Annotated in this window: 88 protein-coding genes and 3 pseudogenes (2 of these 91 running past the window's edge); 57 read left to right on the top strand and 34 right to left on the bottom strand. The window is 48.9% G+C overall.

Annotation, left to right across the window (positions count from 1 at the left end; translation table 11 throughout):
• The 4 genes and pseudogenes from BN4_RS18310 to BN4_RS17960 all read left to right on the top strand — a co-directional run.
• Positions 1 to 188: pseudogene (locus BN4_RS18310) on the top strand (VgrG-related protein) (it extends 631 nt beyond the left edge of the window).
• Positions 189 to 190: 2 nt separating this feature from the next.
• Positions 191 to 682 (top strand): hypothetical protein, encoded by a 492-nt coding sequence (locus tag BN4_RS06360; protein ID WP_015414555.1) that lies wholly within the window; start codon positions 191 to 193, stop codon positions 680 to 682.
• A 220-nt stretch (positions 683 to 902) separates the two neighbouring features.
• Positions 903 to 1106, top strand: coding sequence for a type II toxin-antitoxin system BrnA family antitoxin (gene brnA / locus BN4_RS06355; RefSeq protein ID WP_015414554.1), 204 nt, complete (start codon positions 903 to 905; stop codon positions 1104 to 1106).
• A 367-nt stretch (positions 1107 to 1473) separates the two neighbouring features.
• Positions 1474 to 2451, top strand: a complete 978-nt coding sequence (locus tag BN4_RS17960) for a hypothetical protein (RefSeq protein ID WP_015414552.1) — start codon at positions 1474 to 1476, stop codon at positions 2449 to 2451.
• Positions 2452 to 2470: 19 nt separating this feature from the next.
• Here the strand turns inward: BN4_RS17960 and BN4_RS06345 are convergent, their stop codons facing one another.
• The 3 genes from BN4_RS06345 to BN4_RS06335 all read right to left on the bottom strand — a co-directional run bounded on the left by BN4_RS06345 (position 2471) and on the right by BN4_RS06335 (position 5904).
• Entirely contained in the window at positions 2471 to 2932 is a 462-nt protein-coding gene (locus tag BN4_RS06345; protein ID WP_015414551.1) for a hypothetical protein, read from the bottom strand.
• 1137 nt (positions 2933 to 4069) lie between these two features.
• A complete protein-coding gene (locus BN4_RS06340) occupies positions 4070 to 4606 on the bottom strand; it encodes a hypothetical protein (protein WP_041720166.1) in 537 nt (178 codons plus the stop codon).
• Positions 4607 to 4656: 50 nt separating this feature from the next.
• Complete coding sequence (locus BN4_RS06335) at positions 4657 to 5904, bottom strand: RHS repeat domain-containing protein (RefSeq protein ID WP_015414548.1); 1248 nt, start codon at positions 5902 to 5904, stop codon at positions 4657 to 4659.
• 390 nt (positions 5905 to 6294) lie between these two features.
• On the opposite strand from BN4_RS06335, the gene BN4_RS17095 reads away from it, so the two are divergent.
• The 11 genes and pseudogenes from BN4_RS17095 to BN4_RS18300 all read left to right on the top strand — a co-directional run bounded on the left by BN4_RS17095 (position 6295) and on the right by BN4_RS18300 (position 15754).
• Positions 6295 to 6900, top strand: a complete 606-nt coding sequence (locus BN4_RS17095; RefSeq protein ID WP_015414547.1) for a DUF6933 domain-containing protein — start codon at positions 6295 to 6297, stop codon at positions 6898 to 6900.
• 655 nt (positions 6901 to 7555) lie between these two features.
• Positions 7556 to 8995: a lysozyme gene (locus tag BN4_RS17090; protein ID WP_015414546.1), complete on the top strand. Its 1440-nt coding sequence runs from the start codon at positions 7556 to 7558 to the stop codon at positions 8993 to 8995.
• The gene (locus BN4_RS06320) at positions 8952 to 9446 is read left to right on the top strand and encodes a lysozyme inhibitor LprI family protein (protein WP_015414545.1); all 495 of its coding nucleotides are present in this window, start codon (positions 8952 to 8954) and stop codon (positions 9444 to 9446) included. The genes BN4_RS17090 and BN4_RS06320 overlap by 44 nt, the downstream gene beginning before the upstream one ends.
• 214 nt (positions 9447 to 9660) lie before the next feature.
• Positions 9661 to 9855 carry a hypothetical protein gene (locus tag BN4_RS06315; protein WP_041720163.1) on the top strand — a complete coding sequence of 65 codons (195 nt, stop codon included), beginning with the start codon at positions 9661 to 9663 and terminating at the stop codon, positions 9853 to 9855.
• A gap of 528 nt (positions 9856 to 10383) precedes the next feature.
• A complete protein-coding gene (locus tag BN4_RS06305) occupies positions 10384 to 10926 on the top strand; it encodes a structural protein (protein WP_157871282.1) in 543 nt (180 codons plus the stop codon).
• A 139-nt stretch (positions 10927 to 11065) separates the two neighbouring features.
• Positions 11066 to 11311: a hypothetical protein gene (locus tag BN4_RS06300; RefSeq protein ID WP_157871280.1), complete on the top strand. Its 246-nt coding sequence runs from the start codon at positions 11066 to 11068 to the stop codon at positions 11309 to 11311.
• Positions 11312 to 11838: 527 nt separating this feature from the next.
• Positions 11839 to 12900, top strand: a complete 1062-nt coding sequence (locus tag BN4_RS06295) for a prolipoprotein diacylglyceryl transferase (RefSeq protein WP_015414542.1) — start codon at positions 11839 to 11841, stop codon at positions 12898 to 12900.
• Positions 12901 to 12932: 32 nt separating this feature from the next.
• The gene (locus BN4_RS06290) at positions 12933 to 13319 is read left to right on the top strand and encodes a hypothetical protein (RefSeq protein WP_015414541.1); all 387 of its coding nucleotides are present in this window, start codon (positions 12933 to 12935) and stop codon (positions 13317 to 13319) included.
• Between the two features lie 704 nt (positions 13320 to 14023).
• Positions 14024 to 14880, top strand: a pseudogene (locus BN4_RS18305) (VgrG-related protein).
• Positions 14867 to 15352, top strand: a complete 486-nt coding sequence (locus tag BN4_RS06270) for a hypothetical protein (protein WP_015414538.1) — start codon at positions 14867 to 14869, stop codon at positions 15350 to 15352. Before BN4_RS18305 ends, BN4_RS06270 begins: the two are co-directional and overlap by 14 nt.
• 255 nt (positions 15353 to 15607) lie before the next feature.
• Positions 15608 to 15754 carry a DUF6933 domain-containing protein gene (locus tag BN4_RS18300; RefSeq protein WP_407635866.1) on the top strand — a complete coding sequence of 49 codons (147 nt, stop codon included), beginning with the start codon at positions 15608 to 15610 and terminating at the stop codon, positions 15752 to 15754.
• Between the two features lie 143 nt (positions 15755 to 15897).
• Here BN4_RS18300 and BN4_RS06265 read toward each other — a convergent pair whose 3' ends face one another.
• Together BN4_RS06265 and BN4_RS06260 are read right to left on the bottom strand one after the other, a co-directional pair.
• On the bottom strand, positions 15898 to 17277 hold the full coding sequence (locus BN4_RS06265; RefSeq protein ID WP_015414537.1) for a multiheme c-type cytochrome: 1380 nt from the start codon (positions 17275 to 17277) through the stop codon (positions 15898 to 15900).
• Positions 17274 to 17861: a NapC/NirT family cytochrome c gene (locus BN4_RS06260; RefSeq protein WP_015414536.1), complete on the bottom strand. Its 588-nt coding sequence runs from the start codon at positions 17859 to 17861 to the stop codon at positions 17274 to 17276. Before BN4_RS06260 ends, BN4_RS06265 begins: the two co-directional genes overlap by 4 nt.
• 589 nt (positions 17862 to 18450) lie before the next feature.
• Between BN4_RS06260 and BN4_RS17085 the strand changes: the two genes are divergently transcribed.
• Genes BN4_RS17085 through BN4_RS06240 form a run of 4 tightly spaced genes read left to right on the top strand, consistent with a single transcriptional unit; the run spans position 18451 to position 22731 of the window.
• On the top strand, positions 18451 to 19212 hold the full coding sequence (locus tag BN4_RS17085) for a methyltransferase family protein (protein WP_015414535.1): 762 nt from the start codon (positions 18451 to 18453) through the stop codon (positions 19210 to 19212).
• Complete coding sequence (locus BN4_RS06250; protein WP_015414534.1) at positions 19194 to 19943, top strand: ABC transporter ATP-binding protein; 750 nt, start codon at positions 19194 to 19196, stop codon at positions 19941 to 19943. The genes BN4_RS17085 and BN4_RS06250 overlap by 19 nt, the downstream gene beginning before the upstream one ends.
• The gene (locus BN4_RS06245) at positions 19940 to 21259 is read left to right on the top strand and encodes an ABC transporter permease (RefSeq protein WP_015414533.1); all 1320 of its coding nucleotides are present in this window, start codon (positions 19940 to 19942) and stop codon (positions 21257 to 21259) included. Before BN4_RS06250 ends, BN4_RS06245 begins: the two co-directional genes overlap by 4 nt.
• On the top strand, positions 21256 to 22731 hold the full coding sequence (locus BN4_RS06240; RefSeq protein ID WP_015414532.1) for an ABC transporter permease: 1476 nt from the start codon (positions 21256 to 21258) through the stop codon (positions 22729 to 22731). The genes BN4_RS06245 and BN4_RS06240 overlap by 4 nt, the downstream gene beginning before the upstream one ends.
• Here BN4_RS06240 and BN4_RS06235 read toward each other — a convergent pair.
• Together BN4_RS06235 and BN4_RS06230 are read right to left on the bottom strand one after the other, a co-directional pair.
• Complete coding sequence (locus BN4_RS06235) at positions 22721 to 23917, bottom strand: adenine nucleotide alpha hydrolase family protein (RefSeq protein WP_015414531.1); 1197 nt, start codon at positions 23915 to 23917, stop codon at positions 22721 to 22723. The two genes, BN4_RS06240 and BN4_RS06235, sit on opposite strands and share 11 nt — an antisense overlap.
• 141 nt (positions 23918 to 24058) lie before the next feature.
• Positions 24059 to 30364 (bottom strand): non-ribosomal peptide synthetase, encoded by a 6306-nt coding sequence (locus BN4_RS06230; protein WP_015414530.1) that lies wholly within the window; start codon positions 30362 to 30364, stop codon positions 24059 to 24061.
• 281 nt (positions 30365 to 30645) lie between these two features.
• Here BN4_RS06230 and BN4_RS17080 point away from each other — a divergent pair, with 281 nt between their 5' ends.
• The 15 genes from BN4_RS17080 (at position 30646) to BN4_RS06155 (ending at position 48724) form a co-directional block, all read left to right on the top strand.
• Positions 30646 to 31338, top strand: a complete 693-nt coding sequence (locus BN4_RS17080) for a 4'-phosphopantetheinyl transferase family protein (RefSeq protein ID WP_015414529.1) — start codon at positions 30646 to 30648, stop codon at positions 31336 to 31338.
• 142 nt (positions 31339 to 31480) lie between these two features.
• Positions 31481 to 32029, top strand: coding sequence for a TetR/AcrR family transcriptional regulator (locus BN4_RS06220; RefSeq protein WP_015414528.1), 549 nt, complete (start codon positions 31481 to 31483; stop codon positions 32027 to 32029).
• Between the two features lie 262 nt (positions 32030 to 32291).
• Positions 32292 to 34469, top strand: a complete 2178-nt coding sequence (locus tag BN4_RS06215; RefSeq protein WP_162138611.1) for a TonB-dependent receptor — start codon at positions 32292 to 32294, stop codon at positions 34467 to 34469.
• A 70-nt stretch (positions 34470 to 34539) separates the two neighbouring features.
• Positions 34540 to 36441: an ABC transporter ATP-binding protein gene (locus BN4_RS17075; protein ID WP_157871279.1), complete on the top strand. Its 1902-nt coding sequence runs from the start codon at positions 34540 to 34542 to the stop codon at positions 36439 to 36441.
• A complete protein-coding gene (locus BN4_RS06205) occupies positions 36441 to 38210 on the top strand; it encodes an ABC transporter ATP-binding protein (protein ID WP_051053233.1) in 1770 nt (589 codons plus the stop codon). Before BN4_RS17075 ends, BN4_RS06205 begins: the two co-directional genes overlap by 1 nt.
• Before the next feature lie 40 nt (positions 38211 to 38250).
• Complete coding sequence (locus BN4_RS06200; RefSeq protein ID WP_015414524.1) at positions 38251 to 39555, top strand: efflux RND transporter periplasmic adaptor subunit; 1305 nt, start codon at positions 38251 to 38253, stop codon at positions 39553 to 39555.
• 58 nt (positions 39556 to 39613) lie between these two features.
• Positions 39614 to 40681: a helix-turn-helix transcriptional regulator gene (locus BN4_RS17070; RefSeq protein ID WP_015414523.1), complete on the top strand. Its 1068-nt coding sequence runs from the start codon at positions 39614 to 39616 to the stop codon at positions 40679 to 40681.
• A gap of 219 nt (positions 40682 to 40900) precedes the next feature.
• The gene (locus tag BN4_RS17065; protein WP_231856611.1) at positions 40901 to 41560 is read left to right on the top strand and encodes a methyltransferase family protein; all 660 of its coding nucleotides are present in this window, start codon (positions 40901 to 40903) and stop codon (positions 41558 to 41560) included.
• 17 nt (positions 41561 to 41577) lie between these two features.
• Positions 41578 to 42720: a thioesterase II family protein gene (locus tag BN4_RS06185; protein ID WP_015414521.1), complete on the top strand. Its 1143-nt coding sequence runs from the start codon at positions 41578 to 41580 to the stop codon at positions 42718 to 42720.
• A complete protein-coding gene (locus tag BN4_RS06180; protein WP_015414520.1) occupies positions 42717 to 43916 on the top strand; it encodes a hypothetical protein in 1200 nt (399 codons plus the stop codon). The genes BN4_RS06185 and BN4_RS06180 overlap by 4 nt, the downstream gene beginning before the upstream one ends.
• On the top strand, positions 43917 to 45002 hold the full coding sequence (locus BN4_RS06175; protein WP_015414519.1) for a saccharopine dehydrogenase NADP-binding domain-containing protein: 1086 nt from the start codon (positions 43917 to 43919) through the stop codon (positions 45000 to 45002).
• Positions 45002 to 46018 carry a hypothetical protein gene (locus BN4_RS06170; RefSeq protein WP_015414518.1) on the top strand — a complete coding sequence of 339 codons (1017 nt, stop codon included), beginning with the start codon at positions 45002 to 45004 and terminating at the stop codon, positions 46016 to 46018. Before BN4_RS06175 ends, BN4_RS06170 begins: the two co-directional genes overlap by 1 nt.
• Complete coding sequence (locus BN4_RS06165; protein ID WP_015414517.1) at positions 46015 to 46884, top strand: esterase/lipase family protein; 870 nt, start codon at positions 46015 to 46017, stop codon at positions 46882 to 46884. The genes BN4_RS06170 and BN4_RS06165 overlap by 4 nt, the downstream gene beginning before the upstream one ends.
• A gap of 1 nt (position 46885) precedes the next feature.
• Positions 46886 to 47746: a class I SAM-dependent methyltransferase gene (locus BN4_RS06160; RefSeq protein WP_015414516.1), complete on the top strand. Its 861-nt coding sequence runs from the start codon at positions 46886 to 46888 to the stop codon at positions 47744 to 47746.
• A 21-nt stretch (positions 47747 to 47767) separates the two neighbouring features.
• Complete coding sequence (locus tag BN4_RS06155) at positions 47768 to 48724, top strand: PLP-dependent cysteine synthase family protein (protein ID WP_015414515.1); 957 nt, start codon at positions 47768 to 47770, stop codon at positions 48722 to 48724.
• 227 nt (positions 48725 to 48951) lie between these two features.
• Here BN4_RS06155 and BN4_RS06150 read toward each other — a convergent pair whose 3' ends face one another.
• From BN4_RS06150 to BN4_RS06120, 8 genes are all read right to left on the bottom strand, one after another.
• Positions 48952 to 50124 carry an arabinose transporter gene (locus tag BN4_RS06150; protein WP_015414514.1) on the bottom strand — a complete coding sequence of 391 codons (1173 nt, stop codon included), beginning with the start codon at positions 50122 to 50124 and terminating at the stop codon, positions 48952 to 48954.
• A 287-nt stretch (positions 50125 to 50411) separates the two neighbouring features.
• Positions 50412 to 52388: an acyltransferase family protein gene (locus BN4_RS06145; protein ID WP_015414512.1), complete on the bottom strand. Its 1977-nt coding sequence runs from the start codon at positions 52386 to 52388 to the stop codon at positions 50412 to 50414.
• A gap of 560 nt (positions 52389 to 52948) precedes the next feature.
• Positions 52949 to 53485: an MFS transporter gene (locus BN4_RS18065; RefSeq protein WP_015414511.1), complete on the bottom strand. Its 537-nt coding sequence runs from the start codon at positions 53483 to 53485 to the stop codon at positions 52949 to 52951.
• Positions 53455 to 54117: a hypothetical protein gene (locus BN4_RS18060; protein WP_231856584.1), complete on the bottom strand. Its 663-nt coding sequence runs from the start codon at positions 54115 to 54117 to the stop codon at positions 53455 to 53457. Before BN4_RS18060 ends, BN4_RS18065 begins: the two co-directional genes overlap by 31 nt.
• 44 nt (positions 54118 to 54161) lie before the next feature.
• Positions 54162 to 56147 (bottom strand): Fe(3+)-hydroxamate ABC transporter permease FhuB, encoded by a 1986-nt coding sequence (fhuB, locus tag BN4_RS06135; protein ID WP_015414508.1) that lies wholly within the window; start codon positions 56145 to 56147, stop codon positions 54162 to 54164.
• Positions 56144 to 57073: an iron-siderophore ABC transporter substrate-binding protein gene (locus tag BN4_RS06130; RefSeq protein ID WP_015414507.1), complete on the bottom strand. Its 930-nt coding sequence runs from the start codon at positions 57071 to 57073 to the stop codon at positions 56144 to 56146. Before BN4_RS06130 ends, fhuB begins: the two co-directional genes overlap by 4 nt.
• The gene (locus BN4_RS06125; protein ID WP_015414506.1) at positions 57064 to 57849 is read right to left on the bottom strand and encodes an ABC transporter ATP-binding protein; all 786 of its coding nucleotides are present in this window, start codon (positions 57847 to 57849) and stop codon (positions 57064 to 57066) included. The genes BN4_RS06130 and BN4_RS06125 overlap by 10 nt, the downstream gene beginning before the upstream one ends.
• Positions 57850 to 57924: 75 nt before the next feature.
• Positions 57925 to 60012, bottom strand: a complete 2088-nt coding sequence (locus tag BN4_RS06120; protein ID WP_015414505.1) for a TonB-dependent siderophore receptor — start codon at positions 60010 to 60012, stop codon at positions 57925 to 57927.
• Positions 60013 to 60402: 390 nt separating this feature from the next.
• On the opposite strand from BN4_RS06120, the gene BN4_RS06115 reads away from it, so the two are divergent.
• Positions 60403 to 61170 (top strand): AraC family transcriptional regulator, encoded by a 768-nt coding sequence (locus tag BN4_RS06115; RefSeq protein WP_015414504.1) that lies wholly within the window; start codon positions 60403 to 60405, stop codon positions 61168 to 61170.
• Positions 61171 to 61264: 94 nt separating this feature from the next.
• Here the strand turns inward: BN4_RS06115 and BN4_RS06110 are convergent, their stop codons facing one another.
• The 7 genes from BN4_RS06110 to BN4_RS06080 form a co-directional block, all read right to left on the bottom strand.
• A complete protein-coding gene (locus BN4_RS06110; RefSeq protein WP_015414503.1) occupies positions 61265 to 62581 on the bottom strand; it encodes a sensor histidine kinase in 1317 nt (438 codons plus the stop codon).
• Positions 62553 to 63233: a response regulator transcription factor gene (locus BN4_RS06105; RefSeq protein ID WP_015414502.1), complete on the bottom strand. Its 681-nt coding sequence runs from the start codon at positions 63231 to 63233 to the stop codon at positions 62553 to 62555. The genes BN4_RS06110 and BN4_RS06105 overlap by 29 nt, the downstream gene beginning before the upstream one ends.
• A 114-nt stretch (positions 63234 to 63347) precedes the next feature.
• Positions 63348 to 66497 (bottom strand): multidrug efflux RND transporter permease subunit, encoded by a 3150-nt coding sequence (locus tag BN4_RS06100; RefSeq protein ID WP_015414501.1) that lies wholly within the window; start codon positions 66495 to 66497, stop codon positions 63348 to 63350.
• 23 nt (positions 66498 to 66520) lie between these two features.
• Positions 66521 to 67690, bottom strand: coding sequence for an efflux RND transporter periplasmic adaptor subunit (locus BN4_RS06095; protein ID WP_015414500.1), 1170 nt, complete (start codon positions 67688 to 67690; stop codon positions 66521 to 66523).
• A gap of 808 nt (positions 67691 to 68498) precedes the next feature.
• Positions 68499 to 70469 carry a cation:proton antiporter domain-containing protein gene (locus BN4_RS06085; RefSeq protein WP_015414498.1) on the bottom strand — a complete coding sequence of 657 codons (1971 nt, stop codon included), beginning with the start codon at positions 70467 to 70469 and terminating at the stop codon, positions 68499 to 68501.
• Between the two features lie 202 nt (positions 70470 to 70671).
• A complete protein-coding gene (locus BN4_RS17660) occupies positions 70672 to 70842 on the bottom strand; it encodes a hypothetical protein (protein ID WP_015414497.1) in 171 nt (56 codons plus the stop codon).
• Between the two features lie 72 nt (positions 70843 to 70914).
• Positions 70915 to 71277 carry a hypothetical protein gene (locus BN4_RS06080; RefSeq protein ID WP_015414496.1) on the bottom strand — a complete coding sequence of 121 codons (363 nt, stop codon included), beginning with the start codon at positions 71275 to 71277 and terminating at the stop codon, positions 70915 to 70917.
• 283 nt (positions 71278 to 71560) lie between these two features.
• Here BN4_RS06080 and BN4_RS06075 point away from each other — a divergent pair, with 283 nt between their 5' ends.
• On the top strand, positions 71561 to 71776 hold the full coding sequence (locus BN4_RS06075; RefSeq protein WP_157871277.1) for a dihydrodipicolinate synthase family protein: 216 nt from the start codon (positions 71561 to 71563) through the stop codon (positions 71774 to 71776).
• On the opposite strand, the gene BN4_RS06070 is transcribed toward BN4_RS06075, so the two are convergent.
• From BN4_RS06070 to BN4_RS06045, 6 genes are all read right to left on the bottom strand, one after another.
• Complete coding sequence (locus BN4_RS06070) at positions 71773 to 72447, bottom strand: polyphosphate polymerase domain-containing protein (RefSeq protein WP_015414494.1); 675 nt, start codon at positions 72445 to 72447, stop codon at positions 71773 to 71775. The genes BN4_RS06075 and BN4_RS06070 overlap by 4 nt on opposite strands.
• A complete protein-coding gene (locus tag BN4_RS17060; protein WP_015414493.1) occupies positions 72447 to 73379 on the bottom strand; it encodes a DUF4956 domain-containing protein in 933 nt (310 codons plus the stop codon). Before BN4_RS17060 ends, BN4_RS06070 begins: the two co-directional genes overlap by 1 nt.
• 6 nt (positions 73380 to 73385) lie before the next feature.
• The gene (locus BN4_RS06060) at positions 73386 to 75557 is read right to left on the bottom strand and encodes a CotH kinase family protein (protein ID WP_015414492.1); all 2172 of its coding nucleotides are present in this window, start codon (positions 75555 to 75557) and stop codon (positions 73386 to 73388) included.
• 432 nt (positions 75558 to 75989) lie between these two features.
• Positions 75990 to 78104 (bottom strand): glucans biosynthesis glucosyltransferase MdoH, encoded by a 2115-nt coding sequence (gene mdoH / locus BN4_RS06055; RefSeq protein WP_041720155.1) that lies wholly within the window; start codon positions 78102 to 78104, stop codon positions 75990 to 75992.
• 2 nt (positions 78105 to 78106) lie between these two features.
• Positions 78107 to 78388, bottom strand: a complete 282-nt coding sequence (locus BN4_RS06050; protein WP_231856583.1) for a hypothetical protein — start codon at positions 78386 to 78388, stop codon at positions 78107 to 78109.
• Between the two features lie 76 nt (positions 78389 to 78464).
• Positions 78465 to 80063 (bottom strand): glucan biosynthesis protein, encoded by a 1599-nt coding sequence (locus BN4_RS06045; RefSeq protein WP_015414488.1) that lies wholly within the window; start codon positions 80061 to 80063, stop codon positions 78465 to 78467.
• A 619-nt stretch (positions 80064 to 80682) separates the two neighbouring features.
• Between BN4_RS06045 and BN4_RS06040 the strand changes: the two genes are divergently transcribed.
• On the top strand, positions 80683 to 82155 hold the full coding sequence (locus tag BN4_RS06040; protein WP_231856582.1) for a DUF438 domain-containing protein: 1473 nt from the start codon (positions 80683 to 80685) through the stop codon (positions 82153 to 82155).
• A 155-nt stretch (positions 82156 to 82310) separates the two neighbouring features.
• Here BN4_RS06040 and BN4_RS06035 read toward each other — a convergent pair whose 3' ends face one another.
• A complete protein-coding gene (locus tag BN4_RS06035) occupies positions 82311 to 83498 on the bottom strand; it encodes an anaerobic nitric oxide reductase flavorubredoxin (RefSeq protein ID WP_015414486.1) in 1188 nt (395 codons plus the stop codon).
• 153 nt (positions 83499 to 83651) lie between these two features.
• On the opposite strand from BN4_RS06035, the gene BN4_RS06030 reads away from it, so the two are divergent.
• Together BN4_RS06030 and BN4_RS06025 are read left to right on the top strand one after the other, a co-directional pair.
• On the top strand, positions 83652 to 84173 hold the full coding sequence (locus BN4_RS06030) for an HPP family protein (protein ID WP_015414485.1): 522 nt from the start codon (positions 83652 to 83654) through the stop codon (positions 84171 to 84173).
• A 291-nt stretch (positions 84174 to 84464) separates the two neighbouring features.
• The gene (locus BN4_RS06025) at positions 84465 to 84728 is read left to right on the top strand and encodes an RNA recognition motif domain-containing protein (protein WP_015414484.1); all 264 of its coding nucleotides are present in this window, start codon (positions 84465 to 84467) and stop codon (positions 84726 to 84728) included.
• 400 nt (positions 84729 to 85128) lie between these two features.
• On the opposite strand, the gene BN4_RS06020 is transcribed toward BN4_RS06025, so the two are convergent.
• The 4 genes from BN4_RS06020 to fdnG form a co-directional block, all read right to left on the bottom strand.
• Entirely contained in the window at positions 85129 to 85917 is a 789-nt protein-coding gene (locus BN4_RS06020; protein WP_015414483.1) for a formate dehydrogenase accessory sulfurtransferase FdhD, read from the bottom strand.
• Positions 85918 to 85925: 8 nt separating this feature from the next.
• Positions 85926 to 86834: a formate dehydrogenase accessory protein FdhE gene (locus BN4_RS06015; protein WP_015414482.1), complete on the bottom strand. Its 909-nt coding sequence runs from the start codon at positions 86832 to 86834 to the stop codon at positions 85926 to 85928.
• Between the two features lie 69 nt (positions 86835 to 86903).
• Positions 86904 to 87638, bottom strand: coding sequence for a 4Fe-4S dicluster domain-containing protein (locus BN4_RS06010; protein WP_015414481.1), 735 nt, complete (start codon positions 87636 to 87638; stop codon positions 86904 to 86906).
• A gap of 15 nt (positions 87639 to 87653) precedes the next feature.
• Complete coding sequence (fdnG, locus tag BN4_RS06005) at positions 87654 to 90698, bottom strand: formate dehydrogenase-N subunit alpha (RefSeq protein ID WP_015414480.1); 3045 nt, start codon at positions 90696 to 90698, stop codon at positions 87654 to 87656.
• An 824-nt stretch (positions 90699 to 91522) separates the two neighbouring features.
• Here fdnG and BN4_RS06000 point away from each other — a divergent pair.
• The 14 genes and pseudogenes from BN4_RS06000 to BN4_RS05935 form a co-directional block, all read left to right on the top strand.
• A pseudogene (locus BN4_RS06000) lies at positions 91523 to 91786 on the top strand (YbhB/YbcL family Raf kinase inhibitor-like protein); the annotation flags it as partial.
• Between the two features lie 595 nt (positions 91787 to 92381).
• Entirely contained in the window at positions 92382 to 93617 is a 1236-nt protein-coding gene (locus tag BN4_RS05995; RefSeq protein WP_197536719.1) for a diaminopropionate ammonia-lyase, read from the top strand.
• A gap of 5 nt (positions 93618 to 93622) precedes the next feature.
• Positions 93623 to 94801, top strand: coding sequence for a YgeY family selenium metabolism-linked hydrolase (locus BN4_RS05990; protein WP_015414476.1), 1179 nt, complete (start codon positions 93623 to 93625; stop codon positions 94799 to 94801).
• Positions 94802 to 94817: 16 nt separating this feature from the next.
• Complete coding sequence (locus tag BN4_RS05985; RefSeq protein ID WP_015414475.1) at positions 94818 to 96425, top strand: N-acyl-D-amino-acid deacylase family protein; 1608 nt, start codon at positions 94818 to 94820, stop codon at positions 96423 to 96425.
• Positions 96426 to 96436: 11 nt separating this feature from the next.
• Entirely contained in the window at positions 96437 to 97765 is a 1329-nt protein-coding gene (locus BN4_RS05980; protein WP_041720718.1) for a dihydroorotase, read from the top strand.
• Positions 97762 to 99090, top strand: coding sequence for an amidohydrolase family protein (locus BN4_RS05975; protein ID WP_015414473.1), 1329 nt, complete (start codon positions 97762 to 97764; stop codon positions 99088 to 99090). Before BN4_RS05980 ends, BN4_RS05975 begins: the two co-directional genes overlap by 4 nt.
• 14 nt (positions 99091 to 99104) lie before the next feature.
• A complete protein-coding gene (locus BN4_RS05970; protein ID WP_015414472.1) occupies positions 99105 to 100190 on the top strand; it encodes a 4Fe-4S binding protein in 1086 nt (361 codons plus the stop codon).
• A 166-nt stretch (positions 100191 to 100356) separates the two neighbouring features.
• The gene (locus tag BN4_RS05965; RefSeq protein WP_015414471.1) at positions 100357 to 102522 is read left to right on the top strand and encodes a xanthine dehydrogenase family protein molybdopterin-binding subunit; all 2166 of its coding nucleotides are present in this window, start codon (positions 100357 to 100359) and stop codon (positions 102520 to 102522) included.
• A gap of 3 nt (positions 102523 to 102525) precedes the next feature.
• Positions 102526 to 102993 (top strand): (2Fe-2S)-binding protein, encoded by a 468-nt coding sequence (locus BN4_RS05960; RefSeq protein WP_015414470.1) that lies wholly within the window; start codon positions 102526 to 102528, stop codon positions 102991 to 102993.
• Positions 102987 to 103853 carry an FAD binding domain-containing protein gene (locus BN4_RS05955; RefSeq protein ID WP_015414469.1) on the top strand — a complete coding sequence of 289 codons (867 nt, stop codon included), beginning with the start codon at positions 102987 to 102989 and terminating at the stop codon, positions 103851 to 103853. The genes BN4_RS05960 and BN4_RS05955 overlap by 7 nt, the downstream gene beginning before the upstream one ends.
• Positions 103850 to 106576 (top strand): molybdopterin-dependent oxidoreductase, encoded by a 2727-nt coding sequence (locus tag BN4_RS05950; RefSeq protein WP_015414468.1) that lies wholly within the window; start codon positions 103850 to 103852, stop codon positions 106574 to 106576. The genes BN4_RS05955 and BN4_RS05950 overlap by 4 nt, the downstream gene beginning before the upstream one ends.
• 38 nt (positions 106577 to 106614) lie before the next feature.
• Positions 106615 to 107151 (top strand): helix-turn-helix domain-containing protein, encoded by a 537-nt coding sequence (locus BN4_RS05945; protein ID WP_015414467.1) that lies wholly within the window; start codon positions 106615 to 106617, stop codon positions 107149 to 107151.
• A 7-nt stretch (positions 107152 to 107158) separates the two neighbouring features.
• Entirely contained in the window at positions 107159 to 108181 is a 1023-nt protein-coding gene (locus tag BN4_RS05940; RefSeq protein WP_015414466.1) for a molybdopterin-binding protein, read from the top strand.
• A 394-nt stretch (positions 108182 to 108575) separates the two neighbouring features.
• Entirely contained in the window at positions 108576 to 109973 is a 1398-nt protein-coding gene (locus BN4_RS05935) for a nucleobase:cation symporter-2 family protein (protein WP_015414465.1), read from the top strand.
• A 305-nt stretch (positions 109974 to 110278) separates the two neighbouring features.
• Here the strand turns inward: BN4_RS05935 and BN4_RS05930 are convergent, their stop codons facing one another.
• A complete protein-coding gene (locus BN4_RS05930; protein ID WP_015414464.1) occupies positions 110279 to 110698 on the bottom strand; it encodes a hypothetical protein in 420 nt (139 codons plus the stop codon).
• A gap of 76 nt (positions 110699 to 110774) precedes the next feature.
• Here BN4_RS05930 and BN4_RS05925 point away from each other — a divergent pair, with 76 nt between their 5' ends.
• The 4 genes from BN4_RS05925 to BN4_RS05910 form a co-directional block, all read left to right on the top strand.
• Positions 110775 to 112106 carry a LuxR C-terminal-related transcriptional regulator gene (locus BN4_RS05925; protein ID WP_015414463.1) on the top strand — a complete coding sequence of 444 codons (1332 nt, stop codon included), beginning with the start codon at positions 110775 to 110777 and terminating at the stop codon, positions 112104 to 112106.
• 118 nt (positions 112107 to 112224) lie between these two features.
• Positions 112225 to 112794 carry a molecular chaperone TorD family protein gene (locus tag BN4_RS05920; RefSeq protein WP_015414462.1) on the top strand — a complete coding sequence of 190 codons (570 nt, stop codon included), beginning with the start codon at positions 112225 to 112227 and terminating at the stop codon, positions 112792 to 112794.
• 37 nt (positions 112795 to 112831) lie between these two features.
• Positions 112832 to 115081 (top strand): molybdopterin-dependent oxidoreductase, encoded by a 2250-nt coding sequence (locus BN4_RS05915; protein ID WP_015414461.1) that lies wholly within the window; start codon positions 112832 to 112834, stop codon positions 115079 to 115081.
• Between the two features lie 12 nt (positions 115082 to 115093).
• Positions 115094 to 115343: the start of a 4Fe-4S dicluster domain-containing protein gene (locus BN4_RS05910; protein ID WP_015414460.1), read on the top strand. It continues 311 nt past the right edge of the window; only the first 250 of its 561 coding nucleotides appear in the window; the start codon lies at positions 115094 to 115096; its stop codon lies beyond the right edge, outside the window.

The following is a 115343-nucleotide window of genomic DNA, read 5'->3' as shown; positions in this document are numbered from 1 at the left end:
TCAAACAGGAGGAACGATTCGATCCTTCGAGTCAAGAGTTTGAATCGGACTTGATAGAAGCCATCTACGAAGAAAGAAAAACTCGCTTTGGAGGTTCGTCCAAGAAGGTGAGAGAGAACGTTCAGAAAAGACTCGAACGTGAAAAACTTGATGCGCTTAACAAATTGAAGAAGGGTCGAAAAGAATAACGATGATAAATGTTGCATCCAAAATGATACTGGTCTTTGTCTTTATCCTTGCCTCAGTAGGGTCATCATCTGCCGAATCTGTTTCGGGGATTTACCTGAATGTCCACAGTAGTGGGGCGCATTCGTTGGTCTACATAGACGGGAATAATGGGGATGTGACCATCCGCCTTTGGGGTGGTCACTCCGGCAAGCGGGAAGACGTGACCGTTCCCTCTGATTGTAAGCTTCTTGCCAGAGGGACACTCAAAGGAAACAGTGTAATAGCCACCTATGTTTTCGAGGACCGTGTGGATGACCCCTATGTTCATATTGAATTCGGTGATAATGAGTTGGAAGTCATAAATGCTCTTCCCCATTTTGCCGGATGTGGGGTCAACACACGCTTCTTTGGAAAGTATAAGAAGTATACTTGCTCGGAAATCAAAAAGATATTTTCGAGAGACTTAGGCTATGGGGATGATGACCCCCAAGCACTGGAAGACCTCTGCCAGTAATTTCGGATCAAAGGGTGAGGTTACGGCCTCACCCTTTTTCTTTGCTCAATCCAAAACGGTGTACTTTTGATATAAAAAGTATACCATTTCATCAAGAATATCAGTGTCTACGGACAAAGTCCTAGCCATCTTCCTACACGTTGGATATCGTCATGATAATTCCAACGAGGACGAAGGCTGTCTTTGTTCGTCCGTTCTATGAAAACTAGCGAGGTGGTGTATGAAGTCCAAGGACAACTTCGAGAGAAGCGTCTCTGATTCTGAAACCTACAAGCGAGAGATCAAACGAGTGAATGTTGATTTCCCGGTATGGATGGTCAAGGAAATGGACGAGAGGGCCGGACGGCTCGGTATCTCCAGACAGGCATTGGTCAAGGTCTGGATATCCGATTGTCTCCGGTCTGAAAACAAGCTGGCCCTGTAGAGTAGGGCTTTGGGAGGTAGAATAGGTTCCATATCTATACCTCCCAAGAATATACAAAAAATATACCTTATGCCCGTAAATATACCCTCGATGTATATTCCTCTTTATAAAGATTAAGTATTCCAAACAATTACAGATTGTGCATTTGAATGGCATTCAAGAGGTCGTGGGTTCAATTCCCTCCAGCTCCACCAATGAATTTAAAGGCTTAGAAGGTTTTCCTTCTAAGCCTTTTTTCGTGGAATATACAAAAGAATATACAAATGATATCGGGTGGGTGAGGATTATATTTAGGGGGGAGAATTAGGTATGGTGTCCCCCCCCCAATTCTAGAATTATCACTTTGGATTATGCAATTTAAAAAATTATGGTTGTCTTTTTTGAGGATGGCGTCAAGGCCCACGATGACGCGGCCTTCGACCTCATCAACAAATATGTGACGTCCGAGGCCAAGTTTGACGAGAAGGACGCCGACGCCATGTACGACAAGTACCTTAGGTATGCAGGCGTTGAAAAGGCAGAACCTGCGGATGCTCCAACAGTCGCCGATGGCGCTCCAGAGGAGCAGCCGGCGCAGCAACAAAATGAAGCGGCGGCCAGAGAGCCGACAGAAGTTCAAGAAGCGCCTCCTACCAAGTCTTCTGCAGAGCATGCCGGGGAGATGGAAGCTGAAGCCACCAAGCCTGACACCCCAACGAAAGCTGCTCGACTCATCGGTGAGTGGGAAAAGCAAACCGGAAATAGCGTGAAGGATGTTGAGGAGCATTACAGGCAGAAGTCGGGAGCCAAGCCCACATGGATCAAGGACGACCTGGGTAAAACCGAATACTATGAAAAACGCGCCCAGGACTTTGAGGAGCGCAATCCGGGCAAAGAGGCTCCTGACTACTATCGCGAGTATGGCGATAAGTACGTCAAGCGGTTCGACAAGCTTAAACCTGAACTTTCCAAGGAAGGCCAGGAATGGATGGAACGAACCAAAGACCGGTTGCAGTTCAAGATGGAAGCAGGCCTTCTTAGCGGCGAGTGGGACGAATCAAAACCTGAAGAATTGAAAGAGAAGGCTTATGATTCGCACTCTGAAGCATACTTGGAGGCCGGTCTGGCAGATCTTCCCCAGGAGGACATTGAAAAAATCGTCGGGGTCGTTGACAGATTGGATATGACGAATGGGGCAGCGCTCAAGGAATCTCTGCAAGTCCTGAAGGAGACCGGGGTCAGCGAGCAAAGCTGGGGCGCGGTAAAGGCAGGCATCAAAAAAGTCGCAGCACCGAATCCGGAGGCTTACGATGAAACCGAGGAGGCATTGGACACTAATCCGTATGTTCCGAGAAAAAAGAAGTAAGGCAATTCGAGGGGGAGGCCTACCCCTTCCCCTCATTCTTTTCTGAAGAACGATGCTCCAGCTGTTCTATGACTCCCCCCAGCAGCACACCGGCCAACACTACAGCCCAGCCATGCATAACTAGAAAGATCAAAGGGAAAGACGCAATGCTAATGAGGGGGATATAAACCAACTCTGACAGCACAAGCTCTTTGCTGGGACCAATTAAAAGGTCCTCTATCCCAAAGCCTAACGGCCCAAGAATCAAGGCGAGACAACCGCACAGACCACCGAGCACAACGCCACTAAACGCCTTCGCTCCTCGTTTTTCATGCAGCCAAAGCCAGATGGCATAACTCAGCACCAGAGAGCCTAAGATCGCGCTTACGGAGGCTGAGTGAGAGGCATCCTCCAACCACAAATGGATAGCCGTAGCATAAACTGACGCTATGCTGGCAATCCCTAAGGCAAAGAACCATGTGAATTTTCTTGAATTAGTCACAAGCTGATAAATACCCGATTCGATATCGAGTGTCTATCTGTAAGTGAGCATAAGTTGAGGAGGGAGAATGGGGTCAGGTCTTGAATTATAAAGTTTTATCTCTCATAGTTTTTACAATGATACTGACGCTAGAATAGTGAAGAGAAAAAGCCTTGCCTATTGCGGTGTAGGAATAGCCGTAGTCCCGGCTTGCCTTAACAATTGCGCAGTTTCGTTCGAGCTTGCTGGGAAAGCCTTCTTTCGGCACCATCTTATCTAAGAGAGGGCGGCTTGCGAAACGAGCTGAAGCCGGGATCTCGGTTAGCCTTTCACTCCCTTGCGTAAAATTATGGGGACACCTCCCTAATTCAACAATTAAGAAGGTGTCCCCATAATTTCACCGAGAACTGTGCAGATAAGGAAGATTTTTTTAACCTTTCATAGGCATCCTTGTCAGCCGGGAGACAACTGTCTCCCGGCTGGTGGAGAAGCATGGTTGGTTATATCCGCTTCCTGAGCAGACAGAAGATCGTCATTGCCGCAAATACAGCTAACAAAACGATACCAGATACAAATCCAAAACCGAACTCCAGGCCCACCATAGATAAAGCAGCGACTGAATAAAAAAGTATCATGACAGACACGATCCATAAACAAATATGGGAGGCTTTGCGGTTTGTTAAAGATAACCAGCCAGCCAGTACCGAAGCAATTCCAAAAAACAAAGTCAAAGCATGCGTTACTATTTCCGTCTCAGCCACTATTCCAATTAAACTGTAAAGGGATAAACCCACCCCAAATACAACCTATATTATTCCAATCATTGTTTTCATTGTTTTTCCTCGCGCTTACCTGAATTAGGGGGAATTAGGGGGACACCTCCCTAATTCCTATTGTTTAAGAAAATTAAGGGGATACCTTCCTAATTATATTTCCAAATTATGGAGACAGTCACCTAATTAAAAGAAGAAAGATAGGTGGCTGTCCCCATAATTCCAGTCCCCATAATTCCACCGCGTGCTCCTTGAGACCGAGCTGGTGAACCTGAATGAGGAATGCCCTCCTGACTTCTAGAGCTTGTGGTTTGCAGGGAAATAGGGGGACAGTATAACAAATTGGGTATCCTCAAATCCGGATTGGTATCCTCAATGGTACCGCCTAATATTCTATTCGGAGCTCTTCATTATAGCAGCCTCCAGCCTTTGCACTGTAGTTAGGCCGAATGTTGCATTTAATCTTGCCAGCATATTTATTGAGGAAGGCCATGGGGGTATCTACTGTCAATTCCAGTGACACATCATTCCCAGCGCCGGGGGTAGGGAGGTCGAATACCAGTATGGTTATCAATGTAACTCCACGATAAAGCGTGAGGTGTTGCCGTACTGCAGGAAAGGTAAATCCCTTTGCCAGTATTTTTCCTCCGGAAACAAAGCGGTACCTCAGGGCCCCTGGGCCAACGATGTTGTCATGAAATATATTCTTATCAGGGACTGCTACATTCAGCTCATAGCAAGTGTTGAATTTATGCTTGAGCGGGATTGAAATCGTCTCCCCTTTTTTTGTCACGTCAAACGGGACATCGGCAATGCTCTCTAAAAAGCGGTTGTACAAGAAAAAGGATTGAAACCAGTTAGTGTTATAAACAAACACCCCACCGAGAACTATGCAGATAAGGAAGATTTTTAAACCTTTCATGGGCATCCTTGTCAGCTGGGAGATAGCTGCCCCCCGGCTGTATTATTGCGTTAGTGCTTTTCCGCAGTGCGTATAAACCGATAACGTTCGCGCAGAGCATCGGCATAATCCTGGCAATTATTAGATTTGCCGCCCCACTTGCACATCTTGTACTCTCCCGGATCAAGACTCTTTTCGGCCTGTCGCATGCGCTTGTCGTCAAAGTGCGTTTCATCAAGTTTGTACTTTGTGATGTCCTCTGTTCGTTTTGGACCGCCATCAAACAGGCCGATATTGTCTCCCGTACCATCTTCATAGAAACCATGCTCATGTTTCAACTCATAGTTCCTTTTGTCCGCAGTTGAACCATCGGTTCCTATTCCGGGGAAAATGCCCAGTCCTGTTTTGCCGAAAACGAACAATCCCAACGGGTCAATCCCATTCACCGGATCATCGAGACAGTACCCATACCAATCCGGGTCGCCTCCAGCATCACCTATCGGGTCTGGCGCAGTCCATCGGCTGGTGAAGGTGTCGTAATCCCGCCAGCCGAATCTCACGAAACCCAAGTCCCGGTCATGCAATCCACCAGCAAATCCGATGGGTATGCGGAAGTCAGGGTTGGTGTCCTCAATAATCCCACCGAAGGGGTCGTACAAGACTTCCTTTATCACGTTGCCGGACTTGTGGGCAACCACCCGCAGGGAGCCGATCTGGTCGTAATACAGGTAGGCCACGGCACCGTCTTCACGTTGCATGGCGTAGGGTGTACGTTCTTTGTCTTCATAAATGAAGCGGTAGCCGATCTCGCCGTCATGGAATCCGGCCAGCCGGATAAAATCGAGCCATTGGTAGGCTTCAACAACCTCGCCGTTGCAGGTTTTCACTTGCCGCTGGCCGTTGTCGTCGTGCGAGAACTCGAAGATTTCCCATGTCTCCCGTTTCTCCGCTTTCAGCAACCGATAGTCAGACTTGTACTCATAGAGCGTATACTTGCCTCCGCTATTCCAGATGGACCGGAATCCCTGTTTGTCATGGGTGTAGCCGTTGTTTCCGGCCTGTTGCAGCCGGTTGTCCATGCGGTAGTGGTAATTCCGCAGTTGACTGCCATGGGTCCTGGGGAAGTAGTCCTGCTGTCGCCTGCCACCCCTGTCATAATGACATTGGCAGACCAGCCGATTGTCCAAATGCGCCTCAAACAGACGCCCCTTTTTGTCATAGGAGTATGTCCACTTGATGGACTTGCCTTTGATGGTTTCAATTTTCTCCGCAATGCGACCGTTCTGATCGTGCTTCAACCTCATTTCATATACGCTCATATAGTTTCCTTCGGACCGCAGAGCAGGCGGCCCTTTATTGATTTGCGGTTAGCGTAGCATGGGGTTTTGAGGGAAGAGGCGGTCTGCGCAAAGCGTGTCGGTCAAATGCAGCCCGATGTCGGTCAAATGCACGGGCCGGTCGGTATAAAACAAGTACATTCCCGTAATTAAGGCTTGACAGGTTTTGAGAGGATGCTGAAATTACAGGGGAAAATTATGGGGACACCTCCCTTATATTTCGGGTTTGGAGTTAGGGATTAGAGGTACACCATACCTATTTAATGAATAGCCCACCACAGCATCCGAGAATATCCATCTGAGTTGATCCTGAGTTCGATTGTGGCTCTCTGAGTGAGGAATCTTTTACCACCCAACCAGATGAGATCAACAATGCCTTACATCGGATGTACCCAAAAGCTTTTGGCCGAGATCAAGCCAGCACAAATCCTAGAGCCTACTAGTCAACGAGGGCTACAAGGCTGGCAGGGCAACATCTTCAGATTCTTTCGTAGAAAGTCCGTGCTATTAGTCAACGATGAAACCCGGTTTGCCGTGTTTATGCCCGGCTTGGTCAAGAAGGACTTCATGAACTTCGACAAGGTGTTCATCGAGCACTTCGAGATAGCTCTTCTGGGTGTTGGGGCAACATCAGCGCAAATAGCTCAAGCCAAGTTGCTGCTCGGCCCGTTCTCATATGGCAAGACCCATAGTCGAAGTGTCCTTGGAACGATGAACGACATGAAGTTTAATATGGAGTACATGTTGAAGAATCGGCTTGGTCATTTACCGAGGACTCGTAGTGAGATTCAATGGATTACGGGGTTACTCAACGATACACCCTATAGCGGCAAAGACATTGATGGCTGCGTGTTCGCTGAGAGGGACATGTTGCGGTTGATAGATGGTCCGAGAAGTAGGGGAATGGGTTTCTGTCAGGCTAGAAACGCAGCTATCTCCACCAAGAATTTTAAAGGCTTGGAAGGTTCTCCTTTTTAGCTTTTTTTTCGTGGGATATACAAGAGAATATACAAATGATATCAGGTGGATGGAAATTGGATTAAGGGGTATGGTGTCTACCTAATTCTGAATACACATGTTTGAGTATATATAACACTCTTGGTGAGTTCTTTTAGTGAATGATCACTATCAGTTATCGGTAGGGCATAGGGTGTCGCCATAACAGGCGTTAGTTTTTTCAATTGTTAATGTTACCTATAGCATCGCCAGCATACGTGAGGCAGCCTCAACCTGGAAGTACTGCCGTTCAGAATAAAATTCAGAAGATTTTTTGTCTGTCTTGTAAATACCTGTAAAAATAGACCAATTGAAAATACCTTCTGAATAAGTGCGCCAAAGAAAAGAGGAACTGCTTTTTTATACCTTTTGATATCCTTTTATACCCCTTTTTTTGTCTGAGGCCATTTTCGACATCGAGTTGTTTTCGAAAAGCCGGCTCTGTAAATGGATGGAATAGCACAAGTTTATTCGGTCGCTGTTTTTTAAATCCTCTTTTTCAAAACCATGTCAAGTTGCTTTCTTATGCTTTTTTTATCCTTCCGGTACCCTTTCTCGCCCGTTTTCATTTTGGGGCGAAAACCGGGGTTAGGATGTCTGATCTTTGAACAATCGACATCCCAAAAGGAACTGAAGTATGTTTGACTTCGGAAAATCACTCATCAACATGGACCCCGACGAGCAGAAGAAGAGACTCGACAACGCAACCGGCGGCCAGCGCAAGATTGCTTTGGAAATGGGCATTGGTACCAAAAATCAAAACCAACGACAGCAACCGAAGCAACAGAAGCGTGATGCGTACCATGATCTGGATCGGCTCAATACCATTGTTGAGAAGGAAAACGAAGCGCATGACTTCTTTGGTAAAGGGCTGGCCGACTGGCAGAAGAATGTCACCGGAAATAAGCCTTCCAAAGATGCGACCAATCTGAAAAAGCAGTTCGACGACTATGAGCATGGTATTCTGTCTGATTTCCCCAAGGGAGGAAAGCGGCACGGGGCATTGTCTGAAACTTTACCCAAGATCAAAAAGGGTTTCTTGCAGCAGGGGCATCAGTTTGCTTTGGACAAGCTCAATGAGCGTTCACGTAGCGTGCTCGACAAAGGCTTACAGCGTATCGCCCAGGGAGCGCTCGGCGCAAAGGACGACAAGGGCGTCCAGGCGCATGACGACGCGGCCTTCGACCTCATCAACAAATATGTGACGTCCGAGGCCAAGTTTGACGAGAAGGACGCCGACGCCATGTACGACAAGTACCTGGGATATGCCGGTGTTGACGTAGGGAAGGCGCGGGCGTCCGGGAACGAAGAGTTGCTGGGTGCCAAGCCGGGCTTCAGGATGGAAGATGCTGAGATGCATGCTGAGAACGACACCGGAACTGTGAGTGATGCTGGAGGTGAGAACGAAGCAGGGGGTGCCGAGCTTCAGATTCCAGAAGGCCAGGATGAGGTGTATGACGACAACCAGTACCGTGGGAAGGTCAAAGAACAAGTTGGTCAGAAGGAACCTGAGGAAAAGAAATCGGACGCTGTTGAGTCTCCTTCGGAAGGTGCTCAGACTGGATGGCAACGGTCATCACTAAAAGATCTCTCTTCCAGTGATGATGCTCGAAAAGAGGTGCGGCAGTTCGAAGGTTTCGAATCGAAGCTTTATAATGATGCCTCAGGGCATTGTACCATTGGATTTGGACACAAACTGCACGATGGGTCATGTTCCCAGGAAGACAAGGAAAATTATGGAAATGGGATTTCGGAAGAAGAAGCAATGCAGCTCTTTGATGAAGATATGGCGAGTGCAGAGTCAACCGTGAAAGACATGGTAAAAGTTCCTCTTAGTAAAAATGAGTTTGAAGCTCTCAGTAGCTTTGTCTATAATGTTGGGCCAGGGAATTTCAAAACATCAACCTTGTTGAAGAAACTTAACAAGAAAGACTATGATTCCGTTGCAGGAGAAATGGAGCGGTGGGTTTATACCACTGATCTCAAAACAGGTAAGAAAGTACGGAACAACGGTTTGATTAATCGTAGGAAAAATGAAGCAGGCCGTTTCCGTAGAAAAGGGAAAACAAATGAATAGGTGCTTTCGTAGCGTTGTGGCCGTTGTTTGGGTGCTGGTCATCTCTTCAACTGTGTGTGCTCAAGATGAGTACAAACAAATGGTAGATAATACTCAGTTGACGCACGCCGAAGCAATGAAAACTATGAATTCCATGATTGCAGAAATCAATGAGCTCTATTCAGATCAGCCAGAGTTTTTGGAAAAATTCAATGCCTCACAAAAGGCATGGGATGAGTACCGACGACTACACATCCAAGCACTCTACCCTGGAGGTAGAGAGAATTATGGAAGTTCCATGAGTTTCTGTGCTCCCATGGAGTCGTTGCATCTGGTTAAAGAGAGAATAAGCCTGATCAAAAAGTGGATTATCGGCACCATTGAGGGTGATGTTTGCTGCGGTACAGTTAGGTGGGTTCCTGTCGAGGAGTATGAAACGGCTACAGGGCAGAAAATCCCAACAAGCGAATAACAATAAAGGGTGAGGTCGTAACCTCACCCTTTTTTTTTGCTCAATTCAAAATGGTGTACTTCTGATATAAAAAGTATACCATTTCATCAAGAATATCAGTGTCTACGGACAAAGTCCTAGCCATGGTCCACCTCTGGGATACCGTCATAATTTCTCCGACTAAGGCCATGGTTGGTCTATGTCGTCCGTTCTATGAAAACTTGCGAGGTGGGTTATGAAGTCCAAGGACAACAGAAATGTTGGCTCTGAAACCTTTGATCGCGAGATCAAGCGAGTGAACGTGGGTTTCCCGGTGTGGATGGTCAACGAGATGGACGAGAAGGCCCGGAGGTTCGTTCTTTCCAGACAGGCTTTGGTCAAGGTCTGGATATCCGATTGTCTCCGGTCCGAGAACAAATTAGCCCTGTAGAGTAGGGCGGCTGGGAGGCCGGATATACCATTTCTATACCTCCCAGGAATATACAAAAATATACCTTTTACCCGCAAATATACCCTCGATGTATATTCCTCGCTCAAAACGATAGGTATTCCAAACAACTACAAACGATGACTTTGAATAGCATTCAAGAGGTCGTGGGTTCGATTCCCTCCAGCTCCACCAATGATTATAAAGGCTTAGAAGGTTTTCCTTCTAAGCCTTTTTTCGTGGAATATACAAAAAAATATACAATTCTGTTGACCAAAAATCGAAGCTCCTCAAAAAGCTGTCAAGAGGAACATGCTGAAATTAATGTGTATTTCAGCAACCAGAGCGAGTGTTTGACGGGCGACAGAGTGTATTTGACCGACAGTGTCGTGTTTCGATGATTTTCTCCGAAAAACCAGTGGTAGGCTTCCCGCAAACACATAAACAGCCCTGTGGGCAAAAGGAGAAGAGAGATGGCAGAGAAGCGGGTACAACACATTTGAGGCGATCAGTTTGTTCACGGGACACGGGATGCCAAAACGTATGGTGGGGATTTCAACTCAAGAGAGCCTAGCGAAGTTCAAAAAGGCTGGAGCGAAGCATGATAGTAATAATCAAAAACCACCTAAAAACCCAAAAGGTAATTACTACTGGACTGTGCATCCTAAAGAGAGAGCATGTGAAACATGTAAGGCTATGGAAGGAAAAGAGTTTATAGAAGAACCGGAACGTCCGCATCCTAAATGTAAATGCGAGATAAAGAAACATCCATTGCGGAGACCGAAACGATATATTAATGGGCCGTTAACGGGGCATGCATATGAGACCTTTACGGGTGGAGATCATGTTAAAATATTTTTTGAGGGCATCTCTGGCGGGCTTACTTCTGGTGTCCATTTGTCGACTAACCACGACCATTCTGAGCAGATTACATGTATGTCGTTTTCGAGCAACTCAACTTCGTTGGACGCAAGCCAGGAGCCGCCGGTGCATTGGCGGATACATATGGTCGCTGCCGGTTCGGACAACGTTATGATCAACTACACTCTTGAGCACGAGGTGTGGAGTGAATAGAATCTGCATTGCCGTGATTGTTATATGTATGTGGATGGTGGGTTTTGTTGACCTGTCATCCGCGTGCGAAACTGTTGTGCTATGCGAAAACGTGGAGATAATATACGTTGGTAAGGGCAGGCGGCATTTGGCGGATGGAGTGGAAGAAACGATCTATGTGACGAGTGTGATGCTCATTGAGAAAATGAACGAGTTGAAAGAGGTTCGGCTTAACTGTCCATATGAGACTGTCATTGTCCGAATCGGATCAAGTGGTTTCGAGCTACCCAAACATGCGATCTCCACTGGAGGGGATTGGTTTAGTGTTGAATTTTTAACGCCAGACAAAGCTTTGGGTGCAGCGATGGATATGTGCCCAGAGAAGGTGAATTCTTATCTTCAATAATCTCAATGTGTAAAGAAAGATTTCTTGAATTGCGTTCAAGAGGTCGTGGGTTCGATTCCCTCCAGCTCCACCAATGACTATAAAGGCTTAGAAGGTTTTCCTTCTAAGCCTTTTTCGTGTGGATAGACGAATGAGGTCAGAACAGAATTCTGCAATATATCCAGTAGGGTGCTATTTCACTGTAATTATAAATCTTACTGGTAAAGCAATTAAGCGGTCTTCAATGATAAGTAGGTGCTCTGCTTTTTTATACCTTTCGATATCCATTTATGCCTCTTTTCCCCCGAGGCCATTTCCAACACCTTGTAGGGACGAAAATACAGCTCAGCAACTTTTTGAAATAACACTCACAAGATTTTATTCGGCCGTCCTTTCGCCAGACCTTGCCTTTGAACCATGTCAAGCTGCTTTCTTATGCTTTTTCATCCTTTGAGTATCCTTTTTCGCCCGTTTTTATCTTGAGCCGAAAACCCAGGTTATGATGCTTGATCTTTATCAATCAACATCGTGACAGGAGAAACTGAAGTATGTTTGATTTTGGAAAATCACTTATCAATATGAACTCGGACGAGCAGAAGAATATGCTCGACAATGCAACACCCGGACAGCGTAAATCTGCGCTGGAAATGGGCATCGGCTTCAAGAATCAAAACCAACGGCAGCAACCACGACAACAGAAGCGTGATGCGTACCATGATCTGGATCGGCTCAATACAATTGTTGAGAAGGAAAACGAGGCGCACGACTTCTTCGGTAAGGGGCTGGCCGGCTGGCAGAAGAACGTCACTGGCAAGAAACCGTCCAAGGATGCGACCAATCTGAAAAAGCAGTTCGACGACTATGAGCATGGCATTCTGTCTGATCTCCCCAAGGGAGGAAAGCGACATGGAGCATTGTCTGAAACTTTACCCAAGATCAAGGACGGCTTCCTGAAACAGGGCCATCGGTTCGCCGTTGATAAGCTCAACGAGCGCTCCAAAAGCGTGCTCGACAAAGGCTTACAGCGTATCGCTCAGGGAGCGCTCGGCGCAAAGGACGACAAGGGCGTCCAGGCGCATGACGATGCGGCCTTCGACCTCATCAACAAATATGTGCTGTCCGAGGCCAAGTTCGATGAGAAAGATGCTGATGCCATGTACGATACGTATTTGAGCTATGCAGGCGTTGAAAAGGCAGAACCTGCGGATGCTCCAACAGTCGCCGATGGCGCTCCAGAGGAGCAGCCGGCGCAGCAACAAAATGAAGCGGCGGCCAGAGAGCCGACAGAAGTTCAAGAAGCGCCTCCTACCAAGTCTTCTGCAGAGCATGCCGGGGAGATGGAAGCTGAAGCCACCAAGCCTGACACCCCAACGAAAGCTGCTCGACTCATAGGTGAGTGGGAAAAGCAAACCGGAAATAGCGTGAAGGATGTTGAGGAGCATTACAGGCAGAAGCCGGGAGCCAAGCCCACATGGATCAAGGACGACCTGGGTAAAACCGAATACTATGAAAAACGCGCCCAGGACTTTGAGGAGCGCAATCTGGGCAAAGAGGCTCCTACTACTATCGCGAGTATGGCGACAAGTACGTCAAGCGGTTCGACAAGCTGAAACCTGAACTTTCCAAGGAAGGCCAGGAATGGATGGAACGAACCAAAGACCAGTTGCAGTTCAAGATGGAAGCAGGCCTTCGTCGCGGCGAGTGGGACGAATCAAAACCTGAGAAACTGAAAGAGAAGGCTTATGATTCTCATTCCAAAGCGTATCTTGAAGCTGGATTGGCTGATTTGCCGCAGGAAGATATTGATAAGATAATCAAGGTCGTGGATCGTATGGATATGATTGATTCAAAAGCGATCAAAGAGTCTCTTGAAGTTGCCTATGAAATCTATGACAAAAAAGGATTTGGCAAGGCTGCCGAAACAATTGGAACGGGTATTAAGCACCTCATGCCCAGCAAATATGAACTCGCAAAGGCCATCGATTCAAGAGTAGATACGAAACCAATACAGCCTCCCGTTTACAAATAGGACTGAGGAAAGAAAGCCAGAGGCTAGGGCCTCTGGCTTTACCTTTGTTTATTACTAATGTTGCCTGCAAGAAAAAAGACAAGCAGCGTACAAAGCAGTAAGGGAATCCACCCCTTCAAAAGTAATAGGTAAGTCGGGCCGAAAAAAAATATCAGTTGTGCAATCGAGGAGAAGTCTCCAAAGTTCAACTGACCTGTCCGTCCAGTGATCACTGCATCCAAAAGCCATCCTACAAAACCAAAGCAGAGGATTGACCATCCGCACGCAAATCCCATTACAAGTCCTATTGCCTTGCTCTTATTCTGGGTGTTTTTAATAAAAAGATTCCAGCAGAGATAGGCCAAGAGGCAAGGCAAAATGGTTGCGCAAATTGGGATAAGTAAAGGGTACTGAGGGGCATTGGAGTATACCCAAAATGAGTAACTTGCAGAAATGCAAAAAATACCAAGCAACAAGAGATGTACGTGTCTTCTAGCGTGTTCCATATAAGAAAAATACCCCATTCGATATCACCTGTCTATGGCTGTAGTTTTAATTGAAAAAAAATAACGAGCGTTCCCGTAACGTCCTCGACTAAGGCTTGCAGCGTCTCGCCAAGAGTCAAAGATGAGAAAGGTGTTCAGGCGCATGACGATGCAGCTTTTGATCTTATCAACAAATACGTTCTGTCAGAGGCCAAGTTTGACGAGAAAGATGCTGATGCCATGTACGACAAGTATCTGACATATGCTGGTGTTGACCTAAAGAAAGCGCGAGCGTCTGAAAATGAAGATGTTCCGGGTGCCAAACCAGGATTCAAGATGGAAGATGCCGAGATGTATGCTGAGAACGACACCGGCACTGCGAGTGATGCTGGTGGTGAGAAGAGAGCAAAGCCTGAAGCAGATGAAAGTTCTGCTCCAAATGGTGAAGAAGGAGATAAGGGAAAGCCACAATCTACTCCTGAAGACCCTCTCAGTTTGGGTAAACTGTCAGAGAAATACGAAACCGGAGGTCGTGGTGCCGGTACAGTTTCTACTGGCAAAGGTGACCCAGGCGGTGTATCGTATGGCCTGTATCAGATGACGAGCAAGAACCACGAAACAGGTGAAACTGGTGGCACTGTCGAACAATATGTCGAATCAGACGATTTTCCGATAGGTGGAAAGAGTTTTCTGAAAAGCATCCTGAAGAGTTCAGAAAGAGCCAGCACTCCTTCATCAAGGAAACGCATTACAGACCAACAGCGTCCGCTTTGAAAGATAAGGTCGGGCTGGATGCTACTGAAGGTTCTGCCACTTTGCGAGATGTGGTCTGGTCAACTGGTGTGCAGCACAAAGGGCCAGAGCTTATCGGTGCCGCCGCTAAACGTGTCGAGAAAACAACAAAAGGTATGGATAGTTCAAGTCCTGAGTACGAAAGAAAAGTGATTGAAGCTATCTATGATGAAAGGGCTACAAGGTGTAAGAAGTGTCCACCCAATCAGAAGAAAGGGTATGATCGAAGAATGGTTCTTGAGAAAAAAGAAGCTCTTGAATTGTTCGATAAAGAACTTGGTGGAGTGAAAGGTGACCAGCATTAGACTGTTAATCGCATTTCTGCTTGTATTAATAGCTGCTTCGTATTCCCTGGCAGGTGGTGAGGCAGATATTGCTGGCTGGTATCTCAACAAAGGTGATGTCTATTCGACTGTCCATGTGACTGTCGAGGGCGATGATGTGACAGTCGCTCTCAGTGGAGGGCATGTCGGTAATGGCCCTAAAACCATGATCTCAGGGGATTGTGATGTGGGTGGTGTTGGGAAACTGTCAGGAATGAAACTCATAGCTGACTTCCCTCCGACCGACATGGGAGATCAGGGTGCAGTCTCAATGACTTTCGGTGATAATCAGTTAACAGTTCATCAAGCAGATGTATTCCATTATTGCGGTGTATATACTCGCTTCTATGGAGTGTATCAGAAGTACTCTTGTCCAGAACTCAAGAAGATATTTCACCGCGATTTATCGCATTACCGTGAGCATCCAGAAGACCTTGAAAACCTTTGCCAGTAAATGCATATCAAAGGGTGCAAAATTATGGGGACACCTCCCTAATTATATTTCGTTTTTGGAGTTAGGAATTAGAGGGACACGATACCTATTTAATGAATAACCCACCACATGACCCTAGAAGATCCATCTGAGTTGATCCTGATCCTGATTGTGGCTATCTAAGTGAGGAATCCTTCATCACCCAGCGAGTTGAGATAAGCAATACCTTACATCGGATGTATTCAGAAGCTTTTGGCCGAGATCAAGCCAGCATAAATCCTGGAGTCTAGCAACCAACGTGGGCAAGGTTGGCATGGCAATATCTTCAGATTCTTTCGTAGAAAATCCGTTCTTCTGGTTAATGATGAAACTCGGTTTGCCGTGTTCATGCCTGGATTGGTCAAGAAGAATTTACTCTCTTGAACCCAACTTTCCAAACGTAACCCAAGACGAGAAAACGGATAATGCCATTGAAGGAATCAATTATCGATTCAAGGCGTTGAATAACAAAAGAAAGAGGAAGGGTAATAAGCCCTCCCTCTTTCTTTTGTTAATGATTGAGCGTGTTACTGCTTGCCAAAAACTTCCACCGGCTTGGTGGTATCTCCACCCGTATTCGGGAAGTCTGGATACCTGTAGGCCTTGGTGTTGATTTCAATGAGGTGACGCGCTTCTTCCATGAACTTGTTGTAGCGGTGTTTGCATTCATAGAACCCATGCCACCAAGCATAGTCAGGGGCCATCATGGCCGACCCCATTCTTGCTCGGCGACCTTCGTGGTGCCACAATTCATAGAATTCTACCTCAAGGTGTTCATCGAAGAACTTGGACTTGTCGAGCAGTCCCTTGGTGTACAGGTCATCAAGCATCTTCTTGGCGGGCTTGAAGTAGTTTTCGTTGTATTCTTCCACAGCCTTGTCAGTCTGGGTGTAGTGATCTTCAATCCAGGCGGTTCCGTGGCATTGCTTGCAGATATCCTTCATCTTGTTCCTTTCAACTGTCCAGTCTGTACCGGAGGGGAACGGCTTGAAGTCCTGCGGGCGAACAGTCAGCGGGGCCTGGAGTTCCCAGGACAGGCGTTCAGTCACATCGTGGGTAGTGGGTTGCATCCCGGACCCTGACATGTGGCAGGAGGAACATGTCGGAGCGCGATAGTCCACTCCGGGAGTCCAGGCGCCAGGAGCAGAGTCGAAGTTATATTCATGCTTGAAGGCCTGATAGATATCACCATGCTTGGATTCGTTATAGATTTCAATTTGCGGATGATCCGGGCCAAGGTGGCACTGCCCGCAGGTTTCAGGTTTGCGTGCTTCCATCACGGAGAAACGGTGACGGGTATGGCAACTGGTGCAACTGCCGAGAGAGCCATCCAGGTTGACACGGCCAACACCGACGTTGGGCCAAGAAGTCGGGTCGAGTTTACCGTCCTTCATCTTCAGCACCGTACCGTGGCAGTAGTAACACCCCGTCTTGCGCTCATTGTCGGAATTCATGCCCCCGTTCAGCCAAGGGTCAATCTTCCACATGATCTCAATGGTGTTCGCGTGTTTGCTTTTGGAATATTGCTTTGCCTCATCAGGGTGACAACGAGAGCAATCTTTGGGAGTGACGGGGGATGCCACTGGGACAAAGTATTGCTTTTCCCCCATAGGCATATCGCTCCTTGAATAATATTTTTCGTGGTCGACAGAGATATCCTTGTCCCCAGGCTGTGCCTGGTGACAGTCGAGACAGGTGATGCCCGCCGAAGCATGGCGGCTCATGGCCCAATCAGCAAAGATTCCTGGAGTTTCCTTTTTATGACATTCGATACATGCAACTCCTTGAGGAGGCGTCGCCCGATCCATGCGCAACTCCCGAACTTTTGGGAAATTTTGCGCCGCAGCCACTGTTGCGAACAGGGCTGTGAACGTGACCATCAGTAGTACAATCACACTCCTTTTCATTCCGAACCCTCCTGGTGTCCTAAATTCCGCAGTCCGTTCGCCCGGTAAGGTGCTTTGAACTGCTTGTACTCGTAAAATTGTCGATCATTGTGAACCAGCTCTCTGTGGCAATCCGTGCATCGGTACTCCTCGCCATTGTTTGCATAGAGAACTTTGCGATGCGCCAGCATTGCGCCACGTTTTGCTGGCATATGCAGCAGGTTGCGATGGCATTTCGTGCACTGGTCGTTTTTCATGGTTGACCAGACGTGCTCTTTCATGACTTGCCGATCATAGGTCTCCGCACCACCTGTGTAGTGGGAAACAACGTCTTTGAGACCGTGCGCTGCCTTGGCGTAGAAAAAGTCAAACGTGTCATGCGGGGCAGGCAAATGACAGTCCATACAGTCGGCCACAAAGCCTTGACCGTTATTGACGTGCGTTGACGATTTCCATCCCATCACGGCAGGCTGAATTTCGTGGCATAGGCCACAGAATTCCGGCGTCGAAGTCCGTACCATGGTATAGTAAGTCATGCTGAAGAGCGGAAACGCTATTGCAACACCAACGACGATGAGCAAAAGCGATTTGGTTTTTCGCTTCATACCTCCTCCTGTTTTCAGAATGCGTCCGGCCTCTTTTTGTTGCCCCCAAAAGAGGCCGGATATTGGGAATACTGCCACAAAAAAAACATTGCGGCTAGGTTTTTGGGATTTATATCACTGGGGTGGCCCGAATACTCAGTGGTTTCTCAAATGGCGTGTCAATCAGCGTAGAAAGGAGGACCGAGGGCTGGCAAGCGGTTGGTTCCGAACTTTGCTCCTATGGACGTCAGGCTGCCGTCTTTGCCATGAAGTGAAATCGGTGGACTTTCCTGTCAGGGAATTGGAATCTCTGTGGGCTTTGAGGAGAAGGTGCCAGGCTTGCGATGCAACTCATGTACGATCACTCGATATTGCTGGAAAATCGGGACCAGTTCGTGGCGGGATTTTGTCTGAGTGCAAGAAGAGCACGCTATCTGGAGCGGCGCTTCGGGATTTTTTGTGAAAAGCGAGCACATGGATGATTCGAAAAAGTTTCTCTTCTGGTAAAAATAAACTTGGCGTTGACATAGAATGAACGTTCGTATTATCAAAATTTGTGTGTGAGAATGATTTTCATTTTTAATAAAAATACAAAGAATAAGGACGTGCCATGTCGTCGGACGTGTGGTTTTGGGTTCAGTTGGCGTGCGCGGCCAGTGGATTCCCGGGGGCGCTCATGTATCTGATCTATTTCCGATACCGGGAGAGACGACGCAGAAAGGGGTTGCCGCCCAAGAACATGATTCCTGTTCTTCACTTGCTGGGCATCCCCACAGGCCATATTTGGTTGGTAATGCCGTGGCTGCCGCAAGTGCGAAGTGGGAGTTCCGAGACTGTTTGGACCATGTTTTCTTCCGGTTCCAATGCAATGATGGTGGGCATGATAGGTGTGCTTCTGGCATTGGCGGGCGGATATTATTGTTTTCGTTTTGTCCGTACAAATTTTGCAGTGACGATGCAGGATTATTCGATTCCCACAGAGCTGCTTCGTACCGGTATATATGGGCAATTACGTCATCCCGGTGTGGTGGCCATGTTTTTTCTCATCTCAGGTTTGTGTCTGGCGACAGGTGCTCTTTACACGTTGCTTATGCTTCCTTTGCTTGTACCCATGCTGTGGATGACAACGTACATTGAGGAATCAGAGGTCCTTTTGCCTCGGTTCGGAGATGCCTACAGAGAGTATATGGATGCAGTCAGTGGATTTTGGTGCCGTCAAGCTTCTGTAGGACTTGCCTTGTTTGTTTTTGCAATTGGGCTGCTCGGTTTCAATGAATATGGGGGCATTGTCGGTCGCCTGTCCCATGGACTTGGGGGCACGGTCAATCTCTCTTACGGCAAGGCGGTGTCAGGGTGGATGTGTCAGCTGTAAAAGCGTCGGATGGCGGAGTGGATGTAGTGACCCCCCATGAGGCTCAGGCTTCTTCGGAGATTGCTGATATTGTCGTTGAATTGCATGATGTTACGCGGCGTTACCCACAGGGAGATTCTTTTGTCGAGGTCCTGCACGGCATTACCTTGTCATTGAGTAAGGGAGAATTTGCGGCATTGATCGGAAGTTCCGGTTCCGGCAAATCCACCTTGTTGCATCTGCTTGGATTGCTGGATAGCCCCACTTCCGGTTCTTACTCCTTGAACGGTGTCGATACCACGTCACTGGATGAAAATCAGAGAAGTGCCTTGCGTGGCGGTATGATCGGATTTGTTTTTCAGAATTTTTTTCTGCTTCCGTACGCCACAGCATTGGAAAATGTTCTCCTTCCGGGGAGCTATGTGACGACTCCAAGCAAGGTGTTGGAAGAACGGGCGTCCTCCTTACTGGAGCAAGTCGGTTTGGCAGATCGCATGGATTATACCCCCGCGAGACTCTCTGGTGGGCAACAGCAGCGTGTGGCTTTGGCTCGTGCACTCCTGCATGGACCGGATATATTGCTTGCGGATGAGCCGACAGGGCAGCTCGATTCCGTGACAGGACACGCTATCCTGGAACTTTTTGGGACCATCAATGCTGGCGGGACGACTGTCGTTATTGTTACGCATGACGCCCAAGTCGCGGCTGCTGCCAACAGATGCATCAATATAGTTGACGGACGGGTCGCATGAGTGTTTCCGACTTTTTTTTTCGTGGGAAAAGTTTCTTTTTCCCGCATGCTCTTCCCGGGATTCAGGAAAATATTCCATCCAGCATCAATGTGTGGGCTATTTTCCCAAGAATCTTGAAACTTTCACTCAAAGCGCTTTGGGTTTTCAAAGCACGTACCCTTTTCATACTGCTTGCCGTCGCACTGGGAGTGGGAGCCTTGACCATTATTACCGCTGCCATGGAAGGAGCATCCAAAAAAGCGGAGGAGATGGCGGAGACCTTTGGCCCTTCAGCCATTTTTGTGGCTGGCGGCAATCTGATGTACCAGCCCATGGGAAATCGGCCCAGAACCTTGACGTGGAATGATATTGAACGGATACGCACGGCTCTTCCCGGTGTTGTTTCTGTGCAGCCATTTCTGCTTCGAGAAAAAATGCACGCATCTGCGACATCCCGGCGTCATATTGTGGCAAGTGTGGTGGGGAGTGGGAAAAATTATCAAGCCACATGGAATTGGGATTTGCAGGACGGTGAGGATTTCAGTGCACATGATGTGGCAAGTGGAGCAAGCGTCTGCCTGTTGGGAACCCTTGCGGCTCGCGGGTTGTTTGGCAGTCAGAATCCTGTGGGAAAAATCGTGACATTGGAAGGTACTCCTTTGATAGTCCGGGGCGTGTTGACCCCGCGTAATATCGTCGCTGCCGGAGTAGAGCAGGACGACAGGCTGGTCCTTCCTGCGTCAACCATGCTGCGGCGGTTTAATTTGGACAGGAAATACCTCAACGGCATCAGAATCAACTTTGCTTCTACACGGAATATGAAGGGCAATGCGTTGCGTGTGCAGGCTCTTATGCGGAATTTACATGGAATAGAGGAGGGGGGGGCGGATGATTTTCTGGTTATTTCTCCCCTTGTAGTCTTGCAGTTCGTGAGTTTTTTGCGCGGCGGATTTGGTGTTTTTCTCGGTGTGACAGCGTTGGCCGCATTGCTCGTAGGAGGTGTTATTCTCGCTAATCTATTTCATCTGTCCGTCACGGAACGTCAGGTGGAAATAGGCATCAAGAAAGCTGTCGGAGCCTCTGATAGTTCAATCTTGCTCCAATTTTTGATGGAGGCTTGTGCCCTTACCCTTATGGGAGCGGTCTTTGGTCTGATGCTTGGTGTGGTGCTGTCTGACATTCTGGCTGAGTTTGATATGTTGGAGTTGAAGTTATCAGCAACGGTTTTTGCAACAGCCTGTCTGGCCGCGCTTGTCGTAGCATTTGCCTTTGGCCTCAAACCCGCTCGCAGGGCTGCTCAACTTGAGCCGGTACTTGCGTTGAAAGAGGGGCGATGATGCGTCACTTTTCTCTTGCTGAATATTGGCGTGCATTGCGGCATCAGTCTGAGGCAATCCAGCTTCAGCCGAGTGCGCACAGGATTGCGAGAAATGACTCCTGTAGCAAAGATGGCACGCCTGCTTATCCTGTCTTTCCTTCCCTGTCAGGTTCTTTTGTCAAATCTTGGATTGCGGCGTTAAGGACCATTCTTCCGCCTCATTTTTCCCGTTCGGATCAACAACAGGTTCTTCAGCTTGCCAGGCTTGTGCAGGTTCGTAATATCCGGACTGCTGTCAAGGCGCTGACAACGCATCGCCTTAGAACGTTCATGGCAATTCTTGGAGTCTTTCTCGGTGCGTTCATGTTGACGTTGGTTATGCATATATCCAATGCTGTGGGATTGAAGGTGGTGCATGAAAGTGAACGGTTGGGTGCGCGTATTATTGATGCTACTGCAGGTCGGGTTGCTCTTTCCCGTGGGATAGAAAATCGTGCAGGCGGCATGAATGCTGCGACTTTTACTTTGACTGATGTGGACGCCATACGGGCGGGAGTGCCACAGGTTGAACTGGTGGTGCCCTATGTCCTGGGACATGCGACAGTCGCCTTTGGGCGTAATAAGACGTCATGCCCTCTGCTCGGGACAGGAGCCATGTTTGATGTCATTCGAAATATGGACGTGTTGCATGGTCGATATTTTTCCCAGGTGGAAGTGACGCACAAGGCGTTGGTGTGCGTGCTGGGGTATGATATTGCCGATCGGCTTTTCCCTTCTCCAGCCGCTGCAACTGGGCAATATCTCCGGTTTCATACTGCCGAGATGCTGATCGTTGGCGTGATGCAGAAGAAAGGTCAGGACAGTTCCGGGGTCAATGTTGATGAGCAGGTTTATGTCCCGGTGACAACGTATATACACAGACTGAATAGGCAGGACCATGTCTCTGGTGCCCTGCTACGGATTACTTCCAGGAAATCGGTTCCGCGCATCACCACTGCAGTGACAACGCTCCTACGCGAACGGCATCATCTTTCAGCCGGAATTCCTGATGACTTTTCTGTCGTTTTTTCCGAGCAGGTCAACGATATGCAGGCCAAGGCCATGCGTCTGGTTCGGGTTCTTGGGGCCATTGGCGCAGGAATTTCCTTTAGTATAGGTACGCTGGGTATTCTTTCCATCATGACGATTATTGTCCGCGCCAGAAGGCTCGAAATTGGTGTGCGCAGGGCTGTTGGGGCCACTCCGACCAATATTGTCTGCCAGTTCCTGCTGGAGTCGGTCCTTATGGCCGGTTCGGGCGGGGTTTTGGGAACCGGCGTGGCTCTTGGTATTGCTACGGCCATTTATTCGGTTGGGTTTCTCCCGGCATTTTACGATGTTTCCATGGTTATTGGTATCATTCTGGCTTCGGTGTGCTGCGGACTGTGCGCCGGGGCATACCCCGCATGGCAGGCTGCACGGGTGGATGTCATCGCCGCGCTCAAGGATTAAAGAAATCACTCTTATGGGGGGGGCGATTTGTCAAGGTTGATTGGGTGTGTGTTTGGACTTCCGGGGGAGAGGCTTGCGTGGCGTGCGCAGTCTGTGTCAGGTATTGATAAAGTCCATCTTTTTCTCCTTTTCGTTCCAGTAGCATCTGCATGATTTCATTTCGTATTCCAAGTTTCATGACAATTTCATCCAATTCTTCATATCCTTTGTCTGATTGCTCGTAGAATTGTGCGACCTTGTCGCTTGAAAGTACCCCTTCCCGGACCTGATTGCTGAATTCGAAATCCACATAGCTGTTGGTATTGTTGCTGTAAGCCAAATACGCCCACAATTTGACGAGACTACATCCAGAGGCAATGTATGTCTTGGAAAAACGTTTGATAGGGACCCAGTCCAGTTCTTTTTTGACTGTTTCAATCATTGCTTCCGGTTGATAGCGAAAGTGCTGGAAGGGGAAGACCAATTCCACCCCTTGAGCGTGTATTTTCGAAGGGAACAGGCGATCTTGTGGTGTTTTTTCTTTTTGATGCCATGCCTTTCTCGCTCTTTCTGTTTCTTCGGCAACCACTTCCATATTGAATTCCATGGTCAGGAGGCGTGCAGGATCGTCTTCAATGCTCTCTCCCATCAGGAATATCTGGTCAGGGTTGTGACCGGAAAAGACCAATGGAATCTCCATTCGACGTGCAAAATCCGTTGCCGTTTGAATGAGAAAACGGCCGCAGAATGTGCAAACCTGTCCGCAGTCTTCCTGGTGAATGGTCTTGTTGCAGAATAGAAAGGCGTAGTATTGGCGCATCAGTTCAGGGTCTTGGCGGAAAATGACGGAGGGCATATCCAGCTTTTCTGCTATGGTTGCCGCATTTTCAAAGGTTTCCGGGTATTCGAAATTGATGTCGATGATAAATCCGAGTAGTTTCATGTTGTATTTTCTGGTGAGCATGTGGGCCATATACGCACTGTCTTTTCCTCCACTCAGCATGATCAACCCATCATATTCTCCTTTCCCTTTCGCCTGCTGTATTTTTTCTTCGAAGATGTTCTTGAGCTGTTCCCAATTGCGTTTCGGTGCAACAAGGTTTTGAGTGCAAAATGAGCACACGCCATCCTCATTGAGCATAACTTTGTGATATGAGTCTTGCTGGAGGTGGCAGCGGGAGCAGGTCTTGTGTGTATATCGAAACATGAACAATATCCTTTGCGTCAATGGGATGAAACAGGTTCCACAACCTTTTTCGAATGAAAGAGGGGGGAACCTGTATTCTCTTTTTCTATCGTACTGAGAATGGTCCTGCGAAACCCATGCTGTTGGCATGTTTTCAAAACGTTATGTAATGGACAACTCGTCAATAAAGTTCGAGATATGTTTTGCCAGTTCGCTGACATGAGTTTTTATGAGCATGTGTGTTCCATTGAGTTCCCTGTACTGAGCTTTTGAAAAAGCCTTCTCCCAGTCGCGGGCTTTGCTGTGGATGGCCGGTTCCTCTTCATTCTTTCCGGTCACGATCAGGACAGGCGTCGCCAGTGTCTCTGCAAAGGGGTGATTGACCATGGCGCTGGTATCCACCCGGAGTGTCGCGAGGTATCGATCCCTTTCGCTTTCAATCATCTGGCTGAAGTCATACTTGTAGATTGATTTTGAATGGTGGAGCAATTCTTCGTCAGAGCTGCTGAGGAGAGAGTTCAAGCCTTCCAAGACGCCCGGAGGGGGGCTTGAAATGATGACAACACCGCTGGCCGGAGTACCGTGTGCTTCCAGCGTACGGGCTATTTCATAGGCTATGTGTCCCCCAAATGAGTATCCAACGAGAAAGAGAGGTGTTTCTTGAGCCCTTTCGGAGAGGTGTTTCGTGTACATGGCTGCAAGTGATTCAATCGAATCAAGCGGTTCTCCTTCCTTGCCATGTCCGGGCATGTTTGCGGCCAGGATCGTATAATCTGTGGGGAGCTCGGCAGCCAGTTCTCTATACATGGTCGGGTTGCCGCAGGCATATGGTAGGCAGAAGACTTGTGCCAGTGGGAACTGTCGGGAGGAGAGAGTCAGTATATCGGATTCTGCCTGTTTTTTTTCATGTTGTTTTTCTATGTGTTCTACGATGGAGGCGATTGTTTGGTACTGAAAGGCTTCGCGAAGGCCGAAATCAATGTACCCTTCTTTTTTCATGCGCATTATAAGCCGCATCGCCTTGAGCGAATCGCCGCCCACATCCCAGAAATTGTTGTTCAATCCAAGTCCGCTCATGCCGAGTACGTCTTCCCAGATGGCTGCGATCTGAAGTTCCAGGTCTGTTGTGGGGGTCTCTGAACCATCACTGAACTGCTCAGCGGTAATCGTGACTTCGGGAAGTCCTTTTATATCGAGTTTTCCGCTTGGGGTGCACGGCATCCTTTCGAGATGTTCGAAGTGGGATGGGATCATGTATTCCGGGAGGCCTTTTGCCAGGAAGGCGCGCAAGGAAGGGGTTTCTGCCTGACCATGTGGCCCGGTGTAGAATGCAACGAGCACAAGGCTCCCGGAAATATCCTCACGGGGGACTATGACCACTTCAGTTACGGATTCATGGGCACGCATGGCAGCTTCAATTTCTCCTGCTTCAATCCGGTAGCCGCGCAGGTTTATCTGATGATCATTGCGCCCGAGATACTGGAGGGTGCCGTCACTCAGCATACGCACCACATCACCGGTCCTGTATATTTTGGTGATCCCGTCATCAAACGGATTGGGCACGAAAGCGGTTTCATTCTTGTCAAGTTTTTGGTGGTAGCCATTGGTGACTCCCATTCCCCCGATGCACAATTCACCGGGAACACCGACCATGCATGGATTCATGTCGGCATCGAGAATGTGAACTTCCGTATTGTATACCGGTTTGCCGATAGGGACAGTGTGCAAATCTATCGTGTTTTCATCTGTCACCGGAATGGGAAAGAATGTGGAAGCCACAGTGGTCTCCGTGGGACCATATTCATTGATGAATCTGTGCTGCGGGTAGTGTGAGAGCCAGAGATTCAGGTCTTTGGTATTGATTATTTCACCCCCAAGCATCACGCGCATGGTTGGGTACAGGGGCATGGAGTCATTCGAGATATATTCTCGTGCATTGGCGATGAGAGAAAAGTGGGACGGAGTAACGTTCAGGAAGGTGATGTCCTTTTCTTGCAGGAAAAGCAGGAGGGTTTTCACATCTTTGGTGTCTTCTTCCGACAATATATGCAGTGTGGCACCGGCGAGGAATGCGGTCCAGTTGCTTGTGAGGGTCATGTCAAAAGCATAGGACGTCAATAAGGCCATGCGTTCTTCTTGCGAAATGCCGATCTCACGATGCACCCAGTGAAGAAAGTTGACAATATTTCGGTGAGTAACCATCACCCCTTTGGGATTGCCGGTGGAGCCGGATGTATACAACATGTAAGCGAGGTCATCCTGTGTACATATCGGGAGAGCAATATCCTGTTTTTCGGTGAAGACTTCGTGGGGAAGGATGGTCTTTTCGCGCAGAGAGGATGGGATATCCTGTGGTTCGACATCCTCATTCATGACAAGAATCAATTCAACCGTCTTGAGATGCTCTTGCAGTGCCCCGAGGAGATGTGATTGTGTCAGCAGGACACGGGCACCGGAATCAGCCAATACATACGCAATACGTTCTATGGGATAATCAATGTCTATAGGGACATAAGCTGCCCCAGCTCGCATGGCCCCCAGCTGAGCCATGGGAAGTGTCTGGTCTCTGCCCATATACAGGGCCGCGAAATCACCCTTGCCGATGGAATGCTGTGCAAGTGTCCTGGCCACATCGCCGGAAAGCGTGTTGAACTGCTGATAGCTGATGGTCTGTTCTTTTGATGTTATGGCAGTCTTGTCTGGATGTTTTTCCATGGTTTGTCCGATCAATTCATGGAGTGTTTTCTCCGGTATCTCGACTGCGGTTTGGTTGACGTTCTCAATAAGGGAACGGTACTGTTCGGGAATGATGTCCGCGCATGTGAACTGGCTTTCTTCATCTCGTGTTCTGGAACTGCTGATAACCTGTTGGAGGAGAGTTTCATATTGCTCCGAGATAATCTGGATGAATTGAATGTCAAAGCTGTCCCGGATATAGTTCCAGTTGAAATAATAGGTATCTTCCTGATCCATTCGAGCACGGTAGTCGTATATGACAAGATCGATGAAAGTGCCTGGAGCGCCGGTGCGGAATTCGGGAGTATCCAGCTTGAGGCTTTCCATCTTGCTCACTTCTCCGGCATACATTCCGATGGAGTTGCTGAAGATAATTGAACTCATGGAGGTCGCTCGGCGTCCCTCCCGTTCGAAAATGCGTCGGGAGAGTTCGATCGAGGATACCGGAACTTCCAGAAGCTTTCGGGTAAAGGCCTCAGCTTTTTTGGCGATATCCAGTATTGGCTCTTCAAACGATGTTTTCAGACGGACCGGAAATATGTCGATGAAACTGCCGACAGTCTTTCGGGCTCCGGCGAAGTATTGTTCACGGTTGAACACTGGCATGTTGATGATGAGATCATCCTGATGGCACCATATATTCATCAGTTTGAAGTAGGCAGCCAGCAGCATGGCATTGAGGGATATCTGGTGTTCCATTGCGATGGAATTGAGCTCGTTGATTATTTCCGGCTCTATCTCCTGGTAAAAAGTGTCGAATTCGACTTTTTTCAGCATGGCCGGGTTCCGGCGAAAAGGCAGGGTCGCCTTGTCCGGCAGGTCTTTGAAGACTTCCAGCTGGAATTTCATGGCTTGTTGGTATTCAGCGGTGCGTTGGCGCAGTCCCTCGATGCGGACATAGTCGCCAAAGGTCATTTGTGGCGGCTCCAGCTCCCATGGTTGCTCTCGGCGCATCCTGTCGTAAGTATTGAAGAGTTCCTCGAAAACCTGCATATAGCTGTAGCCGTCCACCAGCAGGTGGTCGATATTCATCATGAAGACATGCTTCTCCTCTTCGAATTTGGTGATTTCGCAGAAAAATAGGGGCCATTGGGTCACATCAAAGCGGTAGTCGTTATGTTCGAGACCACGCAAACGGATGTATTCAGCGCGGTCTTTCTCCGACAAGTGGGTTTGTTCAATGTAGCCTGTCTCAATTTCAGGCACTTCGGCGAGAACTCGCATACGAGGTTTGGCCTGTTCCTCGTCTATGACAGTTCTCAACACGGGGTGCCGGCTCACGACATAGTTGAGCGCCTTATTGAAGGTCGGTAGATCCAATTGGCCTGTCATATTGGCATTCAGATAAATGTAGCAACTGAGGCCGCTTGGTTCGTTGCGAACAAATCCTTTGTGGTGAAAGTAGAGAGTCTCCTGGAAATGCATCAACGGCAGGAATTCGTCTTCCTGCTCACCTGGAGCCGGAAAGACGAGGGGCCATAAATATTCGGCCATGCCCCGAAGTGTGGAGCACTGTAGGAATGCGTCAGTAAAGGGCACCTCCGCAAAGCAGTGTTTTATTTCTTCTACAATGGCGAGCATATCGGAAATGGACCCGATGCGTTTGATAAGGTTTTCCGTCACACCAACCGTGTCATTGGGGACACCGAGGTGATTGGCCACGATTTTCTGGACAATGGCTTCAAGCTCGTTTTGTGGCGGTTCGATGCTGAAGTCCCGAGTCTCGAAATAGGCTGTCTGTGCAGCAATGGTTGAGAACAGATAGCAGAAATTACTCTCTATCTTGACCCCATATGTGTCTTCCAGCCGAGCTTGAATTCGCATGGCACGGATGGAATCTCCCCCAAGTTTGAACAGGTTTTTGTGTTGATCGATTGTGTCACCATCAAGAGCCAGGACATCTGACCAGGCCTCCCGTACCACTGTCTCATGGTCCAGTGTTTCCGGATTGGCTGGAGCATCGAGCTTTGCCAGTGCCTCTTTGACAGCCAGCGCTTTTTCGGAAAAGGCATTGGCTCGAAATTGTTCAGAGAGGTATTTCCTCATTATTTTCCCGCTGGATGTGCGGGGGATTTCCGCCTGCTTCATGGGAATGAAATGGTCGATACTGAATCCTGCGAGGGTGCTGACATTCTCATTGATCCGCATAAGGGCGTGTGCAGTCTCTTCCAAATTTTCCTTTTTGTTTGCAGGAATATAGAACAGCACTGTTTCTTCGCGGGATGTTTTGTCATTGTATGCGGCGCAGGCAACAACAACGCGAAAGTTCTCTTCCAAACCAGTGAGGGCGATTTTTTCAATGTCCGCAGGGTAGTAATTTTGTCCTCGGACGATGATAAGTTCCTTTCCCCGGCCAACGATAAAAAGTTCTTTCTCTTTGTTCATAAAGCCGAGGTCCCCGGTTGCAAACCATTCGTCGTGAAAGGACTGTGCAGTGGCTTCCGGCGCATTATGATATTCGGTAATAACGTTCTCGCCGGATATCTGCACTTCCCCGATATGCTTTTCCGGGAGTTCTTTTCCTTCGCTATCCACTATACGAATATGGCAGAAACTGACTGCTGGCCCAACATTGGTGAATTGTGCAGCATTGGCATGTGTCTGTTCCACATATCGGGCGATGTTGCGTGAAGCCATTGCTTCTCTGTCAATGAAGCTTGATTGAATGGGAAGTCCGTTTGGATGGCATGTCGCAACCAGAGTGGTTTCGGTTAATCCGTATCCGGGCATGATTATATTGCGGGGAAATCCCATTGGACCGAGGGCTTCCTCAAGGTCGATGCATGATTGTGCTGAGATCATTTCCGCGCCGACAGTGAAGGTCTTGAGGCAGGAGAGATCAACCTCGGGAAGCCGTTTCTTGCGCAATTTGATGTATGAGAGCAGATGCTCCACCCCTGTATTGGTGGTGGAAGTCGCTGTTGCCTTGTGTTCGTGTATTTTCTGCATCCAGAGAAAAGGGCGTTGCGCAAATTGGAAGGGGCTCATTTTGACCTGCTTCATACCGGCGTGCAGAGGCATGAGGTGGCAGCCGAAGAGACCGAAATCGTGAAAATATGGCAGCCATGAGACCATCGTGTCTTCATCGGTTACCTGTTCGACATTCTGCAATGCGATGATGTTTGCCAAGAGGTTGCGGTGGGTAAGCTTGGCTCCTTTCGGCATTCCCATACTACCGGAAGAGAATTGGAGGACCGCGATATCATTTGGTGAGGGCGTATAGAAGTCGGCCATAGTAATGTCAGCGAGTTCGGCTTCGTTGAGAAGCGTCTCTGATGCAAGCAGTTCCCCTTTTCGTTTTGCAAGCTCTGCCTCCAGCACCCTGAAAGCGCCGATATTGCTGCTCTCTGCAATAACAGGAGCATCAAGTATTCCTTGGATGTTCACTATCTTTTGAATTTCCATGGAGTCTGCGTTGGGGGTGCGGATATGCGAAACAGGGGCTGGTATAATTCCCCCATAAAGGCACCCCCAGAAAATATTCAGGAAACTTTTTGAATCATCTACGGCGATGATGAGGTGGTCTCCGGGTTTGAAGCCTTTTTTATACAAAACATGTGCAGTGGCTTTTCCTTCAAAGAGGAGCTGAGGGTAACTTTGGAAATCCTCGGTAGAACCGCTTGGATTGACATATGTTATGCCCTTGTCTGGAAACCGAATAGCGGTTTCTTCGAGTACTGTGGTCAAGGTATTCACTAATTGATGACTAGAGACCGGGTTCGTCGTGTACATTGTATCCCTCTGTTATAGCTTGTTTACATGAATCGATTCTCAACAGGCCATAGATTGATAATTGATTTTGATTTTCATTATCAATCTAGCCGAGTCGAAGAGTGATTATGAAACGCTATGCGTAAAGTGGATAGGAAACTATAAAACAAGATTCTTTTATTTATATTTGAGAACGTAGGGCGTGAAAAGAATCGAGAGAGAAGAGTGGATATGCTATCATTGTTTGCAACTTTTTAAGGTGATTGATTGTTTTATTTGTATTTGGTCTATGGAGATGAAAAGTGGAGCGAGTCTGGAATTTGGAAAGGAGAAGGGACGGTCAGTTCTTCATTGCTGAAAGTGAGATTCATCTCTGGCAGTTGGACGACATTGAAGCTGGTTGGAGCAGTCAAAGCATGCTTGACGGATTGAGCCTAGATGAACAGGAAAAGGCTGACCTTTTCGGGTGTCCTCTCTCACGAAATCGATATATTCAATGTCGTCTGTGGCTAAGGGGGGTGCTGGCGGGGTATCTTGGGTGTGAAAGAAGTGAGGTTCCTTTGGTCTATTCGGATGGGGGGAAGCCCTTTCTGTCGGAGAGCAAGCTCGATTTTACCCTTTCCCATTCCGGGAATCGGGCATTGCTTGGCGTCAGCTTGGAGCATGAACTCGGCGTGGATATCGAAAAGATTGCTCCTGTCCCCGAGGCTGCATTGATAAGTGGCAGATGGTTCTCAGCCGAAGAGCATTTGAGCATAAGCTTGGCCAATGATGCAGATATGGCCTTTCTGCAATGCTGGGTCCGGCATGAGGCTGTTCATAAGGCAATAGGGCAAGGACTTGCACTGCCTATGGACAGTATAAAGATTCCGTGTGTGCAAAATGAAATGGGAACTGTCTTTCATGGAGGCAGAAAAATTCAAGTGCAAAACGTCCAAGTGAAAGGTCCTTATGTTGCTGCAATTGCTTGGTTTCATAAAGATTCACAAAAATGATATAAGTTTGGTGTTGACATAGAACGATCGCTCGTTCTATCTATCGTGCTGTCAAACATGAATCGTACCGAAAAAGTGGAAAGGGGGCGGATTGCAGTCAATAAAAATGCACCGGGATGAAGACCGGGCAAGAGCACGGAAAATGCAACTTCTTGAAGCCGCAGAAGAATGTTTTGCGACATACGGGTTTTGCGGTGCCGGAATGTCATTGCTTTCGAAGACCGCGAAAATGAGTATCGGAAATATCTACGGGTATTTTGAAAACAAGGATGCGATTGTCTGCGCGCTAGTGGAAGCACAGGTACAGGCCCTTCAGGAGGGGTTGCAGACGCTCTTTGAAGAAACTGATGATGTTGTGGAAATACTTCAGACTCAAACGCGTGTGCAGTGTCAACTGAAAGCAGGTGACAAGAAGATTGCCATAATGTTCGAGATTATGGCTGAGATGAGCAGGAATCCTGAGGTGGCAAAAGCCATGCGTTTGCACGATGCTTCAGTCAAGGCACAGCTCATGACCATAGCTGCCGAGTATCGCCCTCATTGGTCAGCGGAGACATTAGATGCTCGTATTGAAATGCTTATGCTTGCCGTCTCCGGGATACCGCTCCGGCTCGTGATGAATCCAGATCTGAACATCGCGGGTCTGGTTGAAGAGATCTGTACGCAGATTGAATCCTTGTTTGCGGAATAAAGATTCAATCGTCTGCGGTGAGTCCAAGTTGACGACGTGAGTCGGATGCGGGGCTGCCGTATACCTATTCGGTGGTGTTGATTGCTACGCAGGTAGCTGAGTTCTGGCTTGCGTAGCAATTTTTGTATGGCTCTATTGAGAATGGATTTCATTTTCATTCAATAGAGAGGTGGGTTTTCGCCTTGGAGTTGTCGTCAATCGTCTTTCACTGTCGAGAGTTGAGAAAGGAGTTATCATGGGGTTTTTTGTCAAGGAGAGAGTGGTGTCTTATTGCCTCGCAACGGTGCTGTTGCTTGGCTTACCGGGGGCGGGCTTTGCAGCTGATCCGGTTTCCGACACCGAGGTGGTAGAAGCTGCGTCAAAGGATGAGGAAGACGCGCAGAACAGGAAAAATGTAACATTACCAGATGTTGTGGTGACTTCTCAGAAGCTCGAACAACGTTTGGTCGAGGTCCCGGTGAGTATCAGCTACTTCGATGGCCAGCAGATCGAAGATGCCCAGCTTGAAGATGTGGATGAGTTGTCTCGGTATACGGCAGGGGTGTTTGCCCGCAGTATTGGCGGAGCGGATGCTCATACCATTATCAACATTCGCGGCTTGGTGTCGGGAGGATCTGACTTTTTCAGTCGCCCGGTAGGCCTTTTTCGTGATGGTGTGAGTATCAACGGTGGATATGAACCAATGTTCTTCGATATGGAAGACGTAGAAGTTTTACGTGGCCCACAGGGGACTTTGTACGGACCCAATACCCTTGCTGGTGCTATGGTCATGCGTTCCAAAAAACCGGTATTCGAAAAGGAAGTTGATTTTTCAGCGGCTTATGAATCCTATAATACGAAGCGATTGAGCGGCATGGTGAATGCGCCTTTGTCGGAGACTGCGGCTGTCCGTATTGCCGGTGGGTATGAGCATTCAGATGGGTTTTTCAAGAATGATACCCGTGACGAGGATGGTGCCGGGTCTGAGAGCTTCAGCCTGCGCGGGCAGCTCGCACTTCAACCCTCCGATGACTTTTCCGTTAATTTGAATTTGAACGGGTATCGGAGACATGGTGACTACAGCATCTATAATACTGCTCAGAATTTTGCTGATGACCCGTGGCATACTGATCAGGATGATCTGGGTGGAGTGGAGTCGGAAGCATTCGGACAGGTTCTTACGATGGAAAATGATGGTGACAGCATTGGGCTGACATCGGTGACCGGGCATCGGGATTATTCCTATGAAGAGAACAGTGATGTGGATTTTACGTCGAACGATTATCTGGGCAGTCGTTTTCGATTGAACAACAGTCAGTTCTCCCAGGAGTTACGACTGCATACCTTGGATAAGGATGCTCGTTTGCAATGGGTCTCCGGCGTGTATGGTTCGTATGAGAAGCAGCGTACCCGCGATGTGTACTCCATTACCAATAGTTACCTGGTCACTGTAAACCCCGCTTTTTCCGGTCTTGGTGATGTTATCCGCAACCAGGATACAACGGTCAAGGTCTATAACGGAGCGGTCTTTGGTCAGGCCACGTATGGACTGACCGACAAAATCTATGTCACTGGCGGTCTCCGCTACGATCAAGTCTATAAGGATATGGAAGGGGACGCCTTGAATGAAGGGAACGCCGCAGTCCTGAGTGCGTTTGGACTTGATGCTACGTACAATGCGGAAGGGAAAAAAGCGTTCTCTGCAATTCTGCCCAAAGGTGTTGTTGAGTATCGTTTTACTCCGGACATCAATGTCTATGCCTCTGTTACACGAGGGTATAAACCCGGCGGGTTCATGACCGCGAATGTGCCCTTGGCAGAAGAGAACTTCGATTCCGAGTATTCATGGAGTTATGAAATTGGCTCCAAAACCAGTCTTCTCGATCATCGTCTCGATCTGAGTTGTGCTCTGTTTTATATTCTTATGAAGGATCAGCAGCTCATCAAGCTGATTCCCGCTGGTTCAGTCGTGGACAATGCCGGTGAATCTCATAGTCAGGGTCTTGAAGTCGAAGCAAAATACCGCGTGACCGACGGGTGGGACGTGTTCAGTGCATTGACGCTTATGGAAGCGGAGGTCGATGATGCGGGCGATAGCTCCGCAACCTACAGTGGCGCTGAGACTCCTTATTCTCCTGATGTCAAATTCAACCTCGGCGTACAGCATACGGTCCAGAGTGGCGTGCTTGAAGGGCTGTTCATACGAGCAGAAAATACCTACGTCGATTCCTACTATATCGATTTGGATAATACGACACTGCAAGATCCCGTGAATATGGTGAGTGCCAAAGTCGGGTATGAAAAAGAAAACTATAGCGTCTATTTGTATGGGAAAAACCTGTTGAATGAAGAGGTCATGTCCACTGCTTTCGACAACTCTTCGATGATGGCTGGGCAGACAAGCGTCGGACCGATGCTCGCTCCTCGTTCCTTGGGCATTATGGCTCAGGTTTCCTTCTAAACAAAAGGCTTTCGGAGTTCATTGGTGCTCCGAAGGCCTTTTTTATCCTGCACTTTTTGCAGATAAAGGTTTGGCTAACACTATGGAAGAGCGTCAAAGTTATTTGGGACAATTGAGAGATCTGATCCGTGGGCTTGGTTTTTCAGACGCCAATAAGCGAAGGCTCATTATTGCCTGTGTCGCCTCAGGGATTGCGGCTCTGCTGGGGCTGACCCCCAGTCTTGTCATTGCGTTTATCGTCGATGGATTCTCTACCGGAACCATGGCTTTTTCTGACAGTGCCACGCAATATACCATGGGTGGGATTGTGCTTTGCGCCTTGCTGTCACGGTTGCTGCTGCGGACTGTCGCCGGAGGACTTGCCCATACTGTTGCCTATGAAACCTTATATGAAATCAGAACAGGCCTTGCAGACCACTTGGCGACTCTTCCCCTCGGTTTTTTTTCCAGTTCCACCACCGGTGAGTTGAAAAAGATGCTCGTTGATGACGTGGAGGAATTTGAAGGGTTCATTGCTCATCATCTTGAGGATCTTTCTGCCGCATTGGTCATGCCCTTTCTTGTTCTGGCTGCACTTGTATGGGTAGACTATCGAATGGCACTTGCGACTGTGGTTGTCGTTCCGCTGGCCATCATGATCATGTCCATTGCCTCAAAGGATTATATGCAGGAAACCGCTCGCTATCATAGCGCGCAGGAAAACCTGAATAGTCGAATTATTGAGTTTGTACGTAATATCCACGAGATCAAGGCGTTTTCCCATACTGTCTCCGGGCTGAACAATTTCATGGATGCCGTGAGGGAGTATCAGGACGTTGTGGAAACCTGGGCAAAGCGTTGGGCGCTTCCCCGAGCCGGTTTCATTATTGCTATTGAAAATCCCATATTATTCACACTGCCACTTGGGTTGTGGCTTTATGGAAGAGGCTCTCTCTCGGCAGGAAGTTTGACCCTTTGTGTCCTTCTCTCCATGCAGTTCAGCCCTCCCATTTTTAAGGTGTTGCAACAAAATGACGCTTTGCTCCGTGTTTTTGAGGGCTATCGACGTATGAAGCAGGTGTGGGATACCGCCCCTCTGCCGGTTCCTGAGAGAGGTGAAGGCCATACCGCGAAACTCATTGCAGCGACAGGTGAAGGAAATGACCCGCAAGCACAGGAATTGACTGGTCATGCTTTTGGTAGTTCAACCGAAACCGGTTCGAAACTCAATGCCGGTGGAGATATGGTTTTTTCCAACGTGTCATTTGCTTACGGCACGGATGGAAATGTTCTTCATGACGTGAGTTTTACTGTCCCCCATGGAACGGTGACAGCGCTTGTTGGATTTTCCGGTTCGGGAAAAAGTACTTTGCTCCGTCTCGTCCCGCGTTTCTGGGATGTTTCCTCCGGCTCTATTCAAATTGGTGAGAAAGACATCCGCAGTATGTCAGAACCTGAGCTCATGGGGCAGATAGGCTTCATGTTCCAGGAAAACATATTATTTAATGAAAGCCTTCGTGAGAACATTCGTATGGGCAAGCTGGATGCCGAGGACTCTCAAGTCGAGCAACTCGCCCGGCAGGCGTGTTGCCATGACTTCATCGCCGCACAACCTCAGGGGTATGACAGCGTCGCTGGAGAACTTGGCGCGAATTTGTCTGGTGGTGAACGACAGAGGATTGCCCTGGCAAGGACGTTGCTCAAGGATGCTCCGATTCTCCTGCTTGATGAAGCGACCTCTGCTGTTGATGCTTTTACTGAAGCTGAAATGAATAAAGCGCTCTCCGGTAGCCTGCATGGTCGGACTGCCATTGTTGTGGCTCATCGTCTTGAAACCATTGCGGGAGTTGATCAGATTGTCGTGCTTGACAAGGGGCATGTCATCGATGTCGGAAGGCATGCTGATTTGTTGCATCGATGCGGTATGTACAGGGATTTATGGCAATTATCGCAGCACAATTCCGAATGGAAGCCCGCGCAGGAGGTGGCATAATGGTTCAATTAGTCAAAATGCTCGCAGGTCCGTTTTTGAAGAGGATGATGATCGGGACAGGGCTTCGCGCTGTGGATGGTTTTCTTTCGCTTTTACCGGTTGTTGTCTTGTACCATGCACTCTTGTCAGTACTTTTCCCTGAGACTGCGGCCGGCTGGGGTGCGTTGGCTTGCGGTGTGAGTCTTTTGGGTATCGTGTTGGTGCGTTTCGGCGTTCATTCTGCATCCATCAGTGTGGGGCACATGACCGGGTTCAAGATTCTGGAACGGTTACGCCTGCACTATGCGGATCGTCTGCGCCAGCTTCCGGTGTCATGGTATTCCCGCAGGGATTTGGGTGAAATCAGTGGAGCTTTGTTGCATGATTTATCCAGCGTCGAGCCGGTTTTTGTGGAAAAGATAGCGGCGACAGCCAGTGTGCTTGCACAGGTTGTCGGTGGTGTCTGCTGCATTGCTCTTGTGGATTGGCGGCTTGCTTTGCTCGCAGCAAGCGGCCTTGTGCCCGGTGTTTTGCTCATGCGTTGGATCAATGGGCGTTTGGCGGCAAGAATGCCGGAACGCATTGCAGCAACCAGTGATCTCGTTTCCAGAACAGTGGAATTTTGCCATGGTATCAGTGTTATCAAATTATTCAGCCTCAAGGGAAAACGGGCGGCTTTATACACTGATGCCGCAATCAGGCATCGTGATGTCAACTTGGGGCTCGTGAAGTACGTCGGGACAGCGGCTATCCTGTATTTTACATGTCTCGAACTTGGTTATGCCGGGCTTGTGGGATTCGGATTTCCCCTGAACGCGGGGACTGCGGCTGGGAATTTATATTTTGCACATTTTGTTTTTGCGGCTGTCATGTGCATACGAGTGTACGGACCTACTCATGAACTCGTGGATCTGTTGGGGTTTATGCAGCAAATGGCGGCTGCGGCTCGACGGCTGAAAGAAGTGGACGACGCGCCGTTGCTCCCCCGACCTGTCAAGACTGGCTCCATGCCCGCGGAGAGTTCCGTTTCCTTTACAAATGTATCCTTTGCCTATGAATCTGATACTGCTTTGTCAGATGTGAGTTTTGTTGTCCCAGCCAAATCCATGACCGCCATCGTGGGCATGTCCGGCGCTGGTAAATCGACCATCGCCAGCCTGCTGTGCCGTTTCTGGGATGTTGATTCCGGTTCGATTCTCATTGGCGGGGTTGATATTCGAAATATGACAGAAAAAGACATGTGGAATCAGATCAGTGTGGTTTTCCAGCGCGTGTCACTTTTTGATGACAGCATCAGAGAGAATATTCGGTTTGCCAGACCTTCTGCATCAGATGAAGAAGTGTCTGCTGCTGCCCGGGCCGCCCGATGCAGTGAATTCATCGATATGATGCCGAAGGGCTACGATACTTTGGTGGGGGAAAATGGGTGTAATCTCTCCGGTGGTCAGCGGCAGCGTCTGTCTATTGCCCGTGCAATTCTCAAAGATTCTCCGATCATTGTGCTGGACGAGGCGACAGCTTCGGTTGATCTCGACAACGAGCGGATGATTCAGGAGGCAATTCAGAATCTGGTGTCAGGCAAGACTCTGCTGTTGATTGCACATCGTCTGGCAACGGTTGTTGCTGCGGATCAGATTCTTGTGGTCGAAGGTGGCAGCATACTCGAACGAGGCTCACACGATACATTGGTTGCCGCAGATGGCAGATATGCCCGCATGTGGGAGCAACAGACAGCGGCCCGTTCTATTGTTAGTGGGCACGAAGAGGCTCCGCAAGCGGCAACAGCCTAGTTGATGTGTTGTTATAACACTTTGGGAATGGAGAAAATATATGTCTGAAACGCCCCATGTCGTTTCACTTTTCAAGCGGTTCCTGGGAAAGCTTCGTCCGATGGCAGGAAAGCGTTTTCTCTGGATTATTCCTGTCGTTCTTGTCGGTGGCATTGTCGTCATTACCCGTGTCAGTGGTAAAGAGGTGGAAGGGGTCAATGTACTGGAGACCGCATATATTGAATATGGTGATGTCAAAAAGGAAATACTGGCCACAGGCGTTGTCCGTCCTGAGGAAGGAGCTGTTGTCAAACTCGGGACTCGATTTACGGGCGTAATTTCCGAATTGTACGTGAAATTGGGTGATGCGGTCACCAAAGGACAGCTTATTGCCGAACTTGACGGACGCGAGCAGGAGTTCATTTGCCAGCAGAACAGGGCGACAATCCAGAAATTGAAAACGCAGCTCATGCAACAGAAGATGAAGTATCCTCTCCAGATAAAAGAAGCGGCGGCCAGCCTTCATGAAGCGGAAGTTGAAAAAAAATATGCAGCGCAGACCTATGCCCGAAACAAGAAACTGGCACAAAGCGGACACGTGGCCGAAGAAAAGCTGGACGACACCATCCGCACGCTTCGCGTCGCAGAGCAGACGGTTGTGGCGAGGCGCAGTACCAAAGAACGACTCGAAAGTGAATTTCAGTATGAGATACCTTCTCTTGAAGATGCTGTTCTTGAAGCGGAAGCGGCCCTGAAACAATGCACAACGCGTCTCTCATACGCACACCTTGTCAGTCCCATGTCTGGTGTGGTGAGTGAAATCACTGCGCGGCAAGGGGAAACTGTAGTGGCAGGATTGCAGGTGGCGAATCTCATTACCATCATAGACACAGAGAGGCTGGAGCTGCAGATCCTGATTGATGAAAACGATATCGGGTCTGTCAAACAAGGGGCTGCAGTGAAATACACTGTTGAGTCCTATCCGGAAAAGGAGTTTTCCGGACAGGTGGCTCTGATTCACCCCGGTCCCGAATTGCGGGATAATATTGTCTATTACAGAGCGCTCGTACGGGTATCGCCGGAAGATGCTCATTTGCTCAGACCGGAAATGACAGCTCGATGTTACGTGTCAGTCGTTGAGAAAAAACATGTGCTTTGTGTGCCGAATGCGGCATTCAAATGGGTTGGTGACAAGCATGTTGTTTTTGTCTGTGAGGGGGATGGGGTGTACCCCGTACAAGTCACAACTGGACTTGATGGCTTGTTCGTTACTGAAGTGGTCGCAGGTCTGGAAGAGGGACAGCAAATTGCCACACATTTGGAGTTGCCGGATGTCCTTCCAGCTGATTGGGATGCCGTGCTCTGATAGAGTATTTCGGCTCACCTGCGGAGTTTGTGTTGATAAACATGAGCAGGAGAAGAGAATGCGGCATAGAGAGAATGGTTGGGATGTCGTGAGAGGGAGAAAAAACGGACTCTCCCCTGGGCATACGGTCAGTGAGCGGTTGAAACCAAATCGGGAAACGTGGATTCCTCCGGGGACCGTGGCCCGTTCGCATCAAAACAGTTTGGGATTTCCAGGCGTGTCTCTTCATATTTATGACAGCCAACCGAATGAAAAATTTCAGCATTGTGATTTTTCCATAGCCAGCGATGCCATTGAATTTGTCCTGTGCACATCTGGGCATGTGCTGGTGAATGCTTCCTGCTCTTGTTACCATCCTATCTCGGGTGAGCTTCAGGGGGGAATGGAAGAAAGCTCAGTGCATTCCGGCGTCTCGTTTTCTCTTTCCAGAGGAGAAGGTGTGGTTTCCTGCATGCAACATATGTGCGGGAGAGCGCTTGTCGAGAAAGGGGCCCCATTTCAAGCTGTCGCGTTGCGAATGGACAAGGATATATTGCCGGACCTTGAGCAGGCGACACAATGCCCTTTTCTCAAAAAATTACGGTCTCTTTTCCTGCATTCCAATGAAGTGTTGTGGGAGAAGATCTCTTTGCCGCTCTCCTTGCAAGTGACTGTGCATCAAGTGATTTCCAAAATACCTCGTGGGAGACTGTGGGACATATATTTGGCCTGCAAAAAAATGGAACTTCTGTATTTATTGCTCCGGGGGTTTTCTTCGTCTTCTGGGGAGGATGTGTTCCAGAACCATCCTGTCACCCAGGAGGAAAGGGAAGCGGCAAAAGCCGTGTACAGACGTATAAGTTCTGATTTCACGGCGGTGCCCAGCCTACGCGAACTTGCTCGGAATGCTGGAATAAACAAGGGGAGACTGAACGCTGTTTTCCGCATTGTATATGGTAAAACAGTTTTTGAAATCATGCGGGATGAACGACTGGAGTACAGTAAGAAACTGTTGGAACAGGGAGAGAAAAATATGACTGAAATAACTTATCTGTGCGGTTTTTCCAGCCCAAGCCACTTTACCAAATCGTTCATGAAGGTTTTTGGAATCACCCCGAAAAAATATCAGATTGGGTATCACCGTTAAAATCAATTCTAAAATGATAGAAATGTGGTCTGTTTTGTTAGCGATCAAGAGTTGATTTTTTATAAGTTGAGTAAATAACATGCTCGCCATTAATTGAGAATGAAATTCATTTTCATAAAATTGAGCTTTGATCATACTCGAAATAAGCCTGTTTGTCGGGCCCTGGGTGATTTTCAGGTGGGTATTTGACTCTTACGATATGGAGACAAAGTGGCTGGAATGTTGGGTGTCCAGATTCTGTTGTGTTTGGTGAGTTTTGCTGGTGTCGGTTCCTACTGGTGGTATTTCGCCATGGAAAAAAGACGGCGTAGTCTGGGGTTTCCATCTCGTCACATGCCGAAATATCTGAAGGTGTTCCTGACAGTGAGTGTCGTTGGCGTCTGGTTTGTCATGCCGTTTCTTCCTCAACCGGTTCTTGGCGATACGAGTGGCGTGTTGGTGGCTCCAGACTTGGCGTTGGCAGCCAAGGGGCGTCAGTTTCAAGCGGCGTTGGGTCTCCCGCTGGCTCTTTGCGGAGTGTGTTCCTATGTCGTTTTGATGCAACGAAATGCCAAAGCCACCGCCTGTGATTATGCGAGTCCTGCGCAGCTTATTACCAACGGTGCGTATGGCTATGTTCGCCATCCCGTGATCGTCGCGCGTTTCATCGGTACGAGTGGTATTGTTCTGGTCACCGGGGCCACCTATACGGCAATTTTGTTGCCGTTTCTGGCAATGACTCTCTTCGCGACTGCATATATTGAAGAAAAAGCGGTACTTGAACCGAGTTTCGGGGATATTTACGAACGCTACCGCCAGGATGTTCCGGCTTTTTTGGCGAAACCTGTTGTGATCGTCATGCTTGTCATTTTCACAGGGCTCACTTTTCTTTCCATCTAATATGTGAGTGGTATGTCATGGCTAAAAAATATTTTTTCCCCGTGTCAGATGGTGCTGATTCCGTTGTTAAAAATGATTCGAATACCATCTCTGGACTGAAGACTGGATTTTCCAACTCATTATGGAGCTATGAATCCATCGAAACAGTGCTGCGTCGTCGTGCTGTGCAAGTCTTTGATATACCGGAAAAGGAATTGTTTTCGGATGTGCCTTTGACGAACTATGCGGAAAATCTTTTGGATATGATTCGATTTCAACAGCTTGTAGAGCAGGATTTTGCAGGAACCGATACTCTTGCGGAATCCGTGCACCAGCCAAGTATTGCCAGTATGACAGCATCTCTCGCGACGGGGAAAAGGGAGCGGGGCGCGGTTCAGGCACCCGTTCTTCAATGGAAACGTTGCGTGGATATCTCAGAAAAAGCTGGCTGGGTACGTCTGTACTCTGAAGAAAAAGGGCGAACGCGACCGTTGGTCTTATGTTTTCCATATGCTGGCGGAGAGCCTCATATGTTTCAGAAAGTTGCTAACCACCTTGGGCGGCAATGCGATGTACGGATTGCCCGCTACGCGTCCTCAGACGATACGGGGCCGCTCCAGCCAATCGAGAGCCTCGCGCGAATCTTGGTGGACAACCTGGATGACAATCGGCCGGTTATCTTGTTGGGACATTGCTACGGCGCATATATGGCGCACGCCGTTGCTCGCGAGATGAGAGTCGGGGGACAGAAAGTGCACGGAGTCGTGGTGGCCGGAGCTACCCCCCCTGATGCGCAAGAGCTTGTCTACGCGCGTTCCCGGTGGAGTTCCGATTCGGAGGATGATGCCACGCTGGAGTATTTGAAAGAAATTTATGCTCCGCTTCTGACGGATATGTCTGAGAAGGGACAGACCCGCTATTGGGTGGAATACAAACAAGCTGTTCGGCGTATGGAAAGATATGATTTTGGGACTGATTGTATGGAAATACCTTGTCTTGTTGTAACAGGGGAGAGTGAAGAATATCCGTTTGTCGTCGAATTTTCTCCTTCTTGGAAACGGTGTTTTTCCTTGTGTCATTTTGTCGATACTCCGGGTGGGCACCTTTTTGTTCAGACGCATGCAGAGACATTTGCCGAGGCTGTTCTGCGGTTTATTCAAGATATTACGGAGGAATCATGATACATCCGAGGATTCTCGCACTCGGTGGGAGTGGCAGTACTGGCCGGCGTCTTGTGGGCAGTTTGTTGCGATTAATGCCACACGCGACAGTTCATGCTGCGACTCGAAACAGCAATCAGCGCACGGCGCAATTCGGTGCACAGTGGGTTGTCATGGATGTTGCCCCTGACTCCTCTCGGGGTATGGCTTTCACAGATCCTTCTGGCTTTTCACCAAGCACTGCGCCCCGGCCCGGAGCGTCTGCCGAAAAGGAACGTGGCGGTAAGGATTTATCGGACATACTTTCCAGCTACGATGCTGTGGTTATTGCACTTGGGCCATTTTCGACATTTCGTGCGTCCTGTCATCGTGCTTGTATTCGAGCAGGAGTCACGTGTCTGGATATTAATGATGATCCCCATGTCGCACGTGAGATCCTGTCATTGCATGAAGATGCAGTCCTGCGCGGGAGCCATGTATTTACAGGTATGGGTGTCAATCCCGGATTGAGCACTGCGCTTCTCTGCCGGTTGGCAGCCTGTGCCGGGGAATGCGAAAAGGTTGATGTTCGTCTCTTTGCCGGAGGTAATGAAGATGCTGGATTTGCCTCCACCATGACCATGCTGCATGGATTGACCCCCAAAGTCTGTGAACTGCGAGAGGGTCGGGAAGTTTGGATGGATGCAGATGATTCCGGCAGTCAAAAGAAAGAAGTCTTTGTCACCCATGGGCGCTCTGTCACGGCCACGCATTGTTTTTCCGCAGAAGCTTTTTTGATTGAATCGATGCATGAGCGTGGGGCTTTGCTCCCTGCCCATAATATCTCCTATCGTATGCACTTCCAAGGAATGCCGCCAGCTATGGCAGCATTCCTGCGTCGGTTCCCTGCGGATCGTTTTCCCGCAGTAACACATCGTTTGGCCAGGGTCTTTTACACAATGCATGGCCTGGGGAGCAGCAACGGAACCAATATGACACGGTCCATTTTGATGATACGGGCGCAGTATGCAGATAGAAAAATGACCGCTTTTGCCACCGGGGAAACCACATTCGGATTGACAGCGGCCTATGCCGCTTCATTCATCCATGCATTTTTGCAAGATCCGAAGTCTGTTCCGGCCGGAGTGCATGCGACATCTTCGGCGATACCCTTTTTGCCTGATGTCCTGACAGGGGTCAGAGCGTTGAATGTTCATGTTGCATATGCAGAGGAATAAATGATGAACAGGGAAAAGAGAAAAGTTGCTGTACTCGGTGGCAGTGGTGATATCGGGCAGGTTGTTTGCGAGGAATTGGAGAAATTTGGCGATATATCCATAGTATTGGGCGGACGTTCTCTTGGGCGCTTGCAGGATAGTGCTTCTCGGTTGTCAGGAGCGGAGGTTCGTCAATGCGATGTCGTCAGCGGGGCGGTCGGTCAATTTGATGATTGTGAGATTATCATGAACTGCACCGGGCCTTCTTGCGAAACAGGCCCGGCAGTGGCGAAAATCGCTCTGGAATCCGGCGCTCATTATGTTGATGTCGGGGGGTATGCTTTGTTGCGGGAGAGCCTGCAACAGCATGATGAACAGGTGCGAAACCTCCGACGCAGTCATGTCCTTTCCGCCGGGTGGATGCCCGGATTATCTGAGGTGTTTGTCCGGTATGCGCTGGAACAGGCAGAGGCTCGACAGGGAAAGGCCCGCGACGTGACGCTCTATTGTGGGGCTCGCGATACATGGTCTCTGGCATCTGCTCGGGATATGGTGTGGCATATTTTTTCAGACATGAAGTTCGGATGGTTCGATCAGGGGATATGGCAGGGGCGGTCCATGTTCAGAGTTAACTCTTCCGTGGATATGCCACAGTTGCCGGATAGCAGACAGGTTGCGTCATGGATATTCAATGCCCCATCAGCCCCTCTTGCGGTGGAAAGGCCTGATGTCCGTTTTCGTACAGGGTTGGTTCTGGTCGGACCGTATACACGGTTGTCTCTTGTTTTCGTCAAGGTATTCATGCGTGGTTGGCGGAAACAGGCGGCGCGTTTGTTGCGTGCGGGTATCAACAAGGACGCTCAGCAGAAAGGGCCAATCGGTATCCTTCGCGCTGTTGTCACGGCTGAATCAGGCGAGAGCTTTGTCCTTTCCCTTTCTGAATCACGTAACCATTGGATTACCGGGTTGGTCGCTGCGCACACGGCACATTTCATTCTTTCTGGTGATGCTCGGCCAGGGGTGCATTATTTGGGAGAGGCTGTGAATGCGAAGTCTTTTCTCGATTCACTGCAAAAAGGTGGAGTACAACTTGAGGAGGTGGCTTGATGCTTGATGCAGGCCGGTTCGCTGGGGCCGATGTCGACAAGGGAGGGGCAGAAGGAGTCTTATCTTCCTGTTCCTGGAAGCAATTGTATGGACTCAGTTCGTTGGAAGAAAGGAGAGGCTGGCTGACTCTTCTGGCAAAAGCGCAGACCGGGGATTGGACCGGTGGAAAGAGGCGTGAATATCTGGCTGAATCCTTGATGGAGCAGTGCGGGGGGCAGCCGGGAGCTTTTCCAGTTTTGCATCGTATGGTGGCTCCAAGTCTTGTTTGTCGCTCCATGGTGCTTGATTCCATGCTGAAAAAAACTTTGGCGACATGGAAGGGAAATGAACCTGTTTCTGTCTGGAATGTGGGAAGTGGTGCGGAATTCCGTTGGCCCAGAATAAGAACAGATTTGAAGCGGGACGTGAGCTGGCATGAGTGTGAATTGCCGGTTATTGCTGAATTGAAACGGCGTTTGTTCAAGAGTGCGCCGGTTGCAGAAGAATTTGCTGTCGTGCAACAGCATACCGTTTCGTCCATGTGCGATTTTCCAGCGGTGCTTGGTGACCCGGACAGGAATCATGTCATCATTTTTGATGGTGTGATGGATTGTTTGCCCGTGGCACAGAAGAGTATCCTGTTAACTGCGGTCCGCAGAGCATGCCCTCGCGCTCTTTTGATTTTTGATGCATTGGATGAAAAGGGGGCAGCCTTTGACAACAGACGGCCGGAACGATTTACCGGGCATCCGGCTCTAAGAATGTACGGACTCCCCGGTGATATTGGGGAATTCTTTCTTCAAAACGGTTGGGCTTTGCACGAGGCGGTAAAAATCATGGATGGTGTAGTCAAGCTTGCCTGTACACGTTTTCACTTGCCGAAAGTCATAGGCAAACTGAAGTTGCCTGCGGCTGTGACCGCTCACTATCATTGTTACAGACTGTTGGCCGCTTCAGGCTTGATGTCGGTCAACGGTGCAGAAAATAGACGGAACGAGTGGCTTTTCTCAACAGATCAGGGTGAGGAAACGAGATGATTTTGCTCTTTATTTTCCCTTTGCTCTTTTCATTGGGGACAACATTGCTGTTTCATTACGAAGCCTGCAATTCAAGACTCGATATTCCCCCGCCGCACGGTTTGTTTCCTTTTATGCGGAGTGTTGCCTACTCTCTGAGTGGATTGGTGTTTTTCCTGGTTTCAGCTCCGTTGCACTTTGTTGCGCGGCGGAAGGTTCGGGGGGCAGGAGACATGCCCCCGGTTGTTCTGATTCATGGTGCTCAGCAACATACAGGGGTGTGGTGGCCTCTCAGATGGTGGTTGAAGGCGAGTGGATTTACCCGTGTCTATTGTCATGCCTACACAGCAGGCAGGCGTTCGATGGAACAGCTGGGGCATGTGGTGAATGAAGCTTTGGATGAGATTTCGGATATCTATCCAAATGAGCGGCCTTTGCTGGTCGGTCACAGTCTTGGAGGATTGATTATCCGTTTGTGGTTGCACTCAACAGATCAACCGGAAATTTCGGTACTGGGTGGGGTTACTCTTGGTTGTCCTCATCGAGGATCCAAGACATCAAAGTTATTTGGAAAAATGAAGAATGGTCTTGATGAAACCATGGCCTATGGTTCAGCCTTCTTCGTCCGTTTCGAGGCGGAAGAAAGACCGGCAACTCTTCCATGCATGGCCTTGTATTCACGTACCGACAATATCATTCATCCGGAAGATGCCATGATTCCACCGGAAAAATCAGGGTGGAAAGTTCGGGTGACACCGCCGGTCAGCCACATGTGGCTGCTATGCCATCCCGCCATATGTAAAATGGTGGTTTTGACACTGCGTGAATGCTTGCTCGCGAATGAACGGAAAGACGCATCGGATAATGATGTGAAAAAGGACTCATGATATGAGTGTTGAAGCCTTGTCGGATGGCGCAAAGACATTGGCTCCCTTTGCCGGAGTGAGTGAGACCTTACTCATTCCTGTTTGGGCGCGTGCAATGGAAACAGGCCACAGAGATGGGTTGATATCCGATGCGTATGCCGTGCGTATCATGCAGGAAGTTCCCTATGATTATGCGCGGTATGCCGACAATGGTTGGCGTACTCAGATTGGCATAGCGGTGCGTACGCGGGTGCTGGACAGAGTCGTGGGGCGATTCCTTACTGATTTTCCCGATGGCATCATAGTGAATATGGGGTGCGGTCTGGATGCCAGATCCTTCCGTATGGATAATGGTTGTGCAGAGTGGATTGAGCTTGACTTTCCTGAAGTGATACAGGTTCGTCGTCTGTTTTTCGCTGAAGATGCTCGACACTATTTTATCGCGGGGTCGGCCCTGGATATGGAGTGGCTTGATGTCATTCCGAAGAACAGGGCGATTTTGTTTTTGGCAGAAGGATTATTGATGTACCTGCAACCGGAAAGTGTTCGGGTGCTCGTATGCAGTCTTGCGGAGCGGTTTCCTGGAGCAGAGTTCGTGTTCGAATCAATCGGAAAGGCTCTTGTGGGAAACACCGCTCTTCACGATACCGTTTCAAAATGCGGAAATGCGCCGTTTTTGTGGGGAATAGATTCGGGGTTTGAGTTGGTCAACTGGTCGAGCTCAATACAGTTTCTGGAAGATTATCATTATTTTTCTTGCCCATTGCGACGATGGCGATGGGCAGCGTTAGTGAGTTGGGTCCCGGCCGTGCGGCGTATGACACGTATGTATCGCTATCGATTTGTCGCGGAACATGAATCCTCATTGGGCAGAACTCGATAAAAAGCATGAAGGAAGAGTAGGATGTCTGTGCAGCAACTTTGGGATTGTATCGGCAATACTCCTTGTATTGAAGTGCAGGTGGACGGATGCTGTCTCTTTGCCAAGGCGGAGTTCCTGAATCCTGGCGGGTCCATCAAGGATCGGATGGTCTGGCATATCATAGCCCATGCCGAACAGGGCGGAAAACTGCGAAAAGGGATGCATATTGCTGAAGCCTCCAGTGGAAATACTGGTATTGCCATCGCCATGATCGGTGCATCCAGAGGCTACAGGGTCACAATATGTATGCCGGAAAATGCCAGTGCCGAACGTCAGAAAATACTGAAGTTTTTGGGGGCCGAAGTGGTGCTGACCCCTGCCGAGGAGAGTGTTGAAGGAGCAGTGAAAGCCCTTTGCGGTCTTCTTGAGAGTCAACCGGAGACGTTTACCCTGAATCAGTTTGCAAACTCGGAGAATATCGAAGCTCATTATCAGACGACGGCAACGGAACTGTGGAACGATTTGAACGGGTGCGTTGATTGTTTTGTAAGCGGTGTCGGGAGCGGGGGGACTTTGATGGGAGTGAGCAGGTATTTACGAAATCATAATCCTGATGTTCATATTGTGGCAGTGGAACCGAAAGGCAGTTCTGCCTTGTTGGGGCATGCTGTTCGACCGCATAGTATAGAGGGTATTGGTGACGGATTTGTTCCTGAGATCGTTGAATTGAGTCTTATTGACGAAATTTGCGAGGTTGATGATGCCGAAGCCATTGGGTGTGCGAGTGATCTGGCGCGCACACAGGGAGTTATGGCTGGAATTTCTTCCGGGGCCAATCTTGTTGCAGCCGCCAGGGTTGCCAGTCTTCACCCGGACTGGACAGTCGCAACGCTTCTGCCGGACAGAGCGGAACGGTACTTTAGTACCCAGTTGTTCAGCTCCAGGCAGCCGATGCCCACCATCTTTCCCCATCTCTCCAGGAAAAATTTTTATCGTTAGCCCTTTGTGAAGATGGAGCTTTCAATCAGTCCTTGCAACTCCTGGAACTTCACTCATTGAGGAGAGTGTTTGTTCTGCTTTGAAAAACAGGTAAGAATTTTGGTGATTTGAAACCCAAATCCTTACCTGCTTGATACGGGGATTGTTGAACATCGCAAGACCTCTGGATTGTGACGTCGGGCAAAAGAAATCAGAATCAGAGCAATAAAGCGATAGAGTGATTTTCCTTACCTGCTTTGCTTTGGCGTATTCATGGAGACTGTGATTATGCCTCCGATGGCTGCGGCCATGGCCCCTGCGAAGAAAACTGAAGAATAGCCGGAGACATCAGCTAAAAAACCTGCAAGTGGTGCTGAAAAGGCATAGGCGAGATCCTGAAACGCGGCAAAACCGCCAAAAGCCGTTCCCCTCAATTCCTTGGGGACACGTTTGATGACCTCGACCCCCATGGCAGGGAAGATCATGGAACAGCCAAGACCCGTAAGGAAAGCTCCGGTCAAGGCGGTGTACACATTGGGAGCTGCCCAGAGCAGTATTTGTCCGGTCAGCTCACACATCAACGAATACATCGCCAGCCGGGTTCCCCCCATTTTATCCGGTAAACTGCCAAAGAGAATGCGACTCAAGACAAAGCCTGTTCCGAAACAGGTCAGACCGAGACCTGCAAAAGGCCACCCCTTGCTTTTGAAGTAGAGTGATATGAAGGCTCCCAGCACGGCGAATCCCACGCCTTGGAGACAGACGACAGCACCTTGTTTCCATATTGTTTGAATAATACCGAAAAAAGCCCTTTGTTGCGGGATATTCTTTTGAGGAAGAATATCCTTTGTACGAATGAGTAGCATCCCTCCAGCAAGAGGCAAAAGAAAAGAAATGCACATGAGTGCAGCAAATCCATATTTTCCGTAAACAGACAACCCAATCGGGCCTCCTACAGCAAATGCTCCGTACATCGCCATACCGAGAATGGAGAGGATCTTCCCTGATCTCTGAGGTCCGATCAAGGAGAGATGCCAGCTTGTCAGTCCGACAAGGGTCATGCTTTCTCCCAAGCCGAGGACAAGCCTGCCAGCAATCAGGACAGCGTAGGCCACAGGCTTGGCAAGCCAGGGCGATGTGGAAAACAAACAGATGGCAGCTGCAATCATGTAACAGAAAAGTCCTCCCATAGTGCACTTTTTAGGGCTGATGACATCGGCAAAGAAGCCTGCATGGTTTCTCGATAGGATTGTCGAAATAAAAGCGACCCCGACAGCAACGCCTCCGAGCCAATTGTCAAAGCCGAATTCGCTCCTAACATAGACTGATATCACAGGAAGAGCCAAGGCGACTGAAAGGTATGAGATGAAAACTGCAGCACCCATTCGTAACAGGCTGCGGCCAAGAGAGAGGTGAGGCATATGCCCTCCATATTTTATTATCCGACCAGAATACAGAAAGGCACAAAAAAACGCACTTTCCTGTCCCGATACGGACAAGTTAGTGCGTTGGATGTCGTTAACGCTTACGCGCGGGCATCATGCACCCGCAATTCGTTTGAAACATATGAATTGGCGGCCTCCTTTTGTCAAGTCTGAAGAGATGACAACGGTTGTGGTCAAGGGAGTTCGCCCTGCGAGTGAATCCAAGGGGTTTTTATCAGTTGAGAGGGAGTCTTATCGCCCCTTTTGGTGACATTGGAGTGAGATCAGCGTTCTGATTGTATCTGCTCAAACATGGGGCGGAAGACGTCTTTTATTGCAAGAGCGCCCGCCGTGCTCGGATGGTTGCTGTCTATGTAGAGAAAGCTACCATGGCGCACTGATGAGACCGTATTGTGCTGCGTGAGTAAGGGCCACGGTTCCATAACATGGATGTGCGTTGAGTTGATATTGCGGAGCGCCTCGTGTGCAAAATGTTTTTTCTCCAGTTGGGAAAGGTCTTCCTTCCACGGGGTATTATCAAATATCTTTGTCATCAATATGGGGTCTTTTTTGAAACGCGGGACCTGATCAAGTATCCACACCTCTTTGCCCTGAGTAAGGAGAGTCTGGACTGTCTCCTGCAATTCCGCCATAGCCGTGGCTACCGACCACGAGCCGTGTTTGCCACTATATCTCCATGAATCAAGGAAGAAGTATCTATCCCATTTGGCAATGATCAGAATGTGTTTGATCTTGCTTTTCAAAATGTAGTTCAACCAGTGCTTGGCCACAGGCGGATCATTTAGTTTGTGCGATCGGCGAATGTTTTGCAGTGGTCCGGTTCCATCCTTGAGTCCCGCCAGACCTGCTATCCCATATTCTCGGGAAAGCTCCACAATGGCGGGGCTGATGGCTTTGGCATGGCTGTCACCAATGAAAATGAATTGAGGTGGCTGGTCGCTGGGGCCGACTCTGTCGTAGTCATCATGCATCATTTTCTTGAAGGAAGTGAAGTTGATACCACCTGTGTCACTCATGGTATAGGTGGATTGACTCCCACCAAGCTGGGTGATGCCAAGTGTTGACAGGAGTAAGACAACGCACGCAAGAACCAAGACTGGCGGGAGACATTCTTTCCATCGTGTTTTTTTTCTGAACGGGATTTCAATGTATTTGCATGAGAGTGTTCCGACACACAGGACGACGATGAGGATACTCAGATTGGACAGGGGTGAGGGAGTCCATGAATAACGGAGAAAGAGGAGATTTCCCAAAAAAATAAAAGGCCAATGCCAGAGGTAAACAGAATAGGAAATTTGCCCGACAAAACGGATGGGGGGGCAACTGATCACTCTTCCAAGGATGGATTTCTCACATGTCGTGGCGATGAAGACCGCTGTGGCCAAGGCACTGAAAAGTGATTTTTCAGCAAAGCTTGAGCCTCCTCGGTAGGAGTAGAATGCGAAAAGGATGAAAGAAAAACTGCTGATCGAGAGGAGCTCTGTCACCGCGTTTCGAGTGCGTATTTCCGGTTTTTCAAAAAGGATCTTGGCTGTGAAAAGGCCTATGAGAAGCTCCCACATGCGGGTTGGCAACATATAAAAAAGAAATGAGTGGGAGAGGACGTTCTTTCCGTATCGGCAGGTGAGGAATGATGCAACCGTGACCATGAACAGAAAAATGAAAATAGCCTGACGCCGTTTTGCCGAGATCTTGGCAATGAGAAGAAACAGGACAGGAATGATGAAGTAGAACTGCTCTTCCAGGCCGAGAGTCCAGGTGTGGATCAAGGGAGCCAACTGAGAGTCTATTTCGAAATAGCCCGCGTGTTGCCAGAAAAAAATATTTGAAACCGAAAAAAGGGCAGCAATGGCCGACTGGCTGTATTGGGTAAAAATATGGGTTTTGGAAACAATGAGCGCCATGGGAAAAGTGCCGATGAGGCAAAAGAGAAACGCAGGCATGATGCGCCTGACACGACGTAAGTAGAATCCGGAAAGCGAGATGCTTTTGGTTGTCTCAGCTTCCCTGAGCAAGAGAGAGCAGATCAGGTAGCCTGATATGACAAAAAAAATGTCAACTCCAAGCCATCCACCACTCAAAGCCCCCCAATGGAGATGATAAAAGAAGACACCGAGGACGGCGACAGCTCGTAACCCATCTATTTCAGGCCTGTATTGGAACCTCTGCTGTGAACTGCTCATGGATATGTGATGGCCTTTGGATTCGAATATGCTGATAAGAGACTGTGGAATCGGCATCTGGCGGGATGAGATTTCCTTGAGGCAAAAAGACTGCCAAATGCCTCATAGAAAAGCCTGAATAATATAGAGGAATATTGTGTGTCAAGAATTGCTGGATTCCCTGCCCGCGCATGAATACCAGAGTACACCCTCTGCTGTCGGTGGGCATGCCCGAAGAGCGAATGGGGATCGCCATATCTGTTCATCTCCTTAGTCCCTGAAGGAAAGGGCTATTTGTTTAAGCACCTGCCAAGCTGGCTTGTCTAGGTTCTTCGTGCGCCTCTTCGAAGGGCAGTCGCTGAATATCTCTGGCTGAAGTCTTGCCGATTTATTTTCTAACAACATGTACTATTTCGGGAGCGAGTGGGGATTTGATCAGGCTTGGTTCCTGTCCGAACAAGATAGAGTTGGTTTTTTGGGATGCCCGATAGGGCGATATCCCTATTTTCACTATCCTGATTATACGCTTGGCAGGGGCCGAGAGTGCCCTTTTCAGAGTGTTTACAGAGGCTGGGGAATTCCGTTCCCAGCCTCTGTCCTCTGAGGTGGATGAGTTTTTTATTTATCCAATCAGGGAGCTATGTCTTGATACTGAGTTCCACTCCGGAAGGGATGGGAGCTTCTTTGATGAACTGGGCGAGACAGAGTGAGAGAAAACCTGTGCCTGCCCCCACAAGGAAGGGAATTTTGTAGTCGATCATCCATAAGTAGCCGCCTGCGACGGGAAGTACCACTGCGGCAATGTGGTTAATGGTAAAGCCGACAGCCGCACTGGGTGCGATATCTTCCGGTTCCGCTATCTTCTGGAAATACGTTGTGATGGCGATGCTGAAGTTGAAGAGGATATGGTCCATGACATACAAACCAATAGCCACGGACTTGGACTCGACCAGTGCGTATGAGATAAAGACGATAATCAAGAAGATGTATTCAATGGACAGGACAGCTCTTTCTCCCACTCGCGGGATAATTCGTCCGATAAATGGGGCGACAAAGTAATTGATGGTGTTATTGAGGAGAAAGAGAAGAGAGATGTCCTGAATGGAGAATTTGAATTTTTGGACCAGTAGGAAGGCCGCGAATGCTATGAATATCTGCCGTCTGGCACCTCCCATGAAAGTGAGTGCATAAAACAGCCAGTATTTTTTCTTGAATACCATTCCCCTCTTTTGAGTATGCCGGGAAGGTTTTGTCGGATTTTTGGTAAATAAAAAAAAAAGGCAACCAGAAAAATGGCAGCACCAAAGACCATGTACATATGTATGTTCGAAATACAGTTGGCACCGAAATAAATGAAGAGGCCCACCACAATGCTGGTTATGGCACTGACGCTGATCTGGCGACCGATGACTATGGGGGTCTGGACTCGGTTAAAATGTTGCAAGGTGAGTGATTGTCTGGTGGTCTCGAAATAGTGATATCCCAGACTTGAGGCAAGGGTTGTGAAGATCAGGCCGGGAAAGGATGGTAATAAGCCCGTGATGAAAACGCCTGCTCCGAGAATGGCGATGGAGAGAATCGAAAGTCTGTATTCTTTGATAATCAGAACAACAAATACAGCGAACATTGCCAGGAAGCCGGGTATTTCCCTGATGGATTGAAGGATGCCTGCATGGGAAGCAGTCAGCCCGGCTGTATTGATCACAAAGTTGTCAAAAAGGATGGCCCATGCCTGCAATCCGGCGGTGCTACAGATGGTGAGGATGATCAGAAACGAGTACATTGGGTTGTTTTTTATCGTGTGCATGATTTAATCTTGGTTTGAGGTGGAGAGGGGGGTGCGAACGCGTCTTAAATTTTCATTTTTCCGGCCATGAATCGCTGACCAAGCATCAGGCCGAGGAAATAGATGCCACCGATAATGGAGACGATGATACCGGCTGCAATCTGGGTTGGATACAGTGCCACCTGTCCAAGCCAGTCAGCCCAGATCATGAGAGTTCCTCCAACCAGGCTGCTGATGACTATTTGTGATCGGGCCTGTTGCGCCCCAAGCATGACCGCCATATGAGGGGCAATCAGCCCGACAAAGGAGACAGGTCCCATTGTTGCCGTGACAAAGGCGCACAGCATGGCGACGAGAATAAGCAAGATCAAACTGGCTTGCTGGGTTCCCAATCCTCGTGAATTGGCAAAATCCCTTCCCACGGTGATCAAAGTCAGCCAGCGAGAGAGGCTCAGGCCGAGCATGAATAGAATGCTGATGGATACTGCTAGGATAACAGCCTGGTTCTGTGTGACTCTATAGGTAGATCCGCCCAGCCAGAGGAGTATCTGGTAGCTGTCAGCGGTCCCTTTGGCGAGGCAGAATTGAACCAGGGCTTCCAGAAGGGCCGTGATCGCAATGCCGGTCAGGATGAGGCTTGCCGGTGCATAGTGGTGTCGCCTGCCAAGGAGCAGGAGTGCGCCGAGGACCACGGCACTGCCTGTCAATGCTGTGGCCCAATGGGTACTGAGCATTGATTGGCCGAAAAACAGGCTTGCAAGCACCAGAGCAAAAGTCGCCCCGGAAGAGACGCCCAGGATGTCAGGGCTTGCCAGGGGGTTATTAATGAGGCGTTGCAGGAGCGTTCCGGCGAGCGCCAACCCGATTCCGGCGGAGAATGCTGTCAGCAACCGAGGCCACCGCAGAAACCATTGGTATGCGGCCGGAAGCCCCCAGTGCCATTGCTGTCCTTCTATCTGGATGAAGGTATAAAGCGTCATTCCACAGACGAGGGTCAGGATCAATGCGGCAACCGTAATCGGCGAGATCTTTAACCGATGTCGATTCAAAGAAATATTCAGTGAGTCCTGAGCCTTGAGACGCCTACGCGAAAACCAAAGCAATGCCGGAGCACCAATTGTTGCGGCTGCAATACCACTGGGAACCACTTCCTCCAGCCAGACCCCGACAACTATTGAGAGCATGTCCGTGGTCAATAGCAATGCGCTTCCCAGAAAGAGGCTTGCGAACAATTCCATTCTGGGGGATCTCGCTCCCATTGCCCTCGCGATATTCGGGGTCAACAGTCCGATGAAGCCGATGACGCCGACAGCAGTGATCGATGCGGACACCAGCCAGATTCCCAGTGTCATCAAGAGCAGGAAAGTTGGAATGACGGCCAATCCTCGAGAAGCCGCTCCTTTGTGCCCTAGGCGCATTAGTGTCAGCAGTCTTGGAGCGAAGAAAAGAATAAAGAGTGCGACAGAGAGGCGGGGAAGAAGCCACAGAAGCCATTCCCATCCATTTTGGGCGAGATCGCCTGCCCCCCACATGAAAATGTTTTGCGCGAACTCTTCATTGAGCAGAACCATGCCGGTCGTTATCGACCCCAGCAAAATATTGACCACCATCCCCGAGACGACCAAGGGCAGGCCCGTCATGTTGTTCATGCCGGTAATGAAGACGATAAAACCAAAGGCCACCAGCGCCCCGGCCATGGCGGCTACAGCGCTGTAATCGGCGATCCATGCGGGGAACCAGATGTTGACGATAATCAGTGCCAGCCATGCGCCGGAAGAAGTTCCCAGCGTGAGTGGCGAGGTCAGATTGTTTTGCGTCAACTGTTGCATAAGGCTGCCGACGAGTCCCAGGACCGCTCCAACAAGAAGAGTGATGCACATCCTTGGGAGCTGTGCATACAGAAAATTGATTTCTCCGTATGATTCCGCTGTTTCGGGGTGGAGGAGTACTCGTAATTGTCCAAGGAAAGCCACGCTGGTGTCAATTTGAAGACTGACAATAGCGAGTAACAAGGCAACGATAGCGAGTCCTGTGAGGTGGCGGGTTTTCACTGTTCAGGTACCATTTCCATGAGGCTTCGGGTAAATTCTTCAGCCATATAGAGAAGTGACATTGCACCGCCATAGTTCCAGACAGGACGAACAGAGTTGACATGCCCCTTGTGGACAAAGGGCATGGCCCTCCACAGCACGGATTGTTTCAGTTTTTTTTCATCAGGGAAAGGGAGGACATAGAGAACATACGCATCGGTAATATGTTGAAGGTCCTTGAGACGCTTTTGCGCTATTCCCCACGGTGTTGGTGGAAGAGGGAGTGCCGCTGTCAATCCGAGTTGCTCGAGAACATACTGTGCTGTTGAGTTTCGGCTATAGATGAAAACAGATGTGGTGCTCGAAAAACGCATGGGGACTACGCGAATGGGTGCAGGGAACGCTTGAGAGAGTTGTGTTTTCAATTCTCTGAAACGGTCTGTCATCGCCTGTATCTTTTTTTGTGCCGTTTCTTTTCTGGCCAGGAGCGTGGCCAGTGTTCTGAAATGCTCAAGGGCTACCGGTCCGGCCTGATCCTGTTCCCTGAAATTCGGTAGATAGACAACCGGCGCTATGCGTTCCAGAACTTCCAGCAAGTCCTTTTGGGGAGACGCGGCAAGAATGACGTCCGGCTTCAGTTGCGTTATTTTTTCGAGGTTTGGTTCTGCCCGAGTCCCGATGTCCTGAATTGAGTCGGGGAGCTTCGGGATCACGACCCAATTTTTGTAGCCTTCCAGATTGGGTGCCCCCACTGGCGTGACTCCGAGTTCCAGCACCTGTTCCAATAAATCCCAATTGAGAACAACCACGCGTTCGGGAGTCGTTGCAAATGAATCGGGAGTTGCGCTTCCCATTTCCTGCGGTGCTGCCGTCCCGTTGGTTGGAAAGAGTCCTCCAAAGCCGAGAGCGATGGTCCCCATGAGGAGAAAAAAGTATATTATTCGCATATAATGGCTACTTTATTTGTTTTTGAGTCCGGCAAAGGAGCCGGGTGGTCTATCAGGTGAATTCGCGAGTGATAGAGTTCCGATAACTTTTGTTCATTCAACAGGACATCCACCGGGCCTTCAAATGCGATTTTTCCGGCCTTGAGCGCGATGATGCGTGAAGCATATCGCAGTGCCAGATTGAGATCATGTAAAATGACTATGATTCCGAAATTTTGATCTCTATTCAATCGAGCAAGGAGAGCCATCAACTGATATTGATGATGAATATCCAATGCCGAGGTCGGTTCATCAAGTATCAAAACAGGGGATTGTTGGGCGAGGAGCATGGAGACCCATGCTCGTTGCCGCTCTCCTCCGGAAAGTTGATCTGCCAGGGTTTGGGCGAATGGGGTTACACCGGTTTTTTCGATTGCGTCATCAATGACATGTTCATCTTCAGCATCCCATCGACCGAATGTTCCTCGCCATGGGAAGCGGCCGAGGCGAACGAGTTCCCGAACCGTCAGCCCTACCGATGCAGGGAGTTTTTGTGGCAGGAAAGCGATTTCTTTTGCCAGCTCCTTTGCCCGAAACGATGCCAACTCACGGCCATTGAGGCAGATTTTTCCTGAATCCGGCTGTTGCTGCCCTGAAAGCAGGCTTGCCAACGTGGATTTTCCCGAGCCGTTATGGCCCAGGATCACAGTTAATTGGTCTGTCGGAACATTCAGGTGCTCGATAGAGAGGATGGTACGAGCATCCCGCACCATTTTTACATCCAATAAAGCAAACATATCCCCCTCCCCGAGAAAGAAATGAGAGAAAAGATTCCCCACCCACCCTTCATGGAAGGTGGGGAATCATCTTTTTTACCAGTGATAATTCACACTGAGAAGCGCTGAACGAGATTGTCCATAGTAACAATAATAATCACTCGATGCGATATAAACTCTGTCCAGGATATTGTTGACATTCAACTGGACGCCCCAGTTCTTGTCTATTTCATATGCGACCATGGCATCCCACAGGGTTGCACTGGGAACTGTCAGATCACTGCTGGCCGGGCTGTCCTTAGACTCGCCTATGTAGCGAATGCCGTTGCCTATTGTCAGGCCTGCAAGACCGATGTCAGTGGCATCGTAATCCAGCCATGCAGATGCGGTATGTCTTGGGATCAAGCCTGCCTGTTTTGTTCCCTTGCCACCGGTATCATCGGTTTTCGCGTCGGTGAACGTGTAGTTGGCGGTCAGTTTGAAGCTTTTGGTGATCTGTCCTACGCCTTCGATTTCGATACCCTGTGAAGTCACTTCACCTGTTTGGGTTGCGACAAATGTGCTCGGGTTGGTTACCAGCGCATTTTTCTGCGTGATGTCGAAGAGCGCGACATTGATATATCCATCCATGAAATCGGGAGTATATTTGACTCCTACTTCAATTTGTTCGCCTTCGAGAGGCTTGTACAGCTCTCCGGTTGTCGGATCAATGGTACTCAGAACCTCAAAGGATTGGGAATAACTGACATACGGAGACAGTCCATTGTCAGCCAGGTACATCAACCCTGTATTGAAGGAGAATTCCTTGTCTGTTCGAGCTTCATCCTGTGAGTTCTTTTCACTGATATTTTTCGTTTTGACCCAGTCGTAACGGCCACCAACAATGCCGACCCATTTTTCGTCGAGCTTCAGTTGATACTGTGAATAAGCACTTGCCTGGGACTTGGTGATGTCCCGGTCGATGTTGTTGGCCGGATCGAGCGGCGTATAACTGCCATATACCGGATGATACGGGTTGATGGTTCCAAAGGCGTAGTTATCCTGCTCGTCTCCCTCTGTCTTGTGATATTGGAGATCAATTCCCATCAGAGCCGTATGCTTCATGCGATTGGTTTCCCATTTGGCCACGGCCTTGTTGTCGACGGTGAAACTCTTGTTTTCCCCATCACGGAAGACAATGCCACGAGAAACTGTGGTCGAACTGGGATTTGAATTCGGGAACGCATATGAACTGCGCAAGAACAGTTTATTATATCCGTAATTAAAGTTTTGTGACACCGTCCAGACTTTGTTCAGTTCATGCTCAAGCAGGTAACCTAAGGAAATCTGGGTCCGTTCGTATTTGTCATAATCCGGTTCACCCAGATTGGTAGATGGGTCAATAGTTCCGTGAGGACTATTAATAAGCGTTCCCGCCGCCGGGAAAAACGGGTTGGTGGGTACGCCGTCATCCTTGAGCAGCGTGGCCATCAGCGTCAGGTGTGTTTTCTCCGTCGCGTCGATGGTCAGACTCGGAGCAATGTAGTGCCGGGTATTTTCCGTTCCATCCAGTTCTCCGTCTTCATCCTTGAACATGCCGACAACACGGACACGCATCGTCCCATCTTCATTTATGGAATCAGAGACATCAAATGAAACGGCCTTGTGATTGTTGGTTCCTGCCTGAAGCCGAATCTCCCCATGAGGAATGTCTGACGGTTTTTTCTGTACAGCATTGACTGCACCACCTGGAGGGGATTCTCCGAAAAGGATGGAGGATGAGCCTTTGACGACTTCGACCTGCTCTAGTCCATATGGTTCCAGGAGCCATGTGTAATAGCCATCCCTGAAGAGCCTATTGCCATCAAGATACGTGGCTGCATCAAAACCACGGATTTTAAACCAATCCGTGTCATTGTCAGAACCATATGGCTGAGAAGTCACACCAGAAGTGTATCTGAGTGTTTCATCCAGCTTTTGCGGTGCGTGAAGCTGCAATTCTTCTTCTGTAATAACGGAAACGGATTTTGGCGTTTCCTGCGTTGGAGTGTCCACTTTCAAAGCCGAAGCGCTGACGACAATTGGTTCAAGTGACAATGCTTCATCATCTTCAGCCCGTGCCTGCTGGCCTATGAATAGGACAAGGAGCATGACCCCAAGGTACAGAACATACCTTTTATTTTGAGTTTGGTGTGTATTTGACACAAATCTCTCCTATAGAGGATTTCCCAGATATTGTATTTTCTTTTAAAAGAGCACTCAGACAATTGTTTCTAAAAAACTTCCACAATATTTTTTAGAAACAGAATATGGAAAGTGGAATAAAGGAAGGTGGAAGCAGTAAAAGGGGGCTGAGTATGAATAACCAGCTTCAATTCCATGGTAATTGTATTTGGTTATTAGTTTTATAAAGAAAGAATGGTGAATATGCTCTTAACGCATTATTCAAAATCTTCTTCATATTCTCATTACTATAGTGCACCGCCTGAATTTTACTTACCCTCTCCTTAAGGTGGCTTGACACTAATATTGAAAATCATTATCAACTAGCCGCAGAGAGACAACTTATACCTCAAATGAGACAAGGATGGCCTCATGGAGCCTGAATCTGACGATATTATGGAAACTCCACGTCCGTTGGTTGCTTTGGCAGCTGAATATTTTTCCGGAGAGATTCTTGATTTTCACAACCATTCGCGGGCACAGCTTCTGTATGCAAGCCTGGGAGTGATGACTGTCGAAACCCACAAGGGAATTTGGGTTGTTCCCCCTTTCAGAGCAGTCTGGGTTCCCCCTCGATTGAATCACAAAGTGATTGTCTCAAACCATATCTCAATGCGATCTCTCTATTTCCGTCCTGAATTTTGTTCAAATACCCCTGAGGATTGTTGCGTGGTTTCTGTCTCTCCTCTCTTCAAGGAGTTGATCTTGGCTGCATCGAAAATGCCGCGATTATACCCGTTGAACGGTCCCGAGGAGCGGCTTATCGCTGTGTTGATCGATCACATTCAGCAAATGGATATTACTCCGTTGAATTTGCCTATCCCAAAGGATCCCAGGCTCAAGGCCATTTATGGACATCTGGATGAAAATCCGGGGGACAAACGGACTTTGGAAGAATGGGGAAGGGAGATCGGGTTGACCAGAAGAACCCTGACCCGGTTGTTCCTGAGCGAGACGGCAATGACTTTCGGGCAATGGAAGCAGCAGATACGAATATTGAAGTCACTGACATTGCTTGCCGAGAAGGAGCAGGTGACGACCGTGGCGATGGAAATGGGGTATGATAACCCCAGTGCTTTTATTGCCGTATTCAAACGGGCATTGGGAAAGACTCCGAGCAAGTATTTTTCTGATGAATAGCGCTGTTTTCTCTCTGAAGTAACGTCCAAACGTGCCGTGGTATTGCCTCTTTCCTGTTTTGAAGAAGAGCGCAATGGTTTTCATTTGGTGTCAATCAGGAAGACGACCGACCGGACGTGCCCACACTCTCACGGCGATTTTGATGAAATGGAAATTGAACACTGACGGCGTACTGGTCGACTTCATCGATTATTTCAATACTAAATCCCAGATGGTCCGTGAGTTGTTGTGTGAGTTGAAGGCCGAGGCCAAAACCGACTTCACATTGGGGATTTTCTGAATTCTTATCATTAATGATCATGCAGGTACCGTTTTCCAGGAATATTTTGACAGCGCCTTTTGTCGTATGTTGAAAAGCGTTCCTGATAAGATTGCTGAAAATAATGTGAACGACAGTCTTGGGTGCTTGCATGACGACTGGTTCCATGCGGATATCAAGAAATATATCCTTGCCGATGAGGAGGTAGGAGTTTTCTTCGATCACATTCGAGATGAGGGAATCGAGCTTGAGTATCTCATCTGGGAGCCGAGTTTTTGCTTCGCCGCACACCCAGAGCAGGGTGTTTGTCAGGTGGAGCATTCTTTTGACTGTTTTTTCCATCCGGGCAAAGGATGATGCAAAACACGGGTGTTCATGGATGCCCAGGCGTTCCATCAGTTCCAGGTTATTCGTGAGAATGGCTATGGGAGTCCGAAGCTCATGACTGGCATATTGTTGAAATTGTCTTTCTCTGATTACTCCCTCATTGAGTCGGCGCAGGTTGCTTCTGAAGAGTTCCGCCAGTTGGTTAAGTTCCACATAAGTCAACGGTGGCGGGTCGTCCTCCAGGTTCTCCATTTCCAGTTGCATTGCCCAGTTCCGCAGATTTTCTACCGGATGAGCCAGTCGTTTGAGGAGATATGCAGCCAGCAAGATGATCAGGCTGATGGTGATGACTCCGATAACGATGGGAAGATGAAAGTAGAATGTGAAAAATTGTTTGCTGGAAGGTGTCGGCTTTTGATCCTTGTCGAATTTGAATATGAAATAGACCACACGTCCGTCCGGACGTAGTATGGTATGGATGTGATAGAATGGGCGGTCAAGCTCCAGTGGCATGAAGTCTCCGGGCACCAGCTTTTCCTTGGGGCAGGCTGCCCGAATATCTGATGGAAGCATCTCATAGCCGAGGTAGGCGGTAATGGTCGCTGTTTTGGGAAGTGGGGTTGTTGGGGTGATCGTCCATTTATCGAGATACTGCCTCGCTTCCGCTTCGAGGCGAAATTCCGAGTCAATATGCAGGCCACGAGTCAGGTAGAAGCGAAGCAGAAAAGAGTATGAGACAACAAGAATTGTACATGTCACCGCCACAGCGATGATGATGAACCGCCTGAGGCTGTTGCTATGCATCAGTTTGGTGTCTGAGAACAAAACCCACTCCGGGGATAGTCTGGATGAGAGATGTGGAAAAGGGTTTATCCACTTTTTCTCGCAATTTATGCATATGCACTTTGAGGCTGTTGCTCTCGGGAGGAGTTTCTCCCCAAACAGCGCGAATCATCTGTTCGCGTACAGCCACTTCCGGGCTTACCTTGGCCATATATGCCAGTAAATCCCACTCTTTGGGTGCTAAGTGCAACTCGATATCGCCACGGCGAGCCTGGCGTGTTTCCGTGTTAACCTCCAGATCGTCGATGACATACCGCCGGGGTTGGCTGCTTCGCCGTTTGGCCAACGCGCGGATGCGGAAGAGCAATTCCTTCATGGCGAACGGCTTGACCAGATAGTCGTCAGTCCCGGCAGCGAATCCTGCGATTTTGTCATCCAAGGTGTCGCGAGCTGTCAGCATGAGTATGGGGATATCCGAGCCTTCACGGCGGACGACTTCACAGACTCCGTAGCCATCCATCAGAGGAAGCATTATATCGAGCAGGAGCACATCGTATTGATTTTCCCTGGCAAGCTGGACACCATGCACTCCATTTGAGGCATGGTCACATATGATGTTTTCCAATTCCAGATACTCAATCATTGAGGCTGCGAGGTCAAAGTCGTCCTCGACAAGTAAAACATGCACATTCATGTTCGTTCTCCTCTTTGGTGCTCCTCACTCAACCATACAGACTCTGTTTCGAATCTGCCAATGATTTCAAATGCCCGAGCGTGCGGCCCGTTGTGAGTTGATGCTGGGAAGCTCTCAGTCATGCTTTGTCACTTGAGCGGGTTCCTGTTTCGTATTTTTCCTTTTATTCAGGAATTGTACGCCGGAAAGAACCCAGACAAAAAACACGGGGGCAAAGAGAATGCCAAGCACTGTGGCGCTGAGCATTCCACCAATAACTCCGGTCCCAATGGCCTGCTGACTCGCGGCACCTGCGCCACTGGCGACAGCCAGGGGAATGACGCCGAGTATGAAAGCCATGGAAGTCATGATAATAGGCCGAAAGCGCAGGCGGGCGCTTTTGACGGCAGATTCCTGGAGGGAGAATCCTTCTGCGTAGTACTGTTTAGCGACTTCGACAATCAAAATGGCATTCTTGGCCGCCAAACCAATGATAGTGATCAGTCCCACCTTGAAGTACACATCATTGGACATGTTCATGACAGTGACCGCTGCCACAGCTCCCAATGCCCCGATGGGGACGATGAGCATGACGGACATCGGGATTGCCCAGTTCTCATAAAGAGCGACGAGCAAGAGAAAGACCACGACAAGGGCCAGCGAAAACAATTTTGGAGCCTGTGCTCCTGCGAATTGTTCCTGGTAGGAAAGCCCGGTCCATTCATAGCCTACCCCTTGGGGAAGGTTCTCCATGATCCTTTCCATCTCTGCCATGACCTCACCTGAGCTGTATCCTGGTGCGGCATCTCCCATGATCTTGAATGCATTGTATCCATTGTACCGGACGATTTGCACAGGGCCGACTTCCCACTTGAGGTTAATCAGGGACATCAGGGGAACCTGTTCTCCTGTTTCATTCGGTACGTAGAGATTGTTGAGGCTTTCAGGGCTTTGTCTGCTTTCTCCACTCGCTTGGACCACCACGCGTTGTACACGTCCTGTATCAACATAGTCAGCAACCATGCTGGAACCATAGGCACTGGAGAGAACTGTTTTTATGTCTGAGAAACTGACACCGAGGGTTTCGGCCTTTTCTCTGTCGATTTTCAATTTGACCTGAGGGGCGTCGGGCAATCCCTGCGGTCTTGCATAGGCTATGACTGGTGAAGCATTGGCCTGGGCGAGCACCATGCCCAAAGCGGCCGAGAGTTTTTCGCGACCAACTCCTCCTCTGTCCTGAAGGCGCAAGGCAAACCCACCTGTCTCACCAAGTCCATCAACTGGCGGTGGATTGACGGCGAAGATACTTCCATCCGTATTTTTGCTCAGGACACGGTTCGCCATAGTGACTTCATCCTGCGCTGACTGACCCTCCCCGCGTTCGGACCAGTCCTTGAAACTGGGAATACCAAGCGCGGCATTTTGTCCACGGCCGGAGAAGCTGAAGCCGATGACTGTGATTGACGAATTGATAGCCGGCCTGGACTTGAGATAGGATTCAATGCCTTCAGTGACTGAAAGAGTGCGGGAATAGGTTGCTCCAGGCGGCAATTGGACTGTGACGTACATGTTTCCCTGGTCTTCTGCCGGAACAAAGGATTCAGGGAGATTCAGGTAGGCAAAACCGAGAGCCGTCAGCAGTGCTGCGTATATGACCATGCAGCGTGCGGTTCGAGAGACAAGCTTTCCTGTAATCCATTCATAGCGTTTTCCCAACCGATCGAAAAGATGGTTGAACCAGCCAAAAAAGCCGGCTTGCGCTTCATGATGTCCTTTCGAAACAGGTTTTAAAATGGTTGCGCAGAGGGCAGGGGTCATGGTGAGTGCGAGGAAGCCGGAGATCAGAATGGATGTGGCGACCGAAATGGCAAACTGTCGATAGATGACACCAACAGACCCACTCATGAAGGCAAGTGGAAAGAAGACAGCGGAAAGCACCAGCGTGATACCGATAATCGCTCCTGAAATTTGTCCCATGGCCTTAATGGTCGCTTCCTTGGGAGGCAATCCTTCCGTTGACATGATCCGTTCGACATTTTCCACGACAACAATAGCGTCATCAACGAGAATTCCGATGGCGAGGACCATGCCGAACATGGTCATCATGTTTATGGAAAAGCCTAAAACCGACATGACTCCAAATGTGCCCAGCACGCAGACAGGGACAACGATGGAAGGAATGAGGGTATATCGGAAATTTTGCAGAAAGAGGAACATGACCAGAAAGACGAGGACAACAGCTTCGATCAGTGTGTGAACAACCTTCTCGATAGCCGCGTCAACGAATTTGGAGGAGTCGAACGGAATGGAGAACTCCACATCCTCTGGCAGTGTTTTGCTCAGCTCATCCAATCTGGCTCTGACGCGAAGAACAGTATCCAGAGCATTGGCTCCGGGAGCCAGCTGCACGGCAGCCGCTGCTGTGGGGATGCCGTCAAGCCGCGAGACAATATTATAGGACTCGGGGCCGATCTCAATTCGTGCCACGTCGGATAAGTGGACACTGGAACCACCTATATTACCGCGCAGAAGAATTCTGCCGAATTCCTCAGGTGTTTCAAGCATGCCCTGAACGGTGAAAGTCGCCATGATTTCCTGTTCGGATGCAACGGGACGTCCGCCGAAACTGCCTGCAGGCACCTGAACATTCTGGGCGGCAATGGCATTGTTGACGTCAGTGATTGACAGGTCGTAACTGAGCAGTTTTTGTGGGTCCACCCAAACGCGCATAGCGCTTTCTGAAGCAAAGAATTGGAGTGTGCCGACACCATCGACACGTCGAACTTCATTGTTAACATTTCTGGCCATGATATCCGCCAAACGCTGCGGGTCATCATTGTCACCAGTTTCCTTGTACTTCAGGGTGTAAACCATCAAGAAGCCCGAGTTGGCCTGTTCAACTTCCAGGCCTTGGTCTGTGACTTCTTGCGGCAGGCGTGATTCAGCTTTTTTGATACGATTCTGTACATCCACTTGAGCCATATCAGGATCAGTACCCGGCTTGAAGGTCACGGAAATACTGGCCGATCCTGTGGAGCTACTGGTTGACTCGTAATAGAGCAGTCCTTTCGCTCCGTTGAGTTCCTCTTCAATCAAACTGACAACAGAGTCGTTCATGGTTGTTGCCGAAGCTCCGGGATATGTCGCCGAAATGCTGATCTGGGGAGGGGCAACCTGCGGGTATTTTTCCATGGCCATTGTTGGAATGGCTAAAATACCCGCCATGGTGATGAAAATTGCGATAACCCAAGCAAAATTGGGTCGTTCTATGAAAAATCGTGACATGATTGTATACCGTTTAGCCTATCTTATTGAACTTTATTGGAATTGGTTGAATTTGATGAGGACGGAACTTGACTTTTCGGAGTGACGATCATGCCGGATTTGACCTTGTCTACACCGTTGACGATGATTCGTTCGCCAGGCTGAAGGCCTTCCAGGATTTGCCAGTTCCCAGCATGCATCAGGCCGGTCTTCACGACTCGTTGTTGTGCTGTATTCTGTTCATCAACAATCAAGACTCGTGCTGCACCATCAGACCCAAGTTGGACTGCGCGTTGAGGAATGAAAATGGTCTGGGTATTTTGACCAAGATTGATCTTGATTCGTACGAACATACCTGGAAGCAGCATTCTGTCTGGATTGGGAAATTCGCTCCGAAATGAGACCTGGCTGGTTTCCTGGTCAACCGTAATGTCCGAGAACAGCAGCTTTCCACTGACTGAATAATCGATATCTTCAAGGGAAAGAGTGACTTCCGCCTTTTTCGTAGTGCTGACAGCATCATTCATTGCGGCCTTGAGCTTGAGATACTCTGAAACCGGTTGATTAATGTCAGCGTAGATGGGGTTCAACTGCTGGATTGTCGCCAAGTGAGTTGCTTCGCCTTCTCCCACCAAAGCCCCTTCGGTCACCAGCGCACGGCCTATTCTACCCGAGATGGGGGCTTTGACTGTGGCGTAGCTCAGATTCAATGTGGCTGTTCTGACCGCTGCTTCGGCTGCTGTCTTGCTTGCCTTGGCTGCTCTGTAATTGTTGACGGCCGTATCATATTCCTGCTGGCTGATCGACTTTGTTTTGATCAATCGGTTGTACCGTTCCGCAATGGCTTCGAGGTCAACCATGTTGGCTTCTGCCTTGGCAAGCTCAGCTTGAGCCTGTGCTTGTGTGGCCACAAACTGGGCAGGATCGATATGGAATAAGGGCTGTCCCTGCTTGACCTCACTTCCTTCCTCAAAATCACGGCTCAGGATGATGCCTGCCACGCGGGCACGAACCTGTGCCACTCTTCTGGCGACAATACGCCCAGGGAGTTCCGTCGTATTTTGATATGCACTGGTTGTGATTGTGGTGACTTCCACTTCTGGTGGTTGTGCCTTGTGGCTGTCTGCCTGAACCTCAGCATCATTGACGCACCCGGTGAGGACACACAATGAAGCCATGATGGCGACAAAGGTAAATTTGATATATTGAGACATAGTTACTCCTGCTCCGTTGATATTCATTTTTGGCGTGTGTCGCTCCGGATTGGACCGGTTTCCACGCTTACTTATAATACCATACCAAAGTGTTGGGTTAATGGAGGGTTAACAGCCCATCCCATTGGGTATCGAGATACAGGGACAGTAATTGTTTCCTCGTTGTGAAAAAGGAATAGTCCAAATAAATAAGTTGGAAAGAGTGCCTGGTAAAGAAGGATGGTCGTTCAATTATTTCATGGGAAAATCGTGTGATACCTTGTGACGTAGCTTTGCCGTTATCAGTTGAGAGGTGGCTGGAAAAGATCTTTTGCCATTTAAGATGTACAACTCCAAAAGGAAGTACCGGAGTTTGATTCTCCTACTGGATATTGGTTTGAAGGTCTTTCCCTAAGGTGTGGTATTAATATGAAAAGGGATATTTTCGGCCATCCTTTTCATACTCTTTTTGCTTGTCGAAATTAAATCGGTTCAATGAGTGTCGTGTCCTCTTTGATTGTTTGTTTCTACGAAATATGATGACAATCAGGAGGCCTACGACAAAAGAAAGAATACCTACGACAATGTTGATAATCATGACACCCTCGGTGAAGTGCTTCTCGGTTCATTCGAAATATATGGCCCAGGAGAATTCATGCATGGAGTCATGATAGTCTTTGAGCCCGTTGTTTTCAACGAGAACAGAAGTGTTTTTCTTTCAAACTCGAATTGAGTTCAAGACGCAGCTGGTACACGATGGCCATGCACTTTTGTCCTGGTGCAGAGTTCTCATTCTTGATCTGTTTTTAACCTTGTGATGATTATGTGGTTATGTGTATTGTTGCTGTTCCGATTTTTGAAAAAAAGCTCTTCTTTCTTCATCTCCACCGATTATGGCTATTTGATCTCCAGGCAGTAGAACATAATCAGCATCGGGATTTGTTTTCAGGTCGCCATCTCGTACTATCCCAACAACGGAAGCTCCTGTTTTTTTTCGTATGTTGCTTTCCCCAATGGACCGATTGGCCAGAGGGCTATCGCTTGAAAGTTTGACCCATTGTAAATCGAAATGCTGTTCGACTCCTCGTAATTGGCACAGTTCCCGATAGTCGTCACTCGAATCACAGAGGACAGAATACAGTTCCTGACGCACATTGTCGGTGTGGCGCTGGATTTCCATGGGGGAGACTTTCAGTCGCAGCAGGGATTGGCGAGCCATCTCCAGGCTTGCTTCCAGTTCTGGCAGTACGGCCTCGGAAACTCCCAATTCTTTCATCTCATGGAAGTTATCGTGGTTGGATGAACGGGCAATTATTTCAAGGTTTTTGTTGTTTTTTCTGGCACTCTGAACAATGCATCGGGTCGTCACGAGATCAGGAACGGTCACGACGAGGAGTGATGCTGATTTTATACCAGCGGCATCAAGGACAATTTCTTGTCCGGCGTCACCATAGACAGCTGGAATTCCTGATTTTTTCGCTTTTTCAAAGCGTCTTTGGTCTAATTCGACAACAACATGGTTCATGTCCATGCGATTAAGTATTTGTGCGACTTGCAGCCCGACGCGTCCTCCTCCCAGAATAACAACATGATTTCGTAATCCTTGTTCCGGGATATTGGTCGATTCTAGATTCTCATGGCGAAACCAGTGTTTGCGAAGGGCGTATATCTTGGCCGTGAGTCCTGAAACAAGGGGAGTCAAAGCCATGGATATGATAGCGACAGTCAGTATGAGGGAATAGAGTTCATTGTCTATGGAGCCGGTCGAAACACCGAGACGGGCCAGGACGAATGAAAATTCACCAACCTGAAAAAGCCCGAGACCTATCGCAAGGGGGACGACATTTTTGTAGCGAAAAAGAAGCGAAACAGATGAAAAAATAAGTCCTTTGCCGATACAGACGACAGCGAGAAGCCAAAGGACTTCCTTGAAATGATTCAAGAGAAAAGCCGGATCAAAGAGCATCCCAACTGTCGCAAAGAACAACAGGCCGAAAATATCCCGCAGGGGAACGATGTCACTGAGTGCCTGATGCCCATAATCAGATTCACTTAAGACCATTCCCGCAGCAAATGCGCCAAAGGCAAATGAAAGTCCCGCAAGATAGGTAAGATAGCCGACACCGAGGCCAATTGCCGCTATACCCAGTAAAAAGAGTTCTCTTGACCCGATTCGGGCGATGTGGGCGAGGAGCCATGGAAGCAACCGCGTCCCCAAAAGGATCATTCCCAGAAGAAATCCCACGGCTTTGATCGCGGCAAAGCCAAGATTCGGTAGCCCCACTACAGGGTCGTTCAACTGTGGAAGGATAATCATCATGGGGACCACAGCCAGATCTTGAACAATAAGCATTCCGATCATGACTTTGCTGGAAAGCGTGCCTAACCACCCCTGATTCATCAATGTCTTGAGAATGACCATCGTGCTTGAGAGGGAAACAAGAGCTCCCATCCAGAGAGAGGCTTTCCAGTCCAATCCTATTAATTGCCCCGCGCCATACCCTAGCCCAATCGTGAGAACCATTTGAAGAGGAGTTCCCAGGAGCGCAACCATCTTCACCGGTTTGAGGTCCTTAAGGGAGAATTCCAAACCGAGAGCAAAGAGCAATAAGGCTATGCCTATCTCGGCAAGGAGTTCTATTTCATGGATTCCTGAAACCGTGTATCCCCCGGTATGAGGACCGAGGACAATACCAGCCAGAATATACCCCAGAATCAAGGGTTGCCCTAATCTCTGAACAAGCATGCCACAGAAAAAAGCAACAACAACGAGCAGAATAATATCAGTAGCTATACCCATTCCGGTTCAACCTTTTCAGTCTTGTGAAGATTCTCAGAATACATTTTGCTTCATTAACAATAAATTATGATGTGTTGGCTGGCAATATTCATTTTCATCCAGACCTCGCAAAAAATGAAAGGCCTGATGTGATGAGGGAGAGGGGCTCCCGGTCACATCAGGCCATGTCAATGTGCCTGGTAGATGGTATTAAGTCAGGTGGTTAGCTCTCGCATACCCAAAGGATGGCAAAGAAAAGAGCAGCTATGGCTGTTATCTTTACAGTCCAGATGATTTGATTACGCAGGGAAAGCGGTTTGGGTTCGTAATCAATTTCAGGAGATTGAGTTAGCACTTCTTCGGTATCAGACAAGACGGGAGTATTCTTTTTCATACAACTTCCATTGTTCAAAAGGAGATAAGGTTCGCCACAAATGGGTTTGTGGCAAAAAACAGGAACTCTTATTTAAACCTTGGAATATGGAGGTGCGCGGCTCGTTATCGGGGCCAGTCGTAAATATTGGGTGAAGCGGGTGTTGGCTTCGGAAGAAAAACAGAGCAGTGTCCCGCCAAAATTGATTGCTGTTTGCTCGTGGTTCAGAGCTTTTTCATAAACGGTATCAGTGGATTCAAAGTGTGGTTTTGAAGTAAAATCGGTGGGGTTTAAGGCTTGTTCAAGGAGAGAGGGAGCCAAGAGAAAGGTTTCTCCAGAAACTTTTCCTAATGGATGGAGAGAAGTCGATTCATACCACGGGGAGGCTTGAACAAGATGAAAAACGAACAGCACTGAAGCTGCCAGCCGTAGTATATATTTGATATCATGAATCATTATTTTCTCAGGACCGTGACATTGCAATGAGTCTTTTGACTCTGTCATGCAGAGTTGGCAGAGCGTGTTCAGTCGGAAATTTATGTGAGTTCCAGGTCCAAAGCAATCAGCATGATTTTAGCGGGCAGATTAGAGACTGTTTTGGGTTATTTATTTGATTTTAAAGGATTATTCTGATAAATTTTTGAGAGCAGTCTTCCAGACTTATGAAATCATACTTGTGCGGTGGTCATAAAATGGATCGCCACTTTGAAAAGGAAGAAGCTTGACAAGGGTATTTTTTTTGAGCTTTAAAAAAACAACATTTTCCTTTGTTGCCGAGTATGCAAAAGGACGGTTTACGCTGTTTGCTGGGACTGGAGGTATGGACGTCCGGGAGAGCATCGAATTGACTCAGCATGTCCAGAAGTGCGGCTTTGATGCTGCCGTCGTCATGTGTCCATATTGCTTCGAATTACCTGAATCGTACATCCAGGATTATTTTTCACGCATAGCTTAACACCCATAGACTATGTTGACCCCTGTAACATATTTCGATTTTTTGGAAAAAGAAAAAGGGATTTCTTTGGAAACCTGTGCTGCATCCATGTCAAATTCATGATCGTATTTCAGTTCCAAGACAGCTTCATTGTCAAAGTACCCTATTCCGCCTCGGTGGGCTGTACTTGGGTGGCTGTATGAGAGTTCGTAGTCGATGGTCGCCCGAAACTTTCCATCCATCGAGAGAAAATATCGGCGTTGATATCTATTCATCAAAGTTGGGAAAAGGCCGACAGTTTCATGAAGGAACTTGTCCGGGACAGTGACATTGATGAGACTTGGCATCCCGCATGAACTGTTGAAGGCGCATGTTGCGGGAACTACATCCTTGAAGCCGACAAGCCCTTTTTTATGTTTGATTTCGAATCGGCATGCACTCGGTAATTCTGAAGCACCATACCAGCGGATACGAATTTTCTTTCGTTCTGAAAGACCTTCCATATTTTCGCCATAAAATTTGAATAATGGTGTATCATAATAGATATTATTGACATACCGAGTTGAATATATTTCTCGAAATCCAAATCTGCTGGTTCGTAATATGGAGGCCAAGTTACGAACGGCAGGCAGTGGAATCGTGAATTTGCGCTCGTATCGGTAGGAAGACGTCCCGTCAGTCGCGTCGATCATCAAAAAAGGCTCCGAGCCTGAATGATGGAGACGTTGGTTTGCGGGTTGTCGTCCTGGAATTTTTGGCCGAGGATATTAAGGACATTGCTGTTTTTCATTTCGACAAGGAAACTGACATGGTTCGAGGTGTCACTTGTCTCAAGCCGAGTGAACTCATAGGTCAGGTTATGTTCATCCAGGAATGTGTGAACCGAATTCAGTAACCCCTCTTTAGGGCCATATATCGTGACCATGTAGGCATTATCCATGGTGTTGGATGTCCTGATTTTGCAAAAGAAAATAAAACCAACGCAGATAGCCCAGAATGCAGCAAGGGTGACGCCGAATTTTTCCGCACCGAATCCGAGTCCGATGGCTACAGTAAAGAAGAGAAAAGCAAGTTCCTCAGGTTCCTTGATGGCTGTTCTGAAACGAACAATGGATAATGCGCCGACCAGTCCCAGGGAGAGAGCCAATGAGGCTTTGACCACTGAAATAACAAGCATGATAGTCAGAGCCAACATGACGAATGTATTTGCAAAACGTTTACGATTTGAAAGAGACGTCCCAAAAATGGTATACACCGAACCAATGAGGCGGGCACACCCCCCTGTGAAGATAAAGCCTATACCGAAATCGATGTAGTATGTCGGCAAGGGCAGAAGGATTCCCCATAGACTAATGGTTGCAAGGTTGAACCAGGAGAGTCCGGCCCAGAGTTCTCCATGATGATCTCTATGCAGCCGTGGCAGAATTTGCGCCATGGCATAATAATAGAGAATTCCCAGGCAGAGGCCGACAGCCAATGCAATAGGGAGGCTACTTTGCAATTGGCTCAGGTTGTTATGGGTTATCGATTTGCTTATGACTACCGATGAGGTGGTAGATAAAGCGGCTATCAGGCAACCTGCAAGCCTTTTTTTCCCGGTATTGAACGTCAGTGTGTCTGTCATAAAAAATTACTCTTCATTATCAATTGGTGAAAAGAGGGCGCGATCTGTTACCGATGTACCCGCCTCAAGAATCTTATAGGGATCTGTACTGCGTGGGGCGTTTTCCCAACCCGCAAAGATATAACCCGGTGCTGGTTGGGCTTCAATTCGGATTTTGATGTTTTCTGGAATTAAACCTGTCAGTTTCCCATCTGGCAGAACCAGCCCTTCAGCCATGATGCGACCTTTCCCTTGCTTCATGATCGTCAAGGAAGTCGGGAGTGGTGTTCCTGTCTTAAAATGTTTATCCATGATTCTCATCATGGCAGAGGGGCGTTGCTCACAGAATTGACGGAGAGTTGCCAGATACTCTTCCCATCTATCCATATTCATGAAGAGCCTGTCGAGTTGCCAGGACCAATGCCATCTTTCCCAATGCCGTTCCATTTCAGGCCTGAGCATTCGCACCATGCGATTAAGAATTGACAGAGCACGCTCCGGTCGGAATGTCGTGAGTATATGTACAGTAAGTCGAGAGCAGAAATCCCGGACAAACAGGTCATTTTTTATTAAGTCTGAAAAATGCAGTCCACGAGGGCCAGGCCTTCTTAATAGTTCTACAAAGGGATCTTCCTGTGCGGATTTTCCTCGTTTTCCGTTGAATCCTCTGTCGAGATCATAAAGAATCCACCTCCATGTGCTCTTGGGGGTGGTGAGAGGACGCCAGACTTTGATGTTGCCGTCAGGCCAGTCAATGTTTCCAGAATAGAGTTCTATTGCGAGATAATCAAGGTAAGAATCTATGTCCAAAGAGGGAAGGGACGGGCGATACTCACCTTGGACAGGAACCGACTTGAAGTCGGAAAAAGGCCCTTTTTTTGAAGATATCCCCCTGTTATTCAAGATTTTGACCGGCTGTAGAGGGAGGTCTCGCCCGGCGAGCAGATTCTTTTTGATCATGGCTTCTCGCAATCCGTAAACTCCCCAGTATGTGCCATTGATAAAAACAAGAACCGGACGATATCGCATGGATTCGACCTCTGCTCGGTCCTGAATTAAGGCTTGCTGAAAAGCATCTCTGAATTGAGTTCGCAGCCAGGCATCTCCTCCATTGCGTAGTATGAATCCTGCATATCGTTCTCGGTCTGTATCAGGAAAAAGGCGGTGCTCAATGCCATATGGGGTGTTTTTGTCATCTGCATAGACTGCGAAGGACTTTTGTGGCCTCCCTCGTGAAGCTCCGCCGAAAATTCGGCAATTCCCGTCAATACTCCACTGTTCTGTCTTGGTCATGAAGTCGATGTGAACAGGACGCCGCCATTTGCGCTGCCAATTGTGTGATTGTGTTCCAGCTTCGGTTACGGAATCTCCCTCTGCGTAGATACCAATTTCAGGATCCCACAGGTTCTTTGGGTCAGTGACGAGAGATATGAGCGGAAGTTCGGTGGATTCACCTATGAAGTAGGATCGAGTTTCAGGCGTGCTGAGAGTGTGATCCGACGTGATGACGGCTATACGGATTATGGTTGTGGAATCAATTTTTAGAGCATTGGCGTAGAGCCTGGATTCCATGGTGGGGATACTTCCGTCCAAAGTATAACGAACCTTGGTTCCGGGGGGAGGCTGCATGGTTAGCATAAATGGTTTGTCATAGAGACCGCTGGTATGTGAGATATGGAGAGAGTCAGCTGTACCAGTGTGAGCAACAGGTGTTCGGCTTTGTGTGTTTTTGCTTTCCATTGTTGGAGTGGAATGGACGAACCATTGAGGTTTCCCATCAGGATAGCGCCCTATGGATGAAAAGCGTGGAAGGCTGTCATATTCGATTTGATCTGCAAGCTCTCCAGAGGGGGTCAGGAGATACACTTGGCCTGCGATACTTTTCAACCTGAAGTTGGTATGGTCATATGCATTTCGTTTGTCACATATGAAAACTTTGTATTGACCGGGAGCAATCGAGAATGTTTCGGGAATGGCCCATCCCGTATCGTCCAGGTCGTCCGAGAGACGGTACCCGCCCAAGGAGGATGAAGTATCTCCGGCATTGAATAATTCAATCCAGTCCGGGTAGTTGGAGGAACCGTCCACAAAGACTTCATTAATCATTATTTTGCTGGCAGCAGAGCAGGGGAGGCCCAAAAGAGAGAGCATGGCAAGGGCATAGATCAACACATAAAGTGGACGAAAAGAAAAGTTCATCGAATTACACACCATTCATTCATACTGCGGAGGTTGTTAAATGGCGAACTGATTGTCTGTTCATGGTATTCTTTCCCCCAAAAAAGCTACAGAGAGGAACAGTCGAGGTGCTTAAGACACCTGAAATGAGACATTTGCAAGTAAATTTATAGAGAGGCGTTTTTTTGATAAAATTACAGTGGAGCATATCCTTGGCAAGAATTTCACGACGAACTGATCGGATGATGCCACATCGCATCTAATACGTATGCGTCTTGTTAGACACTGCACGCTAACCCCATAAGCGGTGATTACGGTTAGCTTATGCAGGTTTACTTGTAAATAAAAACCAGAGAAGCTGACTGTTGAGATATCCAAGTTGTGTTTTTTGGGGTGGGGTCATGGTGAAATGCTTGTTTCCCTCCTGGCCCCGCTGACCCCACTCATGTCTATTTATGGTCTTGAACGTGCTGAGTTCCTTAACCAGCGTTCTTGAAAAACATGTTTATCGAGCGCCCAGGCGTATTGGTGGAGTTGAAGGAGGGAGTCAGGGTCACGCAAAAGGATGAGTTGTTGTGCCGGAGTAAGAATACTCGGTCCGTGTTGCAAGACTTTTTGGGTTAGTTGATTCCGGCGAGAAATTTCCGCCGGACCGACTTGTCGAGTATGACGGGTCAGTAGGGAGCGGCGCAAAGCGTTGATTCGCGGGTCGATGATGGCTCGAAGGAATCCTGCTTCACGTGGGAGGTCGAGAAAGACAGGTGCTTCTTCCATTTCTTGGGTGAAGCGGCTGACCTGAATGATTTCTGGGGCAGGCTCAGTTTCTTCGGGGATGAGCAATAAACGTTTTTTCCGCAGCCATTGTCCCAGGTCTCGTCGACTTGTTATGACGGAAAGCGGCACAGAGAGGACTATGGGAATGACAATGGGGCTTATCCACCAGAAAAATTCAGGTGAGTAGAGCCAGACAATGCCTCCCCAGAGAAGACCGAAGAAAGTGCCCCCACCATGGAAACGAAGTGCGTCAAGCCAGGGAGTTTTTTTGTCGTCCCGCTGCTGCGTGCCCCATCCGATTTTTTTCCCCAAGAGGATCATGCAAACGAATTTACTATGAAACAACATGCGAATAGGTGCCAAAAGCGCTGAAAAGACAACTTCCAGGAGTATACTGATAAGGAGGCGGAACACTCCTCCGAACAGTTGAGCCTGACGGGTCTTGAAGATGAGCAAGAGAAAACTGAGAACCTTTGGCAGAAAGAGGAGCACACCGGTTGTGGCTAACAGGATCATGGCCCACGACGGTTGCCATACAGGCCAATTGGGAAAGAGTGTTTTGCCTGTTGAAAAGTAGACAGGACCGACAATGGCTTCGACAACTGCTTCGGCTGAAGAAAGCATGAGAAACAGAAACCAGAGCAGAGCCGAAGCGTAACTCATGGCACCATTGAGAAAGAGAATGCGGTGTGCCGGGAACAGTCCTTCGGTGAACAGCAGCCGTAAATGTTGTAAGTTTCCCTGGCACCAGCGACGGTCTCTTTTCAGCTCCGACAGAAGGTTGGGTGGACATTCTTCCCAGCTGCCCTGGAGATCGAAAGCCAACCATACTCCCCATCCAGCTCGGCGCATGAGTGCTGCCTCCACGAAATCATGGCTGAGAATGTCGCCTCCCTTGGGAGGCTTTCCGGGAAGTCTGGGGAGGCCACAATGGCGCATGAATGGTTCGATGCGAATGAGGGCGTTATGTCCCCAGTATTGAGCGTCCCCCAATTGCCAGAAGTGGAGTCCTGCCGCAAACATGGGACCGTAAACCCTGTTGGCGAATTGTTGCAATCGTCCGAGCAGGGTATTGCGCCCGAAACAGGCCGGAGCGGTTTGCAGAATGCCGATTCGTTCATTCAGCTCCATTATGCGAACCATACCTTTGAGCGACTGTCCACTCATGACGCTGTCAGCGTCGAATACCGCCATGTAAGTGTATAGTTGACCATGACGGCGGCAAAACTCTGCGACATTGCCACTTTTACGTTTCAGGTTCACCTTTCTGTGTCGATAGAATATGTGCCCTTGTGCTCCAAGCTCTTCCACCAGGTCGACCCAAGCCGCCTCTTCCTCCATCCATTTGTCCGCCCCCTGTGAATCGCTCAGGATGTGGATATCAAAATTTTCACCCCCGTCCATCTTTTGAAGTGAGAGATATGTGCTCTTGATCCCGGCCATTACACGGGGGGTATCCTCGTTGCAAATGGGAAATAAGACTGCTGTGCGAACAGTGGAGGGCTTGAGTTCTGACGTGGAAAGGGCGTGACTGACGGCAAACCGGTCATAGCGACGTAACAGGGTGAAGCAGCCCATAACAGCTGTCCAGAATCCCACTGAAATCCAGGCGAAAAGAATTGAATAAACAATCACAATAGCCAGTTCCAGCGGGGTTCCACCCTTATGTGGCAGGACTGAGGCAACATAAGAACTGGAGAATGCTGATGGGATCAGGATAAGCAGACCGAGAACAAGTCGGCGTTTTCTGGCCGATCCTCGCCAGGTTCTCTTCTTTTCATGGTTCAGAGTCATACTCACGGCATATTGTTGAGTAAAAGGGTCAGTCCAAGGAGCATGATGATGAAAAGCAGCCATCCCCAGCGAGCGGCAAAGCCGATGAAGCCAGTGCGGGGGCGGCCGAGATATTGGCTGGGCATATGGCCCCGCTTAATACAGGGATATGCCGGAGGGAAAGCATCAGGAGCAACCTGTGGCAACCTGGGCCACAATGCGGCCAGAGCCTGGTCCGGGGTGGAGTCCACTGGAAGGCTTCGCAAAACCTCCAGCGCCAACTCCAGGCGGTCTTCCGTGCTCATGGGGAACCTCTCCAGGTAAATGAGGAGGCGACGGGCCGTCTGTTCACGGCAGGAAGAACTCTTTGCTGTGCCGGTATCAGGGCTGGTAGGCATAGTTCCAGGTTTCTGTCAGAGTTGTTTCATCAAGGCGGAGAAAAACACGCAGATCAATTGGTGCCTGGCGTGTGGGCAGAACTCTCTCAATGGCAGAAGGCTCCTTGTCGGATCGCACAACAAAGGAAAGGCGCCATCCTCCAGTGTAGCGATTCTTTTCCAGATGTTGTTCAACCACAGAGGCTCCTTCTCCGCAAGTGATGACTCCCTCGACATTTGCCGGAGGCGTAAGAATACTCAGTGCTTTCCCTGAAAAATCGATGATATATCTGCGCCCACCTCCCTCGGCGGCTCCGGTTCGAGTCGCAAGCACATAGCCCAGAGGTGGGTGGGTGAATCTCCCGGCGTACCAGCGGAGGGTATACTCATATGTCTGTGGGGTCTTGAGCGCGAGAGTGTCTTCAGGAACCCAATAAGCCACTATATTGTCATGGATTTCCTGCTCTGATGGGATGCTGACCAATTCCACATGGCCTCGTCCCCATTTGCCGTGTGGTTCCACCCAGAGGGAGGGACGTTTTTCGGAACGGGCCTCAAGGTCTTGATAATTGGCAAAGTCATGGTCGCGTTGCAGGAGGCCAAATCCTTTAACATTGTCGGATTTGAAAATGTTGACCTCAAGAGCTTTCGGGTTGGTCAAAGGTCGCCAAAACCATTCACCCGATTCATTCTTGATCAGCAGTCCGTCCGAATCATGCACTTCAGGACGGAAATCGTCCAATTCCCGAGGACTGGTATTTTCACCGAACAGGAACATGCTGGTCAGTGGGCCTATGCCGATTTTTTGCACTGGCACCCGTAAGAACAAAGTGGAAGTCACATCCATGGTCGTTGTTTTACCACCACGGATCACGAAGGTATAAGCTCCGGTCAGGCTCTGGCTATCCAACAAGGCGTGGATCGTCAGACTTGCGCTATTGCGGGCGGGTTTTTCTATCCAGAATTCGCGGAAAGTCGGGAATTCCTCTCCCTTGGGGAGGGCCGTATCTATGGCCAGCCCGCGCGCTGAGATTCCGTAGACCTGGCCTTTGGCCACGGCCCGGAAATAGCTGGCTCCCAAAAAGACAGCTATTTCGTCGAAATAGGACGGAGTGTTAATCGGACCATGTACACGAAACCCTGCAAAACCGAAGTCTGACGGTATCTGTTCCGGCAGAGTATGATTACTTCCATAGTCAAAAGCGCTGGTATCAAAGGGGAGCGGTGTGGTGACTCCATTATCGACTATGTTGATATTCACTAATTGGTCATAAAACATACCAGGGTGAAAAAACTGAAGCTGAAAAGGCAGTTCTTCCTGACGCCATAGTGCCTTTTCCGGAATGTACCGAATGTCCCGCCAAGCATCGTAATCGAGCTTCAGAAGTGAGTCTGGTACTTTCTTTTGTGAGGGGATAAAGGGCGATTGGCTCAGTTGGAGAGCCTTGTCCACCACGAGTTGACGTGTGAACGGTTGGGGAGCCTGGGCATGGGCCGCGTTGGCAAGCGGCAGGAAAAGGGACAGAATGAGGATGAGAAAAAAACATTGCAGGGATACTCCCATGCAATGTCCCTGACGCGCCTCAAGGGTATTGTTGGGCATTAGGCTTTTTTTTATCTATTGATTCTTTTTTGAGTGATGAGACTGCGCACATGAGCGAATTCTGCCCATGATGCGGGAGCCAAAATAATCTTTGCGCCATTCTCTGTCGCATACTGAGGCAACACGTTACTCCATGGTATGGATATTATCAATTGCTAATCTCAGACACGCCTATTCCTTGAAATCGAGTTATGCTGGTGTCCCTTTTATTGGGCCACGGTTGCTGTGGTCAGACCTTTGTGCACAGTACTTCATAAAGTTCATTCCACATATTTCGTATCAAATATGCCTACCGTGGGCTTGTTAAGGTGTCCAGATTTTTCGTGAGGTTTGTGTTCATATCAAGCAATGTCGGATGACATGGGCAGGCTGTTCCCGTTTGTACAGAGAGCCTTGATAGTGTGTAGGGAGAATCCTATTGTACATTGTCAGGTCAGGGCTTGAGAAGGGAAAAAGTCTGTGTCTTGATGATTCCCTCTTTTCTCGCTTCGATCTTCATCCTTTAAATAGTCTCATTGGAATTGTATGGGAGAGACAGGGAATCTAGAACCTTTTCCGTGGTCGATTGTTTTTGTATGGTAGAGTAATGATGTCAGTCATAGAGAGCACTTTGTAACCCATGAGAGGTATAACCGTGGAAGTATCCCTGAAAACAAAAATTGGTGGCCTGCTTGATACGTATCCCTTTCTACTTGATTTTCTCACGGAGCAATCTCCTCAATTCAGTCAATTGAAAAGTCCTATTTTGCGCAAAACTCTAGCGAAAGTGACATCTATTTCGCAGGCTGCTTTCTTGGGCGGCCTTGCTCCCGATGAGCTTCTGCTGGGAATTGTCGGGCAAATTTATCTGCATAGTAACGATTCTGTCGTCGTGGTGAATCCTGGAGGCCGAGAAAGGGGGGAGCTTCGTTTGACTCGGGAGGAGCGTATCAAGGCGTTCAAGGATATTGTGACGCGAATCCATCAGGGGGAGAGCCTGGATGCTGTTCGGTCTGAATTCCATGACATTTTGAAAGATGTTTCTCCTGTTGAGGTCGGGGCTATGGAACAGGCTTTGGTCGCCGACGGCATTGATGAGGCTGAGATCAAGAAATTGTGTAATCTACATGTGGAGTTGTTTGATTCTTCCCTGAGTTCGGGTATCCCTGAAATGATGCCGGGGCATCCTCTTCATACTCTGCAGGCAGAAAACCGGGAGGCAGAGAGCAGAGCCGCACATCTGCACAATGCAGCAGAGCGCATGTCTGATGATTTGACGTTTTCCGCTGCACGAAGTGGGGTGATTCTGGCGGTGGAAGACCTTTCCGCTCTCATCCGTCACTATGAGCGCAAGGAGAATCAACTCTTTCCATTGATGGAATCCTACGGACTGACGGCTCCTCCACAGGTCATGTGGGCCATCCATGATGATATCAGAGGGCTTTTTAAACAGGTGCTTGGGGCACTGAATGATGGGGACCGGGATGTCTCGGTTTCTCTGATTACCGAACTGACTATCGCTATACGTGATCTTGTTTACAAGGAAGAACAGATCCTGTTTCCCATGGCATATGAGACCTTTTCGGAGGAGGATTGGGCAAGAGTTCGCCGAGGGGAAGAAGAGATCGGTTTTGCCTGGGTCACTCCAGGCGACGAATGGAAGGCTGAGGAATATGACACAGGGACGCCTCCTCAGGGAGGAGAAGACCTCGTTTATCTCAGTGCCGGAAAATTGCGCCCGGAAGTGGTTGACGCCATTTTGCAGTCGCTCCCCATTGATCTTTCTTTTGTCGATGCACAAGATCGGGTGGCGTATTTTTCTCAGACAGAGCATCGTATCTTTCCCCGCAGCGAAGGTATCCTTGGTCGTGAGGTTTCGAGATGTCATCCTTCTCAAAGCGTGTATATGGTTGAAAAAATATTGGAAAAATTCCGTTCAGGAGAGCGGGATATGGCTGAATTCTGGATTGAAATGAAGGGGAGTTTCATTCACATCCGTTTTTATGCGATCCGACAAAGAGATGGCGAATATGCCGGATGCCTGGAAGTGGCCCAGGATGTCACACACATAAGAGGGTTGCAAGGGCAGCAAAGGCTACTGGACTGGGAATAGAAGGGAAATGATGTTTTTCGAGATATGAGAGCCTCACAGGCCGGGCATACTAGCCTGGCATGTGAGGCTCAATGTCAAAAAAACGTTCGTTTTTTAAGAAAGAGACGATACCTTTTTCCCCTTTTCAGGAATACTCTTCAATTTTGAAGGAATATTTATACTTCCTTGCCAAGTTGTCTGCCGTAAGCCTCACACTTCCTGATTGCTTCCTGGTCAGGCTTCCAAGTTGCCTTGATGCCTTCGCCAATCATTTCAAATCCGGCATTTCCCAGGGATTTGGTCAAAATATCTGTGCTCTCTCCTGACCAGCCATAGGAACCGAATGCCGCCCCTTTTTTTCCTTTGAAACCCAGTCCATGGATCATTTCGAGAATGCCCGCCATGCTTGAAAGGATTCCCTTGTTGATGGTGGAGCAGCCAGCCACCACCAATTTTGAGCGGAATACTTCAGTGATGATGTCATTTTTATCTCGTTGTCCTGTATGAAGGATTTTTATGACTCCGTCTGGGCAGACTGAGCGGATGCCTCGTGCTATGGCTTCCGCCATGTCTCGCGTGCTGTTCCACATGGTATCGTAAATGATCGTGATCTGATTTTCTTGGTAGTCATCAGCCCATTCCAGATATTTGTGCACAATTTGCAATGGATCGTCACGCCATATTACTCCATGGCTGGGTAATATAAAGTCAACAGGAAGTCCGAATCCCACAATCTCATTAATTTTTTTCGTAACCATCTTGCTGAATGGAGTCAGTATGTTCGCGTAATATTTGATGCACTCTTTGAAGAGTTCGTCCTGATCGACCAGATCATTGAACATCGTGTCTGAAGCAAGGTGATGCCCAAAGGCATCATTACTGAAGAGCATGTTTTCCTTGTCCAGATAGGTGAACATGGAGTCTGGCCAGTGAAGCATCGGTGCCGAGATGAAATTCAATGTTCTTTCGCCAAGAGAGAGCGTGTCACCAGTTTTGACTACCTGGAAGTTCCAGTCTTGATGGTAGTATCCCTTCAGGGATTTGGTGGCTTGTTGAGTGCAATAGATCGGGACATTGGGGATCCGGCGCATCAGTTCAGGAAGTGCCCCGCTATGGTCGACCTCTGCATGATTGGCAATCACGTAGTCGATACTGCCAAGATCGATTTCATTCTCCAGGTTTTCGATAAACTCTTTTCCAAATGGACCATAGACAGTATCTATCAGAACCGTTTTTTCGTCCTGAATAAGATATGAGTTATAGGATGATCCTTTGAAAGTGGAATACTCTTCACCGTGGAATTTTTGTAATTCCCAATCTATTTTTCCGACCCAGGATACGGTGTCCGTTATTTGGAATCTCATGATTGCTCCTTTATTTTGATAGTGAGGTAAATCATACCAGTCTCAGTAGAAAAGTTCCATCATTTCATTATTTTTGCAAAGTTGACTTAAGTCATGGAGAGTAAAAGAAGAGCGTGCCAACCTTGAACGATTGTATACTCGTATGGAGGTCTCATGAACGTTTACAATTTTCTGAAAGGGCAAAGTCGTACTCCAAAAACTCAGATTTTCTGGTCGTGGTTGGGAGCATTTCTCGGCATCGCTCTTGTCTCCTTGGTTTCCCGATTTGCATTGGAAGGGCTTGGTCTGACGTTAGTCATTGGTTCCTTTGGCGCGTCAGCCGTGCTCATATACGCGGCAATCGACAGTCCGCTCGCTCAACCTAGGAATTTGATGGGAGGCCACTGTCTTTCTGCTTTGGTTGGTGTTGCCGCATTTCAGCTTTTTCTGGGAGAGATATGGCTCGCAGCACCGCTGGCAGTCGCTACGGCAATAGCTCTCATGCAAATGACTGATACCTTGCACCCACCAGGAGGGGCGACTGCTTTGATCGCCGTCATTGGCGGGCCCGGCATTCACAAGCTTGGATATATGTATGCTTTGTTCCCGGTCGCGACAGGTGCCGCATGCCTGCTTTTCGTGGCCTTGGTCGTGAACAGAATTGCCCCTGACAGGGTGTACCCGAAGTCGCTGTGAAGCTGTTACACGTATGAAAGTCCCTTGTTCGTCATATTTTTACAACTCAAAGATATATTTTCCCCTCAGCCAGGGATCTTCCGTTAAGTCAATAGGACTTGACTTTATTTGAAAAGTGACGGATTGATTTCTTCAACACCAGTCGCGCCCGTGGAGGTGCGGTCGAATTGTGACCTGCACTGGTTTGAATTGAAACAAGTCTATCGAAGGAGCCGTGCGTGCATCTTGTACACACGGCTCCCTTTTTTTGGCGCATAGGCGCTATACATTATCACTTTTTGGAGAATTTGAATGTCTAAGAATCTTTATGTCGGCAATCTGTCTTGGAGCACTACTGAAGATGAAGTTCGCGCAGCTTTTGCTGAATTTGGTGAAGTGCTTTCTGTGAAACTCATCGAGGATCGTGAAACCGGCCGTCCTCGTGGTTTTGGTTTTGTCGAGATGGATGACAATGGCGCAGGTGACGCTGTTGATGCCCTTGACGGAAAAGACCTTGGTGGCCGCAACATCAAAGTGAACGTTGCCAAGCCCCGCGAAGAACGCCCTCGTTGGTAGTTTTTAGTTCTTCCCTTTATTAGCAAAAGCGCCTGTCACTCTTATGAGTGGCAGGCGCTTTTTGTGGTGAAGGGAAGATCTCGTCTCAGGGATGGAGTCTTCTATTGGAAAAAATCAAAGGCGGGAATAGAGAGTAGGAGTTGGCAGGGGACTATCTTATATTTCTGCATTCCTTTTCCTAATGAAGAACTCTCATTTTCACTCGAATATGGTCTGGTCAGCAGGAATAACCCTATAGAGTTATGAGTGGAGATAAAGAAAGATTTTTGGAAGTCGGAATGAACGGGTCTGTTTCCAACCTGTTGAGGTGGGATCCATCAGGAGGCGCTTCGGAGTGTGGAAGAGCGCGGGGGCACATTCGTTCAATATGTCTTCTTCCTGAGAACACAATGCTCATCGGTCAATCATCTTGAATGCGCCATGCATTGGCATATATATTAAAAGAGTTGCTCCTGAGTCTGCCGACAAGGGTAATATTATTTTCTTCTGCGCAGTTGACGCCTGAACTTGTTGCTGCTGAAAAGCCGCACAGGACAGGAATATTTGCTCGTACAGCTTTGGCGGCAAGCTCCCTGGCGATTCGAGAGGAAAGCATGGCGATGCCTACCTGTCCCAAGGTTCCTTCGATCAAGGCTCGACCAATGGCTTTGTCAAAGGCGTTGTGTCTGCCGACATCCTCTCCAAAAGCAAGCAGATGGCCTGTGATCGAAAAGAGTGCAGCTGCATGATTGGAGCCGGTATGCTTGAAGAGATTCTGCTGGTGTTCAAATTCATTTTTGAGTTCAAACAAGTGTTGCGGGTGGATACGGAAAGGAGGGCGTTGTTTGAAAAGACTATGGATTGGGATACTGCCATCGAGTGACACTGTTGCATGAGAGGGGGCTTGATGACAAAAGTCGATGTTGGCCACTCCCTCAACTGTCTCAAGCAAGGAGTTGCAGAAAAGGTGGCCCATGATCAGGTTCAAGTCATCGCCAGGGGTTCTGGCTAGAGTTATTTCCGGTTGATTACCAAGTTGGATGGTCAGGTCGGCCTCGACTGCTATCGTATCCTCTTGAGGGATAAATTTTCCTTGGGTCAGACGTTGGAAAGTGCGCGTACATTCGGGGTACCCTGTCGCGCCTGTGGGAATCGAGCTGCTGGCTGAACTTGGATTGATGGTCGGAATGCGAAGAGGGGAATGCGTCATTGGGGTGCCTATCTGATGGTATTCCAGAGGGTCTGTGCTATGGGAGTTAACGCCCTTTCCTGTGCAATAATGTCCAGATGAATGAGTCCCATTTGAAGTGTGTCGAGGTGTGGGAGAGATGCACATTCGCGCATGTCGATAGTGAGCATATACCTGTCGCATTTATGACAGACTTCAATCCGTTCGCGTTTCATTTCGTCTGGAGAAAGGATTTCACGGGTTTCGCTGTCTTCGTTGCCACAGGCTGCGCAGGCGTTTCGTTTGTAATGCCAATCGTGACCACAGAGAGAGCAGTGCAGGTATTTTTTCCCACCACCACCAACCAAGTATTCGGATGATGAGGTATTCGGGCTGAGTTGTGAAATGGTTGGGGAGGAGTCGCAGACGGGACAGTGGCCGTATTCCCACGTTTGGGTGGAAAGGGATTTCTGCAAAGAGGAGACAACGGCACAAAAAACAGGAGAAGAAATGCTTTCGATATAATAAGAAAGAATAGAAGAAGGGATGCTCAATTCTTCGGCGGTGTTCTCGAATTCCTTCATGGAATCGTTCACTCTTGCCTGGGTGAGTTTGAGGATGTTTTGTGTGTCCATGAGATGGGCTTGTATTTTTTTATCAGTCTCCTTCTCCTGTTGGAGAACTTCAGCCAGAACGGGTAACAGTCTGTTCGCCGCATATTTGAACGCATCAGTCCAAGGGCTGAGAGTGCGCTTCTTCAATAGATGGATTCCTTCCCGCATATCCGTATCACCAATATCAAGCGTCTGGAGAGTTGTTGCGAGCAGTTCATTGCGCACTTTTTCTTTTTCTTCAAAGAGTAATGCAAAGTGGTTTGTCATTTCACTGTAGGCAGAATCACGCGTCCTGACGGTTTCAAGCGTGGATTGAATTTGCTTCATGGGGGATGTCGTTTCCATATGATTGCTCCGCACCTTTATGGGCGGGACACCATACGGAAGGTGTCCCGCCTGGGATGAGTTGAGGTTTTAGCCTTTCATTGCCTTGAAGGGGCGTGCCAGGGTAGCCAGGAATTGTTGTTTGGACATGGGAGTCATCTCAGCCTGTGCCACGGCATATTTGTGATAATTCTCAGCTGTGTCTATCAGCAGGTAGATGACGTTGACTGAATCAGGATCAGCCAGCATGGCGTCGGGCCATTCCTTTTTGAGTGTGGCCAGGCGAGATTCGGCGAGTTTGAGCATTTCTTCCCGGTCGCCAAACTGCATGGCTCCTGTCGGGCAGGACTTGACGCAAACCGGCGGCATCCCACTATGGATGCGGTCATTGCACATGGTACACTTGGCCATTATCCCGGTTTCTTCATGGCGTCTGGGGATATTATATGGGCACGATTCCCGAATTTCCTCAAACTGTTCCTTGGTGAATCCCTTGGTATTGGCAGTGTAGACAATGGCTCCAGTCTGCTCATCCTGGACGATGGCTTCCTCAATATACATATCACCGGTTTCTTTGCATGGTGCGATGTCACAATGGCGGCATTGATCGGGGAAGAAGTTCCAGCGGACCACGCCGTTGTCGAGGTGTTCACTGAAACGCACGAGTTTATAGTTGTTGGGGTTCAGGTCTTGCGGATTTTGATGGCTTCCCCAGCCGACTTGGTAGGTTTTGTTGGCTGGCAGTTCATGCCATTCCTTGCATGCTATCTGACACCCGCGACATGCCGTGCAGCGAGAGGTGTCTATCAGTATTGTTTTGGACATGATGTTCTCCTTATCTTATGGGGTGGCCAGCTCTGTGGTTTTTTTCGCCTTGCGAATATTCACGCAACTCGCCTTGTATTCCGGAATGGTCGTGTTGGGATCACCCACTGAAGGTGTCAGCCTGTTAGTGGAGTCGCCGCTTCCCGGAGTGGTCCAGCCAAAGCAGTAGGGCATACCTATTTCATGGATGATTCGACCGTGAACCTTTAACGGGCGCATGCGGACAGTGACCATGGCAACGGCTTCAACCTTACCTCGGATACTCTCGACAATGATAACCTCCCCATTCTTGATGTCCTTTTCCTCTGCCAGTTCCGGGCTCATTTCCACGTAGAGCTGTGGCTCGGCTTCGAGCAGGTTGGGGACATTGCGGGTTTCACCACCGCCACACCAGTGTTCGGTGAGGCTGTAGGTAGTGAGTACAATGGGGAACTTCGGGTCCGCTGGTTTGGCGAGAAGATCCGGCGCGCTTGATGTGAACTTGTAGACAGGGCTGTTAAGCTGCTTGGAGAACAAATTGCTCTTTACTGGTGTCTCCACAGGTTCGTAATGTTCCGGGAATGGACCATCCTGTCTGCCGGGCCCAAAGAGGTGCCCCAAGCCGTGCTGATGCATGATGAAGGGATATTTTCCTTTGCCCGTTGCCATTGGCGGCCATCCGCCGTCGGGTACGTCTCCAACCCATTTGCCATCTTTCCATGCGATAACAGCTTTTTCCGGGTTGAACGGATTCCCTTCAAGGTCCACGGAAGCACGATTGTAGAGAATGCGGCGGTTGACCGGCCAGCACCATGACCAGTTGGGATAGAGACCGATTTTTTTCTGCATCGGGGTCTGTTTCGGGTCACGGCGCAGACATTTGTTCCCTCCCTCTTCGGTCCAGCTTCCACAGTAGAGCCAGTTCAAACTGGATGTTGAGCCGTCATCCGCCAGGGAGGCGAAGGATGGAACCTGCTGTCCTTTGGAGTATTTTTTGCCTTTGACGACTGTGTCATGGGTAAATCGGCCATTGATACGTTGGCACAAATCTTCAGGATCATAACGTTCCGGCCAGTCAAGCTTGAGTATCGGATCAGGAAAGGTACCGCTTTCCCTGGCATAGAGTTCGCGCACCTTGTTCATGATCGGGATGTACATTTCCCCGAATGGGCGGGCCTCATACTGAGGAGGAACAGCTTGGCCGTGCCACAGGAGCCAGCGACCGGAGTTGGTCACGGAGCCGCTTTTTTCCAGACGGTGGGCAGAAGGCAGCAGGAAGAACTCGGTCTTGACATCCTTGGGATCGACACCGGGGCGATGCCAGTTGTCGGTAGTCTCCGAATTATGCAGCTCGGCACAGACAACCCAGTCGAGGTTATCCATGGCCTTGCGGATTTTGTTGGTGTTGGGGACGCTGTTCATGGGATTGAGTCCCATGAAGAAACCGCCTGTCATTTTCCCTTGGTACATGCGGTCAAACATGAACAGGTAGGAATAGTCACCTCCCTTGTCCACCTTGGGGAGAAGTTCATAGCAGAAACCATTGGCTTTGGTTGCGTTCTCTCCGAACCATCCTTTGAGCAGGGAGGCGAAATACTGAGGCTTGTGTTGCCACCAGTTGGCGGACTCCGGATCGTTGCTGATCGGCGTGTTGGCTTTATTATATGTGTCGTAGGTGTCCCAGTCCCCACACGGCATGGCCATGTAGCCGGGAAGGATGTGGTAAAGTAGAGCATGGTCGGTGGACCCTTGGACGTTGGGTTCGCCACGAAGGGCATTAATACCGCCCCCGGCAATGCCTATGTTGCCCAGCAAGAGCTGAATGATGCCGGAAGTACGGATGTTCTGCACGCCCACGGTATGCTGGGTCCAACCAAGTGCGTAGAGGATTGTTCCGGCCTTGGTCGCTGTCCCGGTGGCGGTATAGGTCTTGTATACCCGGAGCAGAGTCTCTTCTGGCACACCTGTGGTTGCAGCAACTTTGTCCAGGGAATAGCGGGAGTAATGTTTTTTGAGCAACTGGAAGACGCAACGTGGGTTCTGAAGCGATTTATCGCGTTTGGGGATGCCTTGGGAATCAAGCTCTAGGTTCCACTTGCTTTTGTCATAGGAACGAGTTTTGGGGTCGAAGCCAGAGAACAGACCATCCTTGAAATCGAAGTCCTTGCCCACGATGAGTGAAGCATTCGTGTATTCGACCACGTAATCCTTGAAGTATTTTTCGTTGTCGATGATATGTTTGATCATCCCACCCAGGAAGGCGATGTCCGTGCCGGAACGAAGGGGGACATGAAAGTTCGAGCGGGCCGAGGTCCGTGAGAATTTCGGGTCCACATGCATGACAGTGGCCCCTTTGTCTTTGGCTCGGAGGACCCACTTGAAAGAAATCGGGTGATGCTCCGCAGCATTGCTCCCCATGATCAGAATGGAGTCGGCATTCTTGATGTCGATCCAGTGATTGGTCATGGCACCCCGGCCGAAACTTTCTCCCAGAGCAGCCACGGTGGAACTGTGGCATACGCGAGCCTGGTGGTCCATGTGGACCACGCCGAGCCCTCTGGCAAATTGGTGCGTCAGCGCACATTCCTCGTTGCTGGCGTGGGATGTTCCCATCAGGAACATGGACTCCAGGCGATTGACTTGCTGGCCCGCTTCATTTTTGGAGACAAATTCCTTATCGCGAGTCTCTTTGACCTTGCGGGCAATGCGCTCGATCATCCAGTCCCAGCTTTTTTCTTCCCATTTGTCACTGAAAGGTGCTCGATACATGGGTTTTTGGACCCTGTGATGGGATGTAGTCATGGTGAACATGGCCGCACCCTTGGCGCAAAGAGAGCCTTCGTTGATGGGGTAGTCCGGGTCGCCCTCGACACTGACCAATTTTCCGTCCTTTACGTAGCCGATAGCGAAACAACTCACGGAACAAAATGGACAGACAGTCAGAATTTCCTTTGCTCCGTCAATTTTCAGTCCCGCAGCGTAACTTTTGATCGGTGTCAGGCTGACCCCGATTTGAGCTAGGGAGAGATACGCTGCCGACGAGGCAGTCAGTTTCAAAAATCTTCGGCGGTCACATTTCATGAGATGGCCTCCTTGGTTGAGCAAGGGCGAGATCGCCACTGCAAAATTAAGAAATGGATCTTGAGTATTTGGGTAAGGCTATCAAAAAAATCAATTATTACAATATGTTAAAATAAGCACATATAAAAAAAGTGAAAAAGTATTACGCCCTAAAAAAGGAGGTTTTTGTGCTAACGCATTTTATTTATGGAGTTTATTGATAGATTATATCGATTTATATGATAGACAAAATCTATCATATGTGAAAAATGAGATTGAAAAAACAAAGCCTTTTTAGTGTCGTTTCATTGTAATGAGGACGATGTGAGGATGGCGTGCGCATGTCGTGTCGTATCTTTCGTGGACGGAGCTGAAGGGAGGGGGAATCCTTTCCAGTTTTTGATCGTCGTGGTGGGAGAGTCTCTTCTTTACCCGATACTGGCGGTTTGAAAGTGCAGAAACATGTGCGGGCCAATCCCCGACAACATGGCATTCTTATGGCGAAGAGGAGGAATTGCGGGGCGGTAATAATGCCGTCTGCTGAGAGTTTATATGGAAGGAAATAATTCGTTGATAGTGATAACTATCTATTTTAATTGCCATAAAATAATTGTAAAGATAGTAATTATTCATACTAGTACAGTCAGGCTGCCAAACAAACCTCGAAAAAAAATACTCCCATGGAGGTAGAGATGAACAAATTATTGACAATTGTTGCCGCATTTTCAGTGTGCTTTGTTGTACTGGCAGCAGGTTGTAAAACAATGCAAAAATCAATGAATTATTCCGCATTGGATGTTGATTTTTCATAATCGGGAGTCAATAAGTGCTCATCGAAATCTCCTGCTTTCATTATCAAAGGAGTCCCGGAAGGAACCAAGACGTTACTCTTTAAGATGAAAGACCTCGATGTTCCGCCGTACAATCATGGTGGAGGGAGTGTTGAATATGTAGGGGAAGAACTCATTCCGGCAGGAGCATTGAGCTACAAGGGACCGTGTCCCCCTAGTGGCTCTCATGACTATGAATTTACGGTCAAGGCTGTAAATACTGAAGGTGATATTTTGTTGGGAGAGGGAAAAGCCGAGAGGCAGTACCCACCCAAATAAAAACTGGATTCGCGATTCAAGCCCACTGCCTCGGTGGGCTTTTCTTATGCGGTTCTGTGTCAAGGGTCCCGTCTTTCTTGATTTCATCTTTTCATAGGGCGCACTCGCCCCTCGCCTGTCGGCATACTTATCAAGTATTCCTATTCTTATTCGTGCTCTGCGTCACCAAGTGCCGATTTGGTACGGTTAGATATCCCCCTTTTTTTAGAGCGAAAAGAGGGGGAGAACCATGGCTTCATAGATTTACTTTGAGTAAATAAATTAAATTGAAATGTTATTTTAAACGTCTGTTTTATTGACGTGAGCACTTTGGGGGGCTAATGCCTTTAGACAGGTTAAATAAATTTGATCAAAAGTAAGTCTGTCCGAAATGTGAATTTTTAATTTCTAAGAAATCGGACAGCCTTTCGTAGAGTGACTTTCTCTGTGAAGAAAAACTACATTAGTGACAGGCATTCCAATGTCCCTGATGGCGGAGAGTGGTTGTTGTGCGATGAAGGAATATCTGTCGTGGGCCGGTGTGAAGAGCACCTTGTCGGAGAAGGGATATTTTCGATAAAGTGAATTTTCGAGTGTTTCCGGAAATACTGCAAGAATGATGTTCGACATCAAGAATCTTACCAAGGAAGAATTGAGAATGAAGATAAAAGCTTTGAAAAACGGAAATCAGGTCCTGCAAGCCTATGAGCCTGAACTGATAAATGATGATGTCTTGAACGAAGTGAAGACATTTCATGAATCTTTCTTGGAATACAGGAAAAGCGCGATGTATTCGCTTGATGGCCTGGCCGAATTTGTTGGAGTGAATCAGCTTTTTGTCAAGGATGAATCCAGTCGGTTCAACTTGAATTCTTTCAAGGTGCTTGGGGCTTCCTATGCTGTTGGCAAGGCTCTTGCCAACGAGTTGGGAGAACCCCTTTGCTCTTTGCCTTTTCCAGAAATGAAAAAACGAGTGCATAAGGAACTTCCTCATATCAAACTGGCAGCAGCAACCGATGGCAACCATGGCCGTGGCGTCGCCTGGATGGGGCGACAATTGGGGTTGCCTGTCTTCATCTTCATGCCCAAGGGAACGACACAGGCCAGGGTGGATCATATCCTGGCTGAGGGAGCTGAGGCCACTGTCACCGACCTGAACTATGATGAAACCGTGCGTTTTGTGGCGGACAAGGCCAAACAGGAAAATTGGCTGGTTATTCAGGACACGGCCTGGGAAGGGTACGAGGATGTCCCTCGCTGGATCATGCAGGGATATTCCACCATTGCCCAGGAATTCAGTGCCGATCTGGGCGAGACCATCCCGACCCATGTTTTTATTCAGGCTGGAGTCGGTGCTTTTGCCGGTGTTATCGCTGAATCTCTGCGGACTCTTTATAAAGAAAAATGCCCTAAGATTATTCTCGTCGAGGCCGATGTGGCTGATTGCTATTACGGGAGTGCCTTGAAGGGCGCGGATGTGACCAAGACAGGCGATCTGATCACCATTATGGCCGGATTGGCCTGTGGTGAGCAAAATCCTCTTGGCAACAAGATCCTGAAACAGCTGACCTATGGGTTTATTAGTGCCCCGGAGTGGGCGACGGCCAATGGTATGCGAATTCTGGGTAATCCTCTTTCCGGTGACACTGCAGTGGTCAGCGGTGAGTCCGGGGCCGTTGGCGTGGGTGTGCTCGAAAGGATCATGAAGAGCCCTGAATATGCGGACCTCAAGGCCATGCTGGAATTGAACGAAAAATCAACTGTTCTGGCATTCAGCACCGAAGGAGATACTGATCCCGGAGTCTATCGGGACGTTGTCTGGTACGGTCGCTACAATGAACCCGAGGCATAATTAATATGAATACGTACAGTGAAGTTGTTGAGGTTTGTCAAAGACTCATCCAGGCCAAAAGCTATTCCGGTGAAGAAGGGCAGGTTGCCAAGGTTTTGGAAGAAACCATGATCGAGTTTGGTTTTGATCAAGTGGATGTCGACAAATACGGCAATGTGGTCGGCACCATCTATGGAAAGGAAGATGGGCCAGTCCAGCTTTATGACGCTCATATGGATACGGTGCCAGTGCCCGACGCGAGCAAGTGGACCCATGATCCTTTTGGCGGAGCGATTGAAGACGGCAAGGTCTTCGGGCGTGGGACTTCGGACATGAAGGGGGCTTTGGCCGCCATGTTGGTCGGGGCCAGGAATTTTGCCCAAGAGACTGACCGTCATTTCAAAGGGACGATCTGTGTGGCAGGAGTCTGCCACGAAGAGTGCTTTGAAGGTGTCGCAGCCCGTGAGATCAGTAAGAACCACAAGCCTGATTATGTGGTTATTGGTGAAGCTTCTCATTTGAATTTGAAACATGGTCAGCGTGGACGGGCAGAAGTGGTCATTGAGACATTCGGTAAACCCGCTCATAGTGCCAACCCTGAACATGGGGTCAATGCAGTCTATCAGATGGCTGAAGTCATCAATGCCGTGAAGCTGATTTCCCCGGTGGTTGATGAAAATTTAGGCAAGGGAATTCTTGTTTTGGTGGATGTCATTTCTTCTCCTTATCCCGGTGCTTCTGTGGTCCCTGACTATTGCAGGACGACATGGGATAGGCGTCTGTTGGTCGGAGAGACCAAGGAGAGCGTGCTCGGGCCGGTCTTCGAGACTGTGTCATTGCTGAAAGAGGAGCATCCGAATCTCAACGTGAAGGTCTCTTTGAGCGAGGCGGAACTCATCTGCTACACGGGTGAAAAAATCGGTGACGAACGGTTTTTCCCCGGTTGGTATTATGATAAAAAGGAACAATTTGTCGCCTCGGTTTTTGCTGCTTTGAAAAAAGATGGTTTTGACAGTGTTCTCACCCATTATGATTTCTGCACCAATGGCAGTCATTATGCAGGCGAGGCCAACATCAAGACTCTCGGCTTTGGACCTTCCGATGAATTTCTTGCTCACACCATCGATGAGTATATCGAAATTGATCAGCTGGACAAGGCTGTGAAGGGGTACGAGATCATCATGGAAACTTTAGCAGTTTTATAGGGCAGTCAGTGAGCCGATGAAAAAAACAGCTCTCATTAACGGTGTCATCGTCGACGGTACGGGAGGCCCTTCGTTCAAGGGGGATATCCTCATCGAAGGAGACAGAATCATTGCTCTCAAGCGGGAAGGGGAAGCTCATGAGTTTCGTACCCAGGCGGATCTGGTTATCGATGCCCTTGGTCAGGTGGTCGCTCCCGGATTTATCGATTCCCATAGCCACAGTGATTTGCAGATTCTGCTTGATCCCCTGCTCAAGCCGAAGCTCCGCCAGGGGATCACGACTGAGGTCCTGGGGCAGGATGGCGTGGCCATGGCTCCGCTTCCAGGGCCGTTTATTGATGACTGGCGGAAAAATATCGGTGGTCTAGATGGCGATAGTGACGAAATGGATTGGACCTATGAAACGATAGAGGGGTATTTGGACCGTATCCGGCACAGCGGCTCAACCAGCAACTCCACCTACCTGGTACCTCATGGGAATGTTCGTCTGTCCGTTCTTGGGTTTTCCGAAAAAAAGGCCACAGGTGCCAATATCAAGGCCATGTGTGATGAAGTTCGAAAAGGAATGGAAGCCGGATGCGTGGGGCTGTCTACCGGGCTGATCTATATCCCCTGCGCCTACGGCTCGACAGAAGAATTGACCGAAATGTGCAGGGTGGTGGCCGAATATGATGGTGTTTTTGTGGTACACCAGCGGAGCGAGGCCAATCAGATCCTGTCTTCCATGGATGAAATCATCACTATTGGTCGCGAGAGTGGGGTACGGGTGCATTTTTCTCACTTCAAGATTTGCGGCAAGAATAATTGGGAGAAGATCGACGAAGTTCTGGGAAAAATTGATCGGGCCAGGGAAGAGGGCATTGCTGTCACTTTCGATATGTACCCTTATACCGCAGGCAGTACCATGCTGAGCGCGCTTCTGCCTCCGTGGGCCCATGTGGGGGGCACGGCAAAGATGCTGGAACGGCTTCAATCCGAAGCCGAGCGACACAAGATCAAGGCCGCCATTCTCGAGAAGAATTCCATGTGGGATAACTTTGTCGAGTTTGCCGGTTTTGATGGTATTTTCGTGACCAGTGTCGTGACGCAGAAAAATCAGTTCGCCATTGGTAAAAGTCTCTCTGAGATAGCGGAGATTCGCCAGGTTGATCCTCTGGATGGTCTTTTCGACCTTCTGGTAGCGGAGCAAAACCGAGTGGGGATGATCGATTATTACGGCAAGGAGGAACACCTGGAAGTATTCTGTCAGCGAGAGGAAATGTCTGTCTGCACTGATGGTTTGCTCGGTGGCAAGATGCATCCTCGGGCATACGGCGCTTTCCCCCGCGTTATTTCCCAGTTTGTGAAGACAAAGAAGATTCTCCCTCTTGAAGAAGCCGTGAAAAGGATGACTTATAACCCGGCAAGAAATTACCGGCTCACGGATCGGGGTGTTGTTCGAAAAAATGCCTATGCCGATCTGATCATTTTTGATCCTGAAAATTTCAAGGATGTCGGTGATTTCATGCAGCCTGACCAATTCCCTACCGGTCTTGAGTTGGTCATGGTCAATGGCGAGGTGGCCTACGATGGTGAGTCCTATTATCCCAATGGGCAAGGCTCTGTCTTGCTGAGAGGGGAATAGCTGTGGACAGTATGGACCTTGTTGTCATCAATGGCCTTGTCTACAGGGAAGGCCGGTTCGAGAAAACCAATGTTTTCATAAAAGATGGCATTATTGAAAAAATAGGCAAGGAGCCTTTCAAGGCGGCCACGACTTACGATGCCAAGGGGAAATGGGTTTTACCTGGGCTTATCGATCCTCATGTTCATTTTCACCTGGGGGTTGGAGAAACGTATTCCCGAGATGATTTTTATACCGGCTCTGTTTTGGCTGCCTATGGCGGAGTAACGACTGTCATCGATTTTTTGAACCCGTCTTCCGGGCTTGATGAGATGAAAGCTGCCCTTGCCCAAAGGATGCTGGATGCTGCCGATTGTAATATCGATTTCAGCTTTCATCCGACCATCAAGGGGTATGACGATCCCCTGGAGGAATTGAGTGACTTTCTGATAGCTCAGGGGGTGCCGTCCATAAAGCTGTTCACGACCTATAGCTCCACGGGGCGGCAGACCAAAGATATTCTCTTGGCAAAATTGTGTCGGGAATCTGAGAAATCAGGATTTACCATCCTCATCCACGCTGAAAATAACGAGATGATAGACGAATCTCCGGCAGCTCTGGTTGCCGCCCATGGTTTTCGTCGACCGCCTCTCTCAGAAATAAGTGAAGTGATGAAGCTGGCGCAGGTCTTCGAATATGCGGGCGGGTATGGGTACATAGTGCATACCAACTGCGGGACTACCATTGAGAAGTTGCAAGAGGGGTTTGCACAGCTTTTGGGAGAGGGACGATTCCTGCTTGAAAGTTGTCCTCATTATTTCCAGTTTGACTCAGCCGTCTATAAGGGCAGTCGAGGGTATCGATATGTGATGACCCCGCCCTTGCGTCCGGCTCTGGAAAAGGAAAAATTGCGGGCGTATATTGATGATATTACGACCCTCGCGACTGATCATTGTCCCTACCGGGAAGAAGAGAAAGATCATGCCTGCCTTGATGATATTCCCAATGGAATAGAAGGAATTCCGTATACTCTTCCCGTCCTTTTCAATCTCTTTGGGGCAAAAGTGCTCTCCAAAATGACCCATGAAAGTGCCAAGGTTCACGGTCTCTACCCCAGAAAGGGAACCATACGGGAAGGAAGTGACGGTGATATAGCAATTTTTGATCCTGAAAGATCTTATACATTTGGCGCAAATATGCCTTGGCATGAGCACTTGAAGAGGGATGGCTCTGTTTCTCCTTATTTCGGGGTCCGGGGGCAAGGTGTGATCTGCGCAACATTTGTCCGAGGAAGTGCGGTCATGATTGATGAAGTCTTTCACGAAAATTCAGGTCAATTCATACGGAGGAAGTGCCGATGAAGAATCTCATAATCAATGTTTCCACCTATGATTTTCAGGAATTGAAAACAGATTGTTTTGTTCTGTTCGAGGAAAAAATTCTGGCGACCGGGCGCATGAGTGAACTTGATGGAGTTCTCGCGGAGTGGGGGGTGTCTCGAAACGACTGCAACCAGACAGATGGAAAGGGTGGCTTCCTGTTGCCCGGACTTGTGGCGGCGCATACCCATCTCTATTCCACTTTTGCACGGGGATGGCTGACTCCCTTCGATCCCCATTCTTTTCAGGATGTGCTTGATCAACTGTGGTGGAAACTCGATCGGTTTCTTGGGAAAGATGAGGTCACTTTGAGTGCGCTGGTGGGTGCAGGGGAATTCCTGAAAAACGGGGTGACCACAATTATTGATCACCATGCCAGTGGGAAACTCATCAAGGGGAGCCTGAGCGCCCTGAAACAGGGTGCTGTTACCGAAGGCGGTTTGCGGGCACTTTTTTGTTTCGAAACCAGTGATCGTTTCGATCTGGATGAGTGCATGGAAGAGAATGCTTCTTTTCATACCTTGCAGAAAGCGGAAGGGACGGGATTGTGTGGTGGGCTGTTCGGTATGCACGCTTCTTTCAGTTTGTCCGATGATTCCCTGAAAAGAATCGCAGCCGCTTCCGATTCTGCTCCGGTGCATGTCCATGTTGCCGAAAGCCGGGAAGATGTGGATTGGACTCGAGAAGAGTGCGGGAAGACCATCATGGAACGCTTCGATCATTTCGGGCTGTTGCAGAGCGGCAGCCTCATTGCTCATGGGGTCCATATGGAGGAGCGGGAATTCGAAATTTTGCAGGAGCGAGGCTGTTTCCTGGTTTTCAACCCCACGTCCAATATGAATAACGGCGTTGGTCTTCCCCCTGTCAAGCAGACGGTTGACCTCGGTATTCCCTGGATGATCGGCAATGATGGTCTGGGGTTCGGCATGACCAGAGATTACCAGAATCTGTTGTTTACCTACCAGCTTGTCCATGGTCCGGGTAGCTTTCAGCTTGGTTGGCTGGCAGAGAGCATCAACTGGACATATGAGTATGTGAATACTTTATTGGGCTGTCAAATTGGACGCTTGCAAAAGGGGTTTGATGCTGATTTTTTCATCATCCCTTACCAGCCTATTACCCCGTTATGTGAAGATAATATGCTTGGGCATTTCTTTTTTGGTCTTTTGGATAATTTGAGACCTTCTTTTGTGTGGAGTCGCGGAGAGATGCGGGTCGCTGAGGGACGCTTGGCCGACGAGGATGTCTATAAATATGACGAGGCGCACAATTGTGCCCGGAAATTATGGAATGAAATTTCAAACTGAGAAGGGAAAGTAGAATGGATTTGAAGACAAGCGTAGCCGGTATGGAGTTCAAGACCCCTCTTCTCCCAGCTTCTGGCCCTCTGGTCGGGGATGCGGAAAAAATGATGGCCCTGTACGAGCGGGGCGTAGGGGGGATGGTCAGTAAGACCATTTCGCTGCAAGGAGCGCACGTTCCCCGTCCCTGTATTCAGTCCGGGAAAAACTATGTGACCAATGCTGAGCTTTGGTCCGAGTATGCTCTGGATACGTGGAAGGATGAAATCCTTCCGGCGGTCAGGCCCAAGCTTGATATCCCTCTCCTTATCAGCATGGGGTATACAAAGGATGACATGAAAGGGCTGATTCCTCATCTGGACCCTTTTGCCGATGCCTTTGAAATATCCACTCATTACGTTGGCAAGGATCTTTCAGTCATCAGGGAGACGATCAGGACAATCCGTTCCATGACGGATAAGCCGTTTTTCATGAAGATGTCTCCCCATATGCCAGATCCCGTGGCTTTCTGCGAAATGGTGCTGGAAAACGGTGGCAATGGTATTGTTGCCATCAATTCCCTGGGACCGGCCATGTCCATTGATCTCAAAAGCCGCTCCACTTCCATGGGGAATAGTCAAGGAGAGGTCTGGATGTCCGGACCGGCCATCAAGCCTCTCGCTCTGGCCTTCATCTCCCGCATAAAGAAAGCTCTTCCGGAATGTGAGATCATCGGTGTGGGGGGGGTCGCGACGGCCGATGATGTCTTGGAATTTCTGCTGGCCGGAGCAAGCGCCGTTCAAATGCTCTCTGCCGCCATGCTCAAGGGAGTGGATCTCTACCGTACGATACTGAACGATCTTCCAGAAAGACTGGTCCACTATGGCTTCGCCTCTGTTCAGGAGGTGGTAGAGACGGATCTTATCATTCCTCAAGTTTCGTATGAGGTCTGCCTTCCCAGGATTGATGCTGAAAAATGTATTCTCTGTGACCGTTGTGTGAAAGCGTGCCCTTACATGGCTCTGACCCACGAGGATGATGGCATTCGTGTCAACCAAGAGAAATGTTTCGGCTGTAGCTTTTGCCGGTCCCTTTGCCCGAAGAGTGCCATTACCTATGGTGTCTAGAGTCTCGGGACACTTCGGTTTGATGGCATCTGGTTTGCCGATCTCTTGAGGACATGGATTGTTACTGGAATTGAACACTGGGCGAAGTTGTGACGGAATTCGCCGTTTGTTTGAAAAGCTTTGATGTATACTGGAGTTATCAGGTTCCAACTCTTCAGGTGAATATATGGGAAAATGTTTGGATTTGAAATCGACAGCCAGTTCTGTGGTAAAAAAGGATCATCGTGAGAAATGTGATGGCTCCTTGCTTTATCTGAACGATATTGCGGAAGAGGGACTTCTCTATGCCCGACTCTTTCGCTCTACGGAGGCTGCTGCTGATATAGTCTCCTGTTCTTTGCCTGAGTTGCCCGAAGGCTATTACATCATCGGTGCCAAGGATATTAAGGGGAAAAACTTCGTCAAGCTCATGGTGGAGGATCAGCCTGTCTTTGCGGACGGAACTGTGACCTATGTCGGTGAGCCGATCTTTTTGATCGTCGGCAGGGACCGGGATGTTATTCATGGTATAAGCGATGCCATCAAGGTGGAGTATGAAATGCATACTCCGGTGTTTGATTTTCAAAGCCGCTGTACTCCTGATATCCAACACATGGTGAGTTATTCCCTGGGATGCCCACGGGAAGAGTCTCTTGATGTCGAGGAACGTGCCCACTTAGTCAAGGTCGAGGAATTCAGGACTCCCCTGCAGGAACATGTCTATCTGGAACCCCAAACTGTGAAAGGGTTCATTGATTCCGAGGGGAGGGTGACTGTCGAAGGGAGTATGCAGTGCCCTTATTATGTGAAAAAAGCGGTCATGTCGGCCTTGGCATTATCCGATGATGAGGTCCGGATTATCCAGTCGCCCACCGGAGGAGCCTTTGGGGGCAAGGAGGATTTCCCCTGTTCCATAGGGTGTCAGGTTGCGGTTGCTGCTTCCATTATCAAAAAGCCCATTCTTCTGACCTTTGACCGTCATGAAGATATGATGTTCACCACCAAGCGCCACCCTGCCGTGGTGCGCTATCGGACATCCCTGGATGAAAACGGGGAGATTCTGGGCATGAACATAGAGGTTTATTTCGATGGCGGGGCCAATCAGGGACTGAGTTCCGTGGTGCTTCAGCGGGCGCTTATCAATTCCATCGGTGTCTATGCCATCCCCCATGTTTCGGTACAGGGGTATGTGGTTTTTACCAACAATGTCCCCAATGGAGCGTTTCGCGGATTCGGTGCGCCTCAAAGTACTGCTGCCTTGGAAGCGCATATGGTCCATATCGCTCGTGATTTTTCCATAGACCCTCTGGAATACAAGCAACACTATCTCGTCGCCCAAGGAAGTCCGACAGTGACAGGTGGCCTTTTCAGAGACCCTGTCCTGTTGCCCACCATGATCCACGATGTGAAAAGTCGTTTTGGCTACGAAGGCAAAAAAAGACACTTCACGGAGTTGAATAGGAGCAATCCCCGCTATCGTAAGGGCATCGGAACTTCGCTTTTCCTTCATGGCTGTGGTTTTACCGGCAGCGGGGAACGGGACTACATCAAATCAGTGGTTCGTCTGGAAAAAAATGGTGCTGATGACGTCACTATTCGTATCGCCAATGTTGACATGGGGCAGGGGTTGCTGACCACCATGAGTAAGATCGTTGGGCAGGCCCTGGACATTGATTACCGGAAAATCACTTTTCCGTATCCGGACACCGCTTGTGTGCCGGATTCCGGTCCCACTGTGGCCTCCCGGACCATCATGATCGTGGGAAAAATTCTGGAAAGGGCGGCCCTGCGTTTGAAAGATAAATGGGTGTCAGGTGAGGAACAGGTCGTGACCGAAGAGTATATTCACGATGAATCAACTATACCCTGGGATGAAAATGCTCTTACCGGAGATGCCTACCCCGCCTATTCGTGGGGAGTAAATATGGTCGAAGTCACGGTGGATATCCTAACTGGCCATATTGATGTGGATCGTATTGATGCTTCTTATGATGTGGGCAAGGCCATTGACGAACGGGTCCTTCGCGGTCAGATCGACGGCGGTGTGACTCAGGGAGTTGCCTGGGGGTACATGGAAAATATGGAACGGCATGATGGTGTTATGTATCAGAGGACCATTTCCGATTATGGTCCGCCCACAGCCATGGATATTCCGCTTATCGAGAGTCATCTTTATGATAATCCCTATGAGAATGGACCCTCTGGAGCCAAGGGCGCGGGGGAGTTGACTTTTATAGGTGGAAGCCCCGCCCTGCACGACGCGGTCGAGGATGCCACTGGGGCTGTCTTTCACCGACTCCCGCTTACCCCGGAACACGTTCTTGAGGTTCTTGGCGATCAAGAGGAAAAATAGATAATGATCTCTTTTACATTGAATAATAAAATTGTTTCTGTGAATTCTCCTCTCTCGACACCTCTTCTACATGTTCTACGCAGTTCATTTGGTCTCATGGGCAGCAAGGAGGGGTGTGGCGAAGGAGAGTGTGGGGCATGTAGTCTTCTCATCAATGACACACTGCATACTAGCTGTATTTATCCTTTGGCCAATGTGGCGGGAAAGTCTGTGTTGACCATAGAAGGATTCAAGGGGACACCTCAGTTCAAGTGTCTTGATGAGGCCTTTGCACGCTGTAGTGCGGTGCAATGTGGGTTCTGTACGCCAGGGATGATTTTGGCTTCCCATGCTCTGCTTGTGAAAAATCCTGATCCGACCCTTCCTGAAGTGAAGGAGGCCCTTTCCGGCAATCTCTGCCGTTGCACCGGTTATAATTTGATTTTCGAGGCAGTTCTTTTGGCTGCGAAAAATGGGGGTGGACTGTGGTAGGTTCTATCCCTTCCAGTCTGGACCATGCACTGCGCCTGGCGCAGGTGGAGCCCTTCATGCCGGTTGCTGGCGGGACTGATGTGATGATTCGTTTCAAGGGTGGGGCCATGAAGCATGCTCTGCCACCACTTTTCATAGGTGATCTCAAGGAATTAAAGGGTGTTTGGAAAGAACAGGGATACCTCTGTATCGGAGCCTGCGAGACGTATGCCAATATCATTAAGGCGGCAGAGGTCCCCGTGGTTTTCAAAAAAGCTCTGTCCCAGATCGGCTCTCCGGCCATTCGCAACCAGGGAACCCTCGGGGGCAATATTTGCAATGCTTCTCCTGCGGGAGATGCCCTGCCGTTACTTTTCCTTTTTAAGGCAGAGGTCGTTCTGGCATCCAAGGAAGGGGAGCGAGTTCTTCCTTTGGAAGAGTTTATCACCGGTCCTGGTCAAACCGGGCGCAAGGGAAACGAACTGCTGATCATGATCAGGATCAACGAAGCCTTTTTGTCGAAAAGGTATTTTTATGTCTTCGAGAAGATGGGGAATCGCAAGGCTGATGCGATTTCAAAAGCTTCCTTTGCCCTGCGGCTTCTCCTCGATGACAAGAGTGTCATCGACATGGATGCCGCTTTCGGGGCCATGGGCCCTCGAGTCACTCTGCTCAATGATACAATCAAGAGCCTCATTTTGGGAAAGGAATTTCCTCTTGCTAATTTGGATACAACGCTTCTCAGGGAGAATCTTTTCTCCCTTTTGACACCTATCGACGATCAACGATCAACAGCAAAATACAGAAAAACAGTGGCTCTGAATCTTTTATCCCACTACCTGACAACAAATCATATGGATCAATATAAGGGGGCGAGATGAAAACCATCAGATGCACGATCAACGGTAAACAAGTAGAAACCTTGGTTGATCCAAAACGCCGACTGCTCGATTTCCTGCGTGAGGAGCAGGGGCTTATGGGTGCTAAAAACGGCTGCGGGAAAGGGCACTGCGGAACCTGTACCGTGGTCATTGATGGGCAAGCCAAGCGTTCATGTCTTGTGACCATGGGGTCTTGTGATAAGAGCGCGATCGAAACCATTGAGTCCCTTGGGACTGAAGACAAGCTGCACCCCTTGCAGGCGACTTTCATTGAAGAAGGTGCCGTACAATGCGGTTTTTGTACTCCGGGTATGATCATGGCGGCCAAGGCTTTGCTGGGCCGCACTCTTTCCCCCTCGGATGAGGAAATGCGACATGCTCTGCGGCATAATATTTGCCGTTGCACCGGCTACGGTGCGATCTTCAGGGCCATACACAAGGCTGCCGCCATCATGCGGGGGGATATTCAGCAGACCTCCGGAACGTTTGATAGGGGTGATTATATCGGTGCTAATGTTCCCAAGAAGGACGGTATTGCCAAGGTTGTCGGAGCGCCCATCTTTGCTGCAGATCTCAAGGAAGATGAGGTGCTTTACGGGGTCCCCGTATTTAGTGAACACGCCCACGCAGAGATTCTTGCCATAGAGACTGCCGAAGCCGATGCTGTCCACGGTATTGCGAGGGTCGCGACCTCTGGTGACGTGCCTGGTATAAATAAATTTGGACTTTTTGTCCCGCAACAGCCTGTGTTGTGTCAGGATAAAGTAAAATATTTCGGTGATGTGGTTGCGTGTGTTTATGGAGAGACTCTCGAGGCAGCCAGGCTTGGAGCTTCCAGGGTTTCTGTCAAGTATAAGGTCTTGAAACCTTTGACTGACGCTGAAGAGAACATCAAGGATGGTGCGCCTTGTATCCATGAAGATACTGATAACAACATCATTCACCACGTGAGTGTCCGCAAAGGCGATGTGGAGAAAGGGTTTGCCCAGGCTGATGTTGTGATAGAAAATATTTATCAGACACAGGCCGTGGAGCACGCTTATCTAGAGCCGGAATCCTGTTTGACCAAGATGGTTGATGGGGTGCTGACGCTCTATTCCGGCAGCCAGGGATCTCTGGCCTTCAAGAAGATGGTTCAGGAAAATCTTTGTCTTGAAGATGACAAGGTGCGGGTTGTTTTCACGGCCACAGGAGGCGGTTTCGGAGGCAAGGAAGAACCCACTGTGCAGCTCTTGGCAGCTTTGGGGACATTCTTGACTAACAGGCCTGTGAAAATGGTCATGACTCGCGAAGAATCCATTCGCATGAGCACCAAACGGCATCCCATGAAGATATGGATGAAGCATGGAGTGACCAGGGATGGTCGCATCACTGCCATGCGGTCCAGAGTCATTGGTGATGCCGGAGCCTATAGCTCTCAGACAAAACCTGTCATATTCCGTTCCGCAGTCACGGCGTCCGGTCCCTATAAAGTCGAGAATGTGGAGGCTGATTCCTATGGTGTCTATACTCATAAGAATCCTCATGGAGCATTCAGAGGATTCGGCAGTACCCAGGCCAGCTTTGCCTGTGAAAGTCAGATGGACCAATTGGCCGAGGCCATCGGTATGGACCCATTTACATTGCGGGAAATCAACGGGTTCACCAAAGGAGTAGAGACGAGTACAGGCCAACTTTTGCATGATGGCATCGGCTATCTTGATACTTTGAAAGATGCCCACAAGGGACTTTTGGCATTGAAAGAAGAGTTCTCTTCCGTGGAGCGGCCAGGACATCTCAAGCTGGGATTTGGCCTTGCCAGTGCTTACAAAAATGTCGGCATCGGCACTGGTCTGGCAGACAAGGCCGGCGCTTATGTGGAAATGACAGAACAGGGGAGGATTTTGGTCAGTATTGGAGCGACCGATATGGGGCAGGGGGTGGATACCTTGAGTGCCCAGATTGCGGGAAGTGTCCTTGGCGTTCCCTATGAGCTTATTGACGTGGTCGCCTGCGACACCCTGACCTGTCCTGATGGTGGTATGACCACTGCCTCTCGGCAGACTTTTGTGACTGGAAACGCAGTCAAGGAAGCGGCTCAAATATTGAAAAAGACTCTTGCTCCCTACCTGGCAGAGAGTGGAATCGTCTCATGCGAGCACTTGAGAAATGCTTGGAATCAGGCTCGGAAGGATGGGGTGGAAACCAAGGTTGAACATGATTACTATCCGCCTAAGACTCACGCTCATCGAACCGATGCCAACTACAAGGAAGGGGAAGACCGTTCCACTTATGATATCCATTATTCGTATTGTTTTGCTTCATCCGCTGTGGCTTTGGAGGTGAACACCCAGACCGGAGAGGTCACAGTGCTCAAGGTTTATTCCTCTCAGGACGTCGGCAAGGCAATTCATCCCAAGAATGTCATCGGTCAGATAGAAGGCTCTGTCGCCATGGGGGTCGGACTTGGATTGACTGAAGAATTCGTCTCGGATGGAGAGAAGATGCTCCCTCAGAACCTGAAATCCTTCGGACTTCTGACGAGTGAGAGCATGCCTCCCGTGGTAGCGAGCTATGTGGAAGAAGCCCAGGAAAAAGGGCCGTTTGGCGCCAAGGGAATGGGCGAGGTCGGGTTGAATCCTCTGGCTCCGGCCATCGCGAATGCCATCTATGATGCTATAGGGAAAAGGTTGACACACCTGCCTATGAAACCTGAGAAGGTCTTGAAAGCGTTGAAATCATAACATGAGCAAGTCGATTTTGATTGACCTTGGAGAAGTTTATGCTGGGTAGGAAAATAAAGGCAAAGAGAATTGAGCTTGGTATCAGCCAAAAAAAATTGGCTGAAATGACGGATTTGACACCAGGCTTTTTGAGTCAGATCGAGAGGGATCTGGCTGAACCTTCGGTTACTTCACTTCGAAAGATATCTCGAGCCTTGAATGTGCCCGTTTTCTACTTTCTCATGGAAGATGATGATCAAAAGGCTGTGGTCAAAAAGGATCAGCGTCGCAAGCTGAATTTTCATAATTCTCATATGACCTATGAGCTTCTTTGTCCTGATTTGAATCGTCAGATGGAGATGTTCATGGGGGAACTTGAGCCGGGAGCAATGACGTGCGAAGAGCCTCTGCCCCATCCGGGTGAAGAGGTCACTTATGTTTTGAAAGGGAAGATGTGGATTCGCATCGGCGAAGACGAATATTCTCTGGAAGAGGGGGATACCATTTACTATCAGGGAAGCATCCCCCACCAGATAAAAAACGTGGGGTCCGAGATGATGGTTTTCATCTCAACCATCACGCCACCATTGTTTTAGATTTCCCGTGGAAAAAATAGCAGTAGAGAAAGCCGTCGGTTCAGTACTGGCCCATGACCTTACCCGTATTGTTAAGGGGAAGAGCAAAGGAGTGGCCTTTAGAAAAGGGCATGTTGTTGGAGAGTCGGATATCCCTGTTTTAAAAGATATGGGGAAAAATCACCTCTATGTTTTTGAGCTTTCCGACAACGCTTTGCATGAGAATGATGGAGCCGTCTTCCTGGCCACGCTTCTGGAAGGACCCCATGTAGAAAGGGCTGAGCCAGCCGAGGGAAAAGTCAGCCTTTTCAGCTCCTGCACTGGATTACTGGATATTGATGTCGAACTTTTGAAGCGCGTCAATGGAGCGGAAGGAGTTATTGTTGCCACCCGGCATACCGATTCCATTGTCCAAAAAGGGGATATGCTGGCTGGCGTTAAGATAATCCCCCTGACCATCGGTAAGGAAGTTTTGTCGGATATCGAGAGGAGTGTTGTCAGAGAGGGCACCCCTCTTGTGCAGGTCAGACCTTTCCACCCGTTGAAAGTTGGCTTGATTATGACGGGATCTGAGGTCTTTGAAGGGCGTATCAAAGATACATTTTCCGATGTCATTGAACAGAAGATCGCTTCTCTCGGTGGGCAGGTTGTCAAAAAAATCTATGCCCCTGACGAGAGAGATTTTCTTCATGACAAGGCCGAGATGGTTATGGCTGAAGATGTTGACCTTCTGGTCTTTGCCGGTGGTATGAGCGTCGATCCAGACGACTTGACGCCATCCGTTATTGCCCACTTTGCGACCGATATAATAACGTATGGGTCGCCTGTACTCCCCGGAGCCATGTTCATGATGGCATACAGGGAGAGCCTCCCCATTATCGGAGTCCCCGCCTGTGGGATGTTCCACAAGACAACCATGCTTGATTTGGTGCTTCCCCGTCTCTTTGCCAAAGATAGGATCAGCGGTGACTTTATAGTGAACAAGGCCCACGGCGGCCTTTGTCTCAACTGTCCCGAGTGTCTTTACCCTCATTGTCCATTTGGAAAATAGTCAAACATTCTTGCTTTGAGACATCCTTGAGATGTCTTTTTTTTTCCTGTGATTCAAGTGGGGTAACACCACCTCTGAAATGGAAAACCTGCCCGTCAATCGATTCTTTTTTTTTTGGGGAAAATGATTCGAAATCGAGAAGGGATAGGTACGGTCCTTGCAAATTTGAAGAATTAGAGGGGATGCCCCTCTCCGTTTTTTTGATAACTGCGGAACGGTCATATCTTCAAAGATTGATTCTTGCCTGTATTGCTTACATATCTTCGAATTACCCTAATATCAGTCGGTATTTTCTGGATGTCTGAAAGTGACTTTTTTCAGGTGGAGGCTGCTGCGGTTTTACAAAAATGTCGTGATTCAGTGTTTTGATTTAATGTATAAGGAGAGAGAGTTTATGAGTAACAATCAGCAGGCCGTCTCAGAGATGATTTTCAAATTGGAAGATCGTCCGAGTGCTGCCAAGGCGTTTTTCGCCGCCCTTCAACACTTAATGGCGATTTTTGTTGGTATCGTCACTCCGGCAATCGTCATTTCCGGGGCTGTTGGGTTCAGTACAGAAGTGTCTTCCTATCTGATCAGCATGTCCCTTTTTGTCTCCGGAGTAGCCACTTTTATACAATGCCGTAAAATCGGACCTATTGGGTCCGGTATTCTCAGTATTCAGGGGACGAGTTTTACCTTTTTGTCTCTTTGTATCGGCATCGGACTTTCTGTTAAAGCGGCTGGCGGGTCGGAAGGGGAAATGCTGGCTTCGATTTTCGGAACCTGTCTGCTCGCTTCTCCGGTGGAGATGATTTTCAGTCGCTTTGTTCCTTTGCTTAACAAAATAATCACTCCTCTGGTCAGTGGCATCGTCGTCACGCTCATCGGTCTTTCTCTGATCAAGGTTGGGCTGACCGATGTGGGAGGCGGAGCCTGGCTTCTTGCCCACAAACCCGAGAGTTTTGCCAATGCTCAGAACCTGACACTGGCAGCCATCGTGCTGGTCGTGATTATTCTCTTCAATAGAAGCAGCAACAAGTGGCTTCGCATGGGAGCTATTGTTTTTGGTCTTGTAGCCGGTTATGTGGCGGCAGCGTTGCTCGGAAAAGTCGATTTCAGTAGTGTCTCCAAGCTCGAACTGATTGCTCTGCCTATTCCTTTCAAGTTTGGCATGGCTATCAGTTGGCCTCATCTCATTCCCATGGCTTTGCTTTTTTTGGTTACGACCGTCGAGTCCATGGGTGATCTAACTGCCACTTCCATGGTCTCTGGCGAGCCGGTGGAAGGGGAACTCTACATGAAGCGTATTTCAGGCGGGATTCTGGGGGATGGAATCAATTCCGCTCTTGCCGCTGTTTTCAATACCTTCCCCAACACGACTTTCAGCCAGAACAACGGTGTTATTCAGATGACCGGTGTCGCAAGTCGTTATGTTGGGTATTGGATTGCCGGTCTTCTGGTTCTCTTTGGTATCTTTCCTGTCATTGGTGGCGTTTTTTCCGTGATTCCCAGTTCGGTTCTGGGTGGTGCAACGCTGATCATGTTCGGGACGGTTGCAGCCGCAGGTATCAGAATTATTGCTTCCAGCATTATTGATCGGCGGGGTGTTTTGATAATGGCCATATCCTTTGCCTTGGGGCTTGGTGTTGTCTTCGTTCCACAGGTTTTGCAGGCATTCCCTCCCTTCTTTAAGGGGGTCTTTAGCTCTGCCATCACTACGGGTGGGCTGACAGCTATCCTCCTGAATATCATTCTCCCTCGCAGCTTTCACGAGCAGCCTGCGGCAGGGTCGATGGAAGACATGGTCTAAGGGGCGGATTCGTCTGAAATTCCTTTATGGGGTTCTCTGTAATTCAAGACAATATTATTAAATAGAGGAAGAGCGTCGGGTTCCAAGGCGTTTTCCTCAGATGCTGGCAAATGAACAAAATCCCCCGGAAACATTGGTTTCTGGGGGATTTTTATTGGATAATATTTTTCCGTCTTTTCTTTCGTTTTAGTCAAAGACGAGAATATGATTTTCGAGGGTGTAGCTCTTGAGTTGTGGGAGATGAAACCATTGTATAATCATGCCACAGGCGGTTTCCCCTTGTCCCTTTTCATTCTTCCAATATCTTATGGGGTAATAGTCATCTTTCTGGTTGTTTCCAGTAATAATCTGGCATTCACTCCGCCGCAACTCGGTTTGCTGACTTCATTGAGAATGAATCGGATTTTATACACTCCGGGAGCCGTGAATATGAGTGTGGTCCTGGGAAATCCTCTTTTGACTTCCGGTTCATATTTTCCAGGTCCCTCAAGTGTTCGGACGTTGACAGAAGCATAGGAGCCGTTGCTGATGGGAGAGTCTTTCAGATCGAAAAAAACAGTTATTATACTGTGTGTTTTCATTTCACCATGTATTTCCATGGTTGGATGCGGCGAGGCTTGCTCGTCCCCTTGAGCAAAACTATTGGTTGAGATGAGCAGGGGGAAAAGGAGAAACAGCAGGCCGCTTGTCATGGCGATTCGTCGAATCCAGTCATATTTCTTCATAGCTTGATAATACGCTCTCTCATGAGTATTGCAATGGGTGGGTAGGTACTGGGTATATATCTATGAGGAGGATGTCATGATGGGAACGTTGAGTCCGCATATGTGTTGGGAGTTGTTGGCAGGCATTGTCAATAAAAAGGAATACTTTTTGGAACGATGGACGGTTCGTATGCAAGAAGCCGGATATCTTCAGCATACCACGGCCAAGAGGTTTGACTGTCTTCAGGCCTTGGATGAGTTTCTCGAACCTGTCCGTGTTCATCTCGTGCAGGAATCTATGGTTCCCGGCTTTCCGTGGCTCATTCAACATCAAGGTGAGTGGGGCCGGTTTCTGATAGAATCTGCGAGGCGCCATCGTCTGCGCGGTGTTGATGCTGAGTTGTTTTTGGGGTGCTTCAAAACATTTGTTCACAGCCTGTTGGATGTTGTCGAACAATTGAATGGTTCCCATAAAAGCATAAGAGTTGTTCAGCGGCTCATCAGCTTGTACGGCGACGCTCTCGAAGTGCTGTTTGTCGCGGATTGGACTCGGGCTCTGCCGGATATAACGGCCAAGAAACTTGATGAGGCCAATCGGCTCGTGACTTTTGAGAAGTGTCGATTCGAGAATATTCTCAACTCGACCTCCGACCTCATCTTTGTTGTCGGAAGTGATGGTCTGGTTTCCAGCGTGAATATGGCGGTAAGGGCATTGCTTCCCGAAGAGGAGGTGGTCGGCGTGCCTATTTGGGATTCGCTTGCCATTGAGGGGCGGTCCATAGAGGAGCTCATGAAGTTCTATCCTGTGGGAATGTCATCTGAGATAAGTCCTTTCGACAACGAGAATATCTACCATTTGCAGATCAATCCCATGCGCAGTGTCAGTTTGGCCAGTGATGAATTTATGATCATGTTGATCAATGTGACGGCGCAGGCCATGCAGCGGGAAACACTGGAGCGCATCGTGTCCGAGAGGACAGAAGAACTGCGCAAGGAAAAAGAACAGCTTGAAGAGATGAATATAACCCTCCGTAATGTCTTGCAAAGCATTGACAGAGAGCGCGGTGAGTTTTTTGATGGTGTGTCTTTAAAAATCAACAATCTGGTCCTTCCCGCCCTCGAACGGCTTGAGTTCGAGGATGATCTGTCCATTCGAAAAGGATATGTCACAGTGGTGAGGGATCAGTTGGCTCGTCTTGCTTCGGGAAACGCGCTTTCGGACCCTTTGCTTCTCAAATTGACTCCTATGGAGAACAAAGTAAGTCAGTTCATACAAGCTGGGCATGCGTCAAAGGACATTGCCCACAGCCTGAATCTTTCATTGGAAACCGTCCAGACTCATCGTAAGAATATTCGACGAAAACTTGGGTTGCACGGCAAAAGTGTCAGCCTCTATGCTCACCTCAAAACCATGGGAGCCACAACTTGATTGGGTATGTATCAATACCCAATTAATCCCCATTTTCCCGTCTGTCATCTTTCCTCCAATTTATAATACGTAGCTCATAGGGAATACGTATGATGTTACTATTAGGAGGTGAAAATCTATGCCCGGTACTAAATCGAGTACGGGAATCACGGCACTTCGGGACTTTTTTTTCGCACGGGATGCTGCTGATATCAGAGTTGCATCGCAGAGCATTGCCAGTCATTTTCAACTGACTCTTGATACCGGAATCGATTGGAACGATGTTGAGTATGATTTTAATCGGCTTTTTGTCGGTCCCGCAGCAGTGCCAGCCCCACCTTACGCTTCAGCATATCAGGATAGACCGACCCTCATGGGCGAGCCAGCCCTGGAGGTGAGGCACGTTTATCGTTGTCTCAATCTCTCTGTCCCGGACCAAGGGGCTACTCCGGATGATTTCTTGCCCTTTGAGCTGGATGCAGTGATTGCCTTTGAAGCCTTGGGAACGATTGGGGGCGGAGAAGGAAGCGATGATGTCGAAGCACTTCGATTCTGGCTTGTCTCTGAACACATGGGAGAATGGGTGCCAGAATTTATCAGGGCAACTCGGCGGCAAGATGATGTGAGCGCACCTGTGTCAATGGCAACATCTGCATTGGAGATGTGGCTTGAGCATGCCGTTGAATCATTTGATCCGACCCGTGTGTAATGCGAAACTATATTATTATGACAAATAGGTGGATTGTATGACTGAAAAGAAAAAGACACTTAGCAGGCGACGGTTCATTCAGGGAGTCTCGGCCGCCGGGGTGGCATCGCTGCTGCCGTGTCGGTTCCTGATTCCAAGGAGTGCTGTTGCGGCAGAAGGCTTGAGCGAAAACGAGTATGAGGTCTTTAGAAATGCCTGCCCCAGAAATTGTTACGATACATGTAGTATCAAATCTTACGTAAAAGACGGCGTGCTCCAGTTTATCGAAGGAGCACAGGAATCGACTTTTACTCACGGCGGTCTGTGTGTGAAGGGGTACGCGTACACACGTCGCCCATACAGCCCGGACAGGATCAAATATCCGATGGTTCAGGATGGTCGTCGATCCGGGAAATGGCGGCGTGTTTCCTGGGATGAAGCCATGGATATGATCGCCAGGAAGATAATAAAACTCAAGGAAGAAGATGGTTCGCTTTTGGGTTTGGGCCTGACAAAATATTCAGGAAATTTCGGCATTACCAATTATGGTGTCGAAGGCATGATGTCTTCGCTTGGTTATACGACTCGTTTTGTTGGCACTCCGTGCTGGCCTGCTGGTATTGATGCCCAGAATTTTGATATGGGCAATATGTGGTGTAATGATCCTGAAGATATGGTCAAGGCCAAGTATCTTATTATCTGGGGAGCCAACCCTGCATGGTGTTCGGTGCATTCCATGAAATATATCATGGAGGCCAAGCGTCGAGGGGCCAAGGTTGTAGTCATAGATCCGGTCTTTACGCAGACAGCGGCCAAAAGTGACGTCTACTGGCAGCCCCAGACGTCAAGTGATGGAGCCTTGGCGCTCGGGATGGCAAAACATATTCTGGACATGGGGTTGGTTGATCGGGAGTTCGTGAACCAACATAGCATCGGTTTTGATGAATTTGTTGCCTATCTTAACGCCAATGTCACCATTGAATGGGCATCTGGGCAGAGCGGTATTCCAGTTCAGGATATCAAGGAAGTGGCCGAAGAATTCGCTTCTGCCGATCCGGCTACCATTTGGATTGGATATGGCCTGCAACGGCACACCAATGGTGGGGCAACCGTTCGTTCCATCGATGCCTTGGTCGCCATGACAGGGAATGTCGGCAAAGAAGGGGGCGGGGCCAGATACGGGCACCTTCAGACATGGGGCTTCAATTACAATGCTTTCATTCAGAAACAACCTGAAGGGTCCATGGGGTTTGTTGGTGCTGCGGCCAAAGGAGAGTTCCATCTCGCCAAGGATCAGGAGACAAGCTATTCCGATCGCACCGTTAACATTAACAAAACAGCTCAGGAAATTCTTGATACCAAAGATCCGGCCATCAGGATGCTCTGGGTTTCCTGTAAGAATCCCTTTGGGCAAGATTTTGACCGCCCGAAGTTACAGAAGGCTTTTGATACTCTTGAGATGGTTGTCTCCGTGGAGCAGTTTTTTACTGAGACTGTGGCCAACTCGGACATTGTCCTGCCGGTTACGACTCTGTTCGAGGAATGGTCTGTGAATGCTTCCTATTGGCATTATTGGCTCAGTATTAATGAACAGGCAATCAAACCTTTGCACGAGGCCAAGTCCAATCTTGAAATCGCAGCATTGCTTTCCAAAAAAATGAATGAACTTTCACCCGGATCCTGCACTTTGCCAACAGAGATCGACACAAAGGAATGGACTGAGAAAGAGTTCAATCAGGGGCTTTACGATTTGTTCGGCATCAATGACTGGACCGATCTCAGGAATGGCCCGGTCAAGGCGAAGCTCAAATCATCGGCCGCTTGGCATGATATGAAATTTGGTACACCTTCTGGAAAGTATGAATTCAGGTCAGAGCTATGCCAGGAGCATGGTCACGATGCGCTTCCCGAGTTCAAAGAAGGGCGAAAAGCCTATGACAAGTTTCGCTTGCTCACTCCTCACACAAAATTTGGTATTCACTCCCAGTTTGTTAATTTGGACTGGATGAAGGAATACAATAAGGAGCCGTACCTCTACATGAATCCTAAGGCGGCAGCTGAAAAAGGGATTGATGATTTGGATATGGTGCGTGTGTTCAACAAGGTTGGGGAGCAGCATGTCAGGGTCAAGCTGACAGATAATGTGGCAGCGGATTGTCTCCTCATGTACGAAGCTTGGTTCGGCAAGGGAACGGATTTCAACGTCCAGAATCTCGTTGATGATGAATCCTCTGATATGGGGGCATTCAAGGCAGGCGCGCCCGGCGTTGCCATTCATGATCAATTTGCCAACGTTGAAAAAGTCTAAGGGATTATGACAATGAAAAAACAATATGCTTTTTTGGTCGATTCCGAAAAGTGCATCGGATGCTTTACCTGTGCCATGGCATGCCGGAATTATTACCATCAGGAAGAAGGTGTGGTCTGGCGTCAGGTTTATCCTCTGGACGAGGAAATTTATCCTCATCGGGAGCGGGCTTTCTTTTCGCTTTCCTGCAACCATTGTGAAAACCCGGCCTGTCTCAATGTCTGCCCGGTAGAGGCCTATACAAAGCGGGAAAGTGATGGCG

It is taken from the genome of Pseudodesulfovibrio piezophilus C1TLV30, assembly GCF_000341895.1.
In the GTDB taxonomy this organism is placed as follows: Bacteria; Desulfobacterota; Desulfovibrionia; order Desulfovibrionales; family Desulfovibrionaceae; genus Pseudodesulfovibrio; species Pseudodesulfovibrio piezophilus.
The sequence above is the reverse complement of the archived record's forward strand: the minus strand, read 5'-3'. Positions and strand labels throughout refer to the sequence as shown.

Bases quoted from the DNA above. Each gene is read 5' to 3' on its own strand.
- BN4_RS06095 (WP_015414500.1), bottom strand. From the start codon at position 67,690: ATGTCTCAATATATCAAATTTACCTTTGTCGCCATCATGGCTTCATTG.
- BN4_RS06130 (WP_015414507.1), bottom strand. From the start codon at position 57,073: ATGCGAATAATATACTTTTTTCTCCTCATGGGGACCATCGCTCTCGGC.
- BN4_RS05950 (WP_015414468.1), top strand. From the start codon at position 103,850: ATGAAAACCATCAGATGCACGATCAACGGTAAACAAGTAGAAACCTTG.
- BN4_RS17090 (WP_015414546.1), top strand. From the start codon at position 7,556: ATGTTTGACTTCGGAAAATCACTCATCAACATGGACCCCGACGAGCAG.
- BN4_RS06245 (WP_015414533.1), top strand. From the start codon at position 19,940: ATGAGTGTTTCCGACTTTTTTTTTCGTGGGAAAAGTTTCTTTTTCCCG.
- BN4_RS06145 (WP_015414512.1), bottom strand. From the start codon at position 52,388: ATGCCGATTCCACAGTCTCTTATCAGCATATTCGAATCCAAAGGCCAT.
- BN4_RS05980 (WP_041720718.1), top strand. From the start codon at position 96,437: ATGGACCTTGTTGTCATCAATGGCCTTGTCTACAGGGAAGGCCGGTTC.
- BN4_RS06235 (WP_015414531.1), bottom strand. From the start codon at position 23,917: ATGTTTCGATATACACACAAGACCTGCTCCCGCTGCCACCTCCAGCAA.
- BN4_RS06150 (WP_015414514.1), bottom strand. From the start codon at position 50,124: ATGCCTCACCTCTCTCTTGGCCGCAGCCTGTTACGAATGGGTGCTGCA.
- BN4_RS06060 (WP_015414492.1), bottom strand. From the start codon at position 75,557: ATGAACTTTTCTTTTCGTCCACTTTATGTGTTGATCTATGCCCTTGCC.
- BN4_RS05960 (WP_015414470.1), top strand. From the start codon at position 102,526: ATGATCTCTTTTACATTGAATAATAAAATTGTTTCTGTGAATTCTCCT.
- BN4_RS06050 (WP_231856583.1), bottom strand. From the start codon at position 78,388: ATGAGCACGGAAGACCGCCTGGAGTTGGCGCTGGAGGTTTTGCGAAGC.
- BN4_RS06340 (WP_041720166.1), bottom strand. From the start codon at position 4,606: ATGAAAGGTTTAAAAATCTTCCTTATCTGCATAGTTCTCGGTGGGGTG.
- BN4_RS18060 (WP_231856584.1), bottom strand. From the start codon at position 54,117: ATGCACACGATAAAAAACAACCCAATGTACTCGTTTCTGATCATCCTC.
- BN4_RS06085 (WP_015414498.1), bottom strand. From the start codon at position 70,469: ATGGGTATAGCTACTGATATTATTCTGCTCGTTGTTGTTGCTTTTTTC.
- BN4_RS06180 (WP_015414520.1), top strand. From the start codon at position 42,717: ATGATACATCCGAGGATTCTCGCACTCGGTGGGAGTGGCAGTACTGGC.
- BN4_RS06295 (WP_015414542.1), top strand. From the start codon at position 11,839: ATGTTTGATTTTGGAAAATCACTTATCAATATGAACTCGGACGAGCAG.
- BN4_RS17085 (WP_015414535.1), top strand. From the start codon at position 18,451: ATGTCGTCGGACGTGTGGTTTTGGGTTCAGTTGGCGTGCGCGGCCAGT.
- BN4_RS05945 (WP_015414467.1), top strand. From the start codon at position 106,615: ATGCTGGGTAGGAAAATAAAGGCAAAGAGAATTGAGCTTGGTATCAGC.
- BN4_RS06230 (WP_015414530.1), bottom strand. From the start codon at position 30,364: ATGTACACGACGAACCCGGTCTCTAGTCATCAATTAGTGAATACCTTG.
- BN4_RS18065 (WP_015414511.1), bottom strand. From the start codon at position 53,485: ATGGGAGGTGCCAGACGGCAGATATTCATAGCATTCGCGGCCTTCCTA.
- BN4_RS06070 (WP_015414494.1), bottom strand. From the start codon at position 72,447: ATGATCGACGCGACTGACGGGACGTCTTCCTACCGATACGAGCGCAAA.
- BN4_RS06220 (WP_015414528.1), top strand. From the start codon at position 31,481: ATGCAACTTCTTGAAGCCGCAGAAGAATGTTTTGCGACATACGGGTTT.
- BN4_RS05985 (WP_015414475.1), top strand. From the start codon at position 94,818: ATGAAAAAAACAGCTCTCATTAACGGTGTCATCGTCGACGGTACGGGA.
- BN4_RS06020 (WP_015414483.1), bottom strand. From the start codon at position 85,917: ATGACGCATTCCCCTCTTCGCATTCCGACCATCAATCCAAGTTCAGCC.
- BN4_RS06205 (WP_051053233.1), top strand. From the start codon at position 36,441: ATGGTTCAATTAGTCAAAATGCTCGCAGGTCCGTTTTTGAAGAGGATG.
- BN4_RS06335 (WP_015414548.1), bottom strand. From the start codon at position 5,904: ATGAGCGTATATGAAATGAGGTTGAAGCACGATCAGAACGGTCGCATT.
- BN4_RS06165 (WP_015414517.1), top strand. From the start codon at position 46,015: ATGATTTTGCTCTTTATTTTCCCTTTGCTCTTTTCATTGGGGACAACA.
- BN4_RS06045 (WP_015414488.1), bottom strand. From the start codon at position 80,063: ATGCCCAACAATACCCTTGAGGCGCGTCAGGGACATTGCATGGGAGTA.
- BN4_RS17095 (WP_015414547.1), top strand. From the start codon at position 6,295: ATGCCTTACATCGGATGTACCCAAAAGCTTTTGGCCGAGATCAAGCCA.
- BN4_RS06320 (WP_015414545.1), top strand. From the start codon at position 8,952: ATGAAGCAGGCCGTTTCCGTAGAAAAGGGAAAACAAATGAATAGGTGC.
- BN4_RS06290 (WP_015414541.1), top strand. From the start codon at position 12,933: ATGGAACGAACCAAAGACCAGTTGCAGTTCAAGATGGAAGCAGGCCTT.
- BN4_RS06170 (WP_015414518.1), top strand. From the start codon at position 45,002: ATGCTTGATGCAGGCCGGTTCGCTGGGGCCGATGTCGACAAGGGAGGG.
- BN4_RS06040 (WP_231856582.1), top strand. From the start codon at position 80,683: ATGAGAGGTATAACCGTGGAAGTATCCCTGAAAACAAAAATTGGTGGC.
- BN4_RS17960 (WP_015414552.1), top strand. From the start codon at position 1,474: ATGGTTGTCTTTTTTGAGGATGGCGTCAAGGCCCACGATGACGCGGCC.
- BN4_RS06010 (WP_015414481.1), bottom strand. From the start codon at position 87,638: ATGTCCAAAACAATACTGATAGACACCTCTCGCTGCACGGCATGTCGC.
- mdoH (WP_041720155.1), bottom strand. From the start codon at position 78,104: ATGACTCTGAACCATGAAAAGAAGAGAACCTGGCGAGGATCGGCCAGA.
- BN4_RS05995 (WP_197536719.1), top strand. From the start codon at position 92,382: ATGATGTTCGACATCAAGAATCTTACCAAGGAAGAATTGAGAATGAAG.
- BN4_RS05965 (WP_015414471.1), top strand. From the start codon at position 100,357: ATGGGAAAATGTTTGGATTTGAAATCGACAGCCAGTTCTGTGGTAAAA.
- BN4_RS05970 (WP_015414472.1), top strand. From the start codon at position 99,105: ATGGATTTGAAGACAAGCGTAGCCGGTATGGAGTTCAAGACCCCTCTT.
- BN4_RS05920 (WP_015414462.1), top strand. From the start codon at position 112,225: ATGCCCGGTACTAAATCGAGTACGGGAATCACGGCACTTCGGGACTTT.
- BN4_RS06265 (WP_015414537.1), bottom strand. From the start codon at position 17,277: ATGAAAAGGAGTGTGATTGTACTACTGATGGTCACGTTCACAGCCCTG.
- BN4_RS05990 (WP_015414476.1), top strand. From the start codon at position 93,623: ATGAATACGTACAGTGAAGTTGTTGAGGTTTGTCAAAGACTCATCCAG.
- BN4_RS05975 (WP_015414473.1), top strand. From the start codon at position 97,762: ATGAAGAATCTCATAATCAATGTTTCCACCTATGATTTTCAGGAATTG.
- BN4_RS05925 (WP_015414463.1), top strand. From the start codon at position 110,775: ATGATGGGAACGTTGAGTCCGCATATGTGTTGGGAGTTGTTGGCAGGC.
- BN4_RS06315 (WP_041720163.1), top strand. From the start codon at position 9,661: ATGAAGTCCAAGGACAACAGAAATGTTGGCTCTGAAACCTTTGATCGC.
- BN4_RS05935 (WP_015414465.1), top strand. From the start codon at position 108,576: ATGAGTAACAATCAGCAGGCCGTCTCAGAGATGATTTTCAAATTGGAA.
- BN4_RS06115 (WP_015414504.1), top strand. From the start codon at position 60,403: ATGGAGCCTGAATCTGACGATATTATGGAAACTCCACGTCCGTTGGTT.
- BN4_RS06175 (WP_015414519.1), top strand. From the start codon at position 43,917: ATGATGAACAGGGAAAAGAGAAAAGTTGCTGTACTCGGTGGCAGTGGT.
- BN4_RS06100 (WP_015414501.1), bottom strand. From the start codon at position 66,497: ATGTCACGATTTTTCATAGAACGACCCAATTTTGCTTGGGTTATCGCA.
- BN4_RS17070 (WP_015414523.1), top strand. From the start codon at position 39,614: ATGCGGCATAGAGAGAATGGTTGGGATGTCGTGAGAGGGAGAAAAAAC.
- BN4_RS06105 (WP_015414502.1), bottom strand. From the start codon at position 63,233: ATGAATGTGCATGTTTTACTTGTCGAGGACGACTTTGACCTCGCAGCC.
- BN4_RS05915 (WP_015414461.1), top strand. From the start codon at position 112,832: ATGACTGAAAAGAAAAAGACACTTAGCAGGCGACGGTTCATTCAGGGA.
- BN4_RS06240 (WP_015414532.1), top strand. From the start codon at position 21,256: ATGATGCGTCACTTTTCTCTTGCTGAATATTGGCGTGCATTGCGGCAT.
- BN4_RS06160 (WP_015414516.1), top strand. From the start codon at position 46,886: ATGAGTGTTGAAGCCTTGTCGGATGGCGCAAAGACATTGGCTCCCTTT.
- BN4_RS06185 (WP_015414521.1), top strand. From the start codon at position 41,578: ATGGCTAAAAAATATTTTTTCCCCGTGTCAGATGGTGCTGATTCCGTT.
- BN4_RS17660 (WP_015414497.1), bottom strand. From the start codon at position 70,842: ATGAAAAAGAATACTCCCGTCTTGTCTGATACCGAAGAAGTGCTAACT.
- BN4_RS06025 (WP_015414484.1), top strand. From the start codon at position 84,465: ATGTCTAAGAATCTTTATGTCGGCAATCTGTCTTGGAGCACTACTGAA.
- BN4_RS06080 (WP_015414496.1), bottom strand. From the start codon at position 71,277: ATGATTCATGATATCAAATATATACTACGGCTGGCAGCTTCAGTGCTG.
- BN4_RS17065 (WP_231856611.1), top strand. From the start codon at position 40,901: ATGTTGGGTGTCCAGATTCTGTTGTGTTTGGTGAGTTTTGCTGGTGTC.
- BN4_RS06030 (WP_015414485.1), top strand. From the start codon at position 83,652: ATGAACGTTTACAATTTTCTGAAAGGGCAAAGTCGTACTCCAAAAACT.
- BN4_RS06360 (WP_015414555.1), top strand. From the start codon at position 191: ATGATAAATGTTGCATCCAAAATGATACTGGTCTTTGTCTTTATCCTT.
- BN4_RS06155 (WP_015414515.1), top strand. From the start codon at position 47,768: ATGTCTGTGCAGCAACTTTGGGATTGTATCGGCAATACTCCTTGTATT.
- brnA (WP_015414554.1), top strand. From the start codon at position 903: ATGAAGTCCAAGGACAACTTCGAGAGAAGCGTCTCTGATTCTGAAACC.
- BN4_RS06015 (WP_015414482.1), bottom strand. From the start codon at position 86,834: ATGGAAACGACATCCCCCATGAAGCAAATTCAATCCACGCTTGAAACC.
- fdnG (WP_015414480.1), bottom strand. From the start codon at position 90,698: ATGAAATGTGACCGCCGAAGATTTTTGAAACTGACTGCCTCGTCGGCA.
- BN4_RS06125 (WP_015414506.1), bottom strand. From the start codon at position 57,849: ATGTTTGCTTTATTGGATGTAAAAATGGTGCGGGATGCTCGTACCATC.
- BN4_RS06035 (WP_015414486.1), bottom strand. From the start codon at position 83,498: ATGAGATTCCAAATAACGGACACCGTATCCTGGGTCGGAAAAATAGAT.
- BN4_RS17060 (WP_015414493.1), bottom strand. From the start codon at position 73,379: ATGACAGACACACTGACGTTCAATACCGGGAAAAAAAGGCTTGCAGGT.
- BN4_RS06200 (WP_015414524.1), top strand. From the start codon at position 38,251: ATGTCTGAAACGCCCCATGTCGTTTCACTTTTCAAGCGGTTCCTGGGA.
- BN4_RS06305 (WP_157871282.1), top strand. From the start codon at position 10,384: ATGCCAAAACGTATGGTGGGGATTTCAACTCAAGAGAGCCTAGCGAAG.
- BN4_RS05930 (WP_015414464.1), bottom strand. From the start codon at position 110,698: ATGAAGAAATATGACTGGATTCGACGAATCGCCATGACAAGCGGCCTG.
- BN4_RS06260 (WP_015414536.1), bottom strand. From the start codon at position 17,861: ATGAAGCGAAAAACCAAATCGCTTTTGCTCATCGTCGTTGGTGTTGCA.